This window comes from Streptomyces venezuelae (genome assembly GCF_008642315.1).
Taxonomy (GTDB): domain Bacteria; phylum Actinomycetota; class Actinomycetes; order Streptomycetales; family Streptomycetaceae; genus Streptomyces; species Streptomyces venezuelae_D.
This window is the reverse complement of sequence record NZ_CP029192.1, coordinates 1,019,922-1,135,264: the sequence shown is the minus strand read 5'-3', so window position 1 is coordinate 1,135,264 and position 115,343 is coordinate 1,019,922. Positions and strand designations below refer to the sequence as shown.

General features: G+C 72.2%; 44 protein-coding genes, 2 pseudogenes and 1 riboswitch (2 of these 47 cut by a window edge). Of the genes and pseudogenes, 24 read left to right on the top strand and 22 right to left on the bottom strand.

The annotated features are described in order from the left end of the window. The 3 genes from DEJ48_RS04645 to DEJ48_RS04635 all read right to left on the bottom strand — a co-directional run. Nucleotides 1–1,033 carry the 5' portion of a type I polyketide synthase gene (locus tag DEJ48_RS04645; RefSeq protein WP_150214708.1) on the bottom strand. The gene continues 1,379 nt to the left of window position 1, outside the view, so 1,033 of the gene's 2,412 nt are visible here — the first part of the coding sequence; it begins with the start codon at nucleotides 1,031–1,033; its stop codon lies off the left edge, out of view. Nucleotides 1,034–1,190: 157 nt separating this feature from the next. Beyond that, nucleotides 1,191–2,072 (bottom strand): alpha/beta fold hydrolase, encoded by an 882-nt coding sequence (locus tag DEJ48_RS04640; protein WP_223831898.1) that lies wholly within the window; start codon nucleotides 2,070–2,072, stop codon nucleotides 1,191–1,193. A gap of 26 nt (nucleotides 2,073–2,098) precedes the next feature. Beyond that, a complete protein-coding gene (locus DEJ48_RS04635) occupies nucleotides 2,099–2,965 on the bottom strand; it encodes an SAM-dependent methyltransferase (protein WP_150214706.1) in 867 nt (288 codons plus the stop codon). 194 nt (nucleotides 2,966–3,159) lie between these two features. On the opposite strand from DEJ48_RS04635, the gene DEJ48_RS04630 reads away from it, so the two are divergent. Then, entirely contained in the window at nucleotides 3,160–4,695 is a 1,536-nt protein-coding gene (locus DEJ48_RS04630) for a DHA2 family efflux MFS transporter permease subunit (protein ID WP_223831897.1), read from the top strand. Nucleotides 4,696–4,768: 73 nt separating this feature from the next. Beyond that, nucleotides 4,769–5,284, top strand: coding sequence for a TetR family transcriptional regulator (locus DEJ48_RS04625; protein WP_263399432.1), 516 nt, complete (start codon nucleotides 4,769–4,771; stop codon nucleotides 5,282–5,284). A 159-nt stretch (nucleotides 5,285–5,443) separates the two neighbouring features. Here DEJ48_RS04625 and DEJ48_RS04620 read toward each other — a convergent pair whose 3' ends face one another. Further along, a complete protein-coding gene (locus tag DEJ48_RS04620) occupies nucleotides 5,444–6,253 on the bottom strand; it encodes a thioesterase II family protein (RefSeq protein ID WP_150214702.1) in 810 nt (269 codons plus the stop codon). Nucleotides 6,254–6,482: 229 nt separating this feature from the next. Between DEJ48_RS04620 and DEJ48_RS04615 the strand changes: the two genes are divergently transcribed. The 8 genes and pseudogenes from DEJ48_RS04615 (at nucleotide 6,483) to DEJ48_RS04580 (ending at nucleotide 67,690) form a co-directional block, all read left to right on the top strand. Beyond that, the gene (locus DEJ48_RS04615) at nucleotides 6,483–15,509 is read left to right on the top strand and encodes a type I polyketide synthase (RefSeq protein WP_150214700.1); all 9,027 of its coding nucleotides are present in this window, start codon (nucleotides 6,483–6,485) and stop codon (nucleotides 15,507–15,509) included. Between the two features lie 6 nt (nucleotides 15,510–15,515). After that, a complete protein-coding gene (locus tag DEJ48_RS04610; RefSeq protein WP_150214699.1) occupies nucleotides 15,516–22,208 on the top strand; it encodes a type I polyketide synthase in 6,693 nt (2,230 codons plus the stop codon). Nucleotides 22,209–22,265: 57 nt separating this feature from the next. Then, nucleotides 22,266–34,859: a type I polyketide synthase gene (locus DEJ48_RS04605; RefSeq protein ID WP_150214697.1), complete on the top strand. Its 12,594-nt coding sequence runs from the start codon at nucleotides 22,266–22,268 to the stop codon at nucleotides 34,857–34,859. Nucleotides 34,860–34,990: 131 nt separating this feature from the next. Further along, entirely contained in the window at nucleotides 34,991–47,026 is a 12,036-nt protein-coding gene (locus DEJ48_RS04600) for a type I polyketide synthase (RefSeq protein ID WP_150214695.1), read from the top strand. A 49-nt stretch (nucleotides 47,027–47,075) separates the two neighbouring features. Beyond that, nucleotides 47,076–59,221, top strand: a pseudogene (locus tag DEJ48_RS41010) (SDR family NAD(P)-dependent oxidoreductase). 17 nt (nucleotides 59,222–59,238) lie between these two features. Beyond that, nucleotides 59,239–64,350, top strand: a complete 5,112-nt coding sequence (locus DEJ48_RS04590) for a type I polyketide synthase (protein WP_411757420.1) — start codon at nucleotides 59,239–59,241, stop codon at nucleotides 64,348–64,350. Beyond that, nucleotides 64,347–67,187: a helix-turn-helix transcriptional regulator gene (locus DEJ48_RS04585; protein WP_190537204.1), complete on the top strand. Its 2,841-nt coding sequence runs from the start codon at nucleotides 64,347–64,349 to the stop codon at nucleotides 67,185–67,187. Before DEJ48_RS04590 ends, DEJ48_RS04585 begins: the two co-directional genes overlap by 4 nt. A 107-nt stretch (nucleotides 67,188–67,294) precedes the next feature. Continuing rightward, nucleotides 67,295–67,690 carry a hypothetical protein gene (locus tag DEJ48_RS04580; protein WP_150214689.1) on the top strand — a complete coding sequence of 132 codons (396 nt, stop codon included), beginning with the start codon at nucleotides 67,295–67,297 and terminating at the stop codon, nucleotides 67,688–67,690. On the opposite strand, the gene DEJ48_RS04575 is transcribed toward DEJ48_RS04580, so the two are convergent. The 3 genes from DEJ48_RS04575 to abc-f form a co-directional block, all read right to left on the bottom strand. Continuing rightward, nucleotides 67,647–68,195 carry a CGNR zinc finger domain-containing protein gene (locus tag DEJ48_RS04575; protein ID WP_150214686.1) on the bottom strand — a complete coding sequence of 183 codons (549 nt, stop codon included), beginning with the start codon at nucleotides 68,193–68,195 and terminating at the stop codon, nucleotides 67,647–67,649. The two genes, DEJ48_RS04580 and DEJ48_RS04575, sit on opposite strands and share 44 nt — an antisense overlap. A 56-nt stretch (nucleotides 68,196–68,251) precedes the next feature. Continuing rightward, nucleotides 68,252–69,928 carry an ABC-F family ATP-binding cassette domain-containing protein gene (locus DEJ48_RS04570; RefSeq protein ID WP_150214684.1) on the bottom strand — a complete coding sequence of 559 codons (1,677 nt, stop codon included), beginning with the start codon at nucleotides 69,926–69,928 and terminating at the stop codon, nucleotides 68,252–68,254. 90 nt (nucleotides 69,929–70,018) lie between these two features. Beyond that, nucleotides 70,019–71,653 (bottom strand): ribosomal protection-like ABC-F family protein, encoded by a 1,635-nt coding sequence (gene abc-f / locus DEJ48_RS04565; protein ID WP_150214683.1) that lies wholly within the window; start codon nucleotides 71,651–71,653, stop codon nucleotides 70,019–70,021. 332 nt (nucleotides 71,654–71,985) lie between these two features. Between abc-f and DEJ48_RS04560 the strand changes: the two genes are divergently transcribed. Then, on the top strand, nucleotides 71,986–72,186 hold the full coding sequence (locus DEJ48_RS04560) for a hypothetical protein (protein WP_150214680.1): 201 nt from the start codon (nucleotides 71,986–71,988) through the stop codon (nucleotides 72,184–72,186). Nucleotides 72,187–72,207: 21 nt separating this feature from the next. Here the strand turns inward: DEJ48_RS04560 and DEJ48_RS04555 are convergent, their stop codons facing one another. The 9 genes and pseudogenes from DEJ48_RS04555 to DEJ48_RS04515 form a co-directional block, all read right to left on the bottom strand. Further along, a complete protein-coding gene (locus DEJ48_RS04555) occupies nucleotides 72,208–73,116 on the bottom strand; it encodes a hypothetical protein (protein ID WP_150214678.1) in 909 nt (302 codons plus the stop codon). A gap of 129 nt (nucleotides 73,117–73,245) precedes the next feature. Continuing rightward, on the bottom strand, nucleotides 73,246–74,460 hold the full coding sequence (locus DEJ48_RS04550; protein ID WP_150214677.1) for a S1 family peptidase: 1,215 nt from the start codon (nucleotides 74,458–74,460) through the stop codon (nucleotides 73,246–73,248). 287 nt (nucleotides 74,461–74,747) lie between these two features. Then, complete coding sequence (locus DEJ48_RS04545; RefSeq protein WP_150214675.1) at nucleotides 74,748–76,193, bottom strand: NAD(P)/FAD-dependent oxidoreductase; 1,446 nt, start codon at nucleotides 76,191–76,193, stop codon at nucleotides 74,748–74,750. Next, the gene (locus DEJ48_RS04540) at nucleotides 76,190–76,603 is read right to left on the bottom strand and encodes a nuclear transport factor 2 family protein (protein WP_150214673.1); all 414 of its coding nucleotides are present in this window, start codon (nucleotides 76,601–76,603) and stop codon (nucleotides 76,190–76,192) included. The genes DEJ48_RS04545 and DEJ48_RS04540 overlap by 4 nt, the downstream gene beginning before the upstream one ends. Nucleotides 76,604–76,657: 54 nt before the next feature. Continuing rightward, entirely contained in the window at nucleotides 76,658–77,092 is a 435-nt protein-coding gene (locus DEJ48_RS04535; protein WP_150214671.1) for a nuclear transport factor 2 family protein, read from the bottom strand. Continuing rightward, on the bottom strand, nucleotides 77,089–88,155 hold the full coding sequence (locus DEJ48_RS04525) for a type I polyketide synthase (protein ID WP_411757523.1): 11,067 nt from the start codon (nucleotides 88,153–88,155) through the stop codon (nucleotides 77,089–77,091). Before DEJ48_RS04525 ends, DEJ48_RS04535 begins: the two co-directional genes overlap by 4 nt. Continuing rightward, nucleotides 88,138–88,206: pseudogene (locus DEJ48_RS41005) on the bottom strand (polyketide synthase docking domain-containing protein); the annotation flags it as partial. The gene DEJ48_RS04525 and the pseudogene DEJ48_RS41005, both read right to left, overlap by 18 nt. 124 nt (nucleotides 88,207–88,330) lie before the next feature. Further along, nucleotides 88,331–93,256 (bottom strand): type I polyketide synthase, encoded by a 4,926-nt coding sequence (locus DEJ48_RS04520; protein WP_150214669.1) that lies wholly within the window; start codon nucleotides 93,254–93,256, stop codon nucleotides 88,331–88,333. A gap of 194 nt (nucleotides 93,257–93,450) precedes the next feature. Beyond that, complete coding sequence (locus DEJ48_RS04515; RefSeq protein WP_150214667.1) at nucleotides 93,451–95,007, bottom strand: oxidoreductase; 1,557 nt, start codon at nucleotides 95,005–95,007, stop codon at nucleotides 93,451–93,453. A 105-nt stretch (nucleotides 95,008–95,112) separates the two neighbouring features. Between DEJ48_RS04515 and DEJ48_RS04510 the strand changes: the two genes are divergently transcribed. Further along, nucleotides 95,113–96,363 carry a cytochrome P450 gene (locus DEJ48_RS04510; RefSeq protein ID WP_150214665.1) on the top strand — a complete coding sequence of 417 codons (1,251 nt, stop codon included), beginning with the start codon at nucleotides 95,113–95,115 and terminating at the stop codon, nucleotides 96,361–96,363. Between the two features lie 58 nt (nucleotides 96,364–96,421). Here DEJ48_RS04510 and DEJ48_RS04505 read toward each other — a convergent pair whose 3' ends face one another. After that, the gene (locus DEJ48_RS04505) at nucleotides 96,422–97,222 is read right to left on the bottom strand and encodes an AfsR/SARP family transcriptional regulator (RefSeq protein WP_150214663.1); all 801 of its coding nucleotides are present in this window, start codon (nucleotides 97,220–97,222) and stop codon (nucleotides 96,422–96,424) included. Beyond that, complete coding sequence (locus DEJ48_RS04500) at nucleotides 97,219–98,022, bottom strand: thioesterase II family protein (RefSeq protein ID WP_150214661.1); 804 nt, start codon at nucleotides 98,020–98,022, stop codon at nucleotides 97,219–97,221. The genes DEJ48_RS04505 and DEJ48_RS04500 overlap by 4 nt, the downstream gene beginning before the upstream one ends. 916 nt (nucleotides 98,023–98,938) lie before the next feature. Between DEJ48_RS04500 and DEJ48_RS04495 the strand changes: the two genes are divergently transcribed. Next, complete coding sequence (locus DEJ48_RS04495) at nucleotides 98,939–100,312, top strand: phenylacetate--CoA ligase family protein (RefSeq protein ID WP_150214659.1); 1,374 nt, start codon at nucleotides 98,939–98,941, stop codon at nucleotides 100,310–100,312. A 40-nt stretch (nucleotides 100,313–100,352) separates the two neighbouring features. Here the strand turns inward: DEJ48_RS04495 and DEJ48_RS04490 are convergent, their stop codons facing one another. Both DEJ48_RS04490 and DEJ48_RS04485 read right to left on the bottom strand, forming a co-directional pair. After that, nucleotides 100,353–101,348 carry an esterase/lipase family protein gene (locus DEJ48_RS04490; protein WP_150214658.1) on the bottom strand — a complete coding sequence of 332 codons (996 nt, stop codon included), beginning with the start codon at nucleotides 101,346–101,348 and terminating at the stop codon, nucleotides 100,353–100,355. A gap of 213 nt (nucleotides 101,349–101,561) precedes the next feature. Next, nucleotides 101,562–101,957, bottom strand: coding sequence for a hypothetical protein (locus DEJ48_RS04485; protein ID WP_150214656.1), 396 nt, complete (start codon nucleotides 101,955–101,957; stop codon nucleotides 101,562–101,564). A gap of 175 nt (nucleotides 101,958–102,132) precedes the next feature. Here DEJ48_RS04485 and lipB point away from each other — a divergent pair, with 175 nt between their 5' ends. Then, complete coding sequence (gene lipB, locus DEJ48_RS04480; protein WP_223831895.1) at nucleotides 102,133–102,786, top strand: lipoyl(octanoyl) transferase LipB; 654 nt, start codon at nucleotides 102,133–102,135, stop codon at nucleotides 102,784–102,786. Nucleotides 102,787–102,806: 20 nt separating this feature from the next. Here lipB and DEJ48_RS04475 read toward each other — a convergent pair whose 3' ends face one another. Continuing rightward, nucleotides 102,807–103,733, bottom strand: a complete 927-nt coding sequence (locus tag DEJ48_RS04475; RefSeq protein ID WP_150214654.1) for a cation diffusion facilitator family transporter — start codon at nucleotides 103,731–103,733, stop codon at nucleotides 102,807–102,809. Between the two features lie 138 nt (nucleotides 103,734–103,871). Further along, nucleotides 103,872–104,960, bottom strand: a complete 1,089-nt coding sequence (locus DEJ48_RS04470) for a mechanosensitive ion channel family protein (RefSeq protein WP_150214653.1) — start codon at nucleotides 104,958–104,960, stop codon at nucleotides 103,872–103,874. Nucleotides 104,961–105,232: 272 nt separating this feature from the next. Between DEJ48_RS04470 and DEJ48_RS04465 the strand changes: the two genes are divergently transcribed. The 10 genes from DEJ48_RS04465 to DEJ48_RS04420 form a co-directional block, all read left to right on the top strand. Next, nucleotides 105,233–106,333 carry an amidinotransferase gene (locus DEJ48_RS04465; protein ID WP_150214651.1) on the top strand — a complete coding sequence of 367 codons (1,101 nt, stop codon included), beginning with the start codon at nucleotides 105,233–105,235 and terminating at the stop codon, nucleotides 106,331–106,333. A gap of 132 nt (nucleotides 106,334–106,465) precedes the next feature. Beyond that, nucleotides 106,466–107,608 (top strand): ROK family transcriptional regulator, encoded by a 1,143-nt coding sequence (locus DEJ48_RS04460; RefSeq protein ID WP_150214650.1) that lies wholly within the window; start codon nucleotides 106,466–106,468, stop codon nucleotides 107,606–107,608. 66 nt (nucleotides 107,609–107,674) lie between these two features. Continuing rightward, a complete protein-coding gene (locus tag DEJ48_RS04455) occupies nucleotides 107,675–108,931 on the top strand; it encodes an ABC transporter substrate-binding protein (RefSeq protein WP_190537202.1) in 1,257 nt (418 codons plus the stop codon). After that, nucleotides 108,928–109,875 carry a carbohydrate ABC transporter permease gene (locus DEJ48_RS04450; protein ID WP_150214648.1) on the top strand — a complete coding sequence of 316 codons (948 nt, stop codon included), beginning with the start codon at nucleotides 108,928–108,930 and terminating at the stop codon, nucleotides 109,873–109,875. The genes DEJ48_RS04455 and DEJ48_RS04450 overlap by 4 nt, the downstream gene beginning before the upstream one ends. Further along, nucleotides 109,868–110,701 carry a carbohydrate ABC transporter permease gene (locus tag DEJ48_RS04445; RefSeq protein WP_150214646.1) on the top strand — a complete coding sequence of 278 codons (834 nt, stop codon included), beginning with the start codon at nucleotides 109,868–109,870 and terminating at the stop codon, nucleotides 110,699–110,701. Before DEJ48_RS04450 ends, DEJ48_RS04445 begins: the two co-directional genes overlap by 8 nt. A 51-nt stretch (nucleotides 110,702–110,752) precedes the next feature. Beyond that, entirely contained in the window at nucleotides 110,753–111,787 is a 1,035-nt protein-coding gene (locus DEJ48_RS04440) for a Gfo/Idh/MocA family protein (RefSeq protein ID WP_150214644.1), read from the top strand. Continuing rightward, nucleotides 111,784–112,809, top strand: a complete 1,026-nt coding sequence (locus DEJ48_RS04435) for a Gfo/Idh/MocA family protein (protein WP_150214642.1) — start codon at nucleotides 111,784–111,786, stop codon at nucleotides 112,807–112,809. The genes DEJ48_RS04440 and DEJ48_RS04435 overlap by 4 nt, the downstream gene beginning before the upstream one ends. A gap of 107 nt (nucleotides 112,810–112,916) precedes the next feature. Continuing rightward, complete coding sequence (locus tag DEJ48_RS04430) at nucleotides 112,917–114,275, top strand: radical SAM protein (RefSeq protein ID WP_150214641.1); 1,359 nt, start codon at nucleotides 112,917–112,919, stop codon at nucleotides 114,273–114,275. Between the two features lie 22 nt (nucleotides 114,276–114,297). Beyond that, nucleotides 114,298–114,407, top strand: a riboswitch (SAM riboswitch). 44 nt (nucleotides 114,408–114,451) lie between these two features. Continuing rightward, nucleotides 114,452–114,757, top strand: coding sequence for a hypothetical protein (locus tag DEJ48_RS04425; protein ID WP_150214639.1), 306 nt, complete (start codon nucleotides 114,452–114,454; stop codon nucleotides 114,755–114,757). A 99-nt stretch (nucleotides 114,758–114,856) separates the two neighbouring features. Then, on the top strand, nucleotides 114,857–115,343 hold the 5' portion of the coding sequence (locus tag DEJ48_RS04420; RefSeq protein WP_150214637.1) for an SDR family NAD(P)-dependent oxidoreductase. The gene runs 254 nt beyond the window's last position; the window shows 487 of its 741 coding nt (coding positions 1–487); it begins with the start codon at nucleotides 114,857–114,859; its stop codon lies off the right edge, out of view.

Genomic DNA, 115,343 nt, shown 5'->3' with positions numbered 1-115,343 from the left:
GCACCTCGATGGCGTCGCCGATGGGCGTGCCGGTGCCGTGTGCCTCGACGGCGTCGACCTGGTCGGGGGTGAGCCCGGCGTCGGCGAGCGCGGCGCGGATCACGTGCTGCTGGGAGGGGCCGTTGGGCGCCGCGAGACCGTAGCCCGCGCCGTCCTGGTTCACCGCGGAGCCGCGGATGACGGCGAGTACGGGATGGCCGTTGCGCCGTGCGTCGCTCAGCCGCTCAAGGAGGACGAGGCCGACCCCCTCGCCCAGTCCCATGCCGTCCGCCGCGGCCGCGAACGGCTTGCAACGGCCGTCCTGCGCAAGGGACTTCTGATGGGCGAAGGCGTGGAAGGTGTGCGGCGTCGACATGACCGTGCCGCCGCCCGCCAGGGCGAGCCCGCACTCCCCGCGCCGCAGCGCCTGGCAGGCCAGGTGCAGGGCGACGAGGGAGGACGAGCAGGCCGTGTCCACGCTGATGGCGGGGCCTTCGAGACCGAGGGCGTACGCGATGCGACCGGAGACGAGACTGCCGGACGTGCCGCCGCCCAGGTAGGGCAGGAGCTCGTCGGGTGCGGTCTCCAGGCGTGTCGCGTAGTCGTGCCCGGTGGCGCCCACGTAGACCCCGGTGAGGGTGGAGCGCAGGCGGTGCGGGGCGATGTGGCCGCGCTCGACGGTCTCCCAGGCGAGGTGGAGCATGAGCCGCTGCAGGGGCTCGGTCGCCACGGCCTCGGTCGCGCCGATGTCGAAGAAGCCCGCGTCGAAACCGGCCGCGTCGTCGAGGAAGCCGCCGAGTTGCGCGTACGGGGGGTCCTCGGGGAGTTCCCACGTGCGGTCGTCGGGGAAACCGGTGACGGCGTCGCGCCCCTCCGACACCAGGTCCCACAGACCGTCCGGCGTGCGGGTCTTGCCGGGGAGCCGGCAGGCCGCCGAGACGACGGCTATCGGTTCGTGCTGTGCGGCCTTGAGGTCGCGCAGCTGCTGCTGGGTCTGGTGCAGCTCGGCGGTCGTCCACTTGAGGTATTCGACGAGCTTCTCTTCGTTCGCCACGGGAATCGTCAGCCTTCCTGTCCTCGCGCGTGAAGCCTCAGGTGGGACGGTGTGGGCAGGTGTGAGCCGCACGCTGTCGTTGTCAGGGTTGCCGCGGCTGCTTAAGCGGGTCTAACTCCCGCCTTGCCGCCGGGACGCGGCTCTCTCGGGGACGCCGTCACCTCGTGGGCGCGGACGCCGTCACCTCGTGGGCGAGCAGGAGGAGATCGGCGGCGATCTCGTCGGGCGCGCCGGCGTGCAGATCGTGGTCGGAGCCCGGGTACCAGCGCAGGCTCACCTGTGCCAGGGCCGCCTCCGCCGCGGCGACCCAGGCGCGTACCTGGTCGGACAGTTGGGGGATCGCCGGGATGAGGGCGAGCAGCCGCACCGGCACGGTGATCTTCGGGTACCAGTCGGCGGGGGCCTCCCGCTGGAGGCTCTCGACGATGGACATGACCTGTTCCGAGGTCATGCGGGGGATGAGGAGGCCGTCGGGCCCGACGCGGTAGTCGGCGAGGCGCGCCTCGATGGAGGTGTCCGACCACTCGGGGTGCGTGGCCTTCAGGTAGGCGCGCATGTCGGCGGCGCTTGTGGTGCCCTGCTGCGCGCGCCGCACCACGTCGGCGGTGCGCTCCCAGAAGGCCCGCATCACCGGCCCGTCGAACTCGTACCAGCCGCCGTCGATCAGTGCCAGACCCGCCACCAGGTCGGGGCGTTCGGCCGCCAGGCGCAGCGCGAGGTGCGCGCCCCAGGAGTGTCCGGCCACCAGCGCGCCGGACAGGCCGAGGGCGGTGACCGCCTCGACCAGGTCCGTGACGACGGCCGCGTTCTCGTAGCCGTCCGCCGGCGCGTCCGACTCGCCGTGGCCGCGGTGGTCGACGGCGTAGACCGGGTGCCCGGCGGCGGCGAGCCGTCCGGCGACCTCGTCCCACATGCGGGCGTTCGACAGCATGCCGTGCAGCAGCAGGAACGGACGCCCCGCGGCTCCCGGTCCGCCCGCGGGCCGGTGCCGGACGTTGAGGGAGACGGTCTGCGACACGGGGATGCGGAGGTTCTTCACAGGCGGGCCCCTGGGGAGTCGTCGGGTCAGGGGCGCTGTGCGGTGGCGAAGATGTAGCCGAGCTCGGGCATCTTGCCGAGGGCCGCCTGGTTGTGCAGGAAGAGTTCGTAGCCCTCGACGCCGATGATGTCGACGTACTCGTCGCGGTGGGCGCGGATCCACTCGACGTAGCCGTCGTACGTCTTGGCGGTCTCGCTGGTGATGTCGGTCAGTTCGAGGACCGTCCAGCCGGCGGCGCGGAAGATGCCGGGGTAGTCCCCGATGTCGGTGAGCGCGGCGTAGATCGTGGTGTCGCTGACCGTGGCGGTACGCGGTTTGCTCGGGTCAGGGTTGAGGTAGACCATGTCGGCGATCGGCATCCGGGCGCCGGGCTTCACGACGCGGAGGGCCTCGGAGAGGACCTGCTGCTTGTCGGGCATGTGCAGCATGGACTCCAGGGCCCAGCAGTGGTCGAACGACGCGTCGTCGAACGGCAGGTTCATGGCGTCGACCTGCTCGAACCGGACGCGGTCGGCGAGACCGGCCTCGCGCGCCCTGCGGTTGCCGCGCTCGACCTGGCGGGCGCTCACGGAGATGCCGACCACCTCGACGTCGCGGGCGCGGGCCAGCTGCATCGCGGGGGTGCCGTTGCCGCAGCCGATGTCGAGGACGCGATCGCCGGGCGCGGGGTCGAGACGCCGGATCATCTCGTCCGTCATCTGGACCATGGCCTGGTCGAACGTGGCCTCCTGCTGGCCGCTGTCGAACCAGTAGCCGTAGTGCAGGTTGCCGTCTCCGAGCTGAGTCATCAGATCGAAGACCTTGTGGTCGTAGTAGTGGCCGATGTCGCTCGGCTCGGGGGCGACGGTCTTGTTCACCGTCGGGGGCTTCTTGGTCGTCGCGTTGTTCGTCACCACCTCAGCGTCACGGCGCGGCACGCGGTGTCACAACCCCACCCCTGCCCCTCAACAGCCCCTAGGTGCCCCCTGCCGCCCACCCCTACTAGGGGTCTCTTGACGCGTTCCATACGGAACGGGCGGTACCGCGAGATAAAAAATGAGAGTACGCTCCGACTAGATATTGAGCTCTCTTTAGGAGGTCGACTCTCGTGTCAGCAGATCTGGGTGCGCGGCGGTGGTGGGCCGTCGGGGCTCTCGTGCTCGCCTCGATGGTGGTGGGCTTCGATGTGACGATCCTGAGCCTGGCGCTGCCGGCCATGGCCGACGATCTGGGTGCGAACAACGTCGAGCTGCAGTGGTTCGTGACCTCGTACACGCTCGTGTTCGCGGCCGGAATGATCCCCGCGGGCATGCTCGGTGACCGGTTCGGGCGCAAGAAGGTGCTGCTCGCGGCGCTGGTGATCTTCGGCATCAGCTCGCTGGGCTGTGCCTACGCCCAGGACTCCGGCACCTTCATCGGCGCGCGTGCGGTGCTCGGCCTGGGGGCCGCGCTGATCATGCCGACGACGCTGTCGCTCCTGCCGGTGATGTTCTCCGACGAGGAGCGACCCAAGGCCATCGGCGCGGTGGCGGGCGCGGCCATGCTCGCCTATCCGCTCGGCCCGATCCTCGGCGGCTACCTCCTCAACCACTTCTGGTGGGGCTCCGTCTTCCTGATCAACGTGCCCGTGGTGATCCTCGCCTTCATGGCGGTGTCGGCCTGGCTGCCCGAGTCCAAGGCCAAGGAGGCCAAGCCGTTCGACGTGGGCGGCCTGGTGTTCTCCAGCGTGGGCCTCGCGGCGATGACGTACGGCGTGATCCAGGGCGGCGAGAAGGGCTGGACCGACGTCACCACGCTCGTGCCGACCCTCGGCGGCATGCTCGCCATCGTGGTCTTCGTGATCTGGGAGAAGCGGGTGGCCGACCCGCTGGTCGACCTCTCGCTGTTCCGCTCGGCCCGGTTCACCTCGGGCACCATGCTCGGCACCGTCATCAACTTCACGATGTTCGGCGTGCTGTTCACGATGCCGCAGTACTACCAGGCGGTCCTCGGCACCGACGCGATGGGCAGCGGCTTCCGCCTGCTGCCGATGGTCGGCGGCCTCCTCGTCGGCGTGACCGTCGCCAACAAGGTCGCCAAGGCGCTCGGCCCGAAGACCGCGGTCGGCATCGGCTTCGCGCTCCTCGCCGCCGCCCTCTTCTACGGGGCGACGACCGACATCGACAGCGGCACCGGCCTGGCGGCCGCGTGGACGGCCGCGTACGGCCTCGGACTCGGCATCGCCCTGCCCACCGCCATGGACGCCGCACTCGGCGCCCTCAACGAGGACGCCGCCGGCGTCGGCTCCGGCGTCAACCAGTCCATCCGTACCCTCGGCGGCAGCTTCGGCGCGGCCATCCTCGGCTCCGTCCTCAACTCCGGCTACCGCGGCAAGCTCGACCTCGACGGAGTGCCCGAGCAGGCACAGGGCGCCGTCAAGGACTCCGTGTTCGGCGGCCTCGCCGTGGCCAAGGCGCTCAAGAACAACGGGCTCGCCGAGTCGGTGCGCTCCGCGTACGTCCACGCCCTGGACGTGGTCCTCGTCGTCTCCGGCGGCCTGGGACTGCTCGGCGTACTGCTGGCGGTGGTGTGGCTGCCACGCCATGTTGGTCAGAGCACCGCCGAGCCCGCAGAATCTGAGCATGAAGCAGCAGACGCAGTCTGACCAGGGCGGAACAGTGCCTGGACTGAGAGAACGCAAGAAAGCCAGAACCAAGGCCGCGATTCAGCGGGAGGCGGTGCGCTTGTTCAGGGAACAGGGCTACTCCGCCACGACCATCGAGCAGATCGCCGAATCCGCCGAGGTCGCCCCCAGCACCGTCTTCCGCTACTTCGCGACCAAGCAGGACCTGGTCTTCTCGCACGACTACGACCTGCCCTTCGCCATGATGTTCCAGGCCCAGTCACCCGACCTGACGCCGATCCAGGCCGAACGACAGGCCATCCGGTCGATGCTGAACGACATCACCGAACAGGAACTGGCCCTGCAGCGCGAACGCTTCGTGCTCATCCTCTCCGAGCCGGAGCTCTGGGGGGCCAGCCTGGGCAACATCAGCCAGACCATGCAGCTCCTCGCCGAACAGGTCGCCAAACGGGCCGGGCGCGATCCGGGGGACCCTGCGGTCCGCGCCTACACCGGAGCCCTGTTCGGAGTGATGCTGCAGGTCTCCCTGGACTGGGCGAACGATCCGGAGATGGACTTCGCGGCCACTCTGGACGAGGCGCTCTACTGCCTGGAAGACCTGCGTCCCTGATGTCGTGCGCGGCAGCCCTCGGCGGGCGGCCGCGCACGAAGTAGGACGACCGCGCGCGGCCACCGCCCCCCGGCTGCCGCGTCCGGTCCAACCTGGCGTGCTCCGGATTCCCTCGACGGAGCACGCCAGGGGTCTTTCCCGACTGGGCTGTCCGCGCCGTCACGCTCGGGGAGCCCCCGTGAGCGCCGCGGTCACGATCGCCGCCACCTGCTCCTGGCAGCCGTCGAGGTAGAAGTGGCCGCCGGGCAGCACCCGGAGATCGAACGCCGCACTTGTGCGCTCCCGCCACGTGCCGGCCTCCTCGGGCGAGGTCCGCTCGTCTGCGTCGCCGATCAGCGCCGTGACCGGGCAGTCCAGACGCTCGGGACCCGGTGCCTCGTACGTGGCCACGGCCCGGTAGTCGGCCCGCAGCGCGGGCAGGATCAGCTCCTGGAGCTCCGGGCTCCCGAAGAACCGCTCGTCGGTGCCGCCCATCGCCCGCAGATGCGCCAGGATGTCCGCGTCGTCCAGCGACCCGGACCGCCCGGCGGGACGGTAGGGACGCGCCAGCCCGCCGGAGGCGAACAGATGCACCGGCCGGCCGGGGCCCGCGGCACCTGTGCCGGACCCGGCAGGACCGGAGTCCCGCAGACGCCGCGCCACCTCGAACGCCACGATCGCGCCCAGACTGTGCCCGAACAGCGCGAACGGCTTCCCGTCGGACGGCAGTTGGTCCACGACACCGTCGGCCAGCGCGGCCACCGATTCCAGACACGGCTCCTTGTGCCGGTCCTGCCGCCCCGGATACTGCACGGCCAGCACGTCGACGCCGGGCGAGAGCAGCCCGGAGAGCCCGAACCAGTAACTCGCCGAGCCGCCCGCGAACGGGAAGCAGACCAGCCTCACCGGTGCCGAAGCCGAGTCGTGGTACCGCCGCAGCCACACCCCGGCCCCCGTGCTCCGCGGCGCCTGCGCAGTGCCCCTGTCCATCGCTCTCCCTCTCATGCCGACGTCGTTCCGCTCCCGATTCCGCCCCCGATGCTGGCCGCGGCCCATAGCGCCCGTCTAAAGCGACGGACGGCTAGCCGGGGTTTGGTTCGCCTTTAGAGAGCCCGCTCACGATGAGCCCGGTACTCGAAGCGATCTCCGATTTCGGACCGGGAGCGCCGTTGATGTTTTCTGGCAGCCAGTTGTTCCGCGTTCGAACGCAGCTGACGTGATGGCCACGTCGCCGTCCGGCGCGAGCGCGGGCCCCGAACCGATCACGGTCGCCCCCGAGCCGATCGCGGTCGTCGGGATGGCCTGCCGACTGCCCGGAGCGCCCGACCCCGACGCGTTCTGGCAGCTGCTCAGCGAGGGCCGGAGCGCCGTGCGCGACACCCCGCCGGAGCGGCGGCGGACCGACTCGGGCCTGCGCGGACCGGGCGGCTACCTGGACCGGATCGACGGCTTCGACGCATCCTTCTTCCACATCGGTCCCCGCGAGGCCGAGGCGATGGACCCGCAGCAGCGGCTCCTCCTCGAACTGAGCTGGGAGGCGCTGGAGGACGCCGGCATCAGGCCGCCCACCCTCGCCCGCAGCCGCACCGGAGTCTTCGTCGGCGCCCTCTGGGACGACTACGCCGACGTCCTGAACCGCGCCACGCGCGACGCCGTGACCCGGCACACCATGACCGGCGTCCACCGCAGCATTCTGGCCAACCGCATCTCGTACGCGTACCACCTGGCGGGCCCGAGCCTGACCGTCGACACCGCACAGTCGTCCTCGCTCGTCGCCGTGCACCTCGCCTGCGAGAGCATCAGGCGCGGCGAGTGCGAGACCGCGTTCGCGGGCGGCGTCAACCTCATCTGCTCCCCCCGCTCCACCGCACTGGCCGAGGCCCGCTTCGGCGGCCTCTCGGCCACGGGCCGCTGCCACACCTTCGACGCACGCGCCGACGGGTTCGTACGCGGCGAGGGCGGCGGGTTCGTGGTGCTCAAACCGCTCGGGGCCGCGCGGCGCGACGGCGACACCGTGTACTGCGTCATCAGCGGCAGCGCCGTGAACAGCGACGGAGCCACCGACGGACTGACGCTGCCCAGCGGGCAGGCACAGCGCGACGTGGTGCGCACTGCCTGCGAGCGGGCCCACGTGACGCCCGACCGAATCCAGTACGTCGAGCTGCACGGCACGGGCACGCCCGTCGGCGACCCGATCGAGGCGGCCGCGCTCGGCGCCGCGCTCGGCCGGGACGGCGCGCGCACCGCGTCACTCGCCGTCGGTTCCGCGAAGACGAACGTGGGCCACCTCGAAGCGGCGTCCGGGATCGTCGGACTCATCAAGACCGCGCTGAGCATCCACCACCGCAAGCTGGCGCCGAGCCTCAACTTCGACACGCCCAATCCGGCCATCCCGCTGGCGGACCTCGGCCTGGCCGTCCAGCGGGAGACGGCGGACTGGCCACGCCCTGACCAGCCGCTGATCGCCGGGGTGTCGTCGTTCGGCATGGGCGGCACGAACGGACACTTGGTGGTGGCGGACGCGTCGTCGGCGGCGGAGGCGTCTGCTCCCACGGAACCTGTTCTCGTAGGGTCCGTTTCCACGGAACCTGCTTCCCTGGCGCCCGATTCCGAGGTGCCGTCGGCCATCACCCCGTGGCTCCTGAGCGCCCACAGCGCCGCCGCGCTGCCCGCCCAGGCTGCCCGGCTGCGCACCCACCTCGCCGCCACCCACCCGGCCACCCCCGACGCCGCCCGGATCGGCCACGCCCTCGCCACCACCCGCGCCCCCCTCGCCCACCGCGCGGTCCTGCTCGGCGGCGACACCACGGACCTGCTGGGCTCCCTGGACGCGCTGGCCGCGGGCGAGGAGAGCGCCGCGGTGGTGCGCGGCGAGACGGTCCCCGACGGCGGGCTCGCCTTCCTGTTCAGCGGGCAGGGCGCCCAACGCCCCGGCATGGGACGCCAGTTGTACGCGTCCCACCCGGTCTTCGCCGACGCGCTCGACGAGGCGTTCGCGGCGCTCGACGTGCATCTGGACCGCCCGCTGCGCGAGGTCGTCCTCGGAGAGGACGCCGAGCGGCAGGGGCTGCTCGACCGGACCGAGTACACCCAGCCCGCGCTCTTCGCGATCGAGACGAGCCTGTACCGGCTCGCGGCCGCCCACGGCCTCACTCCCGACTACGTCCTCGGCCACTCCGTCGGCGAGATCACCGCCGCGCACGTGGCCGGTGTCCTCACCCTGGCCGACGCGAGCGCCCTGGTCACCGCCCGTGGACGGCTCATGCAGGCGGTACGGGCGCCCGGCGCGATGGCCGCGTGGCAGGCGACCGCGGACGAGGCGGCGGAACTGCTCGCCGGGCACGAGGAACGGGTCGCCGTGGCCGCCGTCAACGGCCCCGAATCCGTCGTGGTCTCCGGCGACCGCGACACGGTCGAGGAGCTGACGGTCGCCTGGCAGGCGTACGGCCGCAAGGCCCGCCGGCTCAAGGTCAGCCACGCCTTCCACTCCCCGCACATGGATTCCGTACTCGACGAACTGCGCGCCGTCGCCGCGGGGCTGACCTTCCACGCGCCGGCCATCCCCGTCGTCTCCAACGTCACCGGCGAGCCGGTGTCGGCGGACGGTGCCGAACAGGCCGACCCCGAGTACTGGGCCCGGCACGCGCGTGAGCCCGTGCGGTTCCTGGACGGGGTGCGCGGGCTCGTCGAGCGCGGGGTGACGACGTTCGTCGAACTGGGCCCGGACGCGCCGCTCTCGGCGATGGCGCGCGAGTGCTTCCCCGCGGCCGGTGGCCCGGTGGGCGGTTCGGGGCTCCCGGACGGTTCGGGCCGCCCCCGCCCCACGGCGGTGGCCACGTGCCGACGCGGGCGCGACGAGGCGCACACGTTCATGACGGCACTGGCACAGGCGTACGTGCGGGGCGCCGATGTCGACTTCGCCGCCGCGTACGGTGTGCGGGGCGACACGGGGCGCCTGCGCCTGCCCACGTACGCCTTTCAGCGGGAGCGGTACTGGCCCGAGGCGGAACCCGCCGAGTACCGCGAGACGCCGGAGTCCTCCGCTCCGGAGGAGAGCGGTCCGCATCCGGTCGGCGGCGCGCGGACCGAGCTCGCCGGGCGGCTCGCCGCGCTGTCCGTCGCCGACCAGGAGCGCACCCTGCTGGGCCTGGTCGCCAAGCAGGTGGCCGTCGTGCTCGGCGGCACGTCGACGACGGTCGAGACGGCCCGTACGTTCAAACAGGCGGGCTTCGACTCGATGGCCGCGGCCGAGCTGAGCGAACGGCTCGGCACGGTCACCGGACTGCCGCTGCCCGCGACCCTCACCTTCGACCACCCGACACCGCTGGCGGTCGCGGCACACCTGCGCACCCAGCTCACGGGGGCGGGGGGCGGGGACCTCTCGCGGCGTGCCGAAGCGGACGGAAGCGGTCGGCCCGGCACGGATGACGACCCCATCGCCATCGTCGCCATGAGCTGCCGCTACCCGGGCGGCGCCGGTACGCCGGAGGACCTGTGGCGGCTGGTCGCCGAAGGCGCCGACGCGATCGGCGCGTTCCCCACCGACCGCGGCTGGGACCTGGAACGGCTCTTCCACCCCGACGCGGACCGGTCGGGCACCAGCTACACGCGCCAAGGCGGTTTCCTGTACGACGCCGCCGACTTCGACGCCGAGTTCTTCGACATCAGCCCCCGGGAAGCGCTGGCCGTCGACCCGCAGCAGCGGCTGCTCCTCGAATGCGCCTGGGAGGCCTTCGAGCGGGCAGGACTGGACCCCCGGACGCTGAAGGGCAGCCCCACCGGAGTGTTCGTCGGCATGACGGGCCAGGACTACGGCCCCCGCCTCCACGAACCGTCCCAGTCCACCGACGGCTACCTGCTCACCGGCAGCACCCCCAGCGTGGCGTCGGGCCGCCTCTCGTTCAGCTTCGGCCTGGAAGGGCCCGCGCTGACGGTCGACACCGCCTGCTCCTCGTCGCTGGTCACCCTCCACCTGGCGGCGCAGGCCCTGCGGCGCGGCGAGTGCGACCTGGCGCTCGCCGGGGGCGCCACCGTCCTCGCCACGCCCGGCATGTTCACCGAGTTCTCGCGGCAGCGCGGCCTGGCCCCCGACGGGCGCTGCAAGCCGTTCGCGGAGAGCGCCGACGGCACGGGCTGGGCCGAGGGTGTGGGCCTCGTACTCCTGGAACGCCTCTCCGAGGCGCGGCGCCGAGGGCATGAGGTCCTCGCCGTGATCCGGGGCTCCGCCGTCAACCAGGACGGCGCGAGCAACGGCCTGACCGCGCCCAACGGGCCCTCGCAGCAGCGCGTCATCCGCGCCGCGCTCTCGGACGCGCGCCTCGCGGCCGACGAGGTCGACGCCGTGGAGGCACACGGCACGGGCACCACGCTGGGCGATCCGATCGAGGCACAGGCGCTCCTCGCCACGTACGGTCGGGACCGGTCGCCGGAACGGCCGTTGTGGCTCGGCTCGGTCAAGTCGAACATCGGCCACACACAGGCCGCCGCCGGAGTCGCCGGCGTGATCAAGATGGTGCTCGCGCTGCGGCACGACCTGCTTCCCGCCACCCTCCATGTCGACGAGCCGAGCGGGCACGTGGACTGGTCGACGGGTGCGGTACGGCTGCTCACCGAGCCCGTCGTCTGGCCGCGCGGCGACCGCCCGCGGCGCGCGGCGGTGTCGTCCTTCGGCATCTCCGGGACGAACGCGCACCTCGTGCTCGAAGAGGCGCAGCCGCATGAGTCGCAGCCAGTTGTCGAGTCAGCGGGTGCCGGGTCGGCGGACGGCATGCTGTTGCCGTGGGTGGTTTCCGGGCGCAGTGGTGAGGCCCTGCGTGAACAGGCGCGCCGGTTGGGCGAGTTCGTCGCGGCGGAGGGCCCGGGCCGCGCCGCGTCCGCCGTGGAGGTGGGCCGGGCGCTGGTCACGAAGCGTGCGGTGTTCGAGCACCGGGCGGTCGTGGTCGGCGCGGGCCGGGGTGCGTTGACCGCCGGGCTGGAAGCGCTGGCTGCGGGCGAGGCGTCTGTGGATGTGGTGTCCGGGATCGCGTCCGGTGATGTGGGTCCCGGTCCGGTGCTGGTGTTTCCGGGGCAGGGGTCGCAGTGGGTGGGGATGGGGTCCCAACTGCTGGACGAGTCACCTGTGTTCGCGGCGCGTATCGGTGAGTGTGAGCTGGCGCTGTCCGCGTACGTCGACTGGTCGTTGCGTGAGGTGTTGCGCGGGGACGGGAGTGAGCTGGCGCGGGTCGAGGTCGTGCAGCCGGTGTTGTGGGCGGTCATGGTCTCACTCGCCGCCGTGTGGGCCGACCAGGGCGTCACTCCGGCGGCGGTGGTCGGGCATTCGCAGGGGGAGATCGCCGCGGCGGTCGTGGCCGGGGCGCTCACGCTGGAGGACGGCGCGAAGATCGTGGCGCTGCGCAGCCGGGCCCTGCGGCAGCTCTCGGGCGCGGGTGCGATGGCGTCGCTCGGCGTGGGCCGGGAGCGGGCCGCCGAACTCGTCGACGCGTACGGCGGGGTGGGCATCGCCGCCGTCAACGGGCCGTCCTCCACAGTGATTTCGGGTCCGCCCGAGCAGGTCGCCGCCGTCGTCGCGGATGCCGAGGGGCGCGGGCTCCGGGGCCGTGTCATCGACGTCGACTACGCCTCGCACAGCCCGCAGGTCGACACCATCACCGACGAACTCCACCACGTCTTGGCGGGTATACGCCCCGTCCAGGCCCCCGTGGCGTTCTACTCGGCGGTGACGGGCGCCCGTATCGACACCGGCACGCTCGACACGGACTACTGGATCACGAACCTGCGCCGCCCGGTCCGGTTCGCCGACGCCGTCACGGCGCTCCTCGCCGACGGGCACCGGGTCTTCATCGAATCCAGCAGCCATCCGGTCCTCACGCTCGGCCTGCAGGAGACGTTCGAGGAGGCGGGGGCCGACGCCGTCACCGTTCCCACGCTGCGGCGCGAGGACGGCGGCCTGTCCCGCCTCGCCCTCTCGCTGGCCCAGGCCTTCGTGGCGGGGTGTGCGGTGAAGTGGGAGAACTGGTTCCGCGTGGGCGGGGTGGCGGACGGGTCCTCTGAGGGCGGGGTGGCGAACGGGTCTTCCTTCGGCGAGGTGGCGGGTGGCCTGGCGCTGCCCACGTACGCCTTCCAGCGGCGCCGCTACTGGCTGGAGGCCGCCGGTGCCAACCAGGACGCGGCCGGCCTCGGTCTCGCGGAGGTCGGGCATCCGCTGCTCGGCGCGGCGGCGGAACTCGCCGGGGGCGACGTACGGCTGCTCACCGGCCGCATCAGCAGGCAGGGCCACCCCTGGCTCGCCCAGCACACACTCTTCGGCACCGCCGTGGTGCCCGCCTCCGTGCTCACGGAATGGGCGCTGCGCGCCGCTGACGAGGCCGGTTGCGCGGGTGTCGAGGACCTCACGCTCCAGGTGCCCCTGGTGCTGCCCGACGCGGGCGGCATGCAGGTGCAGATCGTGGTGGGAGCGGGCGACGGGGACGACGGACACCAGGACGTGCACGTCTATGCCCGTCCTGACGACGAGGACGGCCTCGACGGGGGCGGTGCGGCGTGGACGTGTCACGCGTCGGGGCAGCTCGTCGCGGAGGCGGCGGGTGCGGGTGCGGGTGCCGATGTGGGTTCGGGTGCGGGTGCTGGTGACGGGGACGATCTCGGTGGGGCGTGGCCGCCTGCCGGTGCCGAGCCCGTCGACCTGAGCGACTTCTACGACCGGGCCGCCGCGACCGGCGTCGGGTACGGGCCCGTCTTCACGGGGCTGCGCAGCCTGTGGAGGTGCGGTGCGGAGCTGTACGCCGACGCGGTACTGCCTCAAGAGGCTCCGGACGGCGCCGGGTTCGGACTGCACCCGGCTCTCCTCGATGCCGCGCTGCACCCCGCCGTTCTCGGCGAGCCGTCGGCCGGGGCCGACCAGGTGTGGCTGCCGTTCAGCCTGGCCGGGGTGTCGCTGTGGGCCACCGGCGCCACATCCGTACGCGTCCGCCTCACGCCGTTGGGCGACGACGGACCGCTCTCCGAACAGACGGGCCGGACGTGGCGGGTCACGGTGACCGATCCGACCGGCGCGAAGGTGCTGACCTGCGAGAGCCTGGCCGTGGTCGCGGCGGGGCGCGGGGTGCTGCGGAGTGCCGGGCGGGGTGCGGCTCCTGATCTGTATGCGTTGCGGTGGGTGCCGGTGGCGGAGGTGGTGCCGACGACCGGGGCGCCTTCTGCGGATGATCTTTCCTCGGGGTGGGCCCGTCTGGGCGACGGCGGGCACCGCGATCCGGACGCTCTGTGCGCGGCCGTCGACGCGGGGGCCCCGGCCCCGGCCGTCGTTCTCTGCGACGTGCAGGGCGTGCAGGGCGTGGAGGGCGTGTCGAGCGCGGGGGTGGGTGAGGCGCGGGCCGCGGTGGAACGTGCCGCCGCACTCCTGGACCGTTGGCTCACCGACACACGCCTCGTCGACACCCGGCTGGTGCTGGTCACGCGCGGCGCGGTCGCCGCGGAGGACAGCTCCCTGCCCGACCCGGTGGTCGCCGCGGAGGACAGCTCCCTGCCCGACCCGGTGGCCGCCGCGGTGCGCGGCCTCGTCCACCAAGCGCAGGTCGACCATCCGGGCCGCTTCCTCCTCATCGACGTGGGTGCGGGGGCCGGTGTCGAGGGTGCGTCCGGGGGCGGGGCGGCAACCCGTGCGCTGGAACAAGCCGTGGCCGCCGCTGTGGCCGGGAACGAACCCCAACTCGCCCTGCGGAGCGCCCAGGTCCTGGCCCCTCGGTTGCTCGCCGCCTCTCCGTCGGCCGCGCCCGCGGCCGACGACGCGACGACCCGGGCGCTCGACCCGGACGGGACGGTGCTCCTGGCCGGATCGGCCGGGGCGCCGATCGCCACCTTCGCGGAACACTTGGTGCGCAGCGAGCAGTGCGGCCACCTTGTGATCCTCAGCGACGATGAATCGACCTCCAGCGCTGCGGAGTTGCGGGAGCTGGGCGCCACCGTGCACCTGGGCGCCCTCGACCCCACGAACCCTGCCGCGCTCACAGCAGCCGTCGCCGCCGTCGACGTGGACCACCCCCTCACGGGAGTCGTCCACGTCACCGGAGCCTCGGCGCGCGGTTCGTCCGCCGCCGAGTGGGAGGCGAGGGCAGCCGTCACCGCAGCACTGGACACCGCGACGGCCCACCTCCCTCTCGCCCTTTTCGCCGTACTGTCACCCGTCGGCGCGGACCTCGGCCTCCCGCGGCCCGCCGCCGACGCCGGAGCCGACGCATACCGCGAGGCACTCGCCCTGCGCCGGCACACCGCCGACACGACGGGCGTGGCCCTCACCTACGCCCCACCGCCCACCGAGGAGATGTCCGACCCGCCCCGCATGGCCGGTATCGCCATCAAGGCGACCGAGCCCGAACGGCTCCCCGCCCTCCTCGACGCGGCCCGCGAACATGGCGGCACCCCGCTCGTCGGTGTCCGCCTGGCTCTTCGCTCGGCAGTCTCCACGGGCCCTGACGCCCTGCCCGCGCCATTGCGTGCGCTCGCCTCCGCGTCACGGACCCCCGCCCGACGTACCGCCGCCGACCGCACGCCGCCCACGGACTGGTCGGCACGCCTGGCCCCCTTGTCCGCCGCCGAACAGCTCCGGCTGCTCACCGAGGCCGTACGCACCCACGCGGCCGCGGTACTCGGCCGCACCGACCCGGAGGCGCTGCGCGGCGACGCCACGTTCAAGCAGCTGGGACTGGACTCGCTGACGGCCGTGGAACTGCGCAACCGGCTCGTGGCGGACACCGGGCTGCGCCTGCCCACGGCTCTCGTCTTCCGGCACCCCACTCCTGCCGCTGTGGCGGCTCATCTGCGCGAACGTCTGGCCGACAGCGGCGAGCGGCCCGCCGGAGGCCGGCCGGGCGCCCCCGCGCAGGCCGGGCCGCCCACTCCGGGCGCCGTACTCAGCGACCTCGCTCGCATGGAGAGCAGCCTCGCCACGCTGGCGTCCGGGGTGAGCCCGGCGGCCCCGGCGGCCTCGGCACCCCGGCTCTCCCACGGCGAGGCGGGCGAGATCACCACCCGCCTGGAGGCACTCCTCGCCCGCTGGAAGACCGTGAACATCACGACGGATGCCACGGCGAACGGCACGACGAACGGCACGACGAACGGCATGGACGACGACAGCGCCGCCGACCGGCTCAAGGTCGCGTCCGCCGACCAGATCTTCGACTTCATCGACAACGAGCTGGGTGTCGGGCCCGACACCTCGCGCGCGACCCCCACTCCGAAGGCCGGGTGACCCCACATGGCGAGTGAAGAGCAACTGGTCGAGTATCTGCGCAGGGTGACCACCGAGCTCCATGACACGCGTCGGCGTCTGGCGCGGGAGGAGGACCGCAGGCACGAGCCGATCGCGGTCGTCGGGATGGCCTGCCGCTTCCCGGGCGGCGTGTCCTCTCCGGAGGACCTCTGGGACCTCGTGGCCGCGGGGAAGGACGCCATCGAGGACTTCCCGACCGACCGCGGCTGGGACCTGGAGTCGCTCTACCACCCGGACCCGGCCAACTACGCCACCAGCTACGTGCGCCACGGCGGTTTCGTGGACGACGCCGGATCCTTCGACGCCGACTTCTTCGGCATCAGCCCGCGCGAGGCGCTGGCGATGGACCCGCAGCAGCGCCTGATGCTGGAGACGTCCTGGGAGCTGTTCGAACGGTCCGGCATCGACCCCGTCTCCCTCAAAGGCAGCCTCACGGGCGTCTACGCGGGCGTGTCGAGCGAGGACTACATGTCCCAACTCCCGCGCATACCCGAGGGGTTCGAGGGGCACGCCACCACCGGCAGCCTCACCAGTGTCATCTCCGGCCGGGTGGCCTACAACTACGGCCTCGAGGGCCCCGCCGTCACCGTCGACACGGCCTGCTCCGCGTCGCTCGTCGCCATCCACCTGGCGAGCCAGGCGCTGCGCCAGGGCGAGTGCGACCTGGCCCTCGCGGGCGGGGTGCTCGTGCTGTCGAGCCCGCTGATGTTCACCGAGTTCTGCCGTCAGCGCGGACTCGCGCCCGACGGCCGCTGCAAGCCGTTCGCCGCCGCGGCCGACGGCACCGGCTTCTCCGAGGGCATCGGCCTGATCCTGCTGGAACGCCTCTCGGACGCCCGCCGCAACGGCCACAACGTCCTGGCCGTCGTCCGCGGCTCGGCGGTCAACCAGGACGGCGCGAGCAACGGCCTGACCGCCCCCAACGACGCCGCGCAGGAACAGGTCATCCGAGCCGCCCTCGCCGGCGCCCGCCTCTCCCCGGCCGAGGTGGACGCGGTCGAGGCCCACGGCACCGGCACGAAACTGGGCGACCCCATCGAGGCCGGCGCCTTGCTCGCCACCTATGGCCAACACCGTGAGCGGCCCCTCCTGCTCGGCTCCCTCAAGTCCAACATCGGCCACACGCACGCCACCGCGGGCGTCGCCGGAGTCATCAAGACCGTCATGGCGATCCGCAACGGCCTGGTGCCCGCGACCCTCCACGTCGAGGAACTCAGCCCGCACGTCGACTGGGACGCGGGCGCGGTCGAGGTCGTCACCGAGTCCACCCTCTGGCCCGAGACCGGCCACCCGCGCCGGGCCGGAGTCTCCGCGTTCGGCATCTCGGGGACCAACGCGCATCTGATCCTGGAAGAGGCGCCCGCGGAAGAGGCGCCCGCGGAAGAGGCACCCGTGGCAGAGGCGGCCGAGGGGGAGGCGCCGGAGCAGGCGCCGGAGGGCGCGGCCGGCGTCGTCCCGTCCGTGGTGGGAAGTGCGGTGGTGCCGTGGGTGGTTTCCGGCAGGACGCCCGAGGCGTTGCGCGAACAGGCGCGGCGTCTCGGCGAGTTCGTGGCCGGGGACACGGAGGCGCTGCCGGGCGAGGTCGGTTGGTCGCTGGCGACGACAAGGTCGGTGTTCGAGCACCGGGCCGTGGTGGTGGGCCGGGACCGGGACGCGTTGACGGACGGTCTTGAGGCGTTGGCGTCCGGAGCGGTGTCTCCGGATGTGGTGTCGGGGGTCGCGTCCGGTGATGTGGGTCCCGGGCCGGTTCTGGTGTTCCCGGGGCAGGGGTCGCAGTGGGTGAGGATGGGTGCCCAACTGCTGGATGAGTCACCCGTGTTCGCGGCGCGGATCGCCGAGTGCGAGCAGGCCCTGTCTTCGTACGTTGACTGGTCGTTGCGTGAGGTGTTGCGCGGGGACGGGAGTGAACTGGCGCGGGTCGAGGTCGTGCAGCCGGTGTTGTGGGCTGTCATGGTCTCGCTGGCCGCGGTCTGGGCGGATCAGGGGATCGTTCCGGCCGCCGTGATCGGGCATTCGCAGGGTGAGATGGCTGCCGCGTGTGTGGCGGGTGCGCTGTCGCTGGAGGATGCGGCGCGGATTGTGGCGGTGCGAAGTGACGCGCTGCGTCAGCTTCAGGGGCACGGTGACATGGCCTCCGTCGGTGCCGGTGCTGAGCGAGTCGTTGAGCTGATCGGGGACCGGCCGGGGGTGAGTATCGCTGCCGTCAACGGGCCCTCTTCGACAGTCATTTCGGGGTCGCCGGAGCATGTGGCGGCCGTCGTCGCCGAGGCGGAAGAAGCCGGGTTGCGGGCTCGCGTGATCGACGTCGGTTACGCCTCCCACAACCCGCAGATCGACGCGTTGCGCGACCTGCTTACTGAGCGCTTGGCCGACATCCGGCCCGCCACCACTGACATCGCGTTCTACTCGACCGTCACCGCCGAACGCCTCGACGACACCACCGCGCTGGACACCGACTACTGGGTCACCAACCTCCGTCAGCAGGTCCGTTTCGCCGACACGGTCGAAGCCCTGTTGGCCGACGGCTACCGGCTGTTCATCGAGGCCAGCGCCCACCCCGTGCTGGGTCTCGGCATGGAGGAGACGATCGAGCGGGCGGACGTGTCCGCCACCGTCGTGCCGACCTTGCGCCGCGACCACGGTGACACCGCCCAGCTGACCCGTGCCGCCGCGCAGGCGTTCGCCGCGGGTGCGGAGGTCGACTGGCGGCGCTGGTTCCCGGTCGAGCCGACCCCTCGTACCGTCGACCTGCCCACGTACGCCTTCCAGCGCCGCCGCTACTGGCTGGCCGACTCGGTGAACCGCGACGACGTCGGGCAACAGGGGCAGACCGGGTCCGGGCACGCGCAGTTGCCCACCGCTGTCACGCTCGCCGACGGGGGAGTGGTGCTCACCGGCCGGGTCTCCGCCGAGCGCGGGGGTTGGCTTGGCGGGCACGTGGTGGCCGGGACCGTTCTGGTGCCGGGTGCGGCATTGGTCGAGTGGGTGTTGCGGGCCGCCGACGACGCGGGTTGCGCGACGCTCCAGGAACTCACGCTCCAGGCGCCCGCGATGCTGCCCGAGACCGGCGGCCTCCAGGTGCAGGTCGTCGTGGACGCCGCCGACGACCAGGGCAGGAGCGACGTACGCGTGTACTCGCGTCCTGAGCGGGACGCCGGGGCGGTGTGGGTGTGCCATGCGGTCGGCGAGCTCGCGCGGGAGCCGGGGGCGAGGCCTGTGCGGCAGGCGGCCGGTGCGTGGCCTCCGGCCGGGGCGGAACCGGTCGACGTGGGCGCGTTCTATGACGGTGTCGCCGCCGCAGGGTACGAGTACGGTCCCGCGTTCCGCGGACTGCGTGCGATGTGGCGCCAGGGAGAGGAGCTGCTGGCGGAGGTGGAGCTGCCGGAGCAGGCCGGATCGCCCGCCGGGTTCGGCATCCATCCCGCGCTGCTGGACGCCGCCCTGCACCCGCTGCTGGCACAGCGCAGCCTGGAAGGGGCCGAGTCCGGCGCCGGTGCAGGGGCCGCGAGGGAGCAGGTGCTGCTGCCCTTCACCTGGAGCGGTGTCTCGCTGTGGGCCACCGAGGCGACGACCGTCCGCGTGCGGATCAGTGGGCTGCGCGGGACGGGCGAGGGCGGAGGTGAGGGTGAGGAGACGGTGTCGTTGGCCGTCACCGATCCCGCCGGGGCGCCCGTGCTGGACGTCGAGGAGCTGCGGCTGCGGTCCACCAGTGCCCGGCAGGTGCGGGCGGCAGTGGGGTCCGGTGCCGATGGGCTGTACGAACTGCGGTGGACTCCGCTGCCCGTTCCGGCGGCTGTGGAGGGGCCCGGGGACGCGGATGCGGCCGACTGTGTGACGCTCGGTGGGCTGGACGTCGAGGGTGTACGGGGGTTGGTCGAAGCCGACGTCACGGTGCCCTCCGTGGTGCTGGCCCCCGTGGACGTCCCGGACGCGGTGGCCGGCGAGGACGGACTGGCCCTGACAGTACGTGTGTTGAGCGTCGTCCAGGCGTTTCTCGCCGAACCCCGCTTCGAGCGGACGCAGCTCGTCTTCGTCACCCGGGGCGCGGCCGGTCCCGATGGGAGCGACGGAGTGTCGTACGCCCCGAACCCGGCGGGCGCGGCCGTATGGGGCCTGGTCCGCAGCGCACAGTCGGAGAACCCTGGCCGGTTCCTCCTGCTCGACCTCGACACGGACGACGCGCTCGACCATGACGACGCAGGGATTCTGCCCGCGGTCCGGTGCGCCGTCGACGCGGACGAGGCGCAAGTCGCCCTGCGTGGAGGGAATGTGTTGGTTCCCCGGTGGGCACGGGCCGACGCGTCGGCCGAGCTGGCCGGGCCGCCCGGGGCCCCGGCGTGGCGGCTCGTCGGCGGTGCATCGGGAACGCTCGACGCCGTCGAAGCCGTGGCCTGCGACGAGGTGCTGCGCCCGTTGGAGCCGGGCCAGGTCCGGATCGCGGTGCACACGGCCGGTGTCAACTTCCGTGACGTCCTGATCGCGCTGGGCATGTATCCGGACGCCGAGGCGCTGCCCGGCACCGAGGCGGCCGGTGTGGTGACGGACGTCGGCCCTGGCGTTACCGGACTGGCGCCTGGCGACCGTGTGATGGGCATGCTGGAAGGCGCCTTCGGGCCGTGGGCCGTCGCCGACGCGCGCATGCTTTCGCCTGTTCCGGACGGCTGGGACACGCGGCAGGCGGCCGCCGCCCCGGCCGCGTTCCTCACCGCTTGGTACGGCCTGGTCGAGTTGGCCGGGTTGAAGGCGGGCGAGCGTGTGTTGATCCATGCCGCCACGGGTGGTGTGGGGATGGCGGCGGTGCAGATCGCCCGGCATCTTGGTGCGGAGGTGTTCGCCACCGCGAGTCCGGCCAAGCACGGCGTGCTGGAGGAGATGGGCATCGACGCCGCCCACCGTGCCTCCTCGCGCGACGCCGCGTTCGAGGAAGCGTTCCGGCAGGCCACCGGCGGCCGCGGTGTGGACGTCGTACTCAACAGCCTGACCGGTGAACTCCTGGACGCATCCCTGCGGTTGCTCGGCGCGGGCGCGGATGCGGGTACGCGTTCTGGTGGGCGCTTCGTCGAGATGGGCAAGAGTAACCCCCGAGACCCCGAACTGATCGCGCTGGAGCACCCCGGAGTGTCGTACGAGGCCTTCGACCTGGTCGCCGACGCCGGGCCCGAGCGGCTCGGGCGGATGCTCGGCCGGCTCGGCGGTCTCTTCGCCGACGGGACACTCGTCCCGCTGCCGGTCGCGGCGCGCCCCCTGGGCCGGGCGCCCGAGGTGTTCCGGTACATGAGCCAGGCGAAGCACACCGGCAAACTCGTGCTCGACGTACCCGCACCGCTCGACCCCGACGGCACCGTCCTCGTCACCGGAGGCACCGGCACCATCGGCGCCGCCGTGGCCGAACACCTGGCGCGTACGGGCGAGAGCAGGCATCTGCTCATCGCGAGCCGCAGCGGCGGAGCGGCCGCGGGCGCGGATGGACTCGCCTCGCGCATCGCCGAACTGGGCGCCGAGGTCACCTTCGCCGCTGTCGACGTGAGTGAGCCGGGCGCCGTCGCCGAGCTGATCGCCGGGATCGACCCGGCGCACCCGCTGACCGGCGTCGTCCACGCCGCCGGTGTGCTCGACAACGCCATGATCGGCGGTCAGAGCCCCGAAAGTCTCACCAGGGTGTGGGCGGCCAAGGCGGCGGCAGCAGATGAACTCCACCGAGCGACGCGGGAGTTGCGGCTCGGTCTGTTCGTGACGTTCTCCTCCTTCGCCTCCACTCTCGGCACCCCCGGTCAGGCCAACTATGCCTCCGCCAACGCCTACTGCGACGCGCTCGCCGCGCACCGTCGCGCGGAGGGCCTATCCGGGCTCTCCGTGGCGTGGGGGCTGTGGGAGGCCACCAGCGGCCTGACCGGCACACTGTCCGCGGCCGACCGTGCCCGCATCGACCGGTACGGCATCAGGCCGACCAGCGCGGCCCGCGGCTGTGCCCTGCTGACCGCCGCGCGCACCCACGGGCGCCCCGACCTGCTCGCCATGGACCTGGACCCCCGTGTCCCGGCCGCCTCGGGCGCCCCGGTCCCCGCCGTACTGCGCACGCTGGCAACGACGGGAACGACCGCCGCCGCCCGTCCCACCGCGGCCGCGGCCGGCGAGGCGACGGACTGGTCCGGCAGGCTCGCCGGTCTCACCGCCGACGAACAACTCGACCTGCTCACCACGCTGGTGCGCACCCAGGCGGCGGGAGTCCTCGGCCACGCCGACCCGGACGCGGTGCAGGTGGACACGCCGTTCAAGGAACTCGGCTTCGACTCGCTCACCGCCGTGGAGCTCCGCAACAGGCTCGCCGCCGCGACCGGCCTGAAGCTGCCCGCGGCGCTCGTCTTCGACTACCCGCAGGCCCACGTGCTCGCCGCCCACCTGGCCGAACGGCTCGCCCCCGACGCGGCGGCACGGGCGACGAACGGCGACATGACCGCCCAGGTCCTCCAGGAGGTGGCGCGGGTCGAGCACGTCCTGTCCGCCGCCGTCGCCCAGGGCCTGGACCAGGCGGCCGTCGCGGCCCGCCTGGAGGCACTGCTCGCCCGTTTCGCGGCGAGCACGGCCGCGGCGACGGACGGCGACGACGCGGTGGACCAGCTGGAGACGGCCACCGCCGAGCAAGTACTGGACTTCATCGACAACGAACTCGGGGTGTGAGCCGCGTGCCGGCCGCACACCTCGCGTCGCGATCACGGGCGGGGAGTTAAAGCGCACATGGTGAGCGAAGAGAAACTGGTCGACTACCTCAAGCGTGTCTCCGCGGACCTGCACGCCACCCGGCAGCGGCTGCGCGAGGCGGAGGAGCGCGACCAGGAACCGGTGGCCGTCGTCGAGACGGCCTGCCGCTACCCCGGCGGCGTCCGCACCCCCGAAGACCTGTGGGAGCTGGTCTCCGCGGGCGGCAACGCGCTGGGCGCCTTCCCCGACAACCGGGGATGGGACCTGGAGCGGCTCTTCCACCCCGACCCCGACCACCCCGGGACGAGCTACGCACGCGAGGGCGGCTTCGTCCACGACGTCGACCGGTTCGACCCCGAGTTCTTCGGCATCAGCCCGCGCGAGGCCGCGGTCCTCGACCCGCAGCAGCGGCTGCTGCTGGAGTGTGCCTGGGAGGCGTTGGAACGCGCGGGCATCGACCCGCAGTCGCTGCGGGGCAGCAGCACCGGCGTGTACGCGGGCGCCGCGCTGCCCGGCTTCGGCACGCCGCACATCGACGCGGCCGCCGAGGGACACCTGGTCACGGGCAGCGCCCCGAGCGTCCTCTCGGGCCGCCTCGCCTACACCTTCGGACTCGAAGGGCCCGCGGTGACGATCGACACCGCCTGCTCGTCGTCGCTCGTCGCCGTGCACCTCGCCGCGCACGCGCTCCGGCGGCGCGAGTGCGACCTGGCCCTCGCGGGCGGCGTCACCGTCATGCCCACGCCGTACGTCTTCACCGAGTTCTCCCGACAGCGCGGACTGGCCGCCGACGGCCGCTGCAAGCCGTTCGCGGCCGCCGCCGACGGCACCGCGTTCTCCGAGGGCGCCGGACTCCTCGTACTCGAACGCCTCTCCGACGCCCGTCGCGCCGGGCACCGGGTGCTCGCCGTCATCCGTGGCTCGGCCGTCAACCAGGACGGCGCGAGCAACGGGCTCACCGCCCCCAACGGGCCGTCCCAGCAGCGCGTGATCCGTGCCGCCCTCGCCGGGGCGCGGCTCTCGCCCGCGGAGGTCGACGCGGTCGAGGCGCACGGCACGGGTACGCGGCTCGGCGACCCGATCGAGGCCGACGCGCTCCTCGCCACGTACGGACAGGAGCGGCACGAGGGCCGGCCGCTGTGGCTCGGCTCGGTCAAGTCCAACATCGGGCACACGCAGGGCGCCGCCGGGGCGGCGGGCCTCATCAAGATGGTGCAGGCACTGCGGCACGGGAAGCTGCCCGCCACGCTGTACGTCGACGAGCCCACGCCGCACGCCGACTGGGAGTCGGGCGCGGTGCGGCTGCTCACGGAGCCGGTCGCGTGGCCGCAGGGCGAGCGGGTCCGCCGGGCGGGGGTCTCGTCGTTCGGCATCTCCGGCACGAACGCCCACCTCATCCTGGAGGAGGCGCCTTCGGGCGACGCGGCCGCGGACGCGGAGGGGGCCTCGGCCGAGGGGCCCGTCGGTGGTGCCCGGCCTTCTGTGGCGGTGATCGGTGCGACGGGTTCCCGAGCGGGGGAGCGGTCGCCGGTGCCATGGCTGCTGTCGGCGCGTACGCCTGAGGCACTGCGCGCACAGGCGGAGGCGTTGAGGGGGTACGTCGCGGGGCGGGATGACGTCGCGGAGCGGGACCACGTCGCGGCGCGGGAAGGCGAGGACGGCCAGGGGCATCAGGACAGTCACGTCGGCGTCGCCGGGACCCTGCTCCGACGCACCCTCTTCGAGCACCGTGCGGTCGTGCTCGGTGCCGGGCACGGTGAACGGGTCGCCGCGCTGGCCGCGCTCGCGGGTGGACGCGCGCACCCCGCCCTCGCCCGTGCCTCCGGCCCCGCCCGGACCGGAGGCACCGCCTTCCTCTTCACCGGGCAGGGAAGCCAACGGCCCGGCATGGGCGCCCAGTTGTACGCCGCCTTCGATCCGTTCGCGCGGTCGCTGGACGACACCTGCGCCCACCTGGACCCGCTGCTCGAACAGCCCCTGCGGGACACCCTGTTCGCCCCCGCCGACACCGCGCGGGCCGCCGCGCTGCACGGGACCGGTGTGACCCAGGCCGCCCTGTTCGCTCTCGAAGTCGCCCTCCACCGACTGGTGACATCCTTCGGGATCACCCCGAGCCACCTGACGGGCCACTCCGTCGGCGAGATCGCCGCCGCACACGTCGCCGGGGTGCTCACCCTGCCCGACGCCTGCGCACTGGTCGCCGCTCGGGGACGCCTCATGCAGGCCCTCCCCACGGGTGGCGCGATGCTCGCCGTGCAGGCGGCCGAGGACGACGTGCTGACCCTGCTCGCCGGACGCGAGGACAGTCTCTCCCTCGCCGCCGTCAACGGCCCCGCCGCCGTCGTCGTGTCCGGCGCCGCCGACGCCGTCGCCGACGTGGAGCGGACCCTGCGCGGGCGCGGACTCAAGACCAAGCGGCTCAACGTCAGCCACGCCTTCCACTCACCGCTCATCGAGCCCATGCTCGACGACTTCCGTGCCGTGGCCCGCACCCTGACGTTCCGTGCGCCGACCGTGCCCGTCGTCTCCAACCTCACCGGCCGCCTCGCCGACGCGGAACTGCTCGCCGACCCCGAGTACTGGGTGCGGCACGTGCGGCAGCCCGTGCGGTTCCACGACGGGCTGCGCACGCTGGGGGACCTGGGCGTCGTGCGGTACCTGGAGCTGGGGCCCGACCCCGTCCTCGCCACGATGGTCCAGGACTGCCTGCCCGCCCGGACAGGTGACGAGGAGGACGCCGAGCCGGTCGTCACCGCCGCACTGCGTTCCGGACACGACGAGGCCCGCACGCTGCTCGGTGCCGTCGCCGCGCTGCACGTCGACGGGCAACCGGCCGACCTCACCGCCCTCGTCCCCGCCGACGCGGAACAACTGCCCCTGCCCACCTATCGGTTCCAGCGCCGCCGCTACTGGCGCGCCGCCCCCGACGCCGCCGCCCCGGCACGCGCGGCCGGCCTCCAGGAGACCGGCCACCCCCTCCTGCCCGCCGTCATCCGCCAGGCCGACGGCGGCCTGCTGCTCGCGGGACGCCTATCCCTGCGTACGCAACCGTGGCTCGGCGACCACGCCATCGCGGGCGGCGTACCGCTGCCCGCCACCGCGTTCGTCGAACTCGCCCTGCTCGCGGGGCGGCACGGCGACTGCGACACGCTCGACGACCTGACGCTGGAGACGCCGCTGCTGCTCGACGACTCCGACTCCGACTCGGGGGTCGGTGGCGGTACCGGTGGCGGTGGTGCCGATGCCGTGAAGGTGCAGGTCGCCCTGAGCGCGCCGGACGGTTCCGGCCGCCGCACCCTCACCGTCCACTCCCGGCCCGCGGGCGCCGAAGGCGGCGACGAGGCGGGCGGGGACGGCGAGGGCGGCGACCCGTACGGGTGGCGCCGCCACGCCACCGGCGTCCTCACGCTCACGACGAGCCGGGCCACCGAACCGCCCGCGCCCGAGGCCGCCGCCTGGCCGCCCGCCGAGGCCACCCCTCTCGACGTGGACGCGCTGTACGCCCGCCTCGACGAGCAGGGCTACAGCTACGGGCCCGCCTTCCGCGCCGTACACGCCGCCTGGCGGCACGGCGACGACCTGTACGCGGATGTCCGCCTCGCCGACGAACAGCGCGCCGATGCCGACGCGTTCGCCCTTCACCCGGCCCTCTTCGACGCGGCTCTGCACGTCGTGGACGAGCTGTACCGCGGCGAGGGCGGCGGCGGACCCGAAACCGGCGACGCCCCGGAAGCGCCGGTGCGGCTCCCCTTCTCCTTCAGCGACGTACGCCACCACGCAACCGGCGCGACACGTCTGCGTGTCCGGCTCAGTCCCCAGGGCGACGACCAGCTGCGCCTCACGCTGACCGACACGGAGGGCGCCCCCGTCGCGACGGTCGACTCCCTGCGGCTGCGTATCGTCGCCGCCGACCGCTGGCGCTCCGCCCGCCCGGCGGCCGCGCCCCCGCTCCACCACCTGGACTGGCAGCACCTGCCGCTGCCGGACGCGGCGCCGACGGCCGCCACGTGGGCCGTGCTCGGCGCCGACGACTGCGGGCTCGGCCCGGCCGTGTCCCGTCACGCGGACCTGGCCGCCCTGACGGACGCGGTGGCGGACGGCGAACCCGTACCGGACTTGGTCTTCGCACCCATGTCTGTCGCCGGGTACGCGGCCGCGGCGCCCCTTCGGGGCGAGGCTGCGAGCGACGACCTCCCCACTCGTGTACGGGCACATGCCCAGCACGCCCTCGACCTGCTGCGCGCGTGGTTCGCCGCGGAGACGTTCGGCTCCGCCCGCCTCGTCATCCTCACCACGGGCGCCGTCACCGCCGGCCCGGACGACGCCCCCGCCGACCTGGCCACCGCACCGCTCTGGGGCCTGGTCCGCGCAGCCCAGGCCGAACAGCCCGACCGCGTCCTGCTGGTCGACACCGACCGGACCCCGGAGTCACACCACGCCGTGCCCACGGCCCTGACGACGGCGACCACGCACGCGGCAGAACCAGAACTGGCCCTGCGCGCGGGCACGGCACTGGTACCACGCCTCACCGCGACCGCATCCCCGGCACCGTCCCTCAGCCCGGCCCCGGCGCCGACACTGGCCACATCGTCGGCCGCGAGTGCGAGCCCGGCCCCGGGTCCGGCCTCTGATCCGGCGTCGGGTTCGGCCTCGGCCGCAGGGTCGGCCGCGAGTGCGCCCCCGGCCCCGGCCTCTGAACCGGCCGAGGGTTCCGCCTCGGCCGCGAGTGTGACCCCGGGTCCGGCTTCTGAACCGGCGTTGGGTTCGGCGTCGGCCGCGGTCCCGGCCCCGGCCTCTGGTCCGGCGTCGGGTGCGACCTCGGGCGCGGCGTCGGCCGCCAGTGCGACCCCGACCCCGGTCCCGGCCTCTGAACCGGCCCCGGGTTCGGCCTCGGTTTCGGCCTCGGCCGCAGCGTCGGCCGCGAGTCCGAAACCGATCCCGACCTCAACCCCGACTTCGGCCTCCCCCTCACCCACCCCCCTCATCCCCCCGACCGGCACCACCCTCATCACCGGCGGTACCGGCGGGCTGGGGCGGGCCGTCGCCCGGCATCTCGCCGACGCGCACGGCGCCCGGCACCTGCTCCTCGTGAGCCGCCGCGGCGAGGCCGCCGAAGGTGTCGCCGAGTTGCGCGCCGACCTCGCGGAGGACGGCGTCGACGTACGCGTAGCCGCCTGCGACATCACCGACCCCGACGCGCTGGCCCGGCTCATCGCCGACATCCCCGCCGCCCACCCCCTCACCGCCGTCGTCCACACCGCGGGCGTCGTCGACGACGGCCTCATCGCGTCCATGACCCCCGAACGGCTCGACGCCGTCCTCGCGCCCAAGGCCGACGCGGCCTGGACCCTCCACGAGCTCACCCGCGACATGGACCTGTCCGCGTTCGTCCTCTTCTCCTCCGGCGCCTCCGTCCTCGGCAACGGCGGCCAGGCCAACTACGCCGCCGCCAACACCTTCCTCAACACCCTCGCCGAACACCGCCGCGCCCAGGGCCTCGCCGCGACCTCCCTGGCCTGGGGCCTGTGGGAGTCCGCGTCCGGCGGCATGGCCGCCCGGCTCGGCGACACCGACCGCGCCCGCATCCACCGCACCGGCGTCGCCGGCCTCACCGACGAGCAGGCCCTCGCCCTCTTCGACGCCGCCCTGACGGCCCCGCACCCCACGGTCCTCGCCACCCGCTTCGACCGCGCCGTACTGCGCGCGCAAGCCGCCGCCCACACCCTCCAGCCCGCCCTGCGCGGCCTGGTGCGCACTCCCCGGCCCACCGTGACCGCCTCCGGAGACAGCACCGAGACTCCGACCTCCTGGAGCGCCCGCCTCGCGCGGCTCTCCGCCGCCGACCGGGACCGCGCCTTGAGCGACCTCGTCCGCGAACAGATCGCGACCGTCCTCGCCCACCCCTCACCCGAGACGCTCGAACTCGGCCGCGCTTTCCAGGAGTTGGGCTTCGACTCGCTCACCGCCCTGGAACTCCGCAACCGCCTCTCCACCGCCACGGGCATCCGCCTCCCCGCGACCCTCATCTTCGACCACCCCAGCCCCACCGCCCTCGTACGCCATCTCCGCAGCCACCTGCCCGACACGGAGGCGTCGACCTCCCCGGCCGTCCCCGCCCCGGTGACGCGCACCACCGCCACCGACGACGACCCCATCGCCATCGTCGGCATGGCCTGCCACTACCCGGGCGGCGTGACCTCGCCCGAGCAACTGTGGAGCCTCGTCGCCACCGGCACCGACGCCATCGGACCGTTCCCCGAGGACCGCGGCTGGGACACGGCCGGCCTCTTCGACCCCGACCCCGACCAGGTCGGCCACAGCTACACCCGAGAAGGCGGCTTCCTCTACGACGCCGCCCGGTTCGACGCGGGCTTCTTCGGCATCAGCCCCCGCGAGGCCGCCGCCACCGACCCCCAACAGCGCCTGCTCCTCGAAACCGCATGGCAGGCCTTCGAGCACGCGGGCATCGACCCCGCCACGCTCCGCGGTACCCCGTGCGGCGTCATCACCGGGATCATGTACGACGACTACGGCTCCCGCTTCCTCGCCCGCAAACCGGACGGCTTCGAGGGCCGCATCATGACCGGCAGCACCCCGAGCGTCGCCTCCGGCCGCGTCGCGTACACCTTCGGCCTTGAGGGCCCCGCCATCACGGTGGACACGGCATGCTCCTCGTCGCTCGTCGCCATGCACCTGGCCTCCCAGGCCCTGCGGCAGGGCGAGTGCGAGCTCGCCCTCGCGGGCGGCGTGACCGTCATGGCCACCCCCAACACCTTCGTGGAGTTCTCCCGCCAGCGCGGCCTCGCCCCCGACGGCCGCTGCAAGCCGTTCGCCGCCACCGCCGACGGAACCGGCTGGGGCGAGGGTGCCGGCCTCGTCGTCCTGGAACGCCTCTCCGACGCCCGCCGCAACGGCCACCGGGTTCTCGCCCTGCTGCGCGGTTCAGCGGTGAACCAGGACGGCGCGAGCAACGGCCTGACCGCGCCCAACGGCCCCTCCCAGGAGCGCGTCATCCGCGCCGCCCTGGCCGGCGCGGGCAGCGCGCCCGACGACGTGGACGTCGTGGAGGCCCACGGCACGGGCACCACGCTGGGCGACCCCATCGAGGCACAGGCACTGCTGGCCACGTACGGCCAAGGGCGCACCGAGGAACGGCCGTTGTGGCTCGGCTCGGTGAAGTCGAACATCGGACACACGCAGGCCGCGGCCGGTGTGGCGGGTGTCATCAAGATGGTGATGGCCCTCCAGAACGACCTGATGCCGGCGACACTGCACGCCGACGAACCGACTCCGCACGTGGAGTGGGACGCCGGCGGCGTACGCCTGCTGACCGAACCCGTCCCGTGGACACGCGGCGAGCGCGCGCGACGCGCCGGGGTGTCGTCCTTCGGGATCTCCGGGACGAATGCGCATCTGATTCTGGAGGAGGCGCCGCGGCAGGCGGCAGCAGTGGAGGCTGTCGCGGTACCGCCGGGTGCGGTGGTGCCGTGGGTGGTTTCCGGGCGGACGCCCGAGGCGTTGCGTGAACAGGCGCGCAGGCTGGGCGAGTTCGTCGCGGGGGACGTGGGCGCGTTGCCGGGTGAGGTCGGGTGGTCGTTGGCGACGACGCGGTCGGTGTTCGAGCACCGGGCCGTGGTGGTCGGCCGCGGCCGCGAGGAGCTGGTGGCCGGGCTCGCTGCGCTGGCCGGGGGTGAGGTGTCGGCGGATGTCGTGTCCGGCGCGGCGACCTCGGCCGGGGCCGGGCCGGTGCTGGTCTTTCCCGGGCAGGGCTCGCAGTGGGTGGGCATGGGCGCCCAACTTCTGGATGAGTCTGCCGTGTTCGCGGCGCGGATCGCCGAGTGCGAGCAGGCGCTGTCAGCCTACGTGGACTGGTCGTTGCGTGAGGTGTTGCGCGGGGACGGGTCCGAACTGGCGCGGGTCGAGGTTGTGCAGCCGGTGCTGTGGGCTGTGATGGTCTCGCTCGCGGCCGTCTGGGCCGATCAGGGCATTACTCCGGCTGCGGTGATCGGGCATTCGCAGGGTGAGATGGCTGCCGCGTGTGTGGCGGGTGCGCTGTCGCTGGAGGATGCGGCGCGGATCGTAGCCGTACGAAGTGACGCGCTGCGCCAGCTTCAGGGGCACGGCGACATGGCCTCCGTCGGAGCCAGTGCCGAGCGGGTCGTCGAGCTGATCGGGGACCGGCCGGGCGTGAGCGTCGCGGCCGTCAACGGGCCCTCTTCGACGGTCATTTCGGGGTCGCCGGAGCATGTGGCGGCTGTCGTCGCCGAGGCGGAGGCGGCCGGGTTGCGGGCTCGCGTGATCGATGTCGGTTACGCCTCCCACAACCCGCAGATCGACGCACTGCACGACCTGCTCACCGAGCGCCTGGCCGACATCCGGCCCACCACCACCGACGTCGCGTTCTACTCCACCGTCACGGCCGAGCGACTGGCGGACACCACCGCACTGGACACCGCCTACTGGGTCACCAACCTCCGTCAGCCGGTCCGCTTCGCCGACACCATCAACGCGCTCCTCGCCGACGGCTACCGCCTCTTCATCGAGGCCAGCCCCCACCCCGTCCTCAACCTCGGCATGGAAGGGACCATCGAACAGGCCGACGTGAGTGCCACCGTCGTGCCCACCCTGCGCCGCGACCACGGCGACAGCGCCCAGCTCGCCCGCGCCGCCGCCCACGCCTTCACCGCCGGAGCCGACCTCGACTGGCGCCGCTGGTTCCCGGCCGACCCCACCCCCCGCACCATCACCCTCCCCACCTACGCCTTCCAACACCAGCACTACTGGCTGGACGAACCCGCCGGAGCCGCCGGAGACGCCGTCGATCTCGGCATGGCCTCGGCCGGGCACCCGCTGCTCGGCGCCTGCGTGGAACTCGCCGACGCCGACTCGTACTTGCTCACCGGGCGGCTCTCCCGTACGGCCCCGTCCTGGCTGGCCGAACACGTGGTGGCGGGAACTGCCCTCGTGCCGGGTGCCGCGATCGTGGAGTGGGTGCTGCGGGCCGCCGACGAGGCGGGCTGCGCGACCGTCGACGAGCTGATGCTGCAGGCGCCGCTCGTGCTGCCCGACGACGGTGGACTGCAGATCCAGGTGGCCCTGGGGGCGGCCGACGAGCAGGACGGCCGGCGCGACGTACGCGTGTACTCGCGTCCCGATCAGGTGGGTGGTGCCGACTGGCTGTGCAACGCCGTCGGAGTCGTGGGCTCGGAAGTCGTCGCTGAATCAGCCGCGTTGGACGAGCAGTGGCCGCCGCCCGGTGCCGAAGCCGTGGATGTGGAGGGCTTCTACTCGCGGGCCGCGGAGGCGGGGTACGAGTACGGCCCCGCGTTCCAGGGACTTGGCGCGCTGTGGCGGCACGGGACGGAGTTGCTCGCCGAGGTGGAGCTGCCCGAACCGGCCGGCTCGTACGACGGCTTCGGCATCCATCCGGCGCTGCTGGACGCCGCCCTGCATCCGCTCATGCTCCTCGACCGGCCCGCGGACGGGCAGATGTGGCTCCCGTACGCGTGGAACGGCGTATCGCTCGCGGCGGACGGCGCGACCCGACTCCGCGTCCGGCTCTCCCCGCAGGGGGAGTCCGCCGAGCGCGACCTGAAGGTGGTCATCGCCGACGGGACCGGTGCACCTGTCCTGTCCGTCGACACGCTGACGCTCCGCGCGGCCGACCCCGGCCGACTCGTGGCGGCGTCCGCACGCGGCGGCGTCGACGGGCTCTACACCGTGGACTGGACGCCGCTTCCCGCCCCGGGCGGCGAAGTTCAGGCCTCTGACGCCGTCGCGGGCGGGGACTGGGTCACGCTCCCCGACGGTGCCGGGACGGCTGACGTGGCGGCCGCCGTCGGCAACGCGGTGCCGTGGGCGGTGGTGGCTCACGTCGAGGGCGCCGCGGGTGACGGTCTGCGCGTCGCCGAACGCGTGCTGTCGGTGGTGCAGGACTTCCTGTCCGCACCCGAACTGACGGAGTCCCGTCTCCTCGTCGTGACGCGCGGAGCCGTGGCCGTCGGGGGAGCCGAGTGCGATGACGACGTGGACGCGTCCGCCGCTACCGCCTGGGGCCTCGTGCGAAGCGCCCAGTCGGAGAACCCCGGCCGCTTCGTCCTGCTCGACACCGGTGCTGGTGCTGGCAGCGGCACTGACACCGACCGCGATGTGCTGCCCCAAGCCGTCATACGCCACGCCGTCACCGTCCTCGACGAGCCTCAACTGGGCCTGCGCGACGGGTCCTTGTTCGTTCCGCGTCTGACCCCCACGGGAGCCCCCGAAGAGCTCGTCCCGCCCGTCGGGTCGTCCGCCTGGCGGCTCGGCACCTCCGGCACTGCCACCCTGGAGAACCTCGCGGTGGTCGACGCCCCGGAGGCGCTCGCGCCGTTGGAGGCCGGGCAGGTGCGGGTCTCCGTGCGGGCCGCGGGCATGAACTTCCGGGACGTGCTGATCGCGCTGGGCATGTATCCCGACAAGGGCACCTTCGCGGGGAGCGAGGGAGCGGGGTATGTGACGGAGGTCGGGCCCGGGGTCACGGGGATCGCTGTCGGTGACCGCGTGATGGGGCTGTTCGAGGGTGCGTTCGCGCCGGTGGCGGTGGCGGACGCCCGGATGGTCGTTCCGGTGCCGGAAGGGTGGAGCCTCCAGGAGGCCGCGGCGGTCCCCGTCGTCTTCCTGACCGCGTGGTACGGGCTCGTGGACCTCGGGCGGCTCCGGGTGGGCGAGACCCTGCTCGTGCACGCGGGAACCGGCGGCGTGGGCATGGCCGCCACGCAGATCGCCCGCCACATCGGCGCCGAGGTGTACGCCACCGCGAGCCCGGCCAAGCACGGCGTGCTCGACGGCATGGGCATCGACGCGGAGCATCGCGCCTCGTCCCGCGACCTCGACTTCGAGGGGATCCTGCGGGAGGCGACGGGCGGTCGCGGCATGGACGTCGTACTCAACAGTCTGGCCGGGGAGTTCACCGACGCGTCGCTCCGGCTGCTCGCGCCGGGCGGGCGCATGGTCGACATGGGCAAGACCGACAAGCGCGACCCCGAGCGCGTCGCCGCCGACCACGCGGGCGCGTGGTACCGGGCGTTCGACCTGGTGCCGCACGCGGGACCCGACCGTATCGGCGAAATGCTCGCGGAGATGGGCGAGTTGTTCGCGTCCGGGGTGCTGTCGCCGCTGCCGGTGAAGACGTGGCCGCTGGGTCGGGCGCGGCAGGCGTTCCGGTTCATGAGTCAGGCGAAGCACACCGGCAAACTGGTGCTGGAGATCCCGGCGTCCCTCGACCCGGACGGCACGGTCCTGATCACTGGTGGGACCGGGGTACTGGCCGCCGCGGTGGCCGAGCACGTGGTCGAGAAGTGGGGCGTACGACACCTGTTGCTCGCCGGGCGGCGTGGCCCGGAAGCGCCCGGGAGTCGTGAACTCATCGCCCGAATAAAGGAGTTGGGGGGCGAGGCGTCCGTCGTCGCCGCCGATGTCAGTGACGCGGACGCCGTGGCGGAGCTCGTCGGTAAGACGGACCCCGCCCACCCCCTGACCGGGGTGATCCACGCGGCCGGTGTCCTGGACGACGCCGTGGTCACCGCGCAGACGCCCGCGAGTCTCGCTCGGGTGTGGGCGGCCAAGGCCACCGCCGCGCTCCTTCTGCACGAGGCGACACGGGAGATGCGGCTCGGCCTGTTCGCGGTCTTCTCCTCGGGAGCGGCGACACTCGGCAGCCCGGGGCAGGCCAACTACGCAGCCGCCAACGCCTATTGCGACGCCCTCGTCCGCCGCCGCGCCGAGGGGCTCACCGGCCTCGCGATCGGCTGGGGGCTCTGGCAGACGGCGAGCGGCATGACCGGGCACCTCGGCGAGGCGGACCTGGCACGCATGAAGCGCACCGGGTTCACACCGTTGACCACCGAGAAGGGGTTGGCGCTGCTGGACGCGGCCCGCGCCCACGGCCGCCCCCACGTGGTCGCGGTGGACCTCGACGCACGCGTCGTCGCCGTGCAGCCCGCCGCGTCCCGGCCCGCGCTCCTGCGCGCCCTGGGCGGCGCTGCCCCGGGAACCCGGAGCGTGCGCCGCACCGCGGCCGCGGGCGCCGCGGCAGCGGCGGACGGACTCGCCGCGCGGCTCGCCGGGCTGCCGCCCGCCGAACGGCGCCGCGTGCTGCTCGACCTCGTCCGCGGCAACGTCGCGGGCGTCCTCGGACACGCCGATCACGACGCCGTCCGGCCGGACACGTCGTTCAAGGAGCTCGGCTTCGACTCCCTCACCGCCGTGGAACTGCGCAACCGCCTGGCGGCCGCCACCGGTCTGAAACTGCCCGCGGCCCTCGTCTTCGACTACCCGGAGTCCGCCACCCTCGTCGAACACCTCCTGGAGCGGCTGTCGCCCGACGGCGGACCGCGGCCGCTGAAGGACGCCGCCGACCCGGTGCTCAACGAACTGGGCAGGATCGAGTCCTCTCTGGACGCGCTCGCCCTCGACGACGAGGCGCGGAGCCGCGTCACCAGGCGCCTCAACACCCTCCTGTCCAAGCTGAACGGCTCCGGCTCCGGTTCGGGCGCGGGCTCCGGCGGCGCCGCGGCCGGCGTGGCGGGCCTGGACGCCCTCGACGACGTGTCCGACGACGAGATGTTCGAGTTCATCGACCGTGAGTTGTGACCTGCCGCCGCCTCTCCCGGCCCCCGTACGCCCCGCGCGTACCCCGTCCCCCTGTGCCCTCACTGCTGATGGAGAAGTGACGTCCGATGTCGAGTGCTGAAGTGTCGAGTGCCGGAGCGCCGAGTGCCGGAGTGCCGAGTACCGAAGCGAAGCTCCGTCAGTACCTGAAGCGGGTCACCGTCGACCTCGGGCAGGCCCGCCAGCGGCTGCGCGAGGTGGAGGAGCGGGCCCAGGAGCCGATCGCCATCGTCTCCATGGCGTGCCGCTTCCCCGGCGACACCCGTACGCCCGAAGCCCTGTGGGACCTCGTCGCGGCGGGCGGTGACGCCGTCGGCGACTTCCCCACGAACCGTGGCTGGGACCTGGAGAACCTCTACCACCCGGACCCCGAGCACCCCGGGACCAGCTACGTGCGCCGCGGCGGCTTCCTCCACGACGCACCCGGCTTCGACGCGTCGTTCTTCGGGATCTCCCCGCGCGAGGCCCTGGCGATGGACCCGCAGCAGCGGGTGCTCATGGAGACGGCCTGGCAGCTCCTGGAGCGGGCCGGCATCGCCCCGGCGTCCCTGAAGCTGACGCCCACCGGCGTCTACATCGGCGCGGGCGTCCTCGGATTCGGCGGCGCGCAGCCCGACAAGCAGGTGGAGGGGCACCTCCTGACCGGCAACGCACTGAGCGTCCTGTCCGGCCGGATCTCCTTCACGCTCGGCCTGGAGGGCCCGTCGGTCAGCGTCGACACGGCGTGCTCGTCCTCGCTGGTGTCGATGCACCTGGCGGCGCAGGCGCTGCGGCAGGGCGAGTGCGACCTGGCCATGGCGGGCGGCGTGACCATCATGTCGACGCTGGGCGCGTTCACGGAGTTCTCCCGCCAGGGCGCGCTGTCCCCCGACGGGCGCTCCAAGGCGTTCGCGGCATCCGCCGACGGCACGGGCTTCTCCGAGGGCGCGGGCCTGCTCCTCCTGGAGCGCCTCTCCGACGCGCGCCGCAACGGCCACGAGGTCCTCGCGGTCATCCGCGGCTCGGCCGTCAACCAGGACGGCGCGAGCAACGGCCTGACCGCCCCCAACGGCCCCTCCCAGGAGCGCGTCATCCGCGCCGCCCTCGCCAACGCGGGCCTGGGAGCCGCCGAGGTCGACGCGGTGGAGGCACACGGCACCGGTACGCGGCTCGGCGACCCCATCGAGGCGGGCGCCCTGCACGCCACCTACGGGCGCGAACGCGACGACGACCATCCGCTGTGGCTCGGCTCGGTCAAGTCGAACATCGGACACCCGCAGGGCGCGGCGGGCGTCGCGGGCGTCATCAAAATGGTCATGGCCCTGCGGCGCGAGCTGCTGCCCGCCACGCTGTACGTCGACGAGCCGACCCCGCACGTCGACTGGTCCTCCGGCACGGTCAGGCTCCTCACCGAGCCGGTCGCCTGGAAGCGCGGCGAACGTCCGCGCCGCGCGGGCGTGTCCGCCTTCGGCATGTCGGGGACGAACGCGCACGTGATCCTGGAGGAGGCACCGGAGGCCCGGGAGGCCCCCGCGGCGTCGGAGGCCTCCGATGAGCCGACTCCCCAGCAGCCCCCCGAAGCCGCAAAGCGCGCACCCGCCGCGGCCTCCGTCGTGCCGTGGATCGTCTCCGCGCGCGGCGAGGAGGCGCTGCGCGCGCAGGCCGCGCTGCTGGCCGAGCACGTGGACGACGACACGCGACAGACCTCGCCCACGGAGGTCGGCTGGTCGCTCGCCACGACCCGCTCCGTTTTCGAGAACCGGGCCGTCGTCGTCGGAACGGACCGGGACGCGCTCCTCGACGGACTGCGGTCGCTGGCCGACGGCGAGGCCTCGCCCGACGTCGTGTCGGGAGCGGCCGGCGCCACGGGTCCGGGGCCGGTCATGGTGTTCCCCGGGCAGGGCGGCCAGTGGGTGGGCATGGGCGCCCGGCTCCTTGAGGAGTCCCCGGTGTTCGCGGCCCGCGTCGCCGAGTGCGAGCAGGCCCTGTCCGCGTACGTCGACTGGTCCCTGACCGATGTGCTGCGCGGGGACGGGTCCGAACTGTCCCGCATCGACGTCGTCCAGCCCGTCCTGTGGGCCGTCATGGTGGCCCTCGCCGCCGTCTGGGCCGACCAGGGCATCGAACCCGCCGCGGTCGTCGGCCACTCGCAGGGCGAGATCGCCGCGGCGTGCGTCGTGGGCGCCATCTCCCTGGACGAGGCGGCGCGCATCGTGTCCGTCCGCAGTGTCCTGCTGAGGACGTTGTCCGGGCGCGGCGGCATGGCGTCCCTCGGCATGAGCCAGGAGCAGGCCGCCGAACTGATCGACGGACACCCGGGTGTGGTGGTCGCCGCCGTCAACGGCCCGTCGTCGACGGTCATCTCGGGCCCGCCCGAGGGCATCGAGGCCGTCGTCGCCGACGCCCAGGAGCGCGGGCTGCGGGCCCGTGCCGTCGCCTCCGACGTGGCGGGGCACGGCCCGCAGCTGGACGCGATCCTGGACGAGCTCACCGAGCGGCTCGCCGGCATCCGCCCCGCCGCGACCGACGTCGCCTTCTACTCCACCGTCACCGCGGAACACCTCACCGACACCACAGTCCTGGACACCGGCTACTGGGTGCGCAACGTCCGCCGTACCGTGCGCTTCGCCGACACCATCGACGCGCTCCTCGCCGACGGATACCGCCTGTTCATCGAGGCCAGCCCGCACCCCGTCCTCAACCTCGCCCTGGAGAGCATCGTCGAGCGGGCGGACGTGTCCGCCTCCGTGGTCCCCACCCTCCGCCGCGACCACGGCGACACCGCCCAGCTCGCCAGGGCCGCCGCCCAGGCCTTCACGGCGGGCGCGGACGTCGACTGGCGCCGCTGGTTCCCGGCCGACCCCACCCCCCGTACCGTCGACCTACCCACCTACGCCTTCCAGCGCCAGGACTTCTGGATCGCCCCCACCGCGGGACGCTCCGGCGACCCCGCCGGGCTCGGCCTCGCGGCGTCCGGACACCCGCTCCTCGGCGCGTCCGTGGGCCTCGCCAGCGGTGACGTACACCTGCTGAGCGGCCGGGTGTCGCGGCAGTCGGCGGCGTGGCTGGACGACCACGTCGTGGCCGGGCACGCCCTGGTGCCCGGCGCCGCACAGGTGGAGTGGGTGCTGCGCGCCGCCGACGAGGCCGGCTGCCCCGCCCTGGAGGAACTCACGCTCCAGACCCCGCTGGTCCTGCCCGACACCGGGGGCCTGCGGATCCAGGTCGTCGTGGACGCGGCCGGCCCCCACGGCCGACGCGACGTACGGCTGTTCTCCCGCCCCGACGACGCCGACGACGCCTTCGCGACGGAACGGCCGTGGACCTGCCACGCCACGGGTGTCCTGGGCCCCGAGCCGGTCCACGGCGAAGCGGAACCCGAGCCCCTGGACGGCGCCTGGCCGCCGCCCGGCGCCGAGCCCGTGGACCCCGAGGACCTGTACGCGCGGGCCGACCGCACCGGCTACGGCTACGGGCCCGCCTTCCGCGGCGTACGCGCGCTGTGGCGCCACGGCAGTGACGTCCTGGCCGAGGTGACACTGCCCGAGGAGGCGGGCGACCCGGACGGCTTCGGCATCCACCCGGCGCTCCTCGACGCGGTCCTGCAGCCCGCGGCCCTCCTGCTGCCGCCCACCGCCACCGAGGCCGCGCAGGTCTGGCTGCCGTTCACATGGAACGACGTGGCCCTGCACGCCGTACGGGCCACCACCGTCCGGGTACGCCTCACCCTGCTCGGCGAGCGCGTCGACCAAGGCCTGCGCATCGAGGTCGCCGACGCGGTGGGCGCGCCGGTGCTCACCGTCCGCGACCTGCGCTCGCGCCCGACCGACACGGGGCGCCTCGCCGTGGCGGGGACCCGCGAACGGCACGGACTGTTCGACCTGAAGTGGCTCGCGCCGGAGCAGGGGAGCGGCCCCGACGCGGGCAGTTCCCTCGCAACCGCGGCCGACAGCTGGGTGACCCTGGGGGAGGACGTCGCAGACCTCGCGGCTCTCCTGGCGTCCATCGAGGCCGGCGCGCCGACACCGCGGCTGGTCGCCGCCCCCGTCGAGCCGGACCCGGCCGACGACGGCCTGGCTCTCGCCACCCACGTACTCGACCTCGTACAGACCTGGCTCGCCGCACCACTGCACGACAGCCGTCTGGTGCTCGTGACCCGGGGAGCAGTGGCCTTCGACAACGACGGCGGAGGCGACGGAGACGGCAACGGCGGCGGAGACGTGGACGTGGCCGCCGCGGCCGTGTGGGGGCTGGTCCGCAGCGCCCAGTCGGAGAACCCCGACCGTTTCACCCTGCTCGACCTCGGCCCTGCTCCCGAGGACACGCTCGCCGCCGCCCTGGACGCGGCACAGCCGTCCGAACCCCAACTCGCCTACCATCACGGTGAGATACGAGTCCCGAGGCTGACCCGAGCCGCACAGGACCGCACGGACGGAGGGGCGCGGCTCGACCCCGACGGCATGGTCCTCATCACCGGCGGCTCCGGTGTCCTCGGCCGACTGGTCGCCGAACACCTCGTCAAGGAGTGGGGCGTACGCCACCTCACGCTGGCGAGCCGACGCGGCGACCGCACACCGGGCAGCGACGAACTGCGCACTCACCTCACGGAGTTGGGTGCAACCACCGTGCACATCGCGACGGCCGACGTCGGCGACGCCGAATCGGTCGCGGCCCTCATCGCGTCCGTCGACCCCGCGCACCCCCTGACCGCCGTGATCCACGCCGCCGGTGTCCTGGACGACGCCGTCGTCACGGCCCAGACGCCCGAGAGCCTCGCGCGGGTGTGGGCGGCGAAGGCGACAGCGGCACGCCTGCTCCACGAGGCGACACGGGAGACACCTCTCGGCCTCTTCGTCGTCTTCTCCTCGGCGGCCGCGTCACTCGGCAGCCCCGGCCAGGCCAACTACGCGGCCGCCAACGCCTATTGCGACGCCCTCGTGCAGCACCGCCGCGCCCAGGGACTCGCGGGCCTGTCCATCGCCTGGGGCCTGTGGCAGGCGACCAGCGGCATGACCGGTCAGCTGAGCGACACGGACCTGGCGCGCATGAAGCGCACCGGCTTCGCCGCGCTGACCGACGAGGGCGGCCTGGCCCTGTTCGACGCGGCCCGCGCCCACGACCGCGCCTACGTGGTCGCGGCCGACCTCGACCCGCGCGCCGTGACCGACGGCCTCTCCCCGCTGCTGCGCACGCTCACCGCCCCCTCCGCACGGAGGCGGGTGGCCTCCGAGGGCCTCGCCGACGGAGCGCTGGCCGCACGCCTCGCGGGTCTCGACGAGGACGGTCGCCTGGCGCTTCTCACCGATGTCGTACGCGAGTACGTCGCCGCCGTCCTCGGCCACGGCTCCGCGTCCCGCGTGGGCGTCGACATCGCTTTCAAGGACCTGGGCTTCGACTCCCTGACCGCGGTGGAGCTCCGCAACCGCCTCTCGGCCGCCTGCGACGTACGGCTGCCCGCCACCCTCATCTTCGACCACCCCACGCCCCAGGCCCTCGCCACCCACCTGGTCCACCGCCTCGCGGGCACGGCGACGCCCGCCCCGACCCCCGTCGCCCCCCGCAGGCGCTCCACCGCGACCGGGTCGTCGGACGTCGACGACCCGGTGGCGATCGTCGCCATGACCTGCCGTTTCCCCGGCGGCGTCAGCTCCGCCGAGGAGCTGTGGGACCTGCTCGATGCCCGCACGGACGCGATGGGCGACTTCCCCACCGACCGCGGCTGGGACCTCGGCCGCCTCTTCCACCCGGACCCCGAACACACCGGCACCACCTACGCCGACCAAGGCGGCTTCCTCCCGGACGCCGGTGATTTCGACGCGGCGTTCTTCGGGATCAATCCGCGTGAGGCGTTGGCGATGGATCCGCAGCAGCGTCTGCTGTTGGAGGCGTCGTGGGAGGTGTTCGAGCGTGCGGGCATTGACCCGACGACGCTGAAGGGCAGCCTGACCGGCACGTACGTCGGCCTGATGAACCACGACTACGCCAAGTCCTTCCCCGAGGCCGACGCCCAGCTGGAGGGCTACGCCTACCTCGCGAGCACCGGCAGCATGGTGTCCGGCCGGGTCGCCTACACCTTCGGCCTTGAGGGTCCGGCGGTGACGGTCGACACGGCGTGCTCGTCGTCCCTGGTCTCCATACACCTTGCGGCCCAAGCTCTGCGCCAGGGCGAGTGTGACCTCGCCCTCGCGGGTGGCGTCACCGTCATGGCCGACCCGGACATGTTCGCGGGCTTCGCCCGTCAACGGGGCCTGTCACCCGACGGCCGCTGCAAGCCGTACGCCGCCGCGGCCGACGGAGTCGGGTTCTCCGAGGGTGTCGGTGTGTTGTTGCTGGAGCGGTTGTCGGATGCGCGCCGCAAGGGGCATCGGGTTCTGTCGGTGGTTCGGGGTTCGGCGGTGAACCAGGACGGTGCGAGCAACGGCCTGACCGCGCCGAACGGTCCGTCGCAGGAGCGGGTGATCCGTCAGGCGTTGGCGAGTGGTGGGTTGTCGCCGGTTGATGTGGATGTGGTGGAGGGGCACGGGACGGGGACGACGCTGGGTGATCCGATCGAGGCGCAGGCTCTGTTGGCGACCTACGGTCAGGGGCGTGCTGCGGATCGGCCGGTGTGGTTGGGGTCGGTGAAGTCGAACATTGGTCATACGCAGGCGGCTGCGGGTGTTGCGGGTGTCATCAAGATGGTGATGGCGATGCGGCGTGGTGTGGTGCCGGCGAGTTTGCATGTGGATGAGCCGTCGCCGCATGTGGATTGGGAGTCGGGTGCGGTGCGGTTGGCGGCGGAGTCGGTGCCGTGGCCGGAGGCTGGTCGGGGTGTGCGTCGTGCGGGTGTGTCGTCGTTCGGTGCGTCGGGGACGAATGCGCATGTGATCGTGGAGTACGTTCCCGAGCCTGAACCTGAGGTGGTTGCGGGAGACGGTGACGGTGGGCTGGTGCCGTGGGTGGTGTCGGCGCGGAGTCCGCAGGCACTGCGCGAACAGGCACGCCGACTGAGTGCCTTCGCCGAGGACGCGTCCCGCGCGCCGCTCACCGACGTGGGCCGGTCACTGTTCGACACGCGTGCGCTGCATGAGCGCCGGGCCGTGGTGCTGGCCGCGGATCGCGCGGAGCTCCTGGCCGGACTCGACGCGCTGGCGGCGGGAGAGCCGCATCCCGCGCTCGTCGCGCCGCTCTCGCCGCAGTCGCCGGCGGGCGATGACGTGGTCTGGTTGTTCAGTGGGCAGGGCAGTCAGGTGGTGGGGATGGGGGCTGGTTTGTATGAGCGGTTCCCTGTGTTCGCTGCGGCTTTTGATGAGGTGTGTGGGCTGCTTGATGTGGAGTTGGGTGGTTCGGTTCGGGAGGTTGTGTTCGGGGGGCCGCGGGAGCGGTTGGATCACACGATGTGGGCGCAGGCTGGGTTGTTTGCGCTTCAGGTGGGTCTGGCCAGGTTGTGGGAGTCGGTGGGGGTGCGGCCGGATGTGGTGGTCGGGCATTCCATCGGGGAGGTTGCGGCGGCGTATGTCGCGGGTGTTTTTGGTTTGGCGGATGCGTGTCGGGTGGTGGGGGCGCGTGCTCGGTTGATGGGTGGGCTGCCTGAGGGTGGTGCGATGTGTGCGGTGCAGGCGACGCCGGAGGAGTTGGCGGCGAGTCTTGAGGACTCTGCGGTGAGTGTCGCTGCGGTCAACACACCTGATTCCACTGTCATGTCGGGCCCTGTTGACCAGGTCGAGAGGATCGTTGGGTTCTGGCGGGAGAGGGGGCGTAAGACCAAGGCGTTGTCGGTCAGTCACGCGTTCCATTCGGTGTTGATGGAGCCGATGCTCGCTGAGTTCACCGAGGCGATACGTGGTGTGGAGTTCTGTGCGCCGAAGGTTCCGCTGATCAGCAATGTCACGGGCAAGCAAGCCGAGGCCGAGATCACTGCTCCGGAGTACTGGGCCAAGCATGTGCGGCAGGCAGTCCTCTTCCAGCCCGCCATTGCCGAAGTGGCGGACCGTGCGGGCGTGTTCGTTGAGCTCGGCCCTGCCCCCGTGCTGTCCACAGCCGCACAGCGCACCCTCGACGATGTCACCGATCCGCGAGAAGGCGAGCCTGTCGTCACTTCATCCCTGCACTCGGGCCGACCGGACGACCTCGCTTTCGCGCAGGCCATGGCCCGTCTTCACACGGCTGGAGTGGCCGTGGACTGGTCGGTCTTCTTCTCGGCGGCTTCGGTGTCTGGGGTGGTGGAGCTGCCGACGTATGCGTTCCAGCGTGAGCGGTTCTGGTTGGCGGGGCGTGCGGGGGGTGGGGATGCGGCTGGGCTGGGTCTGGTGGCGGCGGGGCATCCGTTGCTCGGTGCGGCGGTGGAGTTCGCTGATCGGGGTGGGTGCCTGTTGACCGGGCGGTTGTCGCGTTCGGGTGCTGCGTGGCTTGTGGATCATGTGGTGGGTGGGGCGGTGTTGGTGCCGGGGGCTGCGTTGGTGGAGTGGGCGTTGCGGGCCGGTGATGAGGTTGGTTGTGCGGTGGTGGAGGAGTTGATGTTGCAGGCGCCTGTGGTGGTGCCTGAGGTGTCGGGGCTGCGGGTTCAGGTGGTTGTGGATGAGGCCGGGGAGGACGGGCGGCGTGGCGTGCATGTGTACAGCCGTCCCGACGCCGACGCCGACACCTCCACGGCGACGGGTGGCGATGATGCGTGGGTCTGCCACGCCACCGGCGTACTCGCCCCCGAAAGCCCCCTTGCCGCGGACGAGTCGATGTCCGGGGCCTGGCCGCCGGCCGACGCTGAACCGTTGGGCGTGGAGGGCTTCTACGCGACGGCAGCGGAGGACGGATACGGATACGGCCCGGCGTTCCAGGGCCTGCGGGCCGCCTGGCGGCACGGCGACGATCTGCTGGCCGAGGTCGTCCTGCCCGAGGCCGCGGGCGCGCCCGACGGCTACGGCATTCACCCCGCCCTCCTCGACGCCACCCTGCACCCGCTCCTCGTGTCGCGCTTCCAGGAGGGCTCCGGGGACGATCAGCTCCACGTGCCGTTCGAATGGGCCGGTGTGTCTCTGCGGGCTGTGGGTGCCACCACCGTCCGTGTGCGCCTGCGCCCGGCCGGGGAGAGCGCCGAGCGCGGAGTGAGCGTGACGGTGACCGATGCGACCGGCGGCCTGGTCCTTGCCGCTGATGCTCTGAGGACACGTCCCGTGCAGCCCGGGCAGCTCGTCGCCGTGCAACAGCGGGACGTGCGCGGGCTGTTCGCGGTGGAGTGGACGCCGCTGCCGGCTCCGCAGGCAGACGTGTCCGACGGTGGCGGCTGGGTCGTGCTCTCGGGCGAGGGCGTCCGGCTCGCTGAAGTGGTGGAGTCGGAGGCGGTGGGCGATGAGGTGCCGTGGGCGGTGCTGGCGCCTGTCGACGTATCTGTCGACGACGGGTTGCGGGTGGCGGAGGGTGTTCTGTCGCTGGTGCAGGAGTTCCTTGCCGCGCCCGAGTTGGAGGAGACCCGTCTCCTCGTGGTGACGCGCTCCGCTGTGGCGACGGACGACGGCGCGGACGTGGATGCGTCAGCGGCCGCGGTGTGGGGGTTGGTGCGCAGCGCGCAGTCCGAGAACCCGGGCCGCTTCGTCCTGCTCGACATCGACGAGGATTCGCGTGATCTGCGTGTGGACGGTGCGGACGTGCTGCCGCAGTCCCTGCTGCGCCAAGCCGTCGAAGATCTCGACGAGTCCCAACTCGCCCTCCGTGACGGCGAGCTACGGATTCCCCGCCTCATCCAGGCGCCCCACTCCGCCGACATCGTCGCCCCGACCGGTGAGGCGGCCTGGCGTCTGCGGATGGAGAAGGGCGGTTCGCTGGACGACCTCGCGGCGGTCGCCTGCCCGGAGGTACTCGAACCTCTGGGGCCCGGACAGGTCCGGCTCTCGGTGCACGCCGCCGGTATCAACTTCCGTGACGTGCTCGTCGCGCTGGGCATGGTCCCCGCGTACGGCGCCATGGGCGGCGAAGGTGCCGGTGTCGTGACGGAGGTCGGCCCCGAGGTGACGCACCTGTCGGTCGGTGATCGCGTCATGGGTGTCTTCGAGGGCGCGTACGGGCCCGTGGTGATCGCAGACGCCCGGATGGTCGCACCGGTACCCCGGGGCTGGGACATGCGGGAGGCGGCCGGTATCCCGGCGGCCTTCCTCACCGCTTGGTACGGCCTGGTGGAGCTGGCCGGCTTGAAGGCGGGTGAGCGGGTGTTGATCCATGCCGCCACGGGTGGTGTGGGGATGGCGGCGGTGCAGATTGCCAAGCATCTTGGTGCGGAGGTGTTCGCCACCGCGAGTCCGGCCAAGCACAGCGTGCTGGAGGAGATGGGTATCGATGCCGCTCATCGTGCTTCCTCCCGTGATCTGGCCTTCGAGGACGCGTTCCGGCAGGCCTCCGGTGGCCGGGGTGTGGATGTCGTACTGAACAGCCTCACCGGCGAGTTCATCGACGCTTCCCTGCGGCTGCTGGGGGATAGGCACGGCCGGTTCCTGGAGATGGGCAAGACCGACGTACGCGCTCCGGAGGAGGTGGACGCGCAGTACCCAGGCGTCACGTACACCGTCTACGACCTGGTGGGTGATGCCGGGCCCGAACGCATCGGACGGATGCTGGACCAGCTCGGCGAGTTGTTCGCCTCAGATCGGCTTAAGGCCCTACCGGTACGTTCCTGGCCGCTGGGCAAGGCGCGGGAGGCGTTCCGGTTCATGAGTCAGGCGAAGCACACGGGCAAGCTGGTGCTGGAGGTCCCGCCTGCCCTCGACCCCGAGGGCACGGTGCTGATCACCGGTGGTACGGGTGCGCTGGGGCAGGTGGTGGCGGAGCATTTGGTGCGGGAGTGGGGCGTACGGCATCTGCTGCTGGCCAGCAGGCGCGGTCCGGACGCTCCCGGGGCCGAGGAACTGGTGGCGCGGATCGCGGAGTTGGGTGCTGAGACATCTCTTGTCGCGGCGGATGTGAGTGATGCGGCGTCGGTGGTGGAGCTGGTCGGCAAGACCGATCCTGCTCACCCTTTGACCGGGGTCGTGCATGCGGCGGGTGTGCTGGAGGACGCGGTGGTGACCGCGCAGACGCGGGATGGGCTCGGGCGGGTGTGGGCGGCCAAGGCCGGTGCCGCCGCGAACCTGCACGAGGCGACCCGGGATCTTCGTCTCGGTCTGTTCGTCGTGTTCTCCTCGGCCGCGGCGACGCTGGGCAGTCCGGGGCAGGCCAACTACGCGGCGGCCAACGCCTACTGCGACGCGCTGATGCAGCACCGCCGGACCCAAGGCCAGGCAGGTCTCTCCGTCGGATGGGGCCTCTGGGAAGCCTCAGGCGGCGAGAAGGGCAACGAGAACGTCAACGGGAACGTCAACGAGAAGGGCAACGGGAAGGGCAACGAAGCGGACGGCACGGCAACCACCGCATCGACCGGGATGACAGGTGGACTCACCGGCACCGACATCGCCCGCATGAGCCGCATCGGCGTCAAGGGCATGACCAACGCCCACGGCCTGGCCCTCCTCGACGCCGCGCACCGCAACGGCCGCCCCCACCTGGTGGGCTTCAACCTCGACCTGCGCACCCTCGCCACGCACCCCGTGGACACGAGGCCGGCCCTGCTGCGCGGTCTCGCCGCCCCCACCGCCGGCGGAGCGAACAGGCCCACCGCCACGGCGGGCGGACAACCCGCGGATCTGGCCGGCCGACTGGCCGCCCTGCCGCCTTCCGACCGCCACCACACGCTGGTGCGGCTCATCCGGGAGCAGGCCGCCACCGTTCTCGGGCATCACCCCGACGGCCTCACTCCGGGCAGCACCTTCAAGGAGCTCGGATTCGACTCCCTCACCGCGGTCGAACTGCGCAACAGGCTGTCCGCCGCCACCGGCCTCCGGCTGCCTTCCGGGCTCGTCTTCGACCATCCGGACGCCGACATCCTCGCGGAACACCTGGGCGCGCAGCTCGCCCCCGACGGAGACACGCCCGCCGGGCAGGAGGCCACCGAACCGCTCCTCCGCGACCTCGCGAAACTCGAGCACGCCCTGTCCTCCGCCCACGTCGAACACCTCGACGCCGACGCGGTCACTACCCGGCTGGAAACGCTGCTGTCGAAGTGGAAGTCGGCCAGTGCGGCGCCCGGCTCGGGCAGTACGAAGGAGCAGCTCAAGGTTGCCACGACCGACCAGGTCCTCGACTTCATCGACAAAGAACTGGGTGTGTGAAACGACCGTGCACGGCGCGACAACCACGCTGAAGGCTGGGTGAACTCTCATGGCGAGTGAAGAGGAACTGGTCGACTACCTCAAGCGGGTCGCCGCCGAACTGCACGACACCCGGCAGCGCCTGCGCGAGGTGGAGGACCGCAGGCAGGAACCGGTGGCCGTCGTCGGCATGGCCTGCCGTTTCCCCGGCGGCATCGAGACCCCCGAAGGCCTGTGGGACCTGGTCGCCGCCGGCGACGACGCCATCGAGCCCTTCCCCACCGACCGCGGCTGGGATCTGGAGGGCATCTACCACCCGGACCCCGACCACCCCGGAACCTGCTACGTCCGCGAAGGCGGCTTCCTCACCGCCGCCGACCGGTTCGACTCCGACTTCTTCGGCTTCAGCCCGCGCGAGGCGCTGGCCAGCAGCCCGCAACTGCGGCTGCTCCTGGAGACGTCCTGGGAGGCACTCGAACGGGCGGGCGTCGACCCCGCCTCCCTCAAGGGAAGTCCCACGGGCGTCTACGTCGGTGCCGCCACCACCGGCAACCAGACCCAGGGCGACGCGGGCGGCAAGGCGACGGAGGGCTACGCGGGCACGGCGCCCAGCGTCCTCTCGGGCCGCCTGTCCTTCACGCTCGGCCTGGAGGGTCCGGCGGTGACCGTCGAGACCGCGTGCTCCTCCTCGCTGGTGGCGATGCACCTGGCGGCCAACGCCCTGCGCCAGGGCGAGTGCGACCTGGCCCTGGCGGGCGGTGTCACCGTCATGTCCACCCCTGAGGTCTTCACGGGCTTCTCGCGCCAGCGCGGCCTGGCCCCCAACGGCCGTTGCAAGCCGTTCGCCGCTGCGGCCGACGGCACCGGCTGGGGCGAGGGCGCCGGCCTGATCCTCCTGGAACGCCTCTCCGACGCCCAGCGCAACGGCCACAACATCCTCGCGGTCATCCGCGGCTCCGCCATCAACCAGGACGGCGCCAGCAACGGTTTCACCGCACCCAACGGCCCCTCGCAGCGGCGCGTCATCCGCCGGGCACTGGCCGGCGCCAACCTGTCCACGTCGGAGATCGACGTCGTCGAGGCGCACGGCACGGGTACGCGGCTCGGCGACCCGATCGAGGCCGAGGCGCTCATCGCCACGTACGGCAAGGAGCGCGAGGACGACCGCCCGCTGTGGCTCGGCTCGGTCAAGTCCAACATCGGGCACACGCAGGCCGCGGCCGGTGTGGCGGGTGTCATCAAGATGGTGATGGCCCTGCAACGCGAACTGCTGCCCGCCACCTTGAACGTCGACGAGCCGACTCCGCACGTGCAGTGGGACGGCGGAGGAGTACGTCTCCTCACCGAGCAGGTCCCGTGGTCACGCGGGGACCGCCCGCGCCGGGCCGGCGTCTCCTCCTTCGGCATCTCGGGCACGAACGCGCACGTGATCCTGGAGGAAGCTCCCGAAGCAGCCGAAGCTCCCGAGGAGTCGGGAGGGCCGGCCGAGGAAGCATTGCCGGGGGCGGTGGTGCCGTGGGTCCTCTCCGGGCGGTCCGAGGAAGCACTGCGGGAACAGGCCCGCAGGCTGCACGAGTTCGCCACCGGGGGTGGCGCGCAGGCGCTGTCGCCGGAGGTCGGCTGGTCGCTCGCCACGGCACGGGCGGTTCTCGAACACCGGGCTGTGGTGGTGGGCCGGGACCGGGACGAGCTGGTGGCCGGGGTCGCAGCGCTGGCCACGGGCGAGGCGTCTCCGGATGTGGTGTCCGGGGTGGCGTCCGGTGATGTGGGTCCCGGCCCGGTGTTGGTGTTTCCGGGGCAGGGGTCGCAGTGGGTGGGGATGGGCGCCCAACTGCTGGACGAGTCGCCGGTGTTCGCCGGGCGGATTGCCGAATGCGAGCAGGCCCTGTCTTCGTACGTTGACTGGTCGTTGCGTGAGGTGTTGCGCGGGGACGGGAGTGAACTGGCGCGGGTCGAGGTCGTGCAGCCGGTGTTGTGGGCTGTCATGGTCTCGCTGGCCGCGGTCTGGGCGGATCAGGGGATCGTTCCGGCCGCCGTGATCGGGCATTCGCAGGGTGAGATGGCTGCCGCGTGTGTGGCGGGTGCGCTGTCGCTGGAGGATGCGGCGCGGATTGTGGCGGTACGAAGTGACGCACTGCGCCAGCTTCAGGGGCACGGCGACATGGCCTCCGTCGGAGCCAGTGCCGAGCGGACCGTCGAGCTGATCGGCGACCGGCCGGGGGTGAGTATCGCCGCCGTCAACGGGCCTACAGCAACCGTCATTTCGGGGTCGCCGGAGCATGTGGCTGCCGTCGTCGCCGAGGCGGAAGAGGCCGGGCTGCGGGCCCGCGTGATCGATGTCGGTTACGCCTCCCACAACCCGCAGATCGACGCATTGCACGACCTGCTCACTGAGCGCTTGGCCGACATCCGGCCCGTGTCGACGGACGTGGCGTTCTACTCGACCGTCACGGCTGAGCGGCTGGCGGACACCACCGCGCTGGACACCGACTACTGGGTCACCAACCTCCGCCAGCAGGTTCGTTTCGCCGACACGGTCGAAGCCCTGCTGGCCGACGGCTATCGGCTGTTCATCGAGGCCAGCGCCCACCCCGTGCTGGGTCTCGGCATGGAGGAGACGATCGAGCGGGCGGACGTGTCCGCCACCGTCGTGCCGACCTTGCGCCGCGACCACGGTGACACCGCCCAGCTGACCCGTGCCGCCGCGCAGGCGTTCGCCGCGGGTGCGCAGGTCGACTGGCGGCGCTGGTTCCCGGCCGAGCCGACCCCTCGTACCGTCGACCTGCCCACGTACGCCTTCCAGCGCCGCCGCTACTGGCTGCCGGTGGACGGCGTCGGGGACGTGCGTTCCGCGGGGCTGCGACGGTTGGAACACACGTTGCTGCCCGCTGCGCTCGGGCTTGCCGACGGTGCCCTCGTGCTAACGGGGCGGCTTTCGGCGTCCGGTGGCGGCGATTGGCTGGCCGACCACGCGGTGGCGGGCACGACGCTCGTCCCCGGCGCCGCGCTGGTCGAGTGGGCGCTGCGCGCCGCCGACGAGGCGGGCTGCCCCACGCTGGAGGAGCTGACGCTCCAGGCGCCCCTGGTGCTGCCGGACACCGGAGGCCTCCAGGTCCAGGTCGTCGTGGGCGCGCCCGACGAGCAGAGCGGACGGCGTGAGGTGCGCGTCTTCTCGCGCACCGAAGCGGAGTCCGCGGCCGAGTACGTGACCGAGTACGCGACCGCGTCCGACGACGGGCCGGGCCGCGACGAGGACTGGCTGTGTCACGCCACCGGGGTGCTGAGCCCCGCCCCCGGGGACGTACCGGACGGGCTGACCGGACAGTGGCCGCCGGCGGGCGCCGAGCCGGTAGAGGTCGGTGATCTCTACGAGCGGGCCGCGTCGGCGGGGTACGAGTATGGGCCGTCGTTCCAAGGACTGAGTGCCGTATGGCGTCAGGGGACGGACCTGCTCGCCGAGGTGCAACTGCCGGAACAGGCGGGCTCCGAGGACGGCTTCGGCATTCACCCCGTACTGCTGGACGCCGCCCTGCATCCGGCGCTGCTCCTCGCCGGGGAGGCCTCCGGCGCCAACCAGCACCCCAACCTGCCGTTCGCGTGGAACGGGGTGTCCCTGTGGGCCACGGGCGCCGCCACCGTACGGGTGCGGCTGTCCCCGTACGGGGACGAGGGCGAGAGCGGCGGTGCGCTGCGCGTGACCGTCGCCGATGCCACGGGCGCGCCCGTGCTCACCGTGGACTCACTGGCCCTGCGGCCCGCCGACCCGGAACTGCTGCGCTCGGCGGGTCGGGCGGGCGGCGTCATCCCCAACTTGTTCACGGTGGAGTGGAACACGCTGCCTCCGGCGGCAACCGTGGGGGAGAGCACCGACGGCTGGGCGGTGCTCGGCCAGGAGGCGCCCGATTGGGCGGGGCCGGACACCCCTCGCTACCCCGACCTGCCGGCGCTGCTGGCCTCCCTGGACGCGGGGGACGCGGGGGCACAGGCTCCCGCGACCGTCCTGGTCGAGGCTGTCGCCCCTGCCTCCGGGACGGTCGACGCCCGAGGGCGGGCTGTCGCCGACGAGGTCCTGGCCCTGCTCCGGGACTGGCTCGCCGAGCCGCGTCTCACCGAGACCCGGCTTGTACTGGTCACGCATGGCGCGGTGCCGGTGCCGGTAACGACACCGACGGCCGACGCGGGAGACGACCGGAGCGCCGGGTCCATCGACGTCCCCGCGTCCGCGCTATGGGGACTCATACGCGCCGCGCAGGCCGAACACCCGGACCGGTTCGTCCTGTTGGACACGACGGGCACGACGGGCACGACGGGCACGGCGGACACGGCGGGTACGGCCGATACGGCGGACCCGGCAGACGCGGGATGCACGGACTCAGCCGCGGTCGCCGCGGCCCTCGCGACCAACGAGCCCCAGCTGGCCATCCGCGGCGGAGTGACACTGGCCCCCCGCCTGACCCGCGCCACTTCAACCGCTACCGCTACCGCTACCGCCACCGCTGACACCGACACCGGAACCGGAACCGGAACCACCCTCGCCCCCAACGGCACCGTCCTCATCGCAGGCGGCACCGGCATGATGGGCGCCCTCGTCGCCGAGCACCTGATCAACACCTGGTCGGTACGGCACCTCCTGCTCGTCAGCCGCCAAGGCCCAGACGCCCCCGGCGCCCGCGAACTCACCGACCGGCTCACCGGTCTCGGCGTCGCCGTCCGCATCGTCGCGGCCGACCTGACGGACGCCCGGGCCACCGCCGACCTGGTCGCCTCGGTCGACCCCGCGCATCCGCTGACCGGCGTGATCCACGCGGCAGGTGTCCTGGACGACGCCGTGGTCACCGCGCAGACCGGTGAGCAACTGGCGAGGGTATGGGCGGCCAAGGCCTCCGTCGCCGCCAACCTCGACGCGGCCACCGCGGATCTGCCGCTCGGCCTCTTCCTCATGTTCTCCTCCGCGGCCGGCGTCCTCGGCAACGCCGGCCAGGTCGGCTACGCCGCCGCCAACGCCTTCGTCGACGCCCTGGTCGCCCGCCGCCGCGCTGCGGGCCTGCCGGGCCTGTCCATCGCCTGGGGTCTGTGGGCACGCGGCAGCGCGATGACCCGGCACCTGGACGACGCAGACCTCGCGCGGCTGCGCGCCAGTGGCGTCAAGCCGCTCCTCGATGAGCAGGGCCTGGCCCTCCTCGACGCGGCCCGCGCGGCCGCGCCCCGCACCTCCCTGCTGGTCGCGGCGGGCATCGACGTACGCGAACTGTCCGCGGACGACGTACCGGCGATCCTGCGCAACCTCACGGGCCGGACCCGCCGAAGGGCCGCCGCCGACTCCGCGGTGGAGAAGGGGGCGCTGGAGCGACGGCTCGCGGGCCTGGACGAGGGAGAGCGCAGGGCTGCCGTCACCGATGTCGTGCGCGAGTGCGTGGCGGCGGTGCTCGGCCACCGGTCGGCCTCCGACGTACGCACCGAGGCCAACTTCAAGGACCTGGGCTTCGACTCGCTCACGGCGGTCCAGCTGCGCAACCGACTCTCGGCGGCCAGCGGTCTCCGCCTGCCCGCCACGCTGGCCTTCGACCACCCCACCCCCCAGGCCCTCGCGGCCTACCTCTGCACACGCCTGGGCGGAGTGACCGCGGCCCCCGCCGCGCCGGTCGCGCTGCCCGCCGCCACGACGGACGATCCGGTGGCGATCGTCGCCATGGCCTGCAAGTACCCGGGCGGAGTGACTTCGCCCGAAGGGTTGTGGGACCTGGTCGCGGCGGGCGTGGACACCGTCGGCGAGTTCCCGACCGGCCGCGGCTGGGACCTGGAACGCCTCTTCCACCCCGACCCGGACCACCCCGGCACCAGCTACGCCGACGAAGGCGCCTTCCTCCCGGACGCCGGTGACTTCGACGCGGCGTTCTTCGGGATCAATCCGCGTGAGGCGTTGGCGATGGATCCGCAGCAGCGTCTGTTGCTGGAGGCGTCGTGGGAGGTGTTCGAGCGTGCGGGGATCGACCCGACGACGCTGAAGGGCAGCTTGACGGGCACGTACGTAGGCGTCATGTACCACGACTACGCGGCCGGCCTGGCCCAGGACGCCACACTGGAGGGCTACTCCATGCTGGCCGGTTCCGGCAGCGTGGTCTCCGGCAGGGTCTCCTACACCCTGGGCCTCGAGGGTCCGGCGGTGACGGTCGACACGGCGTGCTCGTCGTCCCTGGTCTCCATACACCTTGCGGCCCAAGCCCTGCGCCAGGGCGAGTGCGACCTCGCCCTCGCGGGTGGCGTCACCGTCATGGCGACCCCCGAGGTCTTCACCGGCTTCTCGCGCCAGCGTGGCCTGGCCCCGGACGGCCGCTGCAAGCCGTTCGCCGCTGCGGCGGACGGCACGGGCTGGGGCGAGGGTGTCGGTGTGTTGTTGCTGGAGCGGTTGTCGGATGCGCGCCGCAAGGGGCATCGGGTTCTGTCGGTGGTGCGGGGTTCGGCGGTGAACCAGGACGGTGCGAGCAACGGCTTGACCGCGCCGAACGGCCCCTCGCAGGAGCGGGTGATCCGTCAGGCGTTGGCGAGCGGTCGTCTCTCGTTCGGGGACGTCGATGTGGTGGAGGGGCACGGGACGGGGACGACGCTGGGTGATCCGATCGAGGCGCAGGCTCTGTTGGCGACGTACGGTCAGGGGCGTGCTGCGGATCGGCCGGTGTGGTTGGGGTCGGTGAAGTCGAACATCGGTCATACGCAGGCGGCTGCGGGTGTTGCGGGTGTCATCAAGATGGTGATGGCGATGCGGCGTGGTGTGGTGCCGGCGAGTTTGCATGTGGATGAGCCGTCGCCGCATGTGGATTGGGAGTCGGGTGCGGTGCGGTTGGCGGCTGAGTCGGTGCCGTGGCCGGAGGCTGGTCGGGGTGTGCGTCGTGCGGGTGTGTCGTCGTTCGGGGCGTCGGGGACGAATGCGCATGTGATCGTGGAGTACGTTCCCGAGCCTGAACCTGAGGCTGTTCCGGTGGTTGCGGGAGACGGTGACGGTGGGCTGGTGCCGTGGGTGGTGTCGGCGCGGAGTACGCAGGCACTGCGCGACCAAGCACGCCGACTCAGCGAGGCGGTGACGGGCGACTCGGCCGTGGCAGTACGTGATGTGGGCTGGTCGTTGCTGCGTTCGCGCTCACTGTTCGATCAGCGCGCTGTCGTGGTCGGGTCCGAGCGCTCCGAACTGGTCGCAGGTCTCGAGGCGTTGGCAGTCGGTGAGGCACATCCGGCCTTGACGCTGTCAGCTGAAGGGGCCGCGGCTCCGAGCGGAGACACGGTCTGGTTGTTCAGTGGGCAGGGCAGTCAGGTGGTGGGGATGGGGCTGGTTTGTATGAGCGGTTCCCTGTGTTCGCTGCGGCTTTTGATGAGGTGTGTGGGCTGCTTGATGTGGAGTTGGGTGGTTCGGTTCGGGAGGTTGTGTTCGGGGGGCCGCGGGAGCGGTTGGATCACACGATGTGGGCGCAGGCTGGGTTGTTTGCGCTTCAGGTGGGTCTGGCCAGGTTGTGGGAGTCGGTGGGGGTGCGGCCGGATGTGGTGGTCGGGCATTCCATCGGTGAGATCGCGGCGGCGTATGTCGCGGGTGTTTTTGGTTTGGCGGATGCGTGTCGGGTGGTGGGGGCGCGTGCTCGGTTGATGGGTGGGCTGCCTGAGGGTGGTGCGATGTGTGCGGTGCAGGCGACGCCGGAGGAGTTGGCGGCGAGTCTTGAGGACTCTGCGGTGAGTGTCGCTGCGGTCAACACACCTGATTCCACTGTCATTTCGGGCCCTGTTGACCAAGTCGAGAGGATCGTTGGGTTCTGGCGGGAGAAGGGGCGTAAGACCAAGGCGTTGTCGGTCAGTCACGCGTTCCACTCCGCCTTGATGGAGCCGATGCTCGCTGAGTTCACCGAGGCGATACGTGGTGTGGAGTTCTGCGCGCCGAAGGTTCCGCTGATCAGCAATGTCACGGGCAAGCAAGCCGAGGCCGAGATCACTGCTCCGGAGTACTGGGCCAAGCATGTGCGGCAGGCAGTCCTGTTCCAGCCCGCGATCGCCCAAGTAGCCGCACAGAGTGGTGTGTTCATCGAACTGGGCCCGAGCCCCGTCCTGATCACTGCTGCCCAGCACATCCTCGATGACCTTGCCGACCCGCATGCGCCCGAGCCCGTGCTGGTCTCGTCACTCGTCGGAGAACGTTCCGACGAGCAGGCGTTCCTGGGTGCGATGGCCCGTCTTCACACGGCTGGAGTGGCCGTGGACTGGTCGGTCTTCTTCTCGGCGGCTTCGGTGTCTGGGGTGGTGGAGTTGCCGACGTATGCGTTCCAGCGGGAGCGGTTCTGGTTGGCGGGGCGTGCGGGGGGTGGGGATGCGGCTGGGCTGGGTCTGGTGGCGGCGGGGCATCCGTTGCTCGGTGCGGCGGTGGAGTTCGCTGATCGGGGTGGGTGCCTGTTGACCGGGCGGTTGTCGCGTTCGGGGGCTGCGTGGCTCGCTGATCATGTGGTGGGTGGGGCGGTGTTGGTGCCGGGGGCCGCGTTGGTGGAGTGGGCGTTGCGGGCCGGTGATGAGGTTGGTTGTGCGGTGGTGGAGGAGTTGATGTTGCAGGCGCCTGTGGTGGTGCCTGAGGCGTCGGGGCTGCGGGTTCAGGTGGTTGTGGACGAGGCCGGGGAGGACGGGCGGCGTGGCGTGCATGTGTACAGCCGCCCCGACGCCGACACCTCCACGGCGACGGGTGGCGATGATGCGTGGGTCTGCCACGCCACCGGCGTACTCGCCCCCGAATCCGATCCCGGAACAGTCGCAGGTCTTGCCGGGGCCTGGCCCGGAGCCGGCACCGTGCCCGTGGACCTGACAGGCTTCTACGAGCGCGTGGCCGACGCGGGCTATGCGTACGGCCAGGCGTTCCAAGGCCTGCAGGCCGTGTGGCGCGATGGCGGGGATCTGCTGGCCGAGGTCGTCCTGCCCGAGGCCGCGGGCGCGCCCGACGGCTACGGCATTCACCCCGCCCTCCTCGACGCCACCCTCCACCCGGCCCTGCTGCTCGACTGGTCCGACGGGCAACCACAGGACGACTGCAAGGTCTGGCTGCCGTTCACCTGGAACCAGGTTTCCCTGTGGGCCGCGGGGGCCGGCACCGTACGGGTGCGGTTGTCGCCCGGTGAGCACGACGAGGCCGAGCGGGAAGTACGGGTCCTGGTCACCGACACCACGGGCACGAACGTCCTCAGCGTGGGATCCGTGACGCTGCGGCCCGCGGACTTGGCGCAACTGCGGTCCGCGCAGCCGCAGGACGACGGCCTGTTCACCGTGGACTGGACGCCGCTTCCGGCCCCGCAGGCAGACGTGTCCGACGGTGGCGGCTGGGTCGTGCTCCCGGGTGAGGGTGTCGGTCTCACGGATGTGGTCGCGTCGGTCGGCGACGAAGTGCCGTGGGCGGTGCTGGCGCCGGTCAATACCGCCCCGGGCGACGGGCTGCGGGTTGCCGAGGGCGCGCTGTCGTTGGTACAGGAGTTCCTGGTCGCGCCCGAGTTGGAGGAGACCCGTCTCCTCGTGGTGACGCGCTCCGCTGTGGCGACGGACGACGGCGCGGACGTGGATGCGTCAGCGGCCGCGGTGTGGGGGTTGGTGCGCAGTGCGCAGTCCGAGAACCCGGGCCGCTTCGTCCTGCTCGACGTCGATGACGACGTACCTCCGGAAGCCCTCGACGAGGTGCTGCCGCAGTCCCTGCTGCGCCAAGCCGTCGAAGACCTCGACGAGTCCCAACTCGCTCTCCGTGACGGCACACTGCTGATCCCGCGACTCGTCCGCGCGAGCGGCGGCGCCACCGTCGCCATGCCCAACGACCGCGCCTGGCGCCTCGACAAGGGGAGCGCCGAGACGTTGGAGAGCGTGGCGCCGGTCGCGTACCCCGAAGTGCTGGAGCCTCTCGCACCGGGCCAGGTACGTATAGGCATCCACGCCGCGGGCATCAACTTCCGCGACGTCCTGGTCAGCCTCGGCATGGTGCCGGGACAGATCGGCCTGGGCGGCGAAGGTGCCGGTGTCGTGACGGAGGTCGGCCCCGAGGTCACGCACCTGTCGGTCGGTGATCGCGTCATGGGCGTACTGCACGGTTCCTTCGGTCCGACGGCCGTCGCGGACACGCGGATGGTCGCGTCGGTGCCGCACGGCTGGGACATGCGGCAGGCGGCGGCGATGCCTGTCGCGTATCTGACGGCTTGGTACGGCCTGGTGGAGCTGGCCGGGTTGAAGGCGGGCGAGCGGGTGTTGATCCATGCCGCCACGGGTGGTGTGGGGATGGCGGCGGTGCACATCGCCCGGCATCTTGGTGCGGAGGTGTTCGCCACCGCGAGTCCGGCCAAGCATGCCGTGCTGGAGGAGATGGGCGTCGATGCCGCTCATCGTGCTTCCTCCCGTGATCTGGCCTTCGAGGACGCGTTCCGGCAGGCCACTGGCGGCCGGGGTGTGGATGTCGTACTGAACAGCCTCACCGGCGAGTTCATCGACGCTTCCCTGCGGCTCATGGGGGACAGCGGTGGCCGGTTCCTGGAGATGGGCAAGACGGACCTGCGGGAGCCCGAGGAGGTGAGCGGGGAGTACCCGGGCGTCACGTACACCGTCTACGACCTCGTCACCGATGCCGGGCCGGACCTCATCGAGGTCATGATGCGGGACCTCGGCGAGAGGTTCACGTCAAGAGCCCTGGCCCCTCTCCCCGTACGTTCCTGGCCGCTGGACAGGGCGCGGGAGGCGTTCCGGTTCATGAGTCAGGCGAAGCACACGGGCAAGCTGGTGCTGGATGTACCCGCACCGCTCGACCCCGAGGGCACGGTGCTGATCACCGGTGGTACGGGTGCGCTGGGGCAGGTGGTGGCGGAGCATCTGGTGCGGGAGTGGGGCGTACGGCATCTGCTGCTGGCCAGCAGGCGCGGCCCGGACGCTCCCGGGGCTGACGAACTGGTGGCGCGGATTGCGGAGTTGGGTGCTGAGGCATCTCTTGTCGCGGCTGATGTGAGTGATGCGGCGTCGGTGGTGGAGCTGGTCGGCAAGACCGATCCTGCTCACCCTCTGTCCGGGGTCGTGCATGCGGCGGGTGTGCTGGAGGACGCGGTGGTGACCGCGCAGACGCGGGATGGGCTCGGGCGGGTGTGGGCGGCCAAGGCCGGTGCCGCCGCGAACCTGCACGAGGCGACCCGGGATCTGCGTCTTGGTCTGTTCGTCGTGTTCTCCTCGGCCGCGGCGACGCTGGGCAGTCCGGGACAGGCCAACTACGCGGCGGCCAACGCCTACTGCGACGCACTGATGCAGCACCGCCGGACCCAAGGCCAGGCAGGTCTCTCCGTCGGATGGGGCCTTTGGGAAGCCTCGAAGGACACGAGGGACACGAGGGACAGCGGTACGGCCGACGAGCAGAGCGGCACCGCCACGCCTGACACCCCCGGCCCCGCCGGAATGACCGGCAGCCTCAGCGAAGTCGACGTCTCCCGCATGGCCCGCATCGGTGTGAAGGCGATGACCAACGCCCACGGCCTCGCCCTCCTCGACGCCGCGCACCGCGCCGGCCGCCCCCACCTGGTGGCCGCCGACCTGAACCCCCGAGTCCTCGCCGGCAAACCCGCCGCCGCACTGCCCCCGCTCCTCCGCGCCTTCGCCGGCGGCCGGGGATCCGCGCGGCCCACCGCCGCCGTGGCGGCCCGGCAGAACATCGACTGGGCGGGCAAGCTGTCCGCGCTCACCGCCGAGGACCAGCACCGCACCCTGCTCGACCTGGTGCGGACGCACGCGGCGGCCGTCCTCGGGCACGCGGGAACCGACGCGGTGCGCGCCGACGCCCCCTTCCAGGACCTCGGCTTCGACTCCCTCACCGCCGTCGAACTGCGCAACAGGCTGTCCGCCGCCACCGGCCTGCGCCTGCCGGCCACGTTCATCTTCCGGCACCCCACCCCGTCGGCCATCGCCGAGGAGCTGCGCACACAGCTGTGCCCCGCGGGGGCCGACCCGTCGGCGCCGCTCTTCGGCGAGCTGGACAAGCTGGAGACGGTGATCGTGGGGCACGCGCACGACGAGGACACGCGCGGGCGCCTCGTGTCGCGCCTGCAGAGCCTGCTGTGGCGTCTCGACGACACCGCGAGCGCGGCGGGCGACACCGGAGGGGACGCCGCGGAGAGCGACGACCACGACCTCGAATCCGCTTCGGACGACGAGCTCTTCGAGCTGATCGACCGAGAACTGCCCTCTTGACCAGGAGTGGAGAAGACATGCCGGCTGGGACGGGTGGGACGGATGGAACGGATGGAAAGAAGGGCATGCCGGGTACGGAGGACAAACTCCGCCACTACCTGAAGCGCGTGACGGCGGATCTCGGGCAGACCCGTCAGCGCCTGCGCGACGTGGAGGAGCGGCAGCGGGAACCGATCGCCGTCGTCGCGATGGCCTGCCGCTACCCGGGCGGCGTGACCTCACCGGAACAGCTCTGGGACCTCGTCGCCTCGCAGGGCGACGCCATCGAGGCGTTCCCCACCGACCGCGGCTGGGACGTCGGCGGCCTCTACCACCCGGACCCGGACCACCCGGGCACCACCTACGTACGCGAAGCCGGGTTCCTGCGGGACGCCGCCCGCTTCGACGCGGACTTCTTCGGAGTCAACCCGCGCGAGGCGCTGGCCGCCGACCCGCAGCAGCGCGTACTGCTCGAAGTGGCCTGGGAGCTGTTCGAGCGGGCGGGCATCGACCCGGGCACACTCAGGGACACGCTCACCGGGGTGTACGCGGGGGTGTCCAGCCAGGACCACATGTCGGGGGAGCAGGTACCGCCGGAGGTCGAGGGGTACGCGACCACGGGCACCCTGGCCAGCGTCATCTCCGGCCGCATCGCGTACACCTTCGGCCTGGAGGGCCCGGCGGTGACCCTCGACACGGCGTGCTCCGCGTCGCTGGTCGCCATCCACCTGGCCTGCCAGGCGCTGCGACAGGGCGACTGCGGCCTGGCCCTCGCGGGCGGCGTCACCGTACTGTCCACGCCCACGGCCTTCGTGGAGTTCTCGCGCCAGCGTGGCCTGGCCCCGGACGGCCGCTGCAAGCCGTTCGCCGAGGCGGCCGACGGTACGGGATTCTCCGAGGGCGTCGGCCTGATCCTCCTGGAACGCCTCTCCGACGCCCGCCGCAACGGCCACCAAGTACTCGGCGTCGTACGCGGATCCGCCGTCAACCAGGACGGCGCCAGCAACGGCCTCACCGCCCCCAACGACGTCGCCCAGGAGCGGGTGATCCGCCAGGCCCTCGCCAACGCCCGCGTCACCCCCGACGCCGTCGACGCCGTGGAGGCACACGGCACCGGCACCACGCTCGGCGACCCCATCGAGGGCAACGCGCTCCTCGCCACCTACGGCAAGGACCGCCCGGCGGACCGGCCGCTGTGGCTCGGCTCGGTGAAGTCGAACATCGGCCACACGCAGGCCGCAGCCGGCGTCGCGGGCGTCATCAAAATGGTGATGTCGATGCGCCACGGAGAGCTGCCCGCCTCCCTGCACATCGACCGCCCCACGCCCCACGTGGACTGGGAGGACGGGGGAGTACAGCTCCTCACCGACCCCGTGCCGTGGCCCGAGACGGACCGGCCCCGCAGGGCGGGCGTCTCCTCCTTCGGCATCAGCGGCACCAACGCCCACCTCATCCTGGAACAGGCCCCCGCACCCACCACCACCGAAAGCGCCGGGCCCCGGCAAGGCGGTCTCGTGGTGCCGTGGGTGGTCTCGGCGCGCAGCAGGGAAGCGCTGAGGGCGCAGGCTCGCGCTCTCGCCGAACGGGCCGCTGAAACGGCCGATCCATCCGATCCATCCGCTCCGTCCGATCCCGTCGACACCGGTTGGTCGCTGCTCCGCACGCGTGCGCTGCACGAACGCCGGGCCGTCGTGCTGGGAGCGGACCGCGCCGAGCTGACGGCCGGCCTTGAGGCGCTGGCTGCGGAGCAACCGCACCCGGCACTGGTGGGGCCGCCTCCGGTGCCGGTCGGTGCGGGTAGGGACACGGTCTGGTTGTTCAGTGGGCAGGGCAGTCAGGTGGTGGGGATGGGGGCTGGTTTGTATGAGCGGTTCCCTGTGTTCGCTGGCGCCTTTGATGAGGTGTGTGGGCTGCTGGATGTGGAGTTGGGTGGTTCGGTTCGGGAGGTTGTGTTCGGGGGGCCGCGGGAGCGGTTGGATCACACGATGTGGGCGCAGGCTGGGTTGTTTGCGCTTCAGGTGGGTCTGGCCAGGTTGTGGGAGTCGGTGGGGGTGCGGCCGGATGTGGTGGTCGGGCATTCCATCGGGGAGGTTGCGGCGGCGTATGTCGCGGGTGTTTTTGGTTTGGCGGATGCGTGTCGGGTGGTGGGGGCGCGTGCTCGGTTGATGGGTGGGTTGCCTGAGGGTGGTGCGATGTGTGCGGTGCAGGCGACGCCGGAGGAGTTGGCGGCGAGTCTTGAGGACTCTGCGGTGAGTGTCGCTGCGGTTAATACACCTGATTCCACCGTCATTTCGGGCCCTGTTGACCAGGTCGAGAGGATCGTTGGGTTCTGGAGGGAGAAGGGGCGTAAGACCAAGGCGTTGTCGGTCAGTCACGCGTTCCATTCGGTGTTGATGGAGCCGATGCTCGATGAGTTCACCGAGGCGATACGTGGTGTGGAGTTCTGCGCGCCGAAGGTTCCGCTGATCAGCAATGTCACGGGCAAGCAAGCCGAGGCCGAGATCACCGCTCCGGAGTACTGGGCCAAGCACGTGCGGCAGGCAGTCCTCTTCCAGCCCGCGATCGCCCAAGTGGCGGACCGAGCAGGGGTGTTCGTGGAACTGGGCCCCGCTCCCGTCCTGGTCACCGCCGCCCAGCACACCCTCGACGACCTGGCCGACCTCGCCGACCCGCAAGGTGGCTTCGAGCCCGTCGTCACCGCTTCCCTCCGCTCGGACCTGCCGGACGATGTCGCCTTCGGGCACGCCATGGCACGCCTTCATACGGCCGGGATCACGGTGGACTGGTCCGGCTGGTTCCCGTCCGATCCGCCGCCCCGCACCGTCGACCTGCCCACCTACCCCTTCCAGGGGCGGCGCTTCTGGCTCGCCGACGTCGCGGTGCCCACGGTCGCGGCTGTGTCGGACGGCGAAGAGGCCGGGTTCTGGGCGGCAGTCGAGGGCGCGGACGTCCAGTCCCTCTGCGACACCCTGCACCTGAAGGACGACGCGCACCGGGCCGCCCTGGAGACGGTGTTCCCGGCGCTGTCCGTATGGCGGCGCGAGCGGCGGGACCGGTCGACCGTCGACGCCTGGCGGTACCGGGTCGACTGGCGGCGCGTGGACCTGCCGACGCCCGCGCCGGGCACCGGCGGAGCCTGGCTGGTCCTGGCCGCCGAAGGTGCGGCTGACACCTGGTCGCGTACGTGCGTCCGGGCGCTGGAGGAGACAGGTGTGCCGGTGAGCCTCGTCGAGGTCGGGCCGGGTACCGGGCGCGCGGAGCTGGCCGAGCTCGTCCGCTCGTGGCAGTCGACGTGCGCGGGCGACGACACATCCCTCGCGGGGGTGCTCTCCTTGCTGGCGCTCGACGACGGTACGAACGCCGACGCCCGCCGCGGGTCGCCCGGCGCCTCCGCCTCCCTGGCGCTGCTCCAAGGCCTCATCGACGCCGCGGTCGAGGTGCCCCTCTGGTGCGCCACCCGGGGTGCCGTGTCGTGCGGCGACACCGACCCGGTGGTCTCCCCGGAACAGGCGCCCGTCTGGGGGTTCGGCCGGGTGGCCGCCCTGGAGCATCCGGAGCTGTGGGGCGGGCTGCTGGACCTGCCCGCCGACCCGGACACACTCGACCCCGCCGCCCTTTACGCGGTGCTGTGCGGGGACAGCGGCGAGGACCAGGTCGCGCTGCGTCGCGGTGGTGTCCTCGGCCGACGCCTGGTGCCCGATGCGCCGATCGGCGACGAGACGACCGGGGGCCGGCCCCCGGAAGGTGCCGTCCTGGTCACGGGCGGCGTCAGCCGACTGACGGAACAGGTCGTGCGGTGGCTCGCCGCGTCCGGCGCCGCACACGTCGTACTGCTGGACACGGCCCCCGACGACGGTCGCGGAGGCCGACAGGACGACCGGGACGGCGAGCTCGCAGCCGAAGTCGAGGCGCACGGTTGCCAGTTCACGCTGCTGCGCGTCCCGTACGAAGGCCACAGCCACAGCCACAGCGACAGCCGTAGCCATGGTCTTGGTCGGAGCCAGGACCTGCCCCGCGCCCTCGCCGAGCTCACAGACGTACACATACGAACCGTCATCCACACCTCCCTCCCCGGCGAGCTCGCCCCCCTCGCCGACGTCACGCCCGACGCGCTCGACGCGGCCACGGCCCAGGCCATGGAGCTGGGCGACCTGGCGGCCGCCGCCGGGTCCGTGGCGTGGCCCGGGGAAGTCGAGACCGTGCTGTACTTCTCCTCCGTGGCCGCCACGCTCGGCAGCAGGGAGCACGGCGCGTACGCCGCCGCCAACGCCTATCTCGACGCGCTGGCGCAGCGGCACGGCGGTGCGGGGGAGGGGCCCCGAACCGTCTCCGTGGGCTGGGGCATCTGGGATCTGCCGGAGGACGGGGACCTGGCACGCGGCGCGGCCGGGCTGTCCCGGCGCCAGGGACTGCCGCCCCTGGAACCCCAGTTGGCGCTCGGCGCGCTGCACGCCGTGCTCGACGCGGGCCGGGGGCACAGCCTGGTCGCCGACATCGAATGGGAACGGTTCGCGCCGCTGTTCACGCTGGCCCGCCCGACCCGGCTGCTCGAAGAGGTTCCCGCGGCCCGGCGGATCGTCGATGCCTCCGCGGACGGCGCCGAAAGCGCCGAGAACGCCTCCGCGCTGCGGCGCGAACTGGCCGCGCTGCCCGTGCGGGAGCGGGCCGGGCGGCTCCTCGACGTGGTCCGCGAGCAGGTCGCGGGCGTGCTGCGGTACGAGCCGGGGCAGGAGGTCGAGCCGGAGAGGGCCTTCAAGGACCTGGGCTTCGACTCCCTCGTCGTGGTGGAGCTGCGCAACCGGCTGCGCGCCGCCACGGGGCTGAGGCTGCCCGCCACGCTGGTCTACGACTATCCGACGCCTCGCGCCCTCGCCGAACACCTGCTGGACAGGGTCCTGCCCGACGGCGGCGCGGGCGAGCTCCCCGTGGCCGGGCACCTGGACGATCTGGAGGAGGCCCTCGCCGGACTCGCGGTGGACGATCCCCGCCGCAAGGGTCTGATCCGGCGCCTTCAGACCCTCCTGTGGAAGCAGCCGGACGCCGCCGCGGCCCCCGCCGACGAGGACGGGCAGGGCGAGGCGGACGACCTGACGGCCGCGAGCGCCGACGACATGTTCGCGCTGATCGACCGCGAGTGGGGCACGCGGTGACGCGCGACGCCTGCTCCGCCGGGGTCGAACCGGTGGAACGGGTCGAGCTGCTGGAACGGGTCGAACTGGTGGAACGAGCCGGGGAGTTGGCCGCCCTGCGGAGCGCGTACGAAGGCGCGGAGGGCACCCGCGGCAGCCTCGTGGTGCTCGGCGGAGCGGTCGGCACCGGCAAGACCGCGGTGCTGCGGGCGTGGACGGAACGGGTCGCGCGCGACGCGCTGGTGCTGACCGCCACGGCCTGCCGGGCCGAGCGCGACCTGCCCCTCGGCGTCCTGGAGCAACTGGTGCGCTGCTGCCCGGAACTGCCCGCCGACACCGCCGAACGTACGCTGGCGTGGTGCGACGAAGCCGCCGCTTCCGCACCCGCCCCGCCCACGACGCAGCCCGACGCGTCCAGGGTCTCGCCCACGCACGTTCCCCCCTCGGCCACTCCGCACGCCCCCGCGCTCCGCGGGCTCTGCGAGGCGCTGCGCGGTCTCGTCGCCGAGCGGCCCGTCCTGATCGCCGTCGACGACGCGCACCACGCCGACGCGGCCTCACTGCAGTGCCTCCTGTACGTGGTGCGCAGGCTGCGCTCGGCGCGGCTGCATGTGCTGTTCACCGAGTACGTCCATCAGACGGCGGACAACGCCCTGCTCGGGAGTGAGTTCGCGCACGAGCCCGCGCTGCGGCGCATCCGTGTCGAGCCGCTGTCGAAGGCGGGAGTGGGAGCCGTACTGGCTCGGCGATTCGACCGGGAGACGGCCCAGGACCTCACGCCCGTCGTCCACGGTATGAGCGCGGGCCATCCGCTCCTCGTCCACGCGCTTGCGGACGACCACCGGACGACGGGCCGCGCGGGCGAGGCGTTCGGGCGGGCGGTGCTCGGGTTCCTCTACCGGCACGAGGCTCCGGTCACCGAAGTCGCCCGTGCCGTAGCCGTGTTGGGGGAGCAGGCCTGCCCGTTCCCGCTGGGCCGGCTCCTCGACGTGGACGCCGCCTCCGTGGCCCGCGCCGTGCACCAGCTGACCGTCGCGGAGGTGCTGCACGAGGGGCGGCTGTGCCACCCGGCGTTCGGGGCGGCGGTCCTGGACGGGATGCCGACGGAGGAACGCCGCGCGCTGCACGGGCGGGTGGCCGCCCTGCTGCACGAAGAGGGCGCACCGGCCGACGAGGTGGCCGCCCACCTCGTCGCCGCCGACCGGTCGGACACGCCGTGGGCGGTGCCCGTCTTCGAGGAGGCGGCTCAACTCGCCCTGGAGGACGACCGGGTGGAGGTGGGCGTCGCATACCTGCGCGCCGCGTACCGGCGGTGCCGGGGCGCCACACAACAGGCCGCGATCGTGGGAGCGCTCGCCGACGCGGAATGGCGCCTGGACCCCGCGAAGGTCCTACGCCACCTCCCCGACCGCACGGCACCCCCGACCACCTTCCCACCCACCCCCCTCCCCCTCACCCTCCCCACCCACCTCTTCTGGCACGGGCGCGTCGACGAAGGGCTGGACGCGATCTGTGCGCTCGCCGGGCCTAACCCGGCCGGTGCGCCGCCCGCGAACGCCGCGGATCTCGACACCCCGTGGCTCTGGGGCGCCTACCTCTACCCCGGACACGTCAAGGAGCGCCTGGGGTCCGGCGTACTGGCCGCGCAGCGCTCCGCCCCACCGGCGGCCACCCCCGAACTGCAGGGCGCGGGCACCCTTATGCACGACCTGTTGCACGGCGGCGAGAGCGATCCGTCCGACGCGGTCGACGCGGCCGAACGCACCCTCAACCGCTACCGCCTCGGCCCCCGCACCGTCGCCGTGCAGACCGCCGCCCTCGCCACGCTCGCCTACCGCGACCGGCCGCACCGGGCGGCGGCCTGGTGCGACGGGCTCATCGCCCAGGCCGGCGAGCGCGAAAGCCCCACCTGGCAGGCCTGGTTCACCGCCTGGCGTGCCTTCATCCACCTGCGCCAGGGAGACCCGGCCGCGGCGCAACAGCGCGCCACCACCGCGCTCGACATGCTCGGCCCCAAGGGCTGGGGCGCCGCGATCGGCCTTCCGCTCGCGGCCGCCGTACAGGCCAAGGCCGCCCTCGGAGACGTCGACGGCGCCGCGGCCCTCCTCGAACGGCCCGTGCCCCAGGCGGTGTTCCAGACCCGCACCGGACTGCACTACCTGGCCGCGCGCGGCCGCTACCACCTGGCAACCGGCTGCCACTACGCCGCCCTGTGCGACTTCTACGCCTGCGGTACGCGGATGAGCAGCTGGGGCGTCGACGTGCCCGCGGCGGAACCGTGGCGGCTCGGCGCCGCGGAGGCGTACCTGGCCCTCGGTGAGTCCCTCCTCGCCCGCCAACTCGTGGACGAACAGATGACATTGCCCGCTCCGGCCGACGGCCGCACCTGGGGCATGACGCTGCGCCTGCGTGCCGCCACCTCACCCGGCCCGGACCGCATCGAGCTGCTCGACGAGGCCGTCGCCGTGCTCAGGGGCGCCGGTGACGTCTTCGAGCTGGCGCGGGCCGTGGCCGAGCAGAGCCAGGCCGTACGGGAAGGGGGTGAGACGGAACGCGCGCGGCTGCTCGCCCGCAAGGCCGAACTCCTCTCCCGGCGCTGGGGCGGCAACACACCTCCGCCCGTGGCCGGTGGCCACGCGTCACCGCCCCCACCCGCGCCCGCGCCCGGCCGAGCCGAACCGGACGCCGAGCTGACCGACGCCGAACGACGCGTGGCCGAGCTGGCCGCCGACGGGTTCACCAACCGCGAGATCTCCCGCAAGCTGTACGTCACGGTCAGCACTGTCGAGCAGCACCTGACCAGGATCTACCGCAAGCTCGACGTCAAGCGGCTGGATCTGCAGGCGGTGCTGGGGTAGCGAGCGGTCCCCCGTGCATCACGGCGGACAGCAAGCGGTCCGCCGTGATGCATGACGTGACCCGAGCGACCGGGCAACCTTCGCGCCCCTCGCGCTGTCCTACAGTCATGATCCTTTCGTCCGAGGACCCCGCCATGTGGGTTCTTCCCGTGCTGCTCCTGCTGGGGGTGGCCATCGTCGCGCCACTCGCCGGTGCCGTGCTCGCCGGGCGCGTCGTCCTGCGCATCGCGCGCTCCGCGGCCGCCGGTGACGTCTGGAGTGCGCTCACCCCCGGCACGTGGCTGCTCGCCGCCGGGGCGGGCGCGCTGGGCGCGGGGGTGCGGCTCTCCGCCGCGTTGTTCGACAGGCCCGCCGCATGGGTGGGGTCCGTGAGCCTCGTCTGCGGCAGCTTCGCCCTGGCCGCCGCGGCGATGGCGGCGCTCACGGCGGCCCTCGACCGTCACCTCAAGACGGGGCGCGTCACGCCACGGTCTTCTTCCGCGCGCGGTACGCGGCGGCCTTGATCTTGTTGCCGCAGGACTCCATGCCGCACCACTGGCGCCGCATGCCGCGGGAGCGGTCGACGTAGACCCGTGTGCACTCGGGGTTGCCGCACTCCTTGAGCAGCGGGACGTCCGGGCCGCCGAGCAGTTCGACGGCCAGGCGGGCCACTGTCGCGAGGGCCTCGTCAGGCGTCGCCTCGTTGTGCCGGCCGGCCAGGGAGAGTTGGGGTGTCACGGGGGTCCGGCGGGCGGCGGCGTTGAGGACGGCGAGCGCCTCGGGGTCGAAGCCGTCGCCGATGCGGCGGTCGGCCAGGAGCCGGTACACCGCCTCGCGCACGGTCGTCGCCGCCCGCACGTCACTCTCGTCCGCGGGTGTGATCGCGTCCACGATTCCGGACTCCAGGTACCAGGCGTTGAGCCGCTCCGGGGTCACGAACATCTCGAACCGGGCGGAACGTCGTGCGCGGAGCGTGGCCGCGAAGTCGAGGGCCGGGTGTCCGCAGACGAAGACGTGGTCGAGATTCACGTCACCATCCTGACAGGTGACCTCCGCGTCCCGCAACGAAGGTCACCGACGTGCCGCTACACCGGCAGCCTGAGCGTGCGCCCCTCCCACCGCCGCCGCAGCCAGCGGTCGTGGCTCGCGACGACGATCGCTCCGATCCGGGGACCGGGGTCGGAGTCGGCGTCGGAGTCGGCTTCCGATGAGCCCCGCGCGGGGGCCATCGCCTCCTCCAGTTCGTCGCACAGGCGTGGGGAGAGGTGGTTGGTCGGCTCGTCGAGCAGGAGCAGCTGGGGCGGACGGGCCACCAGGAGCGCGAGCGCGAGCCGTCGACGCTGCCCGACGGACAGGGTGCCCACGGGCTTGTCCAGGTCGGTCGCGTGGACCAGGCCGAGCGACGACAGCGGGACAGCGTCGGCCCGCTCGGGGCCCAGTGCCAGCACATACGTGTCCTGGGCCGTACGGTCGGGCCGCTCGAACACCGTGTCCTGGGCGAGCATCCCCACGGTCAGGTGCTCCCGTCGACGTACCTCTCCCTCGGCGGCGAGGCGCCCCGCGAGCACGGCGAGCAACGTCGACTTGCCCGCCCCGTTCGCCCCCGTCACCAGCAGCCGCTCGCCCGCCGCCACGTCCAGGCCGTCCAGCGCCAGCCGCCCGGGCACCCGCACGTCACGCAGCGAGACCAGAGGCCGCGGGTCGTCCGTCGTCCGCGCCGTCAGCACTCCGGCGGCGAACCGCAGCGGCCGCGGGGGAGCGGCCACCTGGCCGCGCTCCAACTCCTCCAGGCGCCGCGTGGCGTTGCGCACCCGGCGGGAGATCTGGCTCTGCACCCGGCCGGCCCGATGGCCGTAGCCCATCTTCTCGTTGTCGCGCGGCCCCCGGTCAGGGGCCACCCGGCGCGCGGTGACACCCGCCGCGTATCGCAACGCCCGCAGTTCCTCCTGCTCCTCGGCGTGACGCTGCTCCCAGCGTTCCCGCTCGGCGCGCTTCGCGCTCACGTACGCCGAGTAGGTGCCGCCGTGGCGGACGGGCCCATCGACCGCCGGGTCGAGGTCGATCAGGTCGGTGCAGACGGCGTCGAGGAACGCACGGTCGTGGCTGGCGGCCACCACCGTGCCCGGCAGGCCGCGCAGCTGGTCCTCCAGGAAGGCGGCGGCGCCGTCGTCGAGGTGGTTGGTCGGCTCGTCGAGGAGCAGCGCGGTGGGCCGCCGGACGAGCAGGGCGGCGAGCGCGAGCCGGCCGCGCTGCCCGCCGGACAGCGAGCCGAGCGTGCGGTCGTGTGCGAGCGCGCCGAGGCCGAGCCCGTCGAGGACCAGGGCGGCCCGGCGGTCGGCGTCCCAGGACTCCCGGTCCTGGGCCTGTTCGAGCCGTCGCCCGTAGGCGTCGAGGAGCTCTCGATGGGCGGGCGTGTCCTCGGGGACGCGGGTGATCTCGTCGCTCAGCCGCCCGAGCTCCGCCAGGTCCTCGCGGGCTTCGCGCAGCGCGTCGTCGAGCACAGCGGCGACGGTCGATTCGGTGTCGAAGGGCATCTCCTGGTGCAGGAAGCCGAGATCGGCCGGGCGGACGACGCTGCCGGTGTCGGGCTCGTCCACACCCGCGAGGACGCGCAGCAGCGTGGACTTGCCGACGCCGTTCTCGCCGATCAGGCCGATGCGGTGGCCGGGGGACGCGGTCAGGGAGACGCCGTCGAGGACACGGCGGCCCCCGAAATCGCGGACGATCTCGTGGGCGAGCAGAGCGGGTTGGGGCTGGGGCATGTGAGGCCCTCCTCCGGTTCGTCGGTGGGGGTGTCGGTGGTCGGCCCGCCGGGCGCGGCGCCTCGTACGGGCCGTTCGCTCACCGACGCCTCACACCGCGGGCGCCCCGGTCTCCCTGAGCACGCCGTCGGCCAGCCGCAGCCGCCGGTTCACCCCGATCTCGGCGAGGAAGCGCTCGTCGTGGCTGATCACGACGAAGGCGCCCTGGTAGGAGTCGAGTGCGCTCTCCAGCTGGCCCGCGCTGACCAGGTCGAGGTTGTTGGTCGGCTCGTCGAGCAGCAGCAGCTGCGGGGCCGGTTCGGCGCAGAGCACACAGGCGAGTGTTGCCCGCAGCCGCTCGCCGCCGGAGAGGACGCCGACGGGCAGATGGGCCCGCGGGCCCCGGAAGAGGAAGCGGGCGAGCAGGTTCATCCGCTCGGCCTCGGGCCGCTCCGGGGCGGCCGCGGCGAAGTTCTCCGCCACGGTGCGCTCGGGGTCCAGCAGATCGAGGCGCTGCGAGAGGTACGCGATGCGGCCGTCGTTGCGCTTGACCTCGCCCTCGTCCGGTGCGAGGTCGCCGGTGATGAGGCGCAACAGGGTGGTCTTCCCTGCGCCGTTGGGCCCGGTCAGCGCGATCCGCTCGGGTCCGCGCACGGTCAGGTCGATGCCGCCTTCGGCGAAGACGGCCCGGCCGTCGTGCCGGACCTGCAGGCCCTCGCCGAGGAAGAGGTTGCGTCCGGCCGGCACCTGGGTGCCGGGCAGTTCGAGGCTGATGCGCTGCTCGTCGCGGAGCGCGCGCCCGGCCTCGTCGAGCCGGGCCTTGGCGTCGCTGACCCGGTTCGCGTGCATCTGGCCCGCCCGGCCCGCGGACTCCTGCGCGCCCCGTTTCATGTTGCCGGCGAAGATGCGGGGCAGGCCGGCGCTCTTGAGGTTGCGGGCGGCGTTGCTCTGTCGGCGGTCGGCCCGCTCGCGGGCCTGCTGCGCCTCGCGCTTCTCGCGCTTCAGCTCCTGCTCCGCGTTGCGGACGTTCTTCTCGGCGACCTCCTGTTCGGCGCGCACGGCTTCCTCGTACGCGCTGAAGTTGCCGCCGTAGAAGCGCAGTTCGTCGCCGCCGAGTTCGGCGATGCGGTCCATGCGGTCGAGCAGCGGGCGGTCGTGGCTGACCAGCAGCAGGCAGCCGGTGAAGCTCTCCAGTGCGGCGTAGAGCGTGTGCCGGGCCTCCAGGTCGAGGTTGTTGGTCGGCTCGTCGAGGAGGAGCACGTCGGGGCGCTTGAGGAGCTGGGCGGCGAGGCCGAGGGTGACGATCTGGCCGCCGCTGAGCGTGCTCAGGCGGCGCTCGAGGTCCAGGCCGGCGAGGCCGAGGCGGTCGAGCTGGGCGCGGGTGCGCTCCTCGATGTCCCAGTCGTCGCCGATGGTGGTGAAGTGCGCCTCGCTCACGTCGCCCGACTCGACGGCGTTCAGGGCCCGGATGACGGGGGCGACGCCGAGCACCTCGGCGACCGTGAGGGTGCCGGTCAGGGGGAGGCTCTGGGGGAGGTGGCCGAGTGTGCCGCTGACGGTCACCGAGCCGCTGGTGGGCTTGAGCTCGCCCGCGATCAGCTTGAGCAGGGTGCTCTTGCCGGAGCCGTTGGGGGCGACCAGGCCGGTGCGGCCGGAGGTCAGCGTGAAGGACAGGTCGCTGAGGACCGGGGTGTCGTCGGGCCAGGCGAAGGAGAGGTTCGAGCAGGTGATGGCGGCGTCGGACATGGAGGTGACCTCGAGGTGTCGACAGGGCGGACAGAGCTCTGCCCTGGGCGGGGTGGGGAAGGGGGGAACGACGAGCAGGGCCACGGCGGCGGCGCGCCTACGGCGCCGGCCAGTGGCCTGTCACTTCCGGATCTCATCCGGAGATGTCGTCTTCACCCACCACGTCTGCGTCTCCTCGATCAAGCAGGTCCAGTTCTTTCGGAGCGTAGCAGGTGTCGGCCTCCGCTTCTCGTGGACCGGGTGGAACCCTGGCCTCCGAGGCGCGTCACCGGTTAAAGTGGTGACGAATCGCGAAACGAAGCGAAGTGGAGTGGAGCGAAGTGGAGACCCCCATGGGCAAGGAACTCACCGGCACGACCGCTGCCGCCGCCGAGGCGCGTCATGAGCGTTACGGTCACCTCCCCGAGCGCATCCTCTTCGAGGACATGACCGAAGGGGCGTCGACCGGCCGGGCAGGCGCGGAGCCCGGCGCCTACCACCCCGAGGGCTCGTGGAAGTACTACTCGTGCCTGGCGCTCGATCTCGGGCTGTGACCCCGGCGCGGGAGCCCCGCCTCAGTCGGGCCACTCCCACTCGATCCCGTAGACGCCGGGCCTGCAGTGCGTGGGCAGCAGATGCGTCGTGTGGAAGGCGTCGAGTGCGGTGCGGCGGCGGTGGCGGGGTTCGGCGCCGATCTGCTCGCGCTGATAGCTCCAGCAGCCGGCGGGCAGCGCCAGCGGGTGGAAGCGGACGTGCAGCAGGTAGGCCCTCAGCGGTGTGGTGACGCGGCGCTCGTGCTGGTGGGAGACGTCCGACGCGGCCCGGAGCGTGTAGGCGACCACCGCGGTCTCGGTCCTGGCCAGTTGCCGCCCGAGCGGGATGTCGGCGGCCACGCATCCGAGCTCCGGCAGGAAGCGGCTGCGCGGCGGCGGCCCGTAGGGGACGGCGAGGTCGACCGTCCCCGCCTTCGGGGAGTCGAGGAAGTGGACGACGGTCAGGTGCTCGACCGCGTCGCGGACGGCCTGCACCACGGTCGTGATCGACGTCTCGTGGATGGACCGGTGCTCGTCCAGGCTGACCGTCTCCTGGATGGTGAGCGGCCGCAGCCCCTCGTTGAACTGCGGAAAGGCGTCACCGAGGGCCTGTTCCACGTCCGAGTTCTCGCCGTAGACCGTGCGGGCGACGGTCGGGTCGACCGGTGGGGGGCCGCCGCGCGGCCGGTGCGGGCCCAGCAGGGAGCGCAGCGTGCCGGTGGGCAGGTTGAGGAGCGGCTCCAGCGCGTCGACGGCGCGCAGGGACTGGGCGCGCTCCGGCTGGCTGCGTCCGCGCTGCCAGTGGCTGAGCGTGGCGAGGCTGACGGTGATCTGCTGGGCCCTGAGGTGGTCGCGTATGCGTTCCAGGGGCAGCCCGCGCTGTTGCAGGGCCCGGCGGAACACGGTCGCGAAGGTGGTATCGGGCCCTTCGGTGTGGGGGATGTTCGGCATGGCTCTTTCGGCGGGCGGGAGTTCCTCGCCCCGATGAGGGTGGCCCAACGGCGATTTCAGGCCACACAGGCGACCAGGGGCCGCCCACCTTAGCCGGTGGGCGGCCCCTGGTCTTCCCTCGAAGGCCGGTCAGTTGGTGTTGAGCGTGAGCCCGTAGTACGAGAGGGCGTCGTCGAGCGGCTGGAAGTAGGAGGAGCCGCGCGAGTTGACCCCGCTGCACTGCTGTCCCACCGGGCCGCCGGAGGTCATGCCCTGGGCCTGGTTGCCGGAGATGTACGCGCCGCCGCTGTCGCCGCCCTCGGTGCAGACGCTGGAGGTGGCGAGACCCGTGACGACCGTGTCGGGGCCGCCGTTCTGGTCGACGTAGGTGACGGAGACGTTGTACGAGCCGACCTTGCCGCACGTCCACCCGGTGGTCGCGCCGGACTTGCAGAGCGCGGCGCCGGACGAGGCGCGGCGGCTGCCGTTCACGGCGATGTTGCCGGCCTGGCCCCAGGTGCCGACCTGGGTCGTGATCGAGTGGCCGGAGTTGATGGCGGCGATGCCCATGTCGCGGCTGTTGGTGCCGACCGCGAAGCGGGTGTGGGTGCCCTTCGCGAACGCGGTGCCCCCGTAGCGCAGGGTGGGCAGGCCCTCGACGCAGTGGCCCGCGGTGACGAGGTACTGCTTGCCGGACCGGTCGCGGGCGCCGTATCCAACGGAGCACCAGCCGTTGGTGTCGTTGATCGTCATCTTGCTGCCGGGGGCGATCGCGGCCTGCGGGGCGCGCTTCTCCTGGTCCCGAACGATCTTGACGGCGGAGCCGTACGTCGCGGCCTTCGCGAGGAACGCCTTCGCCGCCGCTCCCCGGTCGCTGTTGACCTTGACGGTGACCTTGTCCGACGCCAGGTCCACGGACCAGTCGACGACACCGGCGGGGGCGCGCCGGGTGGCCGCGGCGTCGAGCTGTGCCTTGATCGCGTCGAGCTCGTCCTCGCCGCGGGCCGGTATGCGGGCGTCGAGGCCGGCCTTCTCGATGGCGGTGACATCGGCCTTGTCGTCGGCGTTGACGGTCAGCCTGCCGGAGGCGTCGAAGAACGCCCCGTCCTCGGATATCCCGCTTTTCCTCAGCTCGGCGAGCCGGGCCTGCTGGGCGTCCTGCCGGTCGAGCCGCTCGGCCGCGGCTTTCTCGCTCACACCGAGCGAAGCGGCGAGCGCCCGCACCATCTCCGGCTGGTAGCGCGCGGCCGGAGCGGTGTCCTTCACGGGCGCCTGCGCCTGTGCCGTGGCCTGGGTTCCCACGACCACTGATGCCGAGAGCAGAGCGGCCACGGCGGCGAATCTGTATCTACGAGAATGCGACACACTGATTCCTTCCGAATGGCAGGCAGGAACTCTCCGAAATACAGGAAAAGGGGGGGTGGGTTCCTGCCTGGCAGTGAGCGTGGGGCTCGCTGCGGCATGAACTCTGGCCCAGTGCTCAGCCCTTCAACAAGGTCTGTGACAAGGGGAGCTTTTAACAGAACATCAAGGGAACTGTTAAAAAAGCACACTTCCGCATTGGCCATTGGGGGCGTCAATGGACGACGGCCCTCACCCGCGGTGCGGTGAGGGCCGTCGGAGGCCGGGAGGCGATGCCTCGAAGCGCCGCGTCAGGAGCGTACGGCCTCAGGTGTGATCATGGCCGGATCCAGATCCACCACGGCCAGCTCCTCGGGGAGCAGCGGGGGAGCCGTCAGCTCCGGCAGGCGTTCGTCGGCGCGCATCGCCATCAGGAAACGGTTGGAGCCCAGCTCGGTCTGCGGCGCGTTCAGGCTCATCACGTCCGTGACGATCTCGGACGCCTTGGGGGAGCGGATCGACGCCGCCGTGATGGCCTCCGCGAACCGCAGACGCTGCTCCGTGTCCACGCCGATCAGGCGCGGATCCGTCGCGGACACACGGCAGTTGACGTAGTCGATGTCCTTGGTCGCGGCCAGGATCCACGGGTCGTCCACGGCCGCGCCGATCGCCTTCTGCAGACGGAGCGCGGATCCGGCGCCTCCTTGCGGGTGCTGCCGGAACTCGCGGTCGATGGTGTCGGCGCAGCGCGCGGCCGAGCTCATCCCGTGCCCGTAGATCGGGTTGAACGCGGTGAGCGAGTCGCCGATGACGAGCAGTCCGTCGGGCCACTCGGCGAGCCGCTCCGGATACAGCCGCCGGTTCGCGCCGGAACGGGAGCCGAAGACCGGGGTGAGCGGCTCGGCGTCGCGCAGGAGCTCGCCGAGGATCGGATGGCTCAAATTCTCCGCGAAGGGCAGGAACTCATCCTCGCTGCCGGGCAGTTGCGCGCCCCTCGTGCAGGACAGCGTCGCGAGCCAGCGGCCGCCTTCGATGGGGTAGACCACGCCGAAGCGGCCGGGCTCGCGGACGCGGTCGTCCGCGGCGATGTTGACGGCGGGGAAGCGGGTCGTCGCACCGGGCGGTGCCTGGAAGAGCCGGGTGGCGTAGGCGACGCCCGCGTCCACCACGTCCTCCTCGAGCGCGGGCACGCCCAGTGCCGAGAGCCACTGCTTGAGGCGGGAGCCGCGGCCGGTGGCGTCGATGACCAGGTCGGCTTCGAGCGCCTCCTGCGCGCCGGTGTCCACATCACGGACGACGACACCGGTGACCCGGCTCCCGCTGCCCGAGAGCTCGACGGCCTCGGTGCGCTGCCGGACGGTGATGTTCGCGGCGGCCAGAGCATGTTGACGTACCGTCAGGTCTAGCAGGGGGCGGCTGGCGACCAGGGCGAACTGCGTGGCGGGGAAGCGGTGCTGCCAGCCCTGCCCGGTCAGGGTCACCAGGTCCTCGGGGAAGCCGAGACGGCGCGCACCGGCCGCCAGCAGACGGTCGGTGGTGCCGGGCAGCATCTCCTCGATGAGGCGGGCGCCGTTGGACCACAGCAGGTGGGCGTGGCGGCCCTGCGGAACGCCCTTGCGGTGCTGGGGCTCCTCGGGCAGGGCGTCACGTTCCACGACGGTGACGGCGTCGACGTGGCGGGCCAGGATGTGGGCCGTCAGAGTGCCTGCCATGCTGGCGCCCAGCACGACGGCGTGTGCGGGTCGGGTGGTGGTCACGCGCGGATCCCTTCGGGGTGGGTGGTGTCGGCGGGCCCGTCCATGGTCACGTCGGTGACTCCCCAGAACGCCTGGACCCGGCGGCCGAGCCCGTTCTCGTCGAGTTCGACGATGCCGACGATGCGGAAGGTCATCGGCCGCGGCCGCTGCACGGTGACCGTCGTCGGCGTCACCACGAAACGGTCGTCCATCGAGGTCATCGGCGGTTCCGGCACCTCGTGCGTGCCGCAGGAGACGGCCAGTTCGAGATGCCTGCGGAGGTCGTCCTTGCCCACCATCGGCGGCCGCCCCACCGGGTCCTCGAAGACGATGTCGTCGGTGAACAGGTCGAGGACGCCCTCGATGTCACCGGCGTTGATCCGCTGGGCGTAGTCGATGGCCATCTGCTTGCGCGCGGCCTCGTCGGGCATGGCACCTCCAGGAAGGGTGAGCGGACCTTGTGCGAGTGGTCGCGGTCCCGAGGTTCAGCCGAGGACCGTGAGATCGGACGTGCCCCAGTACGACTTCAGGTGCCGGACGAGACCGGCCGCGTCCATGCGGATCACGAGCATCGCCGTGCGCCGGATGCGCGCCGTCTCCGGGGCGTCGGGTGCCTTGAGCCAGCCCCGCTCCGCGTACCGCGGGCCCAGGGGCAGGTAGTCCATGACGGACGTGATCTGGATGAGCGCGTGCGTGGCGTCCTGGCCGGCGACGGGCTCGGCGGCCTCCTCCCGCAGGTTCGCGGAGAGGAGCAGCTCGTAATGAGAGCGCAGCGCGTCGTGCCCGGTGAGGGGCGGCAGTCCGACCGGGTCCTCGACGACGGCGTCGGGCGCGTACAGCTCGACGAGCGCGTCCAGGTCCCCGGCGTTGATCCGCCGACTGTGCTCCAGGGCACGCTTCTTGCGGGCGAACTCGTTCATCGCTGTCCCTCCACTGCCTGTCCGTTGCCCTGTCCGTCGCTCTGCCCGTTGCCGTTGCCCCTGCCGAGGTCACGGTCGATGAACGCGAAGATCTCGTCGGCCGACGCGTCCTGGATGCGCGCCGCCACCGCCGCCTCCTCGGCCGTCTCCCGCGGCACGTCGAGCCGCGCCAGCGTGGCGCGCAGCCGCCCGGCGAGCTCGGCCCTCGCCGTGCCGTCCTGCGCCGAGACCGACAGGAGCGAGTTCTCCAGACGCTCGAACTCCGCGAGCACGTCGGCGAGCGGATCCGCCGCGCGCGGCGCAAGCTCCTGCCGCAGATGCGCGGCGAGCTCCGCCGGGTTCGGGTGGTCGAAGACGAACGTGGCGGGCAGCTTCAGACCCGTCGCGGTCGAGAGCCTGTTGCGCAGCTCCACCGCCGTCAGCGAGTCGAAGCCGAGCTCCCGCAGCCCCTGGGTCGCGTTGACGGGCGTCGCCGCGTCGTATCCCAGGACGGCCGCGATGTGCGTGCACACCAGGTCGAGCAGCGCCTCCTCCCGCTCCGCGTCGGACATCGCGCCGAGCGACTTCAGCAGCGCGGACGCACCCGCCGACACGCCGGACCCGCCACCGCTCCTGCTCCCGGCGCCGCGCACCAGGTCCTGGAGGAGCGCGGGCGCGGGGTGGCTCTCGGCCTGCCGGCGCATCCGGGCCAGGTCGAGGCGGACCGGCGCGTAGAGCGGCAGACCACCGGACCAGGCCGTGTCGAGGAGGGAGAGGCCCTCGTCGGCGCCGAGCCCCACCACACCGGCCCGGGCGTGCCGTGCCCGGTCGGCGTCGGTGAGCCGCCCCGACATCCCGTTGTCCAGATCCCAGTAGCCCCACGCCAGGGACGTCGCCGCGGCGCCGCCGTCCTGCCGGTGCCGGGCCAGCGCGTCCAGGAACGCGTTGGCGGCGGTGTAGCTGCCCTGCCCGGGCCCGCCGAGGAGCCCGGCGACCGACGAGTACAGGACGAAGGCGGACAGGTCGGTGTCCCGCGTCAGCTCGTGCAGATGCCACGCGGCGTCCGCCTTCACCCGCATCACTTCCTCGACCTGTTCGGCCGTGAGGTTTTGCACCACCGCGTCGCTCACGGTGCCCGCGCAGTGGAACACGGCGGTCAGCGGGTGGTTGGCCGGCACCGAGTCCAGGAGGGCGACGGCCGAGTCCCGGTCGCCGGGGTCGCAGGCGGCGAACGTGATGTGTGCGCCGAGCGCGGACAGGTCGGCGGCCAGTTCGAGGGCGCCCGGCGCGTCGGCGCCACGCCTGCTCGACAGGAGCAGATGCCTGGCTCCGTGACGTTCCACGAGGTGGCGGGCGGTCAGGGCGCCGAGGGCTCCGGTGCCGCCGGTGACGAGTACGGTGCCGTCCGGGTCGAAGGCGACGGGCAGGGTGTACACGGTCGTGCCCGCGGTGGGCGGTGCGGCCGAGGCGGCGGGGGCCTGCCGGACGTCCCAGGCGGTGACGTCGAGCGGTACGAGGGGTCCGTCGTCCCGCACGTCGACGTCCGCCGCAGAGCCCACGGGCGCCGATCCCACGGGCCGCGCCAACTCCGTCAGTTCGGCCAGGATCTCGCGTACGCGGGCGGGCTCGGGCGGAGCGACGGCCTGCCCCTCGTCCGAGGGGCCCGGCCGATGGATCACCAGCGCCGCACCGCCACGATCGAGGGTGAAGTCGGCCGCTCCGTCCACGATGTCCACGCGCTGGTGCGGTGCGAGCCGCGCCACCGCCCGCCCCACGGGGCCTGTCCCCTCGGCGACGAGAAGCGTCTCCCCGTCGCCTGGCACGACGACATCCGCCAGTACGTGGTACGCCGCCACATAGGCGCCCAACGAACCGGCCGCCTGCGCCCAACTCCAGCCACCGGGAACAGTGGTGAGCAGCGCCGCATCGGTGACGGCCACCGGCCCCACCGCGTCGAACAGTCCCATCACCCGGTCACCCACGGCCACCGGACCTGCCGCACCGCCGACCTCCGTCACGACACCGGCACCCACGACCCGACAAGACCCGAGCGACTCCGAGTCGGGCGCGGCGGCCCGCACCGCGACCCGCACCTCGTGCGGCTCCAGGGCCCGCCGCGCCTCCGGGGCGTCGACCAGAGCCAACTGCCCTGCGGGGGAGTGACTTTCGCCCCCGGTGAGCCGCCACGTCGGCGCCCCGACCGGTGGCGTGAGCCGGGCGGAGGCATCGTCGCGTACGAGCCGCGGCACGAACGCCCGCCCGCCCCGCAGTGCCAACTCCGGCTCCGCCAGGCCCAGTACGCCGGGCAGCGAGGCGAACGCCCCATCATCCAGCGCGTCCACGTCAAGGAGCGTGAGGCGCCCCGGATTCTCGGCCTGCGCACTGCGCACCAGACCCCAGAGCGACGCACCCGGCAGGTCACCGACCGCCTCACCCGGCCGTGCCGCGACCGCACCCCGCGTGACGACGACGAGCCGGCTCGCCGCGAACGCGGGATCGTCGACCCACTCCTTGAGCAGCGACAGAAGGGTCACCGCAGCGAGCCGCGCGTACTCGGCCGCGTCCTCCGCGACGCCCTTCGGGCCACCCGCACCGGGCGTGGCGCACACGGCGAGCACGACATCGGGCGCCTCGCCCCCGTCCGCCACACCCTCTCGCAGCGCGGCGAACGTCTCCCGCACGGGAGCACCGGACAGCGCGTCGGCGAGCGCGGCGCCCAGCGGTTCCCCGGCGGGCGCGACGACAGCGGGACGCACGGCCCCGCCACTCACCTCGTCCGGAGCAGCGGCCTCCCGCCACACCAGCCGGAACAGCGCGTCCCGGTCGGCCGTACGGGCACCGGCGATCTGATGAGCGGCCACCGGCCGCACCGTGAGCGCCTCAAGCGCCAGGACCGGCGCCCCGGCATCGTCGACGGCCGTCAGGGCCAGCTGGTCCGGCGCGGTGCGTGCGATGCGTACACGGAGCTTGTCCGCGCCCGGCGCGTGCACCCGCAACCCGCTCCACGAGAACGGCAGCAGCACCTGGTCGGTGTCGGCGGACGAGGTGACCGCGTCCAGGATCAGCGCGTGCAGAGTGGCGTCGAGCAGCACCGGATGGGCCTGGTAGCGGTGGGCGCCGCCGCTCTCCGCCTCGGGCAGCGCCACCTCGGCGAAGAGGTCGTCCCCGAGTCGCCAGGCGGTCACGAGACCCTGTGATCCCGGCCCGAAGTCGTAGCCGTACGAGGCGAGTTCCGCGTACGGGTCCTGCCCGCCGACAGGAGTGGCCCCTGGCGGCGGCCAGGCGCCCCCCAGTGAGCCGCCCGCGGCGACGGGCCCGGCGGCGGGAGCCACCGTACCGGCGGCGTGCCGGGTCCAGACGGCCTCCTCGCCCTCACCCGTGGGCCGCGAGTGGACGGACACGGGACGCCGCCCGTCCTCGGCCACCTCACCGACCGCCACCTGCAGATCCACCGCACCCGCACCCTCGTCCCCGAAGGCGAGCGGCGTGTGCAGCGTCAGCTCCGCGAGCTCCTCGCAGCCGGCGCGCACCGCGGCCTGCAGCGCGAGCTCCACGAAGGCGGAGCCCGGCAGGAGCACCGTGTCCATCACCCGGTGCTCGGCCAGCCACGCCTGGTCGCGCGGTGAGATCCGCCCGGTCAGCAGATGACTGCTGCCGTCCGCGAGCTCCACGGCGGCCCCGAGCAGCGGGTGCCCGGCCGAGGCGAGCCCGAGCCCCGCCGGATCCCCGGCGAGCCCCCGGCGCCCCTCCAGCCAGAACCGCTCCCGCTGGAAGGCGTACGTCGGCAGGTCCACCACCCGCGGCAGTGGAACGGCGGGGAACCACCCCGTCCAGTCGACGTCGGCGCCCGCGGCGAAGGCCTGCGCGGCGGCGCGGGTGAGCTGGGCGGTGTCGCCGTGGTCGCGGCGCAGGGTCGGCACGACGGTGGCGGGCATGTCGGCCCGCTCGATGGTCTCTTCCATGCCGAGGGCCAGCACGGGGTGGGGGCTGGCCTCGATGAACAGGCGGTAGCCGTCGGCCAGCAGGGCTTCGACCGTGTCGGCGAAGCGGACCGGTTGACGGAGGTTGGTGACCCAGTAGTCGGTGTCGAGGGCGGTGGTGTCGTCGAGGCGTTCGGCGGTGACGGTGGAGTAGAACGCGACGTCGGTCGGGACGGGCCGGATGTCGGCCAGGCGCTCGGTCAGGAGGTCATGCAGTGCGTCGATTTGTGGGTTGTGGGAGGCGTAGCCGACGTCGATGACGCGAGCCCGCAGCCCGGCCTCTTCCGCATCCGCGACCACGGCAGCCACATGCTCCGGCGACCCCGAAATGACGGTTGCTGTAGGCCCGTTGACGGCGGCGATACTCACGCCGGGCCGGTCCCCGATCAGCCCGGCGACTCGCTCAGCGCTCGTGCCGACGGAGGCCATGTCGCCGCGCCCCTGCAACTGCCGCAGCGCGTCACTTCGTACCGCCACAATCCGCGCCGCATCCTCCAGCGACAGCGCACCCGCCACACACGCGGCAGCCATCTCACCCTGCGAATGCCCGATCACGGCGGCCGGAACGATCCCCTGATCCGCCCAGACCGCGGCCAGCGAGACCATGACAGCCCACAACACCGGCTGCACGACCTCGACCCGCGACAGTTCACTCCCGTCCCCGCGCAACACCTCACGCAACGACCAGTCAACGTACGAAGACAGGGCCTGCTCGCACTCGGCGATCCGCGCCGCGAACACGGGCGACTCGTCGAGGAGCCGTGCCCCCATCCCCACCCACTGCGAGCCCTGCCCCGGGAACACCAGAACCGGCCCCGCGCCGGAAGCACCCTGCACGGCGCCCACCACGACGTCCGGCGAGGGCTCGTCCGCTGCCAGGGAGCGGAGTCCCGCGAGGAGCGCGTCCCGGTCCCGGCCCACGACCACGGCACGGTTCTCGAACACCGAGCGGCTCTTGATCAGGGACCAGCCCACGTCCAGCGGCGATGCCAGCTGCGGATCGGCCGTCGCGCGCTCGGCCAGCAGCGCCGCCTGTGCCCGCAGCGCCTCGTCGCCGCGCGCCGATACCACCCACGGGACCACCCCGGCCGGTGCGTCCGCCACGTCGGACGGGGCGGGCGCGGGCTCCGGCGCGTCCGGGGCCTGTTCCAGGATGAGGTGGGCGTTCGTGCCCGAGATGCCGAACGCGGACACCCCGGCGCGGCGCGGGCGCTCGCCGCGCGGCCAGGCGACCGGCTCGGACAGGAGCCGGACGCCGCTGCCGTCCCACTCCACGTGCGGTGTGGGCGCGTCGATGTGCAGGGAGGTGGGCAGCTGCTCGTTCCGCAGCGCCATCACCATCTTGATCACACCCGCGACACCGGCCGACGCCTGCGCGTGCCCGATGTTCGACTTGATCGAGCCGAGCCACAGCGGCCGGTCCTCGGGCCGTTCCTTGCCGTACGTGGCCACGAGCGCGCTCGCCTCGATGGGGTCGCCCAGCATCGTGCCCGTGCCGTGCGCCTCGACCGCGTCGACGTCCTCGGCGGAGAGGCGGGCGTTGGCGAGCGCCTGGCGGATGACCCGCTGCTGCGCCTGCCCGTTGGGTGCCGTGAGCCCGTTGCTCGTACCGTCCTGGTTGATGGCCGAACCGCGGATCACCGCGAGGACCTTGTGGCCGTTGCGCCGGGCCTCCGAGAGGCGTTCGAGGACGACCAGGCCGACGCCCTCCGCCCAGCCGGTGCCGTCGGCCGCGGACGCGAACGGCTTGCACCGGCCGTCCTTGGCGAGCCCGCGCTGCAGCGAGAACTCCACGAAGGCGCCCGGAGTCGCCATGATCGTCGCACCGCCCGCGAGGGCGAGCGAGCACTCGCCCTGCCGCAGCGCGTGCGCCGCCTGGTGGATCGCCACCAGCGACGACGAGCAACCGGTGTCGATGGTCATCGCCGGGCCTTCGAGGCCGAGTACGTACGACACGCGGCCCGAGGCGACACAGCCGAGGTTGCCGGTGCCGATGTAGCCCTCCACCTCGGTGGGACGCTCGCCGACGAGCGCCAGGTAGTCGAAGATGGTCAGGCCCGTGTACACGCCGGCGTTGCTGCCCTTGAGGGCCTCCCGGTCGAGCCCGGCGCGTTCGATCGCCTCCCAGGCGGTCTCCAGGAGCAGCCGCTGCTGGGGGTCCATCGCCACGGCCTCGCGCGGGCTGATGCCGAAGAAGCCGGCGTCGAAGTCGCCCGCGTCGTAGAGGAAGCCGCCCTCGCGGACGTAGCTGGTGCCGCGGCTCTCCGGGTCCGGGGCGTACAGCGTCTCCAGGTCCCAGCCCCGGTCGTCGGGGAAGTCGCTCATGGCGTCCCTGCCGGCGGTGACCAGGTCCCACAGTTCCTCGGGGGAGCGGACGTCGCCCGGGTACCGGCAGGCCATGCCGACGATCGCGATCGGCTCGTCGTCGGCGGCCGCGGTGGTCGCGCGTGCCGCTTCGGCGGACGCCGGGTCGCCCGACAGCTCGGACTGGAGGACGTCGGTGAGCGCGTCGGGCGTGGGATGGTCGAAGACGACCGTGGTCGGCAGGGTCAGGCCGGTGCTCTTGTTCAGCCTGTTGCGCAGCTCGACCGCGGTCAGCGAGTCGAAGCCAAGCTCCTGGAACGGTTTGGTCGCGGGCACGGCGTCGACGTCCGAGTGCCCGAGCGTGGCCGCGGCCTGCGAGCGCACGTGCTGGAGCAGCAACTGCCGCTGCTGCGCGGGTTTCGCCTCGGTCAGCTCCTGCTGGAGCGACGACGCCTCCGAGGCGTCGTCCTGTGCCACGGGTGCGCTCGCGCGGCGGTTCTCCGGCAGATCGGCGAGGAGGGGGCTGGGCCGCTGCGCGGTGAACGTCGACGTGAACTGCGCCCAGTCGAAGTTCGCCACCGTCAGCGTCGTCTCACCCGCGTCGAGCGCCTGGTGCAGTGCCTTGACGCACAGGTCCGGGCTGAGCGGATGCAGGCCGAAGCGGCTGAAGAACGTCAGCGCCGCCTGGTCGGCGGCCATCCCGGCCTCGGCCCAGGGCCCCCAGGCGATGGAGGTGGCGGCCAGGCCCTGGGAGCGGCGGTGGTCGGCCAGGGCGTCGAGGAAGTGGTTGGCGGCGCCGTACGCGCCCTGCTGACCGCTGCCCCACACCCCGGCGCCGGACGAGAACATCACGAACGCCGAGAGATCCAACTCCCGCGTCAACTCGTGGAGGTGGAGTGCGGCGAGCGCCTTGGGACGCAGTACCTCGTCCAGTTGCTCGCCCGTCACCTCGCCGAGGCCGATGTAGTTCGGGACACCGGCTGCGTGCACGACGGCGCTGAGCGGGTGCTCGGCGGGAACGTCGTCGAGGAGGCGGCGCACCTGGTCGCGGTCGCTGACGTCGCAGGCGGTGAGGGTGACGGTGGTGCCGAGTTCGTGGAGTTCGGCGGCGAGTTCCTGTGCGCCGGGTGCGTCGGGGCCGCGTCGGCTGGTGAGGAGCAGGTGCGGGGCGCCTTCGTGGGCGAGCCAGCGGGCGAGTACGGCGCCGATTCCGCCGGTGCCGCCGGTGATGAGGGTGGTGCCGCGCGGCTCCCAGCTCACACCGCCGTTCGGGGTGGTGGCGGGCGCGTGGGCGAGTCGGCGGGCGTGGACGCCGGAGGGGCGTATCGCGAGCTGGTCCTCGTCCTGCGCGGCGGGAGCCGGGGCGAGCGCCGCCGCCAGACGGTTCAGCGACTGGTGGTCGATACGGGCGGGCAGATCCACGAGCCCGCCCCACAGGCGCGGATACTCCAGCGCGGCGACGCGCCCGAGCCCCCACACCTGCGCCTGCACCGGGCGGCTGAGAGCGTCGGTGGCGCCGGTCGAGACGGCACCCTGCGTGAGGGTGCGCACGACGACGTCGGTGCCGTTGTCGCCGAGCGCCTGGACGAGCGCGGTCGTCGCGGCGAGCCCCGCGGGCACGGCGGGGAACTCGGGGTGCGGCTCCTCGTCGAGCGCCAGCAGATTGACGATGCCGGCGTGCGGCTCGTCGCCCATCAGCGACCTCAACTCCGCCGCCAGCGCGGCACGTTCCACGGCGCGCGCGTCGAGCACGTGACGCCGGACATCGCCGCCGTGCGCGGCCAGAGTCTGCGCGGTCGCCAGAACGGCGGGATGGTCGGTGTGCGCGGCGGGCACGAGCAGCAGCCAGGTGCCGCCGAGCTCCGGCGCCGCCGCGTCGGGCAGATGCTTCCACGTGACGTGGTAGCGCCAGGAGTCGACCGTCGACTGCTCCCGGTGTCGGCGCCGCCAGGCCGACAGAACGGGCAGCGCGGGTTCCAGCGCCCCGACGGTCTCCGTCTGCCCCTCGATCTCCAGGCTGCTCGCGAGGGCGTCGATGTCCAGGTCCTCGATCGCCTGCCACACCCGGGCCTCGACCGGATCGTGCCCACCGCCCGCGGCCGACACGGCGGCGGGCGGCTCCACCCAGTACTGCTTGCGCTGGAAGGCGTACGTGGGCAGGTCGACGGTACGAGGGGTCGGCTCGGCCGGGAACCAGCGCCGCCAGTCGACGTCGGCGCCCGCGACGAACGCCTGGGCGGCGGCGTGCGTGAGCTGAGTGTGGTCTCCGTGGTCGCGGCGCAGGGTGGGGACGGTGGTGGCCGTGACCCCGGCCTGCTCGATGGTCTCCTGGATGCCGAGGTTGAGGACGGGGTGGGGGCTGGCCTCGATGAAGAGCCGATAGCCGTCGGCCAGCAGCGCCTCGACGGTGTCGGCGAAACGGACCGGTTGACGGAGGTTGGTGACCCAGTAGTCGGTGTCCAGCGCGGTGGTGTCGTCGAGGCGTTCGGCGGTGACGGTCGAGTAGAACGCGATGTCGGTGGTGGCGGGCCGGATGTCGGCCAGGCGCTCGGTCAGGAGGTCGTGCAGTGCGTCGATTTGCGGGTTGTGGGATGCGTAGCCGACGTCGATGACGCGAGCCCGCAGCCCGGCCTCTTCCGCCTCGGCGACGACGGCAGCCACATGCTCCGGCGATCCCGAAATGACACTCGACGAGGGTCCGTTGACGGCGGCGACGCAGACGTCGGGCCGGTCCCCGATGAGCTCGACGGTCCGCTCGGCACTGGCTCCGACGGAGGCCATGTCGCCGTGCCCCTGAAGCTGACGCAGTGCGTCACTTCGTACCGCCACGATCCGTGCCGCGTCCTCCAGGGACAGCGCCCCGGCGACGCACGCGGCGGCCATCTCGCCCTGCGAGTGCCCGATGACGGCGGCCGGAACGATCCCCTGATCCGCCCACACGGCGGCGAGCGAGACCATCATCGCCCACAGCACCGGCTGCACGACCTCGACGCGGGCCAGTTCACTGCCGTCCCCGCGCAGCACGTCGGTCAGCGACCAGTCGACGTACGCGGACAGGGCCTGCTCGCACTCACCGATGCGCGCCGCGAACACGGGCGACTCGTCGATGAGCCGGGCGCCCATGCCCACCCACTGCGACCCCTGCCCCGGGAACACCAGGACCGGCCCGGGACCCACGTCACCCGCGACCCCCGACACGAGATCCGCGGATGCCTCGCCCGAGGCCAGCGCCCCCAGCGAAGCGATCGCCTCGGCGGAGTCCCGCGCGACCACCACGGCCCGGTGCTCGAGCACCGCGCGGGTCGTGGCCGACGACCAGCCGATCTCCGTCGACCGCGCCCCGGTGTCGGCCGCCGCGAACTCACCGAGACGGCGGGCCTGTTCGCGCAACGCGTCGGACGTGCGCCCGGAAACGACCCACGGCACCACCGCACCCGGCGGTACCTCGACGGCAGCCTCCGCGGCCCCCTCCTCCTGCGGCGCCTCCTCCAGGATCAGATGCGCGTTCGTCCCCGAGATGCCGAACGCCGAGATGCCCGCGCGCCGTGTGCGCTCGGAGCGCCACTCGACGGGCTCGGACAGCAGCCGTACGCCGCCCTGCTCCCACTGGACGTGGGGTGAGGGCGCGTCGATGTGCAGGGACGTGGGGAGGAGGCCGTTGCGCAGGGCCATGACCATCTTGATCACACCGGCGACACCGGCGGCGGCCTGCGTGTGACCGATGTTGGACTTGATCGACCCGAGCCAGAGCGGCCGGTCGTCCGGCCGGCTCCGCCCGTACGTGGCGAGGAGAGCGTTGGCCTCGATGGGGTCGCCGAGCGTGGTGCCCGTGCCGTGGGCCTCCACGGCGTCGACGTCCTCGGCGGAGAGGCGGGCGTTGGCGAGCGCCGCGCGGATGACGCGTTCCTGCGAGGGGCCGTTGGGCGCGGCGAGGCCGTTGCTCGTACCGTCCTGGTTGATGGCCGAACCCCGCACCACCGCGAGGACCTTGTGGCCCCGGCGGCGCGCCTCGGAGAGCAGTTCGAGCGCCACGACTCCCGCGCCCTCGCCCCAGCCGGTCCCGTCGGCGGCGGCCGCGAACGGCTTGCAGCGGCCGTCGGGCGCGAGTCCGCGCTGCCGGGAGAACTCGGTGAACGAACCGGGCGTGGCCATCACCGTCGCCCCGCCGGCCAGCGCCAGCGAGCACTCGCCCTGCCGCAGCGCCTGACTCGCCAGGTGGATCGCGACCAGGGACGACGAGCACGCCGTGTCGACCGTCACGGCGGGGCCTTCGAGACCAAGCGTGTAGCTGATGCGGCCCGACACCACGCTGCCGAGGTTGCCGGTGCCGATGTACCCCTCGACCTCACTGGCCGTCTGGCTGATCAACGTCAGATAGTCGTGGGCGCTGACGCCGGTGAAGACGCCGGTGTCGCTGCCCTGCAGCCCGTGCGGGTTCAGGCCCGCGTGCTCGATCGCCTCCCAGGCGGTCTCCAGGAGCAGCCGCTGCTGCGGGTCCATCGCGACGGCCTCGCGCGGGCTGATGCCGAAGAAGTCGGCGTCGAAGCGGCCCGCGTCGTACAGGAAGGCGCCGTCGCGCACGTAGCTGGTCGCCGGGTGCTCCGGGTCCGGGTGGTAGAGGGACTCCAGGTCCCAGCCCCGGTCGTCGGGGAACCCCGCCACGGCGTCGCCGCCGTCCCGCACGAGCTGCCACAGGTCCTCCGCGGACCGGGCGCCGCCGGGGAACCGGCAGGCCATGCCGACGATGGCGACCGGCTCCGCCGATTCCTTGTCGCGGAGCCGTTGGCGGGCCTCGCGCAGCTCCGCGGTGACCCACTTGAGGTGATCGAGAAGCTTCTCCTCGTTCGACATCTGACCCAGGCTCCTTGGCGCTACGTGGTGATCGGGGAGGATTGAGGGCGGGGGTGCGGGGGAGTGCGCGGGTGGGGGTACGTGTGGGTGCAGGGGCAGGTCTACGGGGCGCGTCCCAGGCGGCTCACGACTTCCCGAACTCGCTGGAGATGAGGTCGAAGATGTCGTCCGCGCTCGCCGCCTCCAGGTCGGCGTGGCCGGATTCGCCGCCGTCCGGACCGTCCTGCGCCGGGCTCCACTTCGAGACCAGCACGTGGAGCCGTCCGGCGATGCGCCGCCGGGCCGCCTCGTCCAGCCCCGCCGTGCCGTACGCCGCGTCCCACTTGTCGAGCGCCGCGAGCACGCCGCCCTCATCGGTGGTCTCGCCGTCGTCGCCCAGCTGCGCGCGCAGATGCGAGGCGAGGGATTCGGAGGTGGGATGGTCGAAGATCACCGTGGCGGGCAGGGCGAGACCTGTCGTGTTGTTGAGCTGGTTGCGCAACTGGACGGCGGTCAGCGAGTCGAAGCCGAGCTCCTGGAACGGCTTCGCCGCGGGGATGTCCTCCACCGTGCGGCCCAGCGTGGCGGCCGCGTACGTCCTGACGTGCTGGACGAGGAAACCGTGCCGCTGCGACGCGGGCGTCTTCGCGAGCTCCTCGCGGAACGCGCCGGTCTCGGCCGCGGAACCGCCCTGCTCGGCCTCGCGGCGGTTCTCCGGCAGGTCGTCGAGGAACGGGCTGGGCCGCTGCGCGGTGAACGTCGGCGTGAACTTCGCCCAGTCGAAGTGCGCCACGGTCAGGGTGGCGTCGCCCGCGCCGACCGCCTGATGCAGCGCCTTGACGCACAGGTCGGGGCCGATGGGGAGCAGACCGAAGCGCTTGAAGTACGAGAGCGACTCGGGGTCCGCGGACATGCCGGCCTCGGCCCAGGGCCCCCAGGCGATGGAGGTGGCGGGCAGGCCCTGGGAGCGGCGGTGGTCGGCCAGGGCGTCGAGGAAGTGGTTGGCGGCGCCGTACGCGCCCTGCTGACCACTGCCCCACACTCCGGCGCCGGACGAGAACATCACGAACGCCGTGAGGTCCATGTCCCGCGTCAGCTGGTGCAGGTTCCACGCCGCATCGGACTTCGATCCGAGCACCTCGCCCAGGCGCGCGGTCGTCAGGTCGGCGATGGACGTCAGGTCGGTGATGCCCGCCGCGTGGATGACGGCGGACAGAGGTTGTTCGGGCGGCGTCCGGTCGAGGAGGCGGCGCACCTGGTCGCGGTCGCTGACGTCGCAGGCGGTGAGGGTGACGGTGGTGCCGAGTTCGTGGAGTTCGGCGGCGAGTTCCTGTGCGCCGGGTGCGTCGGGGCCGCGTCGGCTGGTGAGGAGCAGGTGTGGGGCGCCTTCGTGGGCGAGCCAGCGGGCGAGTACGGCGCCGATTCCGCCGGTGCCGCCGGTGATGAGGGTGGTGCCGCGCGGCTGCCACGCCGCCTCGCCACCGGTGCCGGGGGAAGGGGTGGGGGCGTGCGTGAGGCGCCGGGTGTGGGTTCCGGTGGGGCGGACGGCGGTCTGGTCCTCGTCCTGGGGGGTGAGGGCGGCGGCGAGGCGCGCGAGGGCGCGCGGGTCGATGCGTTCCGGGAGATCGATGAGCCCGCCCCACATGCGCGGGTGTTCCAGGGCGGCGACGCGCCCGAGTCCCCAGACGTGGGCCTGCAACGGATGGGCCAGCGGATCGGTGGCACTCGTGGAGACGGCTCCCTGCGTGACGGTGTGCAGGGGCGCGGTCGTGCCGTTGTCGCCGAGTGCCTGGATCAGCGCGGTGGTCGCCGCGAGCCCGGCGGGCACGGCCGCGTGCTCGGGGTGCGGGGTCTCGTCCAGGGCCAGCAGGTTGACGACCCCGGCGAGCCCGGACGTGTCCACGGCCGCCAGCGCTTCGCGCCGGACCTGTGCCGTCTCCACGGGGTGCAGCCGGACGGAGGCGGCGCCGTGCTCGGTCAGGGCGTCGGCGACGGCTCGTACGGCGGAATGGTCGACGAGTCCGTCCGGTACGAACAGCAGCCACTCACCGCTGAGTTGTGCCGCCGATGTGTCGGGTTGCTGCTGCCACGTGACGCGGTAGCGCCAGGAGTCGATGGTCGCCTGCTCCCGGTGCCGACGTCGCCACCCCTGGAGCACCGGCAGCGCGGGCTCCAGCGCCCGCACCGCCTCGTCACTGCCCTCCTCCGACCGCAACGTCTCCGCCAACAGCCCCAGGTCGAGCTCGTCGACGGCCTGCCACAACTGCGTCTCGGCCGCGCTGTGCTCGGCACCGAGGGTCTTTCCGGCGCGGGTGGAGCGTTCGAGCCAGTAGTGCTGGTGTTGGAAGGCGTAGGTGGGGAGGGTGATGGTGCGGGGGGTGGGGTCGGCCGGGAACCAGCGGCGCCAGTCGAGGTCGGCTCCGGCGGTGAAGGCGTGGGCGGCGGCGCGGGCGAGCTGGGCGCTGTCGCCGTGGTCGCGGCGCAGGGTGGGCACGACGGTGGCACTCGCGTCGGCCTGTTCGATGGTCTCTTCCATGCCGAGGTTGAGGACGGGGTGGGGGCTGGCCTCGATGAAGAGCCGGTAGCCGTCGGCGAGGAGCGCGTTGATGGTGTCGGCGAAACGGACCGGCTGACGGAGGTTGGTGACCCAGTAGGCGGTATCGAGGGCGGTGGTGTCCGCCAGTCGCTCGGCCGTGACGGTGGAGTAGAACGCCACGTCCGTCGGGACGGGGTGGATGTCGGCCAGGCGCTCGGTGAGCAGGTCGTGCAGTGCGTCGATCTGCGGGTTGTGGGAGGCGTAACCGACGTCGATCACGCGAGCCCGCAACCCGGCCGCCTCCGCCTCGGCGACGACAGCCGCCACATGCTCCGGCGACCCCGAAATGACCGTCGAAGAGGGCCCGTTGACGGCGGCGACGCTCACGCCCGGCCGGTCCCCGATCAGCTCGACGACCCGCTCGGCACTGGCTCCGACGGAGGCCATGTCGCCGTGCCCCTGAAGCTGGCGCAGCGCATCACTGCGTACCGCCACGATCCGTGCCGCATCCTCCAGCGACAGCGCACCCGCCACGCACGCGGCAGCCATCTCACCCTGCGAATGCCCGATCACCGCAGCCGGGACGATCCCCTGATCCGCCCAGACCGCAGCCAGCGAGACCATCACAGCCCACAGCACCGGCTGCACAACCTCGACCCGCGCCAGTTCGGACCCGTCCCCGCGCAACACGTCGGTCAGCGACCAGTCCACGTAGACGGACAGCGCCTGCTCGCACTCGGCGATGCGTGCCGCGAACACGGCAGACTCATCCAGAAGTTGGGCGCCCATGCCCACCCACTGCGAGCCCTGCCCGGGAAAGACCAGTACGGGCCCGGCCCCGGCCGAGGTCGCCGCGCCGGACACGACATCCGCCGACACCTCGCCCCCGGCCAGCGCCGCGAGCCCGGCCACCAGCGCCTCGCGGCCGCGGCCGACCACCACGGCCCGGTGCTCGAACACCGACCGCGTCGTCGCCAACGACCACCCGACCTCACCCGGCAACGCGCCCACGTCCCCCGCGACGAACTCGCCCAGCCTGCGCGCCTGTTCACGCAACGCCTCGGGCGTCCGCCCGGAAACCACCCACGGCACCACCGCACCCGGCGGTACCGCGACAGCCTCCACTGCCGCCGCCGCTTCCTCCTCCTGCGGCGCCTCCTCCAGAATCAGATGCGCATTCGTCCCGGAGAAGCCGAACGACGAAACCCCCGCACGGCGCGGGCGTTCGCCGCGAGGCCACTTCACCGGCTCCGTGAGCAGACGCAGCCCGCTGCCCTCCCACTCCACGTGGGGCGAGGGGGCGTCGACGTGGAGGATGGCGGGGAGCAGGTCGTTCTGGAGGGCCATCACCATCTTGATGACGCCCGCCACGCCCGCCGCGATCTGCGTGTGCCCGATGTTGGACTTCACGGCGCCGACCCACAGTGGCCGGTCCTCGGGGCGTTCCTGGCCGTACGCGGAGATGAGGGCTCCGGCCTCGATGGGGTCGCCCAGCGTCGTGCCGGTGCCGTGGGCCTCGACGGCGTCGACGTCCTCGGAGGTGAGGCGGGCGTTGGCGAGGGCGGCGCGGATGACGCGCTCCTGGGAGGGGCCGTTGGGCGCGGTCAGGCCGTTGCTCGCGCCGTCCTGGTTCACCGCTGAACCACGTATCACCGCGAGAACCTTGTGGCCGTTGCGGCGCGCGTCAGAGAGGCGTTCCAGGAGGACCACTCCCGTGCCCTCCGCCATGCCCATGCCGTCGCTGCCCGCCGAGAAGGGCTTGCACCGCCCGTCGGGGGCGAGGCCGCGGAGCTCGCTGAAGCCGATGAGCGGGGCGGGCGACGACATCACGTACGTTCCGCCGGCCAGCGCCAGTGAGCACTCCTGCGTGCGCAGGGCCTGGGCGGCGAGGTGGAGGGAGACCAGCGACGAGGAACACGCGGTGTCGACCGTCACCGCCGGGCCTTCGAGGCCCAGGGTGTAGGCGACGCGGCCCGAGGTGACGCTGCCGGAGTTGCCGATGGTGAAGTACCCCGCCGTGCCCTCGGGCACCTCGGAGGCGCCGAGGGCGTAGTCGAGGCCGTCGCAGCCGATGAAGGTGCTGGTGGAGCTGGCGCGCAGGCTCAGCGGGTCGATGCCGGCGCGCTCGATGGCCTCCCAGGCCGTCTCCAGGGCGAGCCGCTGCTGCGGCGCCATGGCCAGGGCCTCGCTGGGGCCGATGCCGAAGAAGGTGGGGTCGAAGTCGCCCGCGTCGTAGACGAATCCGCCCTCACGGACGTAACTGGTGCCGGTGCTCTCGGGGTCGGGGTCGTAGAGGGCGTCGAGGTCCCAGTTCCGGTTGCCGGGCAGCGGGGCGACCGCGTCGCCGCCCGTGGAGATCAGCTCCCAGAAGTCCTCGGGAGTCCGGACCCCGCCCGGCAGCCTGCATGCCATGCCGATGACGGCGATCGGCTCGTGGCCCGCTGTCTCGACGTCTTGCAGCCGGCGTTCGGTCTGACGCAGGTCAGCAGTGACACGCTTCAGGTATTCAAGAAGCTTCTCTTCGGTGTGCGCCATCCCGGTGACAACCGCCCCTCTCCGCGAGAACGGCAGAGCCCCTGACCCGATGACCGGTCAGCCGGGCGACCGGCGTGAGCATCGGGCAGGCGGGGCCCCCGCCGACCGCAGACTCGTCGACGGCGCTAAAGCCCTCCTAATACTCGGCTTTGCCGCAGGGCCGGTTCTTCCGCAGGACCACTGTCCTATGCAGGTCAGTTCTTCTGCAGGGCGCGGGTGACCCCCGCGATGACCGCGGTCGTCAGCACCCAGCCGAAGGCGATCAGCAGGTAGGCCAGCCCCTGGAGGCCGCCGTTCGGCCAGTACCAGGCTGTGCGCTGGCCCAGGCCACCGATGGGGATCAGGAGGTCGAGCGTGTAGACGAGGGGCTGGAAGGGCGCGCCTTCGCCCCGTTTGGCCGGGGTGGGGGAGTGCGCGCCGAAGGTCAGCGTGCCCAGCAAGGTCAGTGACAGGAGCCAGACCCCAGCCAGCCACGGGCGGTAGCCGTAGCCGACGGTCGCGTCGAGCAGGTGACCCCAGACGCGCGCGGCCCGGGGCAGGGTCCGACGCCGGTGGCGCTGCTTGGCCAGGAGGACGCGGCGGGCGTCGTCGTCGTGGCCGGCCTTCCGGTACCAGTCCGCCAACTGCTCGTACGGCTGGGGGTTGTAGTCCGGGCCGCGCCGCACCCACGCCACCCGGCGGGCCACGGAGTCCCGACGCCCCACCGCCTCCCGCCGCTCGCCGTCCTCGTCCACCTTGATGGAGCCGTAGACGAACCCGTCCAGCTCCACCACCTCCGGCCAGCTGCGGTCGCTGTCGTGGAGGTACGACACCTGGGCACCCCGCAGGTCCACGATGCCGGACGGGGGCCGCGCGAGAGTGAAGTCGAAGTCGACCGCCTGCATCAGCATGGCGACCAGGGACGGGCCGGCGCCGTCCGGCGGCCCGTTCAGGAAGGCTCCTTCGAAGGTGAGGTTGTCCGAGATCCGGGTGCCCCTCAGCCGTACGGTCCCGTTCGCGGTGAACCCGTCGGAGAAGTCGAGGGTCGAGGCCGCGGCGTTGTCCAGGGCGAGCGCCACCCCGCTCGGTCCCGGGCCCGTCAGCCGGGCGCCCCGCATGTGCAGGCCCCCCGGCAGCTGCGCCCCCATGAGGCGGATCTCCCCGTGCGCGACGAATCCGTGCTGACAGTAGACGCCGCCTTCCGCCACCAGTCCGCCCGCGGACAGCGCCCACCTCCCGGGTGCGGTGAGCTCGGCGCCGTTGAGGTTGACGACGCCGCTCACCTGGGCATTGATGAGCGACAGGGCGGTGACCCTGCGGTGGAAGGGCGAGGCCGAGCCGCCCTCCAGATGCGAGCGCCGCAGGTCGAGGCGTCCCTCGACGCGGATCACCCCCGCTTCCACGCCCGGCACGCGACAGCCCACCATCGCGATGGACTGGGTCGACGCCCCCAAGAGGTCCACGCCCTCCTCGAACCAGCAGTCCTCCAGCCAGAGCGCGTGGGCGACCTGCGCGCCGGCCAGGTCGAGGCGCCCGGATATCCGCGCACCGGCGAGCCCGAGCCGCGCGACGGTCCCTGGTTGTGGTGTGTTCGCGCCCAGGAGGAGCGCCGCGATCACGGAAGCCCGGACCGTCCGTTCGGGACCCCACCGCCCGCCCCCGGCGACACGGTCGTTCTCGGGTACGCCCGTGCGCACGTCCACGCGGCGTCCCTCGGGGAAGGCGTTCCACAGCGCACGCTCGGGTGCGGTCAACTCGTCGTAGGAGAGCACCCGTGCAGCGTAGAGAGCCCGCTCGGCCGGGGGTTCTTAGGAACGCTTAAGGACCCCCTGCCAGGGTGTCCCGGTGTCGGTCCGGACAACGCGAAGCGAGGCATCGTGCCCATCACGGATAACAAGCCGGCCGCCACCTTCCCCGACCTGGTCGACCCGTCGTTCTGGGCGCGGCCGTACGGGGAACGCGTGGCACTGTTCGAGGAGATGCGCCGGATGCCGCATCCGGCGTTCATCCAGCAGAGCATGCCCGGCGTGCCCTTCGCCTTCGGGTACCACGCGCTGGTGAAGTACGCGGACATCGCGGAGGTGAGCCGTCGGCCGCAGGACTTCTCCTCCGACGGCGCGACCACGATCATCGGTCTGCCGCCCGAGCTGGACGAGTACTACGGCTCGATGATCAACATGGACAACCCGGAGCACTCGCGGCTGCGCCGCATCGTGTCGCGCTCGTTCGGGCGCAACATGATCCCCGAGTTCGAGGCCGTGGCGACGCGCACCGCGCGGCGCATCATCGCCGACCTCGTCGAGCGCGGTCCCGGCGACTTCATCCGGCCCGTCGCCGCGGAGATGCCCATCGCCGTGCTGAGCGAGATGATGGGGATCCCGGAGTCGGACCACGACTTCCTCTTCGACCGGTCCAACACGATCGTGGGTCCGCTCGACCCGGACTACGTGCCGGACCGCGCCGACTCCGAGCGCGCGGTGATCGAGGCCTCCCGCGAACTGGGCGACTACATCGCGGAGCTCCGCGAGGAGCGGCTCGCCGCGCCCGGCAACGACCTGATCACCAAGCTCGTCCAAGTGCAGGCGGACGGCGAGCAGTTGACGCGTCAGGAGCTCGTGTCGTTCTTCATCCTGCTCGTCATCGCCGGGATGGAGACCACCCGCAACGCCATCTCGCACGCCCTGGTGCTGCTGACCGAGCACCCCGAGCAGAAGCAGCTGCTGCTCTCGGACTTCGACGCGTACGCGAACGACGCGGTCGAGGAGATCCTCAGGGTCTCCACGCCCATCAACTGGATGCGCCGCGTCGCCACCCGCGACTGCGACATGAACGGCCACCGGTTCCGCAGGGGCGACCGCATCTTCCTGTTCTACTGGTCGGGCAACCGGGACGAGGGCACGTTCCCGGACCCGTACCGCTTCGACATCACGCGCGGCACGAACAACCACATCACTTTCGGAGCGGTGGGCCCGCACGTCTGCCTCGGCGCCCATCTGGCCCGGATGGAGATCACCGTGCTGTACCGGGAGTTGCTCGCGGCGCTGCCCCACATTCGTGCCGTGGGGCAGCCCCGCAGGCTGGACTCCAGCTTCATCGAGGGCATCAAGCACCTGCACTGCACGTTCTGAGGCCTACCGGGTGCGTACGTCTCCTCCGCATACGTACGACTCGCCGGCCCCGCCGCGATCAGTGGCCGGACAGCGCCATCGGTGAACTCATCAGGTGCATGTCACCCGAGAGGATGGCCCGCTGCAGATCCTGCAGCGGGCGCCCGGGCTCCAGCCCCAGCTCGTCGTTGAGCGTCTTGCGCACCGACTGGTACACCTTCAGCGCGTCCGCCTGCCGCTCGGAGCGGTAGAGCGCGAGCATGAGCTGGCGGGAGAACGCCTCGCACATCGGGTTCTCGGCCGTCAGGGCGTACAGCATGCCCACGGCCTCCCGGTGCCGCCCGAGCTGCAGCTGGCACTCGACCAGCATCTCCTGGCACTCCAGCCGGATCTCGGTCAGCCAGGTCGAGAACCCGTCGACGATGGGGCCGTTGGCTGCCGGGCCGTTCCCGCCCTGCCCGAGGATCGGCCCGCGCCACAGGGCGAGCGCCTGCCCGAAGCAGGACGCCGCTTCGTCGTAGCGCTTCTCCCGGAGCAACACCCGCCCCGTGTCGACGAGTTCGGGGAAGTCCTGGGCGTCAATCCGGTCCTCGGGGTTCTTGTGCAGCACGTAGCCCGGCGCACGCGTCTCGACCGGATTGCCGGCCACGCCCGGCACCTTCAGGAACTTGCGGAGCTGGGAGATGTACACGTGCAGCCCGGCAGTGGCGCGCCGGGGCAGATCCTCGCCCCAGATCTCCCGCATCAGCTGCTCCAGGGAGACCAGTTGGTCGGCGCGGATGAGCAGGACCGTGAGGACGATCTCCACCTTCTGCGCGTTGATGGTGGCGTAGTCGTTGCCGTCCTTGATCCGGAGCGGGCCGAGCATCTCGTACCTCATCGAGCGTTCCCCCTTGCCGTCGCGGGCCGTTGCGCACTGTCCGCGAGCGCCTCGGAGATGACGTCCGCGACGCCTCGCTGGTGCGTGTTGAGGTAGAAGTGCCCTCCGGAGAAGACCTTGAGGTCGAACGGGCCGTCGGTGTGCTGCCGCCAGGCCTCGACCTCGTCGACCGGGGCCTGCGGGTCCCGGTCGCCCACGAGGGCGGTGACGGGGCAGCTCAGCGGGGACGTCGGCGCCCACTGGTACAGCTCGACCGCGCGGTAGTCGCTGCGGACGACCGGGATGATCTCGGCGAGCAGCTCCTCGTCGTCCAGGAACCGCGGGTCCGTGCCTCCGGCCCTGCGCAACTCACCGACCAGGTCGGCGTCGTTCAGGAGGTGCACAGTGCCGCGACGGTGGACGGACGGAGCCCGGCGGCCCGAGACGAACAGGGCGCGGGGCTCGCCGGTCGCACCCTCCCGCAGCCGCTGCGCGACCTCGAAGGCGAGCACCGCGCCCATGCTGTGCCCGAAGAACGCCATCGGGCGGTCGTCGAACGGGAGGAGCGCCTCCGCGATCCGGTCGGCCATCTCGGGGACGCCGTCCAGGAGTCGCTCTCTGCGCCGGTCCTGCCGTCCGGGGTACTGCACCGCGAGGACCTCGGTGTCGGGCAGCAGGGTGGGGGATTGCGCGAGGGGGTGGAAGTAGGAGGCCGAGCCGCCCGCATGGGGGAAGCAGATCAGGCGTACGTCGGCTTCAGGCCGGGGCCGGAAACGACGTATCCAAGGGTCCGACGGATGGGGTGGGGGGGAGACAGACAAGATCAATCCCTTCGCCAGGAGCGCTGACAACGGTGTCGCCGCATAGCGCAGCCGCTCCTGATCATGCGCAGCTCAAAGTTTAAAGGGCAACGTCGATATAGAGGCACCAGGGCGGAATGAGACATTCCCCATGCTTTACGCTGCGATTCTTGCGTGATCAAATGCCTGGGGCAAGTTTAAGGTAAATTTCAATATGAATGCTTAACGATGTGCCGGCCGAAGTCCGGCCCCGACCGGCCTCGGACGTCGGCATATGCGGACATCGGTGGAGTGGGTCGGACGCAGGGGCAGGTCAGAAGGGTGCGCTGACGGAACGCGCGGATCGCGCCCGCGCTCCGGATGCGGTCAAGGCCCCCTCAAGGCGGACTCAACCGTCGTGGTGTCAATCTTTGCGGGATCATTACGATCCATTGGTTTGGTCTCTTCGCCCCTCGCTGGCCTGCGCTATTCCTTCCCCTTATCGCAATGATTTGGAAACGCCCGGTTTCCCCTGCCGGACACTCGTGTCCAATGATCGGTGCCCCGATTCTGGCTTGTTGTTTTCTTGCCGCCTCGACCCGTCGGGATCGGTCTTGATTTGGCCTCCGAAGTACCTGCACCCCACATGGGGACATCGGGACGGGGGTGGCCGAGGGGCCCGGGAGTGGGCGTCGAGTGGCCGGAACCAGCCCCGTGTGAACCGGCGGCAGTTGGCCACACGATCAGTACGGGCGCGCTTGCGGGCCGCCGCGGGGTCCGGGGCCGCCAACGGGCCACACCGGGCCTCGCGGGGCGGGGTTGTCACCTTTTGGGGTGACTATGCCTTGTTCAAGGTGTGCTCTTCCGCGGCCCATCCGCGAAGGTCGTGGCATGGGTGCCCGCTGCCCCCCGGCAAGCCGGCCGCGGGCCGGAGCTGCCACCGAAGGAGTACAGGACGATGAGCGAGAGCATGGCGTGGCTGACGCGGGACATCCGCAAGGCCCGCAAGCAGGGCCCGGCCGAGGTCGCGCGGCGCCGGGGCGACCGGCTGGCGGACCTCGTGGCCTGCGCCCGCTCCGCGTCGCCGTACTACCGCGAGCTCTACAGCGGTCTGCCCGAGCGGGTCGACGATCCGACGCTGCTGCCGGTCACCGACAAGAAGAAGCTGATGGACCGCTTCGACGACTGGGCCACGGACCGGGACATCACCTTCGAGAAGGTCCGCGCGTTCACGGACGACCCCGGCCTGATCGGCCGCCGCTTCCTCGGCCGGTACCTGGTCGCCACCACCTCGGGAACCAGCGGCAGGCGCGGCCTGTTCGTGCTCGACGACCGGTACATGAACGTGTCCTCCGCCGTCTCCTCCCGGGTGCTCGCCTCCTGGCTCGGCCCGCTCGGCATCGCACGCGCCGTGGCCCACGGCGGCCGCTTCGCCCAACTCGTCGCCACCGAGGGGCACTACGTTGGCTTCGCCGGCTACTCCCGCATGGCCCAGGAAGGCGGCGGGCGCAGCAAGCTGCTGCGGGCGTTCTCCGTGCACGAACCGCTGTCGCACCTGGTGGCCCAACTCAACGAGTACCGGCCTGCCTTCGTCATCGGCTACGCGAGCACGATCATGCTGCTCACCGCCGAACAGGAGGCGGGCCGCCTGCACATCGACCCGGTACTGGTCGAACCCGCGGGCGAGACGATGACCGACAGCGACACCGACCGCATCGCGCGGGCCTTCGGCGCCAAGGTGCGCACGATGTACAGCGCGACGGAGTGCACCTACCTCAGCCACGGCTGTGTCGAGGGCTGGTACCACGTCAACGACGACTGGGCCGTGGTCGAACCCGTCGACGAGGACCACCGGCCCACTCCGCCGGGCGAGTTCTCGCACACGGTCCTGATCTCCAACCTCGCCAACCGCGTCCAGCCGTTCCTCAGGTACGACCTCGGCGACAGCGTCATGCTCCGCCCCGACCCCTGCCCGTGCGGCGCGTCGTCCCCCGCGATCCGCGTCCAGGGCCGGGCGGGCGACATCCTCACCTTCCCGTCCGGCCGCGGCGACGACGTCCGGCTGACCCCCTTGGCCTTCAGCAGTCTGTTCGACCGCATGCCGGGCGTGGAGCTCTTCCAGATCGAGCAGACTGCTCCCGCGACGCTGCGGGTCCGCATGGTCAAGGCGCCCGGCGCGGACGCGGACCACGTGTGGCGCAAGGCCCATGACGGCCTGACGCACCTGCTCGCCGACAACAAACTGGACAACGTCACCGTGGAGCGGGCGGAGGAGCCGCCGCAGCAGGCGTCGGGCGGGAAGTACCGGACGATCATCCCGCTGCCTGCGTGATGAGGCCCAAGGGGGCCCCTCCTGAGGGGCCCGTAGGCCCCTATCGCGCGTACTCGCGCAGCGCGGGCTCTTCCTTCACCCACGGCTGACTGTGGATCAGCAGCTCGATCGGGTAGTTGAGCAGGCCCGGCAGCGCGTTGACCGCTTCCTCGCTGTTGAGCGGCATGATCAGCTTGGTGCAGTGTGCGCGGTCGACGCGGCCGGCGTCGGCGGGGCCGGAGTGCTCGATCGCGTCGGCGACGAGGTCGTAGCTGACCTGGTCCACGACCATGGTGATGTGCTCCGGCCACGGCCGCCCCGGGCAGATGTCCTGGACGCCGATGCGGTGCGCGCCCGGCAGCGACGGGGGCTGCCCGTCGGCGATGACGGACTCGTCGGCGTACGTGAAGACCGTGGTGTACGAGGGGCCCGCCGGCATGGGCGTGCCGTCGGCGCCGAGCGCCTTCGTCCAGTTCGAGTCACGGGCGAACTGCAGCACCGACGCCGGGCATCCCGCGACCTCGGCGATCGGTCGGCAGGGACTGGCGAGCCGGGTGCCCTGGAACGGTGAGCCCAACGTCACCATGTCGTCCACCCGCTCCGGCAGGTCCGGCCAGAACCGCAGGGCCCAGGCCGTCAGGAGCCCGCCCTGGCTGTGCCCGACGAGGTCGACCTTGCGGCCGGTGGCCTCGTTGATGGCGCGCGTCGCGTGCACCACGTACTCGACGGACTCCTGCATGTCCCTGAGCCCGCGCCCGGGGGAGTCCACCCAACAGGACTCGTATCCCTTCTTCTTGAGCTCGGCCATGTAGTTCCAGGCGTAGTTCTCCTCGCCCTTGAGGCCGGTGCCGGGCACGAAGAGGACGGTCGGCTTGTCACTGGCGTCGCGCATGTCGGCCAGATCCGTCCCGCAGTGCAGGGCCTCGGCGAGCTGGGCGGCCGGGATCTCCAGGGGCGGCGAGGGGGCGGCGGCGTCCGCGTGGGCGGTGGAGACGGGAAGAACGGTGAGGGCGAGCGCGGTGGCCGCGAGGCCGCCGAGCCATGAGGACAAACGCATGTGGCCTCCGCGGGCGGTGGGGGGGGCTCCCCGGCTCCTTGAGGAGGGAGCCCCCCATCCTGAAACGCCGTCACGCGAACGTCAACAGTCTCTGGAGACCCAACACCCCCACCAATCAAGGTAGTTGAAGCGAACGATGCTCATCCGGCGGCACCCCGGCACCCCGGCACCTCGGCACCGCGCGAGCCTCGGTCATGCGCAGATCCCGCAGTCTCAGGGCCGCACGGTCACGTGCACCACGGGTGAGACCGCCTCGCCGCCCGCCACACGCAGTGCGTTGCGGCCTTCGAGGCCCAGCACGACCCGCATCTTGTACGTCCCCTGGGGTGTGGTGTTCACCGAGGCGGGGAGCGGCACCCACCGCGCGCCCTGCCTCTGTTGCAGGGTGACGGGTGTGCCGGCCGGCATGTCGTGGCTCTCGCCGGAGATGCGGAACTCCTCGGAGATCCGCACGCTGCTCGCCGAGGCCTGCGCGGTGAGCGCGGGGCGCGGGACGTACGGCGTGGATGTGGGGGTCGCGGCGGCCGGGACGGTCGTCAGGACCACGAGGGTGGCGGCGGCTCCGGAGAGGGCCGAGAGGTGCTTGAGGTGCGTCAGCGTCGACTTCAATGTGGCTTCCGTGTCCAGGTTCTGCTGGTTCGTCTGTCGCGGATCAAGATAGGAAACGGTCCTCGGACACGCGCGGATCGACGCGCTGGAAGCGGGGAATGTGCGGACCGGCGGGCGGGTTGATGCCGGCAGTCGGTGTGCGGGCGTGTGGGCGCGTGATCGTGAGGAGGGGCCTGTGGGTGCTCAGGAGCTGGAACGTGTCGACCTGGGTGAGGTTCCGTACCTGGATGCCATGGAGGCGATGCGGGGCTGGGTCGAGCAGCGTCGTGCCGGGGCCGTCGGTGACCGTCTCGTCCTCCTCACGCACCCGCCCGTGATCACGTACGGAACCCGCACGCCGCCCGGCGAACTGCCCCGCGCCGACTCGCCGATCCCCCTCGTCGAGGTCGACCGGGGCGGGCAGGCGACGTACCACGGGCCCGGTCAGCTCGTCGGATATCTCATCCTCAACCTGCGTGAGCGCGGTCCCGGCGACATCGTGCGGTGGGTGGAGAACGGGCTCGTCGACGCGGTGGGCTCGCTCGGCTTCGACGCGGTGCGGCGCGACACCCCGTCCGGCGCGCAGAGCCTCGTCGGCGTGTGGACGCCGCGGCACCACAAGCTGGCGTCGATCGGCATGCGCATCCGCGGCGGCGTCACGAGCCACGGGTTCGCCCTGAACGTCGCGTCCGACCTCGACGAGTTCACCCGCTTCACCGCCTGCGGACTGCCCGACGTGGAGATGACCTCCCTCTCGGAGATCGCCGCCGAGCGGGGTGTCGCGGCCCCCGGCGAGGCCGAGGTGCGGGACGCGGTGGCCGCTGCCTTCGGGGCGGTCCGGGAGGGTTGAGCGGCGACCCGGGGCCAGTCTTACGTGTGCAGCGCCCCGCCCTCCTCGTCATGCCCCTCCGGCTCCAGTTGCAGCGTCGAGTGCGCCACGTCGAAGTGGCCCCCGACGCAGCGCTGCAAACGGCCCAGCAGCTCCCCGTACCCGTCCGCAAGCGCCGTGTCCGTGACCACCACGTGCGCGGTGAGCACCGGCATCCCGGAGGTGACGGTCCAGCCGTGCAGATCGTGCACGGCGACCACGCCGCGCTCCGCGAGGAGATGCCGTCGCACCTCGTCGAGGTCGACGTCCTGCGGGGTCGCCTCCAGCAGCACGTGCACGGAGTCCCGCAGCAGCCCGTACGCGCGCGGCACGATCAGCAGGCCGATGACGATCGAGGCGACGGGGTCGGCGGCCTGCCAGCCGGTGAGGAGGATGATCAGGCCGCCCACGATCACCGCGACCGAGCCGAGCGCGTCCCCGAGAACCTCCAGATACGCGCCGCGCAGGTTGAGGCTCTTGTCCTTGGCGTCCCGCAGCAGCCACAGGCCGACCAGGTTCGCGATGAGTCCGCCCACGGCGACCACGAACATCAGGCCGCCCTTGACCTCCACCGGCTCGCTGAACCGGCCGATCGCCGACCACAGCACCCAGACGAAGATGGCGACGAGCAGGAGCGCGTTCAGGACCGCGGAGAAGATCTCGACGCGGTAGAAGCCGAACGTGCGCCGGGGCGTCGGAGCGCGCTGGGCGAGGGTGACCGCGCCGAGCGCGAGCGACACGCCGACCGCGTCGGTCAGGCTGTGCGCCGCGTCCGCGAGCAGCGCGAGACTGCCGGACAGCAGGGCGCCGACCACCTGGATGACGGTGATCGACGCGCTGATGCCGATGGTCCACAGCAGACGGCTGCGGTACGTGCCGCTGAGCGTGCCGCCCGCCGTCGCCGCGGACGGACCGTGGTCGTGCCCCATGCCCGCGAGTGGACCACGGGCCCCGGGCGCCCGCCACCGAACGGTCGGCCACTCGGCCGACAGCGGGTCCGTACGGGCGCCCGGTGCTCCGTACGGGCGCCTAGGGCCTGTGTCGGTCCCTCCTAGCCCGCACAGGCCCTAGTGCAGGGTCGGGATCGACGCGTCCCGCTGGTGCGGAATCCCCAGCGGCGGCGGCAGCTCACCCTGCTGCACCGTGACCGTGCGCGCCGGAGCGGGCACCCGGATGCCCTCGGCGCGGTAGCGCTGGTGCAGGCGCTTGATGAACTCGTGCTTGATCCGGTACTGGTCGCTGAACTCCCCGACGCCGAGGATCACCGTGAAGCTGATCCGCGAGTCGCCGAAGGTGTGGAAGCGGATGGCCGCCTCGTGGTCGGGCACCGCCCCCGTGATCTCGGTCATCACCTCGTCCACGACCTCCGTCGTGACCTTCTCGACCTGTTCCAGGTCGCTGTCGTAGCTCACCCCGACCTGCACCGTGATCGACAGCTCCTGCTCGGGGCGGCTGTAGTTCGTCATGTTGGTGCTCGCCAGCTTGGCGTTGGGGATGATGACGAGGTTGTTGGAGAGCTGCCGCACCGTCGTGTTGCGCCAGTTGATGTCGACGACGTAGCCCTCCTCGCCGCTGCTGAGTTGGATGTAGTCGCCGGGCTGCACGGTCTTCGCCGCGAGGATGTGCACGCCCGCGAAGAGGTTGGCGAGCGTGTCCTGGAGGGCGAGGGCGACCGCGAGGCCGCCGACGCCGAGAGCGGTGAGCAGCGGGGCTATGGAGATGCCGAGGGTCTGCAGGACGACGAGGAAGCCCATCGCGAGGACGACGACCCGTGTGATGTTCACGAAGATGGTGGCCGACCCGGCCACGCCGGAACGCGACTGCGCCAGGCTCCTGACCAGACCGGTGACGATCCGGGCCGCCGTCAGCGTGCCCGCCACGATGAGCAGCGCGGTGAGCGCCGTGGTCACGTTGCGTCCGGTGCGCGGTGTGAGGGGCAGCGCGCCCGCCGCCGCGGCGAGTCCGGTGGCGACGGCCGCGCAGGGGACGAGGGTGCGCAGGGCGTCGACGATGACGTCATCGCCGCTCCACCGGGTCCGGCTCGCCCGTTCGCCCAGCCAGCGCAGCAGCGCGCGGAGCAGGAACGCGGCCGCGACGCCCGCGGCCACCGCGATGCCGGCCGCGATCCAGTCGTGCAGTGTGAGCGCACGGTTCATCGGTTCGCTCCCGTCGTCCGGGGGGAGAGCGCCTGCATACGCGCCTGAGTGCGGCGTATGTGATGTGTCGTCACGTGGGGTACCTGCTCGATTCGGGGAGTGCGGTCACGCCGGGGGACGGGAGCCACGACAACTGCTTCCAGGAGCTCCGCCCGGCGCGGACGTCATCCTGCCCCATCCGGGCACACCAGGCGCGCGTACCCCCACCTGGATCTTCACAGTCCGGCCACGTCTGTCGAGTGGGGCGCGCACCGCGTGGTAGGCCATGGGGCATGGCTCAGGTGCGCAAAACGCTCGTATCGCCCGTCAGTTCGCACAACGAGTGGGATCCGCTGGAGGAAGTCGTCGTCGGCCGCCTCGACGGCGCGACGATCCCGTCCAGTCATCCCGTCGTGACCTGCAACATCCCGCCCTGGGCGGCCCGCCTGCAAGGTCTCGCCGCGGGCCACACGTACCCGAAGCGTCTGATCGAGCCGGCCCAGGACGAACTCGACCGGTTCGTCGCACTCCTGGAGTCCCTCGGCGTCACCGTCACGCGCCCGGCCGCCGTCGAGCACAAGCACGACTTCGCCACCCCTGACTGGACGTCACGCGGCTTCTGCAACGCCTGTCCCCGCGACGGCATGCTCGTCGTGGGCGACGAGATCATCGAGACGCCGATGGCCTGGCCGTGCCGGTACTTCGAGACGTACTCCTACCGCGAACTCCTCAAGGACTACTTCCGGCGCGGTGCGCGCTGGACGTCCGCGCCGAAGCCGCAACTGACCGACGCGCTGTTCGCGGAGGACTTCCGTCCTCCCGAGGACGGCGAGCCCATGCGGTACATCCTCACCGAGTTCGAACCGGTCTTCGACGCCGCCGACTTCATGCGCGCGGGCCGCGACCTGTTCGTGACGCGCAGCAACGTCACCAACCTGATGGGCATCGAATGGCTGCGCCGCCATCTCGGCCCGGAGTACCGCATCCACGAGATCGAGAGCCGCTGCCGTACACCCATGCACATCGACACCACGTTCGTGCTGCTCGCGCCCGGCAAGGTGCTCGTCAATCCCGAGTACGTCGACGTCGACCGCCTGCCTGACGTGCTGAGGTCGTGGGACGTCCTGATCGCCCCCGAGCCCGAGCCGATCGACGAACGCCTGCTGAAGACGACCTCCATGTGCGGCAAGTGGCTCAGCATGAACGTGCTGATGATCGACGAGAAACGCGTGATCGCGGAGCGGCACCACACGGGCATGCTGCGCGCGCTCGAAGCGTGGGGTTTTGAGCCGATCCCGTGCGACCTGCTCCACTACGCGCCGTTCGGCGGCTCGTTCCACTGCGCGACCCTCGACGTACGACGCAGGGGCACGCTCGAAACGTACGTCGACTGACTCAGACCGACCCTTGCCGGAGGGGTTCCCCGGCCGTCAAGGTTATGCAAGTCTCCTCCCTAATTCCGTGCGGCGTCGGACGTCGTGGCCCGTCAGCCGGGCTGCCGCCGCACGGATCCGGGGTGAGGACTGATGCGAAACGGGGCACGGGGGCACGATCTGATCGCCCTGCGGCGGCTGAACACCACCGTCGTGCTGCGCGCCCTGCACCACCGCAGCCCGCGCACCCTCGCCGAACTCGCCGCGAGCACCGGCCTGTCCCGGCCCACCGTGGAAGCCGCCGTCGAGGAGCTGGCCGAACGCGGACTCGTCGGCGAGGCCGCCGAGGAGGCGGGGGAGCGCGCGCCGGGCCGGCCCGCACGCCGCTTCCGCTTCCGCACCGAAGCCGGATACGTCCTGGGCGCCGACATAGGGCTCCACAAAATGGTGCTGCTCCTCGCCGACCTGGGCGGCACCGTCCTCGCCGCCCACCGCGGCGCCATCGACCCCGGACTCGGCGGCAGCGCCCGCCTCGACCTGCTGCGCCACACCACGGAGACCTTCCTGGACGCCCACGTCCCGCGCCGCGCCGCCGTCCTCGCCCGCTGCGTGGGCGTGCCGGGCGTCGTCGACAAGGGCGGCGTCGTGACCTCCGTGGTCGTGCCCGAGTGGTCCGGCGTCGACCTCGGACGGCTGATCGAGGACGGCGAACCCGGTCACACCCTCGTCGAGAACGACGTGAACCTCGCGGTCCTCGCCGAGCGCTGGCAGGGCGCCGCCACCCTCGCGGGCGACGTCGTCTGCGTCCTGACCGGACACCGCGTCTCGTGCAGCCTCACCATCGGCGGGCGGCTGCACCGGGGCAGGCGGGGCGGCGCCGGCGAACTCGGGATGCTGCCCCTGCTCGGCATGAGCACCGCCCAGGAAGCCCTGAAGTGGCCGGGCGGCCCCGACGGGCGGCGCACCGGCGAGTCCGAGGTCGCCGCGCTGGCCCGCGCGGCCGACGCGGCGGACCCGCGGGCCCTGGCCGCCGTCGCGGACTTCGCCGACCGGCTCGCACCCGGCATCGCGGCGCTCGCGCTCGCCGTCGACCCGGAACTGATCGTGCTGACCGGCGGGGCGACCCCCGTCGGCCGCCACCTGGTGCCGCTGCTCGAGGAGCGGCTGCGCCCCATGACCCTGCACGTCCCGCGCATCGCCCTGAGCACGCTCGGCGAGCGCGGCGTGGCCATCGGCGCCGTGCGCAAGGCGCTCGACCGGGTGGAGGAGGACCTGCTCGCGGACAAGGCGTCGTAGCGGCGGGCCGCCCTCGCGGGCGGGGCCGTGGGGCGTCCGGCGACTCATCGGGAGGCGAAGGCGCACATGCGCAGAAGGACTCTGCTCGGCGGGGCGGTGGCGGCCCCCTTGCTCGCCGCCTGCTCCGGAGGGGGCGGCGGCACGGACAGCGGTGGCAGGACCACGCTCTCGTACGGGATGTGGGACCCGGCGCAGATGCCGGGCATGGAGCAGATCATCGCCGCTTTCGAGAAACGGAACCCGCGCATCTCGGTGCGGATCCAGCTGACGCCCTGGGCGAGCTACTGGACGACGCTGAAAACGTCCATGCGCGGCGGCACCGCACCCGATGTGTTCTGGATGAACGCCGTCAACTTCCAGCTGTACGCGGCCAACGGCGTCCTCGAACCGCTCTCCGGGCACATCAAGGCCGACGCCACCCCCGTGGACCGTCACCCGAAGGCCCTGGTGAAGCTCTACTCCTACCGGGGCACGCAGTACGGGCTGCCGAAGGACTTCGACACCATCGGCCTCTGGTACAACAAGCAGCTCTTCGACAAGGCGGGCATCAGGTACCCGGACGCGAGCTGGACCTGGGACGACGTGCGGGACGCCGCCGCCGAACTCACCGACCCGCGCAAGCGCGTGCACGGCTTCGCCGCCGAGATGGACCGGCAGATCAAGATCTACCCGGCCATCTGCGCCGCCGACGGCTACGTCCTGGAGAACGGCCGCTCGGGCTTCGGCGACGAACGGTCCATCGAGGGCATGCGCTTCCTGACCGACCTGATCGACCGGGGCTGGTCGCCCCCGCAGAGCGCCATGGTCGAGTCCGTCGGACGCGTGCGGTACTGGTCGGAGAAGGTCGCCATGAACTACGACCTCTCCGCGATGGCCGGACAGATGTACGCCGTGCCCGCGCTCAAGGACCACGGCGGCATCGCCGTCCTGCCCAAGGGAAAGCGCAGGGCCACCATCATCCACGGCCTCGCGAACGTCATCTCCGCCAAGAGCGACAAGAAGGCGGCCGCCTGGAAGTTCGTGCACTTCATGGCGGGCCGCGAAGCCGCCGAGATCCAGGCGAAGGCGGGCGTCACCATCTCCTCGTACGAAGGGACGCAGGACGCCTGGCTCGAGTCGATGCCCGAATTCGACCTGAAGCACTTCCTGGAGATGCAGGAATACGCGGTTCCCTACCCGAGCTCCAAGAACACCGCCGTCTGGGAGAACCTCCAATACCCGCTGCTCGGCGCCGCGTTCAGCGGAAAGGGCGGCATCGAGACCGCCGCCCGCACGCTGGGCGAGCAGATGGACCGGGCCCTGAAGGAGGAACGCGACTCATGAGTGTCTTTCCCGCGACGGCCGCCGCGAAGGCGGCCGGACGCAGCCGGACATCGGCGTCCGGCACGCGCCCCGGACCCCGCAACCAGCGGTCCGCCTACTGGTTCATCGCGCCGCTCGGCCTCGGCTTCGCCGTCTTCTACTTCTGGCCGCTCCTGCAGACCCTCTACTTCAGCTTCACCGAATTCGGCGCGTTCGGCGGCCACACCTTCATAGGCACCGACAACTACCTGCGCGTCATCAAGGACGTCACCGTCTGGCAGGCCCTCGGAAACACACTCATCTACTGCGTCATCGGGCTCATGGCGCTGCCCGTCGCCATCGTCGTCGCATCGCTCCTGAACCGGCGCGGACTGCGCGGCGTATCCGTCTACCGCGCCCTGTACTTCATCCCGTTCGTGACGCTGCCCGTCGCCGTCGGCCTCGTCTGGAACTGGCTCTACAACGGCGACTTCGGGCTCGTCAACGAAATCCTGAGCTGGTTCGGCGTCGACGAGCACTACTGGGTCTCCGACCCGTCCACCGCCGTCTACGCGATCGGCACGGTGATGGTCTGGTCCACCACCGGCTACTACCTCGTCATCTTCATGGCGGGCGTCAAAGGAATACCGCAGGACTACTACGAAGCCGCGGAACTCGACGGGGCGGGACCGCTGCGCCGGTTCTTCACCATCACGCTCCCGCTGCTCAGCCCGACCATCTTCTTCGCCTCCGTCATCTGCATGATCAATTCCCTGCAGACCTTCGACCTGATCTACATCATGATGGCCGAGAAGAACCCCGCGATCGGCGATACGCAGTCCGTCGTCGGCCTCTTCTACAAATGGGCGTTCATCGAGAACGCCCAGGGCGCCGCGGCCGCGCTCGCCTTCCTCCTGATGCTGGTCATCGCGGCCCTGACGTATCTCCAGTTCCGGATCCAGAAGAGGTGGGTGCACTATGCCTGACCGGAAGCGCATCGACTCGGGATCCGTCGCCACTCACGCCGTGCTCTCGCTCGGCGCGCTCGTCATGACCTTCCCGTTCCTGTGGCAGCTGCTCACCGCGCTGAAGACCCTCGCGGAAACCTCCCAGGTGCCGCCCACGTTCCTGCCGAAGGACTGGAACTGGGACAGTTTCGAAGAAGTCTTCACAGCGCTGCCGTTCCGCGAAATGCTCACCAACAGCCTGATCAACACCATCGGACGCACCGTCGGACAGCTCGTCTTCTGCTCACTCGCCGCCTACGCGTTCGCGCGCATGCAATTCCGCGGCCGCAACGTCCTGTTCGCGCTCTTCCTGTCCGTCCTGATGGTGCCGAGCTCCCTGCTCGTCCTGCCGCAGTACGACATCATCCAGTCCCTCGGACTGCTCAACTCCGCGCCCGCGCTCTTTCTGCCCGGCATGTTCAGCGCCTTCGGCACGTTCATGCTCCGCCAGTTCTTCCTCACCCTCCCCAGGGAACTGGAGGAGGCGGCGCGCATCGACGGCGCGGGCTCTTTCCGGATCTTCTGGTCGATCATGCTGCCGCTGATCCGGCCCGCGCTGGCCGCGCTCGCCGTCATCACCGCCATGTGGTCCTGGAACGACCTGCTGTGGCCGCTGATCGTCAACACCGACCCGGAGAAGATGCCGATCAGTGCGGGACTGACCTCGCTGGAGGGGCAGTACGAGACGAACTACCCGGTGATGATGGCCGGTTCGCTGATCGCCAGCCTGCCGATGCTCGTCGTCTACCTCTTCCTGCAACGGCACTTCGTCCAGAGCGTCGCCCTCTCCGGCTCCAAGAGCTGACTCCCCGGACTGACGCAAGAGCCGACCCCGACGGAAAGGCAGCATCCCCCTATGCGATCGCTTCACATCGGCCTGCTCGGCGCCGGCGGCATCGCCCGCGCCCACCTGCCCGGCTGGCTGGCGCTGGGCGCCCGCGTGAGCGTGTACACCGTCGACGGATCCGCGGAGAAACTCGCGGCCGAGTACGCCGAGCGCGGGCACGACGTCCGGTCCTGCGACCACCTCGACGCGCTCCTCGCCGAAACGAGCGCCGTCGACGTCTGCACCCCCACCCCCACCCACAAGGAGCTCGCCCTCGCCGCCGTCGCCGCGGGCCGCCACGTCGTCTGCGAGAAGCCCCTCGCCCTCACCGCCCGCGACGCCGAGGAGATCGCGGCCGCCGCCGACGCGGCGGGCGTACGCCTGCACCCCGCCCACGTCGTGCGCTACTTTCCCGCGTACGCCGCCCTGCACCGGGCAGTGACCCGCGGCGACCTCGGCGAACTCGCCGTGCTGCGCTTCTCGCGCGGCGGCGCGCGGCCCCAGTGGGCGCCCTGGTTCGGCGACCCGGCCCAGTCCGGCGGCGTCGTCATGGACCTGATGGTCCACGACATCGACATCGCCCGGTGGCTCGCGGGCGACGTGGTCCGCGTGCACGCGCGGACGCGCGGCGTCGAGCACGCCACCGGCGCCCCGCCCGAAGTCGTCACCGCGTCGGCCGTCCTCACCCACGCCTCGGGCGCCGTCAGCCACATCAACGGCCTGTGGGGCCTGCCCGACCAGCGGTTCCGCACGACGTTCCGCGTCGCGGGAGCCGACGGCCTCCTGCACCACGACTCGACCGCCGTGCCCGGCTTCCGCATCACCGCCCAAGGAGTACGCGCCGCCAACGAAGGCATACCGACCAGCCCCATGACCGAGAGCCCCTTCCTCACCGAACTCCGCGAGTTCGCCGCGTCCTGGCGGGACGGCGGGCCGGAGCCGAGGGTGAGCACCCGCGACGGCATCGAGGCCGTCCGGATCGCCGAGGCCGCCGTCGAGTCCAGCCGCACCGGCCGCGTCGTCGAGCTGCCCCACACCACCGAAACCGAGGAGGCCGCGCGATGAAGGTCGCCGTCCTGTCGTTCGCCCACGTCCACGCGGCGTCCTACCTGCGCCTGCTCTCCCGCATGCCCGGCATCGACGTCCTCGGCAGCGACCCCGAAACGGACCTCGCGGCGCCCGGCGAGGTGCGGGGCCGCGCGGTCGCCGACGCGGCGCGCGTCGCGTACGCGGACACGTACGACGAAGCCTTCGCCTGGGGCCCCGACGCGGTGATCGTCTGCTCCGAGAACGCACGGCACCGCCCCCTGGTCGAACGCGCCGCCGCGCACGGCGTGCCCGTCCTGTGCGAGAAGCCCCTGGCGGCCACGGTCGAGGACGGCGAGGCGATGGTCGCCGCCTGCCGGGCCGCGGGCGTGCGCCTCGCGGTCGCCTACCCGGTGCGGTTCAGCCCGGCCTACGCGGCGGTGAAGGCCGCCGTCGCGGCGGGCGAGGCGGGCCGGGTCCTCGCCGTGTCCGGCGCGAACAACGGCGCCATGCCGACCCGCGCCCGCCGCTGGTTCGCCGACCCGTCACTCTCCGGCGGCGGCGCCCTCATGGATCACACCGTGCACCTCGCCGACCTGCTCGACGACCTCTTCGGCCGGGCCACTCCCGTCGAGGTGTACGCGCAGACCAACAACCTCCTGTACGCCGACGAGGTCGCGGCCGAGACCAGCGGCCTGGTCAGCGTGACGTACTCCAACGGCGCCGTCGCCACCATCGACTGCAGTTGGTCGCACCCCCGCTCCCACCATTCCTGGGGCGGCCTGGAACTCACGGTCGTCGGCGAGCGGGCCACCCTGGAAATGGACGCCTTCGACCAGAAGCTGCACGGCTTCAGCGAGCGCAGGGGCAGCGGCACCGAGGTGCCCTTCGGCGCCGACCTGGACGAGCTGATGCTGCGGGCGTTCCTGTACGGGGCCGAGGAGGGCGCGATGAACGTCGCGGACGGCGAGGGCGGCCTGCGCACCCTGCGTGTCGTCGAGGCCGGCTACGCGTCGGCCCGCAGCGGAGTCCCGGTGCCACTGGAGTGGCCCGCAGCATAGACCTGCGGCGGAGACGCACTGAGACCGGAGTCGGATCCGGAACGGATCGCGCGGGTATTAGCGTGGACTGGACAGATCGACCGAACAGGATCCGAGGTGCCCGGCCCATGCCAAGCCGCAGCGAGAGCCGTACCCAGCTCATCGAGTCACTCATGGAGCGGTTCCCGCACGTGCCGCGGGAAGCCGTGATCAAGGAGGATCTGCTGCGCGGCGGCATCGCCTTCGACGAGTCGGCGCTCAGCGACAACGAGAACGGCGAGGTCAAGCCGAAGTCGTACTTCATCTTCTCCTTCGACCACGGCACCCTGCCCGAGCTCGGCGCCGCCGCCCTGCGCAGGCCGCCGGAGGAGATCGTCCTCACCGGCGGCCCGTACGAGCTGCGCCGCACCGTCGTCTCGGTGCGCGTCAACCCGTCCTCGCCCTACCGGGTCGCCGCCGACGACCACGGCGTGCTCGGCCTGTACCTGGACGGGGTGCGGATCTCCGACGTCGGCCTGCCCCCGATGCCGGACTACTACCGGCACACGCTGGAGAACGGCAAGTCGGTGATGGAGGTGGCGCCCACCATCCAGTGGGGCTATCTCATCTACCTGACGGTCTTCCGGGTCTGCCAGTACTTCGGTGCCAAGGAGGAGTGCCAGTACTGCGACATCAACCACAACTGGCGCCAGCAGAAGGCGGCGGGCCGCCCCTACACGGGCGTGAAGCCGATGGACGAGGTCCTCGAAGCCCTGGCCATCATCGACAAGTACGACACGAACAAGTCCTCCACCGCGTACACGCTCACCGGCGGCGCCATCACCACGCGGCTCCAGGGCAAGGACGAGGCCGACTTCTACGGGCAGTACGCGAAGGCCATCGAGGAGCGCTTCCCGGGCCGCTGGATCGGCAAGGTCGTCGCCCAGGCGCTGCCCAAGGAGGACGTGCAGCGCTTCCACGACTACGGAGTGCGGATCTACCACCCGAACTACGAGGTGTGGGACCCGTACCTGTTCGAGCGGTACTGCCCCGGCAAGGAGCGGTACGTCGGCCGTGACGAGTGGCACCGCCGCATCCTGGACTCCGCCGAGGTGTTCGGGCCGCGCAACGTGATCCCGAACTTCGTCGCGGGCGTCGAGATGGCCGAGCCGTTCGGCTTCAAGACCGTCGACGAGGCCATCGACTCGACCGTCGAGGGCCTGCAGTACTTCATGTCGCGCGGCATCACGCCCCGCTTCACCACCTGGTGCCCGGAGCCCACGACGCCGCTCGGCAAGGCCAACCCGCAGGGCGCGCCGCTGGAGTACCACGTGCGGCTCCTGGAGGCCTACCGCGCGACAATGGAGGCGAACGGCCTCAGCTCGCCGCCCGGCTACGGCCCCGCGGGCCCCGGCAACGCGGTCTTCTCGGTCAGCTCCTTCATGGACAGCCTGCCCGCGGAGAAGGCGGCTCCGGAGGACGCGATTACTCCCGCGACGTCCCGCTAGCCGAGGTGTTACGGTCGGGGCGGGTCACGAGTTCCAGTGTCAAGCCCCGGCTCGCTGGACGGCACCCCGCTCCGTCGCGGGTGCCCCGGGTGACGACCCGCCCCGTGCGACGTGCACGGGGAACGGCGGATCACCGGGTCGGCGAAGCCCGGGGTCCACGACCTCGGAGGCGCCCCATGACGCATTCTCCCGCGCACGACACCCGTGACACCTCGGTCGACGTGCTCCTGTCCTCGTACGACGTCGCGGACGACGGCCGCATCGCCCTGCACGTGCTCGGCCCGACCAGGGGTGTCCCCGCCGCCCTGTGGACACGCGACCCGCAGCACCTGCGCCGCCTGCTGCGCGAGCACAAGGGGCTCGCCCAGTGGCAGCCTCACCGGAACGTGCTGAAGCTGCGGTGCGACACCGCGGGCGCCACGCTGGTCGGCGTGGCCGCCGGGACCGGTCACGAGTCCGGTCACGAGGCCCCTCGCGGCTGACCAAGATCACCGGTTCGTAGGATGACGGCGTGATCCGGGCGCGGGCGATCCCCGCGCCCGGGCGGCGCGACAGTCAGCCACCCAGAGCCGGAGGTCCCCGTGCAGCACCACCCCGCCAGCCCCGTCACCGTCGTGACCGGCGGCAGCCGCGGTATCGGCGCCGCTGTCAGCGCCCGCCTCGCCGAGGACGGCCACGACGTCGTCATCGGCTACCGCTCCAACGCGACCGCCGCGGAGGAGGCCGCCGACGCGGTCCGCGCCGCCGGCCGCCGCTGCCTCACCGTCGAGGTCGACACCGCCGACGAGGCGTCCGTCGACCGACTCTTCGACGCCGCCGCCGGGCTCGGCCCGGTCACCGGCCTCGTCAACAACGCCGGGGTGAGCGGCCCCGTCGGGCTCCTCGCCGACGCCGACACCGACGGCATGCGCCGGGCGCTCGAAGTGAACGTGCTCGGCTATCTGCTCTGCGCCCGGCGTGCGGTGCGGGACATGAAGGCCAACGGCGGCGGCGCCATCGTCAACATCTCGTCCGCCGCCGCCACGCTCGGCGCCCCCGGCGAGTACGTGCACTACGCCGCCGCCAAGG

Bases quoted from the DNA above. Each gene is read 5' to 3' on its own strand.
- DEJ48_RS04430 (WP_150214641.1), top strand. From the start codon at position 112,917: ATGCCAAGCCGCAGCGAGAGCCGTACCCAGCTCATCGAGTCACTCATG.
- DEJ48_RS04425 (WP_150214639.1), top strand. From the start codon at position 114,452: ATGACGCATTCTCCCGCGCACGACACCCGTGACACCTCGGTCGACGTG.
- DEJ48_RS04435 (WP_150214642.1), top strand. From the start codon at position 111,784: ATGAAGGTCGCCGTCCTGTCGTTCGCCCACGTCCACGCGGCGTCCTAC.
- DEJ48_RS04460 (WP_150214650.1), top strand. From the start codon at position 106,466: ATGCGAAACGGGGCACGGGGGCACGATCTGATCGCCCTGCGGCGGCTG.
- DEJ48_RS04520 (WP_150214669.1), bottom strand. From the start codon at position 93,256: ATGGCGCACACCGAAGAGAAGCTTCTTGAATACCTGAAGCGTGTCACT.
- DEJ48_RS04470 (WP_150214653.1), bottom strand. From the start codon at position 104,960: ATGAACCGTGCGCTCACACTGCACGACTGGATCGCGGCCGGCATCGCG.
- abc-f (WP_150214683.1), bottom strand. From the start codon at position 71,653: ATGTCCGACGCCGCCATCACCTGCTCGAACCTCTCCTTCGCCTGGCCC.
- DEJ48_RS04535 (WP_150214671.1), bottom strand. From the start codon at position 77,092: ATGAACGAGTTCGCCCGCAAGAAGCGTGCCCTGGAGCACAGTCGGCGG.
- DEJ48_RS04560 (WP_150214680.1), top strand. From the start codon at position 71,986: ATGGGCAAGGAACTCACCGGCACGACCGCTGCCGCCGCCGAGGCGCGT.
- DEJ48_RS04590 (WP_411757420.1), top strand. From the start codon at position 59,239: ATGCCGGCTGGGACGGGTGGGACGGATGGAACGGATGGAAAGAAGGGC.
- DEJ48_RS04580 (WP_150214689.1), top strand. From the start codon at position 67,295: ATGATCCTTTCGTCCGAGGACCCCGCCATGTGGGTTCTTCCCGTGCTG.
- DEJ48_RS04505 (WP_150214663.1), bottom strand. From the start codon at position 97,222: ATGAGGTACGAGATGCTCGGCCCGCTCCGGATCAAGGACGGCAACGAC.
- DEJ48_RS04555 (WP_150214678.1), bottom strand. From the start codon at position 73,116: ATGCCGAACATCCCCCACACCGAAGGGCCCGATACCACCTTCGCGACC.
- DEJ48_RS04540 (WP_150214673.1), bottom strand. From the start codon at position 76,603: ATGCCCGACGAGGCCGCGCGCAAGCAGATGGCCATCGACTACGCCCAG.
- DEJ48_RS04445 (WP_150214646.1), top strand. From the start codon at position 109,868: ATGCCTGACCGGAAGCGCATCGACTCGGGATCCGTCGCCACTCACGCC.
- DEJ48_RS04605 (WP_150214697.1), top strand. From the start codon at position 22,266: ATGGTGAGCGAAGAGAAACTGGTCGACTACCTCAAGCGTGTCTCCGCG.
- DEJ48_RS04465 (WP_150214651.1), top strand. From the start codon at position 105,233: ATGGCTCAGGTGCGCAAAACGCTCGTATCGCCCGTCAGTTCGCACAAC.
- DEJ48_RS04475 (WP_150214654.1), bottom strand. From the start codon at position 103,733: ATGGGGCACGACCACGGTCCGTCCGCGGCGACGGCGGGCGGCACGCTC.
- DEJ48_RS04610 (WP_150214699.1), top strand. From the start codon at position 15,516: ATGGCGAGTGAAGAGCAACTGGTCGAGTATCTGCGCAGGGTGACCACC.
- DEJ48_RS04455 (WP_190537202.1), top strand. From the start codon at position 107,675: ATGCGCAGAAGGACTCTGCTCGGCGGGGCGGTGGCGGCCCCCTTGCTC.
- DEJ48_RS04490 (WP_150214658.1), bottom strand. From the start codon at position 101,348: ATGCGTTTGTCCTCATGGCTCGGCGGCCTCGCGGCCACCGCGCTCGCC.
- DEJ48_RS04570 (WP_150214684.1), bottom strand. From the start codon at position 69,928: ATGCCCCAGCCCCAACCCGCTCTGCTCGCCCACGAGATCGTCCGCGAT.
- DEJ48_RS04615 (WP_150214700.1), top strand. From the start codon at position 6,483: ATGGCCACGTCGCCGTCCGGCGCGAGCGCGGGCCCCGAACCGATCACG.
- DEJ48_RS04495 (WP_150214659.1), top strand. From the start codon at position 98,939: ATGAGCGAGAGCATGGCGTGGCTGACGCGGGACATCCGCAAGGCCCGC.
- DEJ48_RS04440 (WP_150214644.1), top strand. From the start codon at position 110,753: ATGCGATCGCTTCACATCGGCCTGCTCGGCGCCGGCGGCATCGCCCGC.
- DEJ48_RS04620 (WP_150214702.1), bottom strand. From the start codon at position 6,253: ATGGACAGGGGCACTGCGCAGGCGCCGCGGAGCACGGGGGCCGGGGTG.
- DEJ48_RS04450 (WP_150214648.1), top strand. From the start codon at position 108,928: ATGAGTGTCTTTCCCGCGACGGCCGCCGCGAAGGCGGCCGGACGCAGC.